The following is a 115,343-nucleotide window of genomic DNA, read 5'->3' as shown; positions in this document are numbered from 1 at the left end:
CCGGCCAGCGGCCGGCTGTCCGGACCGACCAGACGCCCGATTGCGGTTTGCGTGCGGATGACCTCGACCCGTTGCCGGCTGATGCCGCCGGGCAGCAGATGCACGGACAGGCTCTGGGGCAGGAACTTCGCCCCTTTCCGGCTGCCCGCCGCCAGATCGAAACTCAGGTGCTGCGGCCGGAACGGCGCCAGTGGAATGAAATTTTCGCCACGCCGCAAGCGGAACTGGCGGCCGTCATCCAGCCTGGCAATCAGGCGTTCGCTATCCGGCAGGGTTTCCGACTTCAGGTCGACCACTACCCCGGCGCGCATCCTGCTGCCGAATGCCGGCCGCGACACGATCAGCGCGCCACCGCCGCCCATGACAACGGTACTCTCCAGGTTGACGCCCAGCATGGCGCCACCCCCGCCGTGCGATTGCAGATAGCCGTCTCCGGACAGATAGCGCTGCGACAGACGGGCCGACAGCGTGCCCGAACTGCCATGGCTGGCATGGCTGGCATTGACCGCCACCGCCTGCAGTGGCGATTCGTCGAAGGTGCGCTGGTAATGGAGCTGGGCCGATGACTCGCGCCCGGCACCACCGTCGGCGCGCGAGCCCAGCCCCATGCCGAGACGGGTCGCCGCCCGTCCCAGCGAGAAACTCATGCCGACGGCCATGCCACGCGAACGCCGGCCAGGATAGCCCTGCAAGCGCTCGGACAGGCTCACATACGCCTGGGCCCCCACATCGGCCCACTGGCGGATATCGCGGTAATAGGACAGGTCCGACGTTGACTGCCGGTCGTCGTGCGCGTGGCCAAAGCGGGCACTGATCCGGTCCTGGTCGCTGAGCTGCCAGTCGCTGCTGACGGTGGTATGGCGCTGGCGCAGATGGCGTGACCGGCCATAGCGGGCCGGCCGCGCCGACTGCCGGTGACTGACGGCCAGGCTGAGGCGGGAAAACGCGCCGATCCCCTGCAGCTCATACCCCTGCCCGCTCCGCTTCGAGTAATACGGATTCACATACAGCTGCAGGGCATTGAGCGGACTGAAACTGCTGAACAGGCCGACCTGCCGGTCGCCCCCACCCTGCTGCGCACTGATGCCGGCTCGCCATTGCGGATGCAGCAGGTAGCCGAGCTGGACCCCGCCCAGCATGCCGCCGTCGGCACGGGCGCCGGCACGATAGTCCCACACCGACTGGCGGCGCCCGCCATAAAGGCGGAAACGGAAGCGGTCGGTGCCATTCCAGTTGCCCGGCTTGTAAATCGACTCACGGGTCGTGAACACCATCCGGCCATCCTCGAAGACACGGACGGTGACCGGATAGATGCCATCCGGCAATCCCTCGGTCGGCAATACCTGCAGGCCGGGCTGAACGGCATAGGTTGCGAGCAGACGCCCGTCACGGGAGATCTCCGCATGGCCGGCCTTGCTGGCGCTGACGGTCAGCGGCACCATGCTCGGCTTGTTGCTGCGCTTGAGCAGGCTGTCCGATGATCCGAAAGCGAATCCCAGAATGGGGTTGTAGTGACTGAACGGAATCGGGGCCAGATTGCCCTGCCCGGTAGACAGGTCCGGCGACAGGTAGCCGATGCGGGCGTACAGCCCATGCCAGTCGCGCTGCATATAGGCATTGTTCAGGTACTTTCTGACCCGGCTGCCGCGCTGCCAGTGCCCGGCATCCGCATAGGAAATCTGCAGATCCGAGTACGCGCTCCACGGGGCGAGGCTGGTAATCAGCGACAACTGATACGAGCCGCTGGACGGCAGATCCCGACCACGCCGCACATAGGTCAGCTGGTTGCCGAGCAAGGCGCCGTTGCCACCGCGCCCCGGCAAGGCGAGATACCGGTCCGGCCGGTATTCCCGCTGCGCACGATCCGTGAACAGGGCCAGCCTGGAGTCAGCGACACCGTAGGCGACCCGGACCAGTCCCTCGCACAGCAGGCCGGTGCAATCCCCCAGTCCGACCCCTGTCTGCAACAGGGAAACATAGCGGTTCCGTTCCTGCGCCGGGACTTCGCTGGCAACCCCGTCGAGGACTTCCTGCAAGCCAACCTGACCATCACGCCCGAGTCGCACCAGCGCATCCACCATGTATTTCCCATCCAGTTCGATGCGAACGGCAACCGGCGTATCGAACAGCACGTCGGCAAAAGCGTCCGGAACGGATTGCCGCAGCTGCGCCGCATCAAGCGCCACCGCAGCGGCATCATCGGCCCAGGCCGGAAGCATGGTGCAGGCAAGCAGGCCGGCCGCCATCATGCCCCGCATGACTGACGGCGCGGGAATAAGAGTCACCATGCGATTGGTGTGCCCGTATGAAGACCCGTAGCGGGAAGCGCCTTTGCCCGGACGAGGACGTCAAGGCTCCAGAACCGGATATCGACCGTGCTACAGCACGGAATCGAACTCCAGCGCCACGGTCCCGATATAATTGCCCGGTGCATAGGGACCGGCATCTTTCACCTTGATATGCAGGTGCCCCATGATTTCGTCTCCGGCGGCATCCTCATAAATCAGTGTCGGCGTTGTACCCAGTATCACATCGGTATTTTCCGTCTTGATGCCGACATCCACGCTCATCTGCCCGCGCACACCGCGCATGACTGGCGGATAAGCCAGTCTTGCCATGATTTTCCCGCCGGTAGCACCGGACTGGATGCTGTTTTTCATCCGCAAACCAAGATGGTGATGATTGAATACATGCCGGTTGGAATCGTAGCCGATCTGGACAGGGCCGGAGGGCCACCCTTCAAGTGCATTCACATAAAAGCTGCCGGATGGCACAACGGCCCGGACCTGGATATTTTGCAGCAGCGTTTCCGCATTTGTGGCCGAAGCCAGGAAAAAAATAACACCTGCAATATGTTTTTTGCTGAATTTCATCGTGACATCACTTGAGCAGAAAAAAGAAAAGGAGATTTGCCATTTCAACCGGCAAACCTGAATTCTTTATAGCTCACCTTTTCTCCTTCAACGACGTCGAAACGTATTTCAGACAATCCCTCTCTTTTGAAAAACTGTGTCCGTCCCGGCAATACATGTTTCTTTACCGGGGCAAGGCAGTGCTCATCGGTCTTGCACGCATAGACATTATCCAGAATCAGGGTGGTATTGCCGCGGTTGACGACATCCAGCCCGTCGGTCCGCTGTATGAAATCGGTCCGGTATTGTTCCTGCTCCGGCCGGACGATGACGATGCCGCCATAGCCGACCAGCATTCTGACCCCGGCCGTGGTCGCGCCCGCGTCTTCCTCCTGGCCAAAACCGTCTCCGCGCCCCGGTTCCACCGGCGTAAACCGGACCCGGAACACGTGTTCGCGGCTGCGCTCCCCGACATAGAGGACGCGCACGCTGCGCATGCCGCCTGGCGGCACGATCAGGCGGCTGGGGCTCACGATCAGCCGGTTACGCCATCCTTCACCTTCCGTCAGTTCGGTTTCGGTGCTGTTTCCGGCGTCGTCCACCTGGATCCGCCTGACGTCAATCCTGACGAAACCGGTGCTGCTGCCGCTGTTCCGTATCGGCTTGACGATCGACGATGATGCCCCCGGCAGGTAGTCGTACAGACTGCCGATGCCGATATCGGGCTGGGCATGAGCGGCGGAAGTGCTGGCCACGGCCAGCAGGATGCCCAGCAAAGCGGGCAATGCGGTATTCATCTCAGGTCCTGTCCTGCTATCGCTGCCAGCGTTCGGACTCGATAAGCTTGTTCTTGATGGCAAAATTGATCATGTCGGCCAGCGTGTGCAGGTGCAGCTTTTCCAGTATCCGCACCTTGTATGAGCTAATGGTTTTCTGGCTGAGGAACAGGCTGTCGGCGATTTCCTTGTTGGACTGCCCTCGAACCAGCCCGATCAGCACGGTCATTTCACGCTTGGTCAGACAAGACAGCAGATCCCGGTCGGCCTTCTGCTCCGGGCCGACATACAGGGAAGCGATCGGGAAGCATGAATAACCGCCGGCAACCATCACCAGCGCATTCTTGATTTCCTGGATGCCCTTGCTCTTGCTGACATAACCGTGTGCACCGGCGCTCATCACCCGGTTCGAATACAGGCGTTCGTCCTGCCCGGACAGCACCAGTATTCTCGGAGGTCGTGGCAGGACGGATATTTTGTAGATAAGGTCAAGGCCGTTGATGTCCGGCAGGAACAGGTCCAGCAGCACCACATCGGGAAAATGCGTCCGGATCAGTTCAAATCCGCGGGAAGCATCCTCGGCCTCGCCAAGGACATTGAACCGCCCCTGCTCTTCGATCATGTGCCTCAGCGCATAACGCATCACCGGATGGTCGTCGATCAGAATGACGCTGATCAGCAGGTTGGGGCTTTCCGCCGTCATCGTTTCCTTCGATTCATTGATATCCCCTCCCCTGATGGCGTCCCCGGGTTTCATTCTTTCTCCTTAAATGAGCCGTTCCAATCAAGAAATCCAATATAGTTCGGGTTGCGCCATGTGACTTTCAAGAATCACCTCTCAACGCAGGATAAATAAAAAAACCCCTGATACAGGGCTGGGCCGGGTTCATATGTGCGCTAATATATTAACGCACCGACCATCCACGCTGTGAATACGCCAGCCTCTCAAATTTACCCAAGAATATGCTTCTATTACATACAGAATAGTCTTGGCAAAATAGAAAAATCTGATTTACATGCCAGACCGGCTGTAAACGACGCCACCGGACAAGCCAGGCTTGTCCGGTGGGAAGGGAGCGGATCATGCCCCCGCGGCGGCGGGGAGCGCATTGGACCGGCTATCGTTTTCTGCACGCCAGGTAGAAGTCCTGCGACGACCGGTACACCGATGTATCGACGTCGAGCAGTCCGAGCACGGAGTCGAACAGGTTGTCCTGGCTGATGGCCTCGCCACGGCGTGCCTGCAGGCAGTCCTGGCTGACACCGGTTTCGTGCTGCAGGCCCGGCGACAGCCAGGTAATGAACGGGATGTGCTTCTGGTTGTCCGGAGCCAGCCAATAGGGCATCCCGTGCAGGTACACCCCGTTTTCGCCCAGCGACTCGCCGTGGTCGGACAGATACAGCATGCCGCCGTTGAATCTGTCCTGCTGCGATTTCAGCAGGTCGATGACCCTGGCCAGGAAATGATCGGTGTAGCGGATCGAGTTGTCGTAGGCATTGACGATGTCTTCGGGGCGGCAGGTCTGCAGCTCGCTGCTCCTGCACACCGGCCTGAACTGCTCGAAGCTTGCCGGATAGCGCTTGTAATACGCCGGGCCATGGCTGCCCAGCTGGTGCAGCACGATGATGGTCGTGCCGCCGGTCTTCTCCAGATAGCGCTCGAGCCCGCCCAGCATGGCCTCATCGTGGCACTCGCCATCCTTGCACAGACCGGGGTCGCTGAACTGGGCCGGCAGTTCGTTCGGCACCCGGTTGCACACCCCCTTGCAGCCCGAGTTGTTGTCGCGCCACAGGATGTTCACGCCGGCGTGCTTCAGCACGTCCATCAGGTTTTCCTGCGAGGACGCCTTGTCGGCATCGTACTGCTCGCGGTTCATGCGCGAGAACATGCACGGGACCGACAGCGCGGTGGCCGTGCCGCACGAATAGGCGTTGGTGAAGCTGACAACGCCACGCGCCGCCAGCTCGGGGTTGGTGTCGCGCCCGTAGCCGTTCAGCGAGAAGTTGCCGGCGCGCGCGGTCTCACCGACCACCAGCACCAGCAGGGTCGGCTTGCCGCGCTTGCCGGCGGCGGCATTGAGCCGGGCATCGGTGCCCAGCGGCGCCACGTTCTTCGCCACCATCGTATTGCCACGCAGGTACTTGTAGGTACCCGAGATGTAATTGGACGGCGTGATCAGGTAGCGCACCTCGCGGTGGTTGCGGAACAGCGAGGCAAAGTCCTGATAGTAGCCCATCAATGCGCCGCCACCGGCGGCCAGACTCAGCACGATGACCAGCAGGCGCAGGCGGAGCTCGCGCCCGAAGGGTCCGCGCTCCAGCCGGGTACGCAGCAGCAGGACCGCCGGCAGCACGCCGAACAGCAGCATGAACAGGATGAAGTTCAGGTTCAGGTATTCGCCGGCTTCGCGCGGGTCGGTTTCGAACAGGTTCTGCATCATGCCGGCGTCGAGCAGCACGTTGTAGCCCTGGATGAAATAGGCGGCCGAGGCCGCGCCAAGCAGCAGCAGGGCCAGCACCGGCTTCTGGATCCAGCGTACGGTCACCAGCGACAGGATCAGATTGAACGCCGCGATCAGGAACACCGAAAACGCGGCGACAAACAGTCCGTTCTGCAGCCCGCGCTCCTGTGGCAGCAGGCCCAATAGGTAGCGCCACAGCGGGATGTTGTAGACCGTGCCGAGCAGGATGGCGACGATCAGCGTCATCCACACCGGACGGGTGCGCAGTGTGGTGAGCGGGAACAAGGGCCTGGACAGGAACAGGGCACGACTCTCGGACATGGATTCCCCGGCGTGGCCGCATGCAACGGCCACAAATAAATCAGATGCCGCCATTCTGGTGTCCGGCGCCCTGCCCCAAGCTGACGCTACCCTTTCAGTCCTGACAGGTTGTCCGCGTACAATGGCAGTCCTGATTGCCGTTGACGAAGCACCACGCCGCACCATGAAAATCCTGATTGCCGAAGACGACGAAAAAACTGCCGGTTATATCCGCAAGGGTCTGATCGAACATGGCTATGTCGTCGATACCGCGCAGAACGGCACCGACGCCCTGCACCTGGCGCTGACCGGGCAGTACGACCTGCTGCTGCTCGATGTGATGATGCCGGGCCTGGACGGTTTTGCCGTCACGGCTGCGCTGCGGGCCACCAGCCAGCCGGTCGCGGTGCTGCTGCTGACGGCGCGCGATACGGTCGAGGACCGGGTGCGCGGACTCGAAACCGGTGCCGATGACTACCTGATCAAGCCGTTCGCGTTCTCGGAGCTGCTGGCCCGGGTCAAGAGCATTCTGCGCCGCACGTCGGCCCGGCCCGGCGACAGCGGCGACGGCCACCTCCGCATCGCTGACCTCGATATCGAGCCACTGCGGCAAAGGGCCTGCCGTGCCGGCAGGCCGCTGGATCTGACCGCACGCGAGTTCACCCTGCTCTCGCTGCTGGCACGCCGCTGCGGCGAGGTCGTCACCCGCATGGACATCGCCGAGCAGGTCTGGGACATGCACTTCGATTTCGACTCCAACCTGATCGATGTCGCCGTGGCACGGCTGCGGCGCAAGGTCGACGATCCGTTCCCGTCCGCCCTGATCCATACCGTGCGCGGGAGCGGCTATGTCCTCGAAGCCCGCTAGACCGCATGCGTCGCTGGCGGTCCGGCTGACGATCATTTTTACCCTGGCCACCGTGCTGGTCATCCTGCTGGGCGGCGGCGCACTGTATCTGTTCCTGCGCGCCGGACTGGCCAACCAGGCCATCAGCGGACTGGACGACGGCCTGCACCTGCTGCGCGCGCGGATTCATGATCAGCCGGTCGCGCAGGAAAGCCGCGCCCACTGGCAGCGGGCGCTGACCGAGTTCACCCGCCCGGACTCGCTGTATGCGTGCCGGCTGTATGACGAGGACGGCCATCTGGTCTTCGAGAGTCCGCGCATCGCCGCCCTGTCCGCCAGTGATTTTCCGGCCCCGGCCAGGGACCCGGCCCTGCGCGCGCTGCATCCGGTCAAGGCGCCCGGCCACGTCGAGCAGCACTGGCTGCTGAGCTCGGTCTATATCGACCGGCTGGATGGCGCGCGCTGGCGGGTGGATTTCGCCTACGACAACGAATACAAGCATGAGCTGCTGGAAGGCTATCTGCATGCGATGCTGCTCGGCGTGGTGCTGGCGGTGATCCTGTTCGCCCTGATCGGCCAGATGACCATGCGCTATGTGCTGATGCCGATCCATTCCCTGAGCCGGCAGGTCGGCGACATCGACGCCGGGCAGCTTGACCGGCGCATTTCGCCGGCCTGGCCGCGTGAACTGCTGCCGATTGTCAGTGCCATGAACAGCCTGCTCGATCGCCTGCAGATTTCGTTCGCCCGCCAGGCGCAGTTTTCGGCCGATCTGGCGCATGAGCTGCGCTCACCGCTGCATGCGCTGGTCAGCGTGACCGAGGTCACGCTGAACCGCCCGCGCAACGAGCAGGAATACCGTGCCACGCTCGAGGCCAATCTCGATGAGTTCCGCCATCTGCAGCGCCTGAGTGACGACATGCTGTTTATCGCCCGCACCGAGCAGGCCGAGCACCAGCCGCTGGACCGGGTCGCGTTCGACATCCATCCGCTGCTGGACGGGCTGTATGATCTGTTCGACGCGCTGGCCGAGTCCAGGCAGATCGGCCTGCAGTTCAGCGGGACGGGAACGGTATACGCCAATCGCGACCTGTTGCGTCGTGCGCTGATCAATCTGGTCTCGAACGCGCTGCAGTATGCGCACAGCCGGGTCAGTCTGTCCGTGGTGCAAGACGGGACGGACAGCGTGTTTACGGTCGAGGACGATGGCGACGGCGTGGCGGCAGCACAGCTGCCGTTCATGTTCGCGCGCTTTTACCGGGGCGACGAAAGCCGCAGCCGCCCTGGCGGCACCGGCCTCGGCCTGTCCATCGTCAAGGCCATTGCCGAACGACATGGCGGAACGGCCGGGGTCGAAAACGGCGAACGGGGTGGCGCCCGCTTCCACATCCGCTTGCCGGGCAAGCCGGTAGCGGACCTGCAGACGTGACATTGCCGGGCACCAGGCCCGGCAATGCACAGGGAGGAACCTGCAGGCTCAGATCCGGCCGGCCAGTGCCATCCCCCACAGCGCGACCAGCCAGACCAGCATGACCAGTTGGGCAGCACTGCCGCAGTCCTTGGCTTTCTTTGACTCGGAGTGAATTTCCGGGCCAATACGGTCGATGGCCGCTTCGATGCCGGTATTCAGCAGTTCGACCACCAGCGTCAGCACGTGCGTGAACACGATCAGCACGGTCGCCAGCGGCGACAGCGACAGCCACAGCGCCAGCGGTACGCCCACCAGCGCCATCAGCACCACTTCGCGGAACGCCGCCTCGTCACCGAATGCGGCGCGCAAACCGTCCAGGGAAAAACCGAATGCCTTGATGACACGCACGATCAGCCCTCAAGCCCGCGGGCCAGATCGGCGATCAGGTCATCCGGATGCTCAAGGCCGACCGACAGCCGCAGCAGTCCCTCGCCGACGCCGGCCGCATCCCGGGTTTCCTGCGACAGGCGACCGTGGGTGGTGGTCGCCGGGTGGGTGATGGTGGTCTTGACGTCACCAAGGTTGCCGGTGCGCGAAATCAGCTGCGTACTGTCGATGATCTTCCAGGCGGCTTCACGGCCGCCTTCGACGTCGAAGGACACGATCGCGCCGGGCGCGCTCTGCTGGCGGCGGGCCAGTTCGTACTGCGGGTGACTGCTCAGGCCCGGGTAGTGGACACGGCGCACCGACGGCTGGTTCTGCAGCCACTCGGCCAGTTTCTGCGCACTGGCGCACTGGCGTTCCATGCGCACGAACAGGGTTTCCATGCCGCCGAGCAGCAGCCAGGCGTTGAACGCCGACAGGGTCGGCCCGGTCGAGCGCACATAGACGTAAATCGGTTCGACCAGCGCATTGCTGCCGACCACCGCACCGCCGAGCACGCGCCCCTGGCCATCGAGGAACTTGGTCGCCGAGTGGATGACCAGGTCAGCGCCGTGTTCCAGCGGACGCTGCAGCGCCGGCGAGCAGAAGCAGTTGTCGACCGCGAGAATGGCGCCGGCATCATGGGCGATGTCGGCCACGGCGCGGATGTCGGTCAGTTCGGTCAGCGGGTTCGACGGCGTTTCCAGGAAGAACAGCTTCGTGTTCGGGCGGATGGCCTGCTTCCAGGCGCCGAGATCGGTCGCGGAAACGAAGGTGACCCCGATGCCGAAACGCGGCAGCAGTGTCGCCAGCATGTTGTACGAGGCGCCGAACAGGCTTTGCGACGCCACAATGTGATCACCGGACGACAGCAGGGTGAAAATGGCCGCGTGGATGGCGGCCATGCCGCTGGCGGTCGCCTGGCAGCGCTCGCCGCCTTCCAGCGCCGCCAGCCGGCGCTGGAACGCATCGACGGTCGGGTTGGTAAAGCGGGAATAGGTAAAGCCGTCATGCTCGCCGGCAAACAGCTGCCGGGCCTCTTCCGCGCTGTCGGTCATGAAGCTGGAGGTCAGGAACAGCGGCAGGCTGTGCTCGTTGAATTCGGTCACGTCGCGGCCGGCACGGATGGCCAGCGTTTCGGGGTGCAGCGGGGTCGTCATGGTGAGAACTACCGTGTGTTTTGCAGTGCGGTACATGGTAATGAAAAACGCGCCTTTCGGCGCGCATCATTGGCAATACGCTTATAGCGTTGTTGCCACTTACATCAGGTTCTGTTCGGCCACGTTCAGGTTCAGGTCGGCTCCGCCACCCAGTGCCTCTTCGCGCTGCGGCTTGCTCTCGCCGCGCGCGCCTTCGATTTCGGCCAGGTATTCGTCGGTAATGTCGCCAGTCACGTAGCGGCCGTCGAAGCAGCTCATCTCGAAGTCGTTCAGCGCGTTGTTGGCTTCATGCACCGCATCGCGCAGCGCACCGAGGTCCTGGTAGATCACGCCGTCAGCACCGATTTCACGGGCGATTTCCTCGACCGTGCGACCGGTTGCGAGCAGTTCGGCCCGGGTCGGCATGTCGATGCCGTAGACGTTCGGATAACGGACTTCCGGCGCGGCGCTGGCGAAATAGACTTTCTTGGCCCCGGCATCGCGCGCCATCTGCACGATCTCGCGGCTGGTGGTGCCGCGCACGATCGAGTCGTCGACCAGCAGCACGTTCTTGCCGGCAAACTCGCTGCCGATGGCATTCAGCTTCTGGCGCACGGATTTCTTCCGCGTCGCCTGGCCCGGCATGATGAAGGTGCGGCCGACATAGCGGTTCTTGATAAAGCCCATGCGGAACGGCAGGTCGAGGTGCTTGGCCAGCTGCAGCGCGATCGGCATCGACGTGTCCGGAATCGGGATCACCGTGTCGATGTCGAGGTCCGGCATCTGGCGGCGGATCTTGTCGCCCAGCTTCTCGCCCATCAGCAGGCGGGTCTGGTAGACGCTGGCACCGTCGATGATCGAATCCGGGCGCGCGAAGTACACGTACTCGAAGATGCACGGCGTATGCGGCTGGTACTCGGCACACATGCGCGTCGAGCGCGCACCGTCCATGCGGACCACGACCGCTTCACCCGGCAGCACGTCGCGTTCCAGCCGGAAGCCCAGACAGTCGAGGGCGACCGACTCGCTGGCCAGCAGGTATTCGGTGCCGTTCGGACCGTCGTGGCGACCCATGACCAGCGGACGGATGCCGTACGGGTCGCGGAAGGCGACCAGGCCGAAGCCGGCGATCAGCGCCACCACGGCGTAGGCGCCACGCACCCGCTTGTTGACCTCGATGATCGCGTTGAAGATCGCGTCCTCGCACAGCTCGCGACCGTAGATCTGCTTCTGCAGCTCATGGGCGAACACGTTCAGCAGGACTTCCGAGTCGGAGTTGGTGTTGATGTGGCGCAGGTCCTGGCGGAACATCGCCTCCTTCAGCTCGGCGGTGTTGGTCAGGTTGCCGTTGTGCGCCAGCACGATGCCGTACGGCGAGTTGACGTAGAACGGTTGCGCCTCGGCCAGATTGCTGGCGGAGCCGGCAGTCGGGTAGCGCACGTGGCCGATGCCGGCCTGCCCCAGCAGCGACCGCATGTTGCGGGTGCGGAACACGTCGCGCACCATGCCGCTGCCCTTGTGCATGTGAAAGCTGTTTCCGTTCGCGGTCACGATGCCGGCGGCATCCTGTCCCCGGTGTTGCAGGACTTGCAGCCCGTCATACAGCAACTGGTTGACGGGAGAACCGCTGACTACGCCAATAATTCCACACATGGTTTGCTCATTCCGCTCTTTTAGAACATCTCTGCAAACCGCCACCCGGCCGGCTTGCAGAGAGACTCTTTGACTTGTGATCAGGTTTTGATGCTGTTGCGGATCGGCAGCGGCAGCGTCTCGCCGCCACTGTTGCCATCACGCTGGAAATTGATGCGGTCGGCCATATCGGCCGGCAGCCAGGGTTTCAGGTCGACGGCCAGCCGCTCGAACGGCGTCACCAGCAGCGCATTCTGCCAGAACGGCTCCGACGGCATGTGGGTCAATCCACCCAGCATGACCACCACGGTCGACAGCAACACCCCGCGCGCCAGACCGAAGGCGCCGCCAAGTGTGCGGTCCAGCCCGCCCAGACCGACGCCGGATACCAGCCGGCTGGCCAGCCGGCGGCCGATGGCCAGCACGATCCACACACCGACCATCACGGCGGCAAACGCCAGCAGCCAGCGCAGGTCGGCCGTCGGTACCGACTGCGGCAGCATCGGTTCGAAGTCGGCCGCATACTGCCTGGCCACCCAGAAAGCGCCGATCCAGCTGGCCAGCGACAGGACTTCATGCACCACGCCGCGCCACAGCGCCAGCAGGGTCGACGCCGCAATCAGGCCGACAAGTATCCAGTCAAATGTGGTCATTGCACCCTGCTATTGCGGTACCAGAATGCCGGACAGGCCGGCCTTCTGGATCTTGGTCAGCGCCGTGCGGGCTTCAGCCTCGCTGGCGAACGGCCCGACGCGGATCCGGCTGACCGTTCCCTTGCTGGTACTGACCTGGCTGACGCTGGCGCTGACGCCGGCACCGGCCAGCTTGTCCTTCAGCTCGGCGGCCTTGGCCGGGTCGGACAGCGCGGCCACCTGGATCAGGTAGCGGCCGGATTTCGCTGATTTGTCGTCTGCCTTGTCCTGTGCGGGTTTGTCCTGGGCCGGCTTGTCGGCTTTGGCCCTGGGTTTCGGCGCCGGCACATCGGCATCCGCCATGTCATTCAGGATCGCGGCCGGGTCCGGCTTTTTCTTTTCCTTTGCCGGTTCGGCCGGCTTGTCCGCCGGTTTGGCCGCAGGCTTGCTGTCCGGCTTGCGTTCGACCTCTTTCGGCTCGACAGGTTTCGGTTCGGCGACCTTCGGCGCTGTCGCCTCCGGTGCAGCGGGGACCGGACGCGCCGGTTCGGCTGTCGGCGTGGCCGGCGCCGGCGAAACCGGCTCGGCCGCCGGTACCGTCGGCGGCAGTGCATCGGCCGGACTCGTGGCCGGTCCGGGGACAGCCGCGACCGGTGCGGGCTCCGGCGCCGGCGCACGCACGCCACCCACGGCACCGCTGGCGACGATGTCGACCTTTTCCGGGTGCATTTCCGTCTGAGGCTGACCGTCGATCACATTCCACAACACCAGCGTGGCTGCCGACACGATGACGACGGCGCCGACCAGGCGGCGGCGGGCTCGCTTGCGAAGCTGGATCAGCTCCTGTTGGCTCTTGGGTTCGTTCATGTGCTGCCCTGTCACCAGGCCGTCAGGCGGCCTGCTCCCTCGCCGCCATCACGGCGGCGACGGTATGAAAAGATCCGAAGACGGCGATTCTATCATTTTCCCCCGCCCGCTCGCTGACGGCGCTCCAGGCGGCAGCCAGGTCGGGGAACGCCTTCACCTGGCTGATGCCGTGGGCGGCCAGCCGCGCCTGCAGTTCGGCCAGCGGCAGACCGCGCGGCGTGTCCAGAATCGGCGCAACATACCACACGTCGAATTCGGATTTCGCCAGTTCGATCACGCTGTCGATGTCCTTGTCGGCCAGCATCGAAAACACGGCATAGCGGTTTTCCGCGTAAGACAGCGTCTGCAGGCTGGCCACCATCGCCCGCATTGCATGCGGGTTGTGGCCGACGTCCATGACGGTGACCGGGCGTCCCGGCAGGACCTGGAACCGCCCCGGCCATTCAACTTCCAGCAGGCCGCGGCGGATCGCACCGGCGCCGACCGGCAGTGCGGTTTTCATGGCTTCGAGTACCGCCAGTGCCGCGGTCGCGTTCATCATCTGGTAGCCGCCGCGCAGCGCCGGCGTCGGCAGGCAATGGCGGCGCGCGTCGCCATGCCAGAACTCCCACTGCAGCGAGTCGGTGCGGGTGAAGCCGAAATCGCGACCGATGCAGCGCAGGTCGGCGCCGATGGCGGCAGCATGGTCAAGCAGGCTTTGCGGCGGATTCGGGTCGGCGCAGATGGCCGGCCGGCCGGCGCGATAGATGCCGGCCTTCTCGAAGCCGATCAGCTCACGGGTATCACCGAGCCAGTCCTGGTGGTCGAGGTCGACCGACACCACCAGCGAACAGTCGGGCTCGAACAGGTTGACCGCATCCAGCCGGCCGCCGAGGCCGACTTCCATCACCGCAACATCGACGCCGGCGTCGATGAAGTTCCACATTGCCGCCAGCGTGCCGAATTCGAAATAGGTCAGCGGCGTATCGCCACGCGCGGCCTCGATGGCGGCAAAGGCACGGCAGATCGCCGCGTCGTCCAGCGGGACGGTATCGATGGCGATGCGTTCGTTGTAGCGCAGCAGGTGCGGCGACGCATAGGTGCCGACCCGGAATCCGGCACAGGCAAAGGTTTTCGACAGCATCGCGCACACCGAGCCCTTGCCGTTGGTACCGCCGACGGTGATGACGGGGAAGTCGGGGTCCAGCCCCATTGCCTCCTTGACCACGCGGACCCGGTCGAGGCCGAGGTCGATGGTGGAGACATGCAGGGTTTCGAGATAGTGCAGCCAGTCGGCAAGCGTACGGTCTTGACTCATGATGACGTCTTGAGGCTTTCCAGGTCGGGGGGACGGGGGGCAAGTCGGGGCGAAACATGCCAATGCAAGAGCACGCGCAGGGTCCGCAGTGCGGCGGCCGGCGCGGAATCGGCGCACAGTACCATGCTGAAGCGCCGGCCGGCGGCCCGGCCGCGCAGCACGATCAGCCACGGCAGCACCACGGTGGACGCGGCCAGCCGGACTGGCTGACCGTTCAGCAGCAGGCGGCCGGCGGCATCGATATCCAGCACCGGCAGCGTCGCGCCGAAGCCGCCGAACTGCCGGCCCTGCCACAGCACCGGCAGCGGCAACAGCAGCAGACCGGCATGCAGACCATCGGTCGCGCACAGCGCCACTGCCGCCGCCAGTGCGGCGAGCAGGGTCAGGGCCAGTCCGCAGCGGCTGGGGACAGGCACGATGCGCAGCGGGGCGAAACGGCGTGTGCGCACCGGATTCAGTCGTCGAGCGGCGTGTTTTCCAGCTCGTCGTCGACAGTGTCGATCACCATCGAGTGGATCTCGACATCGAACCATTCCCAGAACGTCTTCAGCGAGCGGTCGGTCGGCCACAGACTCTTGTCTTCGTACCAGGTAGCGAGTTCCATTTCGAACAGGCGCTGGGCAATGTCGTCAATATGGCTGACGCCTTCTTCCGGCTCGTCAAACTCGGGAATCAGGATAACGGTGCAGTCGGCGCGCAGGCTGTCGAGCGACAGCTCCATATCATTGTCAGGCACCCCGTTCAGCCAGTCGGCAAACGGTTGTTTGGGCTTGATGACGGCGACGGAACGATCGACGAAGTACATGGCTGGCTCCTGGATAATGCGGATCATCAAAATAAAAACCCCGCAACGCGAGGCGTCAGACTGTCCATACTCCGCGGCGGCGGGAACGGAAGGGGCAGGATTCAATCAGGCAGGTGCCGTGCTTACCGGCAGATGCTGTCTGGCGCGCACCGACGCCGCGATGACCACCGGTGCCCGCCTTCATGAACAGTCTGAGGCCCCGCAATGCGAGGCTTGTTATTGGCTTATTGAAACGATTGTATCAGCCCGTTCGGGGCACTGCGCGGTCGCATGCTAGAATCTACCGGTTTTGTTGCCGTTTTCAGTCTGCCTACATGCCGCTCCTGACTTTAGAAAAAGCCTCCCTCGCCTTCGGGCACGTCGCCCTGCTCGACGCCGTCGATTTTGCCCTTGACGGGGGCGAGCGCGTCGGTCTGATCGGCCGCAATGGCGCCGGCAAGTCATCCTTGCTGAAGGCCATCGCCGGTACCGTCCGTCTCGACGACGGCCGCATCCTGCAGCAGAGCGGCATCACCGTCGCTTACGTGCCGCAGGAGCCGGAGTTCGATCCGGACCAGACCGTGTTCGACGCCGTGGCCGAAGGCCTCGGCGAACTGAAGGACCTGCTCGGCGACTACCACCGCATCAGCCAGGCGCTGGCCAGCCCCGATGCCGATCACGAGGAGCTGCTGACCCGCATGCAGGCGATCCAGTCGGCGCTGGAGGCCAGCAACGGCTGGAGTTTCGAGAACCGCATCTCCACCACCCTGTCGCATCTCGGTCTGTCGCCGGACACGCGCATCACCGAGCTGTCCGGTGGCTGGAAGAAGCGTGTCGCGCTGGCGCGCGCCCTGACCAGCGCCCCGGACGTGCTGCTGCTGGACGAACCGACCAACCACCTCGACGTATCGGCTATCGAATGGCTGGAAGGCCTGCTGAACGGCTTCAGCGGCGCCGTGCTGCTGATTACCCATGACCGGCGCTTCCTTGACAATGTCGCCACCCGCATCATTGAACTCGATCGCGGCATGCTGCGCAGCTACCCGGGCAGCTTCTCCGCCTACCAGACGCGCAAGGCCGACGAGCTGGCATCCGAAGCCGAACAGAACCGCAAGTTCGACAAATTCCATGCCCAGGAAGAAGTCTGGATCCGCAAGGGCATCGAGGCACGCCGGACCCGCAACGAAGGCCGGGTCCGCCGCCTCGAGCAGATCCGCCGCGAGCGCGCATCGCGCCGCGAACGCGTCGGCCAGGTCAATTTCAAACTCGATGCCGGCGACCGCTCCGGCAAGCTGGTGGCCGAGCTCGAACATGTCGACAAGGGTTTCGACGGCCGCACGCTGATTCGCGATTTCACCACCCGCCTGATCCGTGGCGACAAGATCGGTCTGATCGGCCCGAATGGCGCCGGCAAGACCACGCTGCTGAAACTGATTCTCGGCGAGCTGGAGCCGGATCGCGGCAGCGTGCGGCGCGGCACCAATCTGCAGATCGCCTATTTCGACCAGTTCCGTACCCAGTTGCCGGAAGACATGGCCATCGTCGACGTGATCGGCGACGGCAAGGACTATGTCGATGTCGGCGGACAGCGCCGCCATGTGATGAGCTATCTGGAAGATTTCCTGTTTGCGCCGGCCCGTGCACGCAGCCCGGTCCGTTCTCTGTCAGGGGGCGAGCGCAACCGCTTGCTGCTGGCGCGACTGTTTACCCAGCCGGCGAATGTACTGGTACTGGACGAACCGACCAACGACCTCGATATCGATACGCTGGAACTGCTGGAGCAGTTGCTGTCCGAATACAACGGCACGGTCTTCCTGGTCAGCCATGACCGTGCCTTCCTTGACAACGTCGTCACCCAGGTGATTGCATTCGAGGGCGACGGCAAGCTGGAGGAATACCCGGGCGGCTATGCCGACTGGGTCTCCGCGCGGGCACGGATGGCAGAACTGGCACCCGCACCGGCAGTTTCGCAGCCGGCGCCCCAGGCAGCGGCGCCCGCGAAGCCGGCGCGGGACAAGGCCCGCACCCGATTGTCGTTCAACGAAACCCGCGAACTGGCGCAACTGCCCGACCAGATCGCCGCACTGGAAACCGAACAGGCCGCGCTGAACGAACGCCTGCTCGACCCGTCGGTGTGGAAGGACCGCGCCGCCGAGGCCGGCGCCTGGCAGGCGCGGATCGAAGCCATCGACGGGCTGCTGCTGGACAAGCTCGCGCGCTGGGAAGAACTGGAGAGCAAACAGGGATGACACACGTTCGCCGCTGGATCGTACTCGGACTGGTCGCGGCCATTGCCGCGTGCTCGACGGCGCCGACCCGGAAACCCGCCCGCCCGCGACCGGACGTGTCGCTGTCCCGCATCCAGGCCAGCGGCGACGGACGCGAGATCGTCATGTACTCGCTCGGTCTGCTCGGCGTCGGCTACCAGTTCGGCGGCAGCAATCCGGATGCCGGGCTGGACTGTTCCGGCATGGCAGCCTTCATCTACAAGAATGCCGTCGGCGTGGCACTGCCGCACAATGCCGCCGAAATCGCGTCGCGAACCCGCGAGATCGACCGCGGTGCGCTGAAGGCCGGCGATCTGGTGTTCTTCAACACCATGAATCGCCGTTATTCGCACATGGGCATCTATATCGGTGACAACAAGTTCGTGCACGCACCACGCACCAACAGCGTCATCCGCGTCGACAGCCTCGACAACAGCTATTTCGCCGCCCGCTACGATGGCGCGCGTGCCGTTCTGAACTGAGTTCTCATGCGACTGATCCCGACCACCCTGCTGCTCGCCACGCTGGCGGCGGCCGCCCTGCCCGCCTTCGCCGACAGTGCGGCGAAACTGCCGCCGGAACTGTCCAGCGACAAGGCCATCCTGCTCTACCTGCAGCTGAAGGACAGCGTCGGCAAGATGCCGGGCGTGCGCAAGGACGGCATCGCCATCAAGCGCGACTGGCTGCTGGACACGCTGCGCAAGGACATCAACCGCAAGGATGTCAGCGTCGAGGACCTGAAGCTGACACCGGAAAAGGGCACGCTGCTGCTCAAGACCACGTCCGGCGTCAGCGCGCTGCACACGGTCGATTTCCGCTTCCTGCCGGTCGACTGGCCGAACCGGACGATAAAGATCCGCTTCGAGCGCCATACCACGGCGGCCGACAATGGCCTGATCGCGCAAACGCTCGGCAATATCGCCATCGGCATCATGGGGCTGGCGGTCGGCAACCCGGTGGAGAAATTCGCCGACAAGCAACCGTGGGCGAAGGTCGACGGCGACGTGCTGTCGGTACGGCTCGACCAGGTACCGTCGCTGGCCGACAAGATGAAAAGCAATGTCGCCGGCTATCCGGTATTCGACTACGTCGGCATCCGCGAACTGCGGACGGCCGACGACGAAATCCGCGTCAAGCTGGGCTGGATGAAGTAGGTCGCCCCCCCGACGACAAGCGTTTCGACACCCCGTCGGCAATCCGCCATGCGTGTGCATACAGCGTCAGCTGTGGATTGACGCCGAGGCTGGTCGGCAACAACGATCCGTCGCACACGGTCACGTTGTCGGCCGCGTACAGCCGGCCGTCACTGTCGGTCACGCCGCTGCCGGCATCGCGTCCCATCCGGCAGCCGCCCATCACATGTGCGCTGACGACCCGGGTCGCCACCGGTGACAGCACCCGGGTCGCCTCGCGGACCTGGGCCAGATTGCGGCAGAAACCGGCGCGCTCATCCAGCGGCATGACCCGACCGGCACCAGCTGCAAACTGGATTTCCGCCATTGCCTCGAAGGCGTGGCGGGCGCCGCGCCAGAAGGTCTCGCTCAGCGGGTAATCGAGCAATGGCGAGCCATCGCTGCGCAGTGACACCCGGCCGCCGGGCAGTTCGCGATGAAAACCGTCGCGAACCAGCGCGATCAGTACGTTCAGTCTCGGCAACGCCCGCAGCGTGGACGCATAGGACGGGCCGAAGCCGGTCAGGGTCACGGCAGCCAGCAGCGGATGCACCGGCGGCGCTTCAATCTTGAATCCCGGTTCGCCATCGACCGGCCCCGCATGCAGGTAATGGTCGGTATAAATCGACTGGGGGGCACCGTCATACGGATGAATCTCGCGGGCGAACAGCGCGCCGGACAACACGGTCGGGTGCAGGCAGGTATTGGCACCGATCAGCCGCAACGGGTCCGGTGTCTCGCTGCGCAGCAGCAGGGCCGGGGTATTGATCGCCCCGGCGGCCAGCAGCACATGGCGGGCGCGCACCCGCACCCGGTGCCCGGTCGGCGTCAGCCCGTCGGCGGCCAGCGCCACCCCTTCCAGCCACTCCGCCTGCCGGTCGCGCCACCGCAGCCGCTCGACCCGCACCCGGTGCACCAGACGCAGGCCGCGATCCAGCGCGGCCGGAATGGCCGTCACCAGCATCGACTGCTTGGCATTGGTCGGACAGCCCATGCCGCAGTAACCGAGATTCCAGCAGCCGCGCACATTGCGACGGATATGGCCATATGACAGGCCGAGCGCGTGGCAGCCACGCGCAATCACCTCGTTGTTGCCGTTCGGCGCCGGCAGCCAGTCGCCCACGCCGACCAGCGCTTCGGCGCGCTCGAACCATGGCGCCATCGACTCGGCGGTAAACGGCAGGTCCAGCTCACTGCGCCACCAGGCCAGGGTATCGGTCGGGGTGCGGAACGAGCTGGTCCAGTTGACCACGGTCGAGCCGCCGACGGCGCGTCCCTGCAGAATGGTCACGCCCTTGTCACGCGTCTGGCGCGCGGCCGATTCCTGGTACAGGCGCGGGTAGGCAGTCGCTTCGCGCAGGTCGAAATCACGCGATGACCACAGTCCGCCCTCCTCCAGCAGCAGGACGTCGTGGCCGGCTTCGCTCAGCACCCGGGCGGCAATGCCGCCACCGGCGCCGCTGCCGACGATGACCACGTCCGCCGTCAGGTCGAGATCGCCGCTCAGGGTTGCGGCATCGGTAACTTTCCAGCCGCGGGCCAGGCCGTCGACAATCGGGTCGGCAATCATGCGGTCCTCCCCAGTGCGGCCAGTACTGCGGCCGGCGGACCACCGTAGCCGATCGCCGGCCATGCGGCCGGGTTGCCGTACCAGGCCGCGCCAATCAGCTGGTGCAGACCCTGGTAGACCGCGCGCAGTACCTGCAGGCGGCTATGGCGCAGGCGGTCGAGCGTGGCGGCAATATCGGCGGCCGCGGCAGCATGCCAGGGCGCACGCAGTCCCAGCAGCCAGCGCCGGGCCGGACGCAGGCGCAGCAGCGAGAACAGCTGCGTCACCTCGTTGCGCTGCGCCGGCGTCAGGCCCGCCAGCGCCGTGTCGATACCGGCCAGCACGATGCGGGAAAAATCGGCCGCCGTCAGTCCGGCCGGCACGCCGCCCAGCATGACCGGCACGATGGCGGCCAGCGCAATGGCCGCATCGGCCGGCACGTTCGCCAGCGCCGGACCGGACGGCAGCGGGCCGTCATCGGTGGCAAGCAGATCCGCGCCAAGGCCGGCCAGCGCCAGCAGCACGCCGCCGGCCGCTCCCACCTTGAGTACCGTGCGTCGGGATGGCATGCCCGCTCCTAGCGCAGCATGAAGCGCAGCAGCGCGCTGACCGCCCGGCCATACGGTGGCCGGATCAGCCCGGTGCCGTTCAGACGTGCCTGCGTGCACACTGCCTTCAGATGGCTGAAGGTGTCGAAGCCGTCACGGCCATGGTAGCTGCCCATGCCGGACGGACCGATGCCGCCGAATGGCAAATCGTCCTGGGCAATGTGCAGCATGGTGTCGTTCAGCGTGACCCCGCCGGCATGGGTACAGGCCAGAATCTGCGACAGGCGGCGGTTGTCCTCGTCGAATACATACATGGCCAGTGGCCGCGGCCGGGCGTTCAGGTAGTCGACGGCATCGTTCAGGCTGTCATAGCTGACGACCGGCAGCAGCGGGCCGAAGATCTCTTCCTGCAGGACCCGTGCCGTGTCGGCCACCTCCAGCAGCAGTGCCGGCGCCAGCTTGCCGCTGCCGGCCAGGTCTTCTCCCGCCGGGTTGATCTCGCGTACCACGGCGCCGTGCGCGCGGGCATCGTCGAGCAGTTCGCCCAGCCGCTGCCGGTGACGGTCATTGATCACGGCGCTGTAATCCGGATTGGCGACCAGTGTCGGGTAAGCCCGTGCGACGGCTGACGCATAGGCTGCAGCGAACGCGTCGCGCTGTGACGTGTGGACCAGCACGTAGTCGGGCGCAATGCAGGTCTGGCCGGCGTTGATCAGTTTGCCGAAGGCGATGCGTTCGGCCGCCTTCTCGAGCGGGTAGCCGGGCAGGACCAGCGCCGGCGACTTGCCGCCAAGCTCCAGCGTGACCGGGGTCAGATTGTCGCTGGCCGCGCGCATGACCAGCCGGCCGACGGCAGTCGAACCGGTAAACAGCAGATGATCGAACGGCAGCCGGGAAAACTGGCTGGCCTGCTGCGCATCACCGTCGAGCACGCTGATCACGTCGCGGCCCAGATACTTGTCGGCCAGTTCGCGCATCAGTTCACCGGTGGCCGGCGTGAACTCGCTCATTTTCACCATCGCCCGGTTGCCGGCAGCCAGCGCGGCGGTCAGCGGCCCCAGGGTCAGATAGATCGGGTAATTCCACGGCACCATGATGCCGACCACGCCCTTCGGCTGCGGTATCACCCGGTTGCGCGCCGGCATGAACAGCAGGTCAACCCCGCGCCGGCGCGGCCGCATCCAGCGCATCAGGTGCCGCTGGGTATGGCGCAGCCCGGCCACGGCCGGAAACAGCTCCAGCATGCGGGTCTCGACCGGGGAGCGATGCCCGAAATCGCTGGCGACGGCATCGACCCAGCGCGCCTCGCCATCCAGCGCCATCGCCCGCAGTGCCGACAGCCACTGCAGCCGTTCGGCCAGCGCCGGGTACGGCGTGTGCACCGCCTGCGCGCGCAGATGCGCAAAGGGTTCCAGCATCACCGCCGGCAGTGCCGGATCGGTCGTTTCCCTGTCCATGACAGCTTCCTTGTGTTGCCATTCGCCCCGGTACGGTGCGGCCCATGCGGCATGCGATTAGAGTAGCAACTCTAATCGTAACCGGCAACGAATTTCAAACGTATGATCGATAGCCAGTGTCATTGAAGTGCCGGACAACATGGACAACGACATCAAATTAACCTTATACAATTATGACCCACTAAGTATTACAAAAACCCCATGGAGCCCAACATGAAGCGGACACTCACGATCCTCACCCCGATTACCCTCGCCCTTGCCCTGGGCGCCTGCGCCGGCGGCAAGCTCAACCCGGACGCACTGGTCCAGACCGGCAGCCTGGCGATGAAGGCGGCAACGCTCAGCGACGCCGACGTCAAGTCGCTGTCGGCCCAGGCCTGCGCCCAGAGCGACAAGCAGTCGAAGATTGCACCGGCCGGCAACAAGTATGCAAAGCGTCTGGTCAAGGTCGTCAAGCCGTTCGGCAACAATCTGGACGGCCAGCCGCTGAACTTCAAGGTCTATCTGACCAGTGATGTGAACGCCTGGGCCATGGCCAATGGCTGCGTGCGCGTGTACAGCGGCCTGATGGACAAGATGAACGACGACGAGCTGCGCGGCGTCATCGGCCATGAAATCGGCCACGTGGCGCTCGGCCACAGCAAGAAGGCGATGCAAACCGCCTATGCCGTCTCCGCCGCCCGCAGCGCCGCCGCTGCCTCCGGCAATGCCACCGTGACCGCGCTGAGCACGTCGCAACTCGGCGATCTGACCGAGAAGCTGATCAATGCCCAGTTCTCGCAGTCGCAGGAAAGCGCCGCCGACGATTACTCGTTCGATCTGCTGACCCGCAAGGGCATGAAGCGCGAAGGCCTGGTCACCGCCTTCCAGAAGCTGGCCGACATGGACGGCGGCCAGAGCAGCATGATGAGCTCGCACCCGGGTTCGGCCGCACGCGCCAAGCATATCCAGGACCGCCTCGCCAGCGGCAAGTAAGCCTGGCACCAGCAAAAACGCCCCGGCATGGTCCGGGGCGTTTTTATTGTCATGCCGGAAACCGGCGGTCTTGCGATCAGTTTTTCTCCGGCATCAGCGATGAGTGGTGGCTGGTGATCAGCCATTTTTTTCCATTCCACTTGTAGCTGTAACTGTAGCGCGCGTGAGCCACGCTGCCATCGCCGAAGGTAAAGGTGTACAGACCGGCATCCACCGCCGTATTGCAGTCGACCTCGATCCAGCGGCTGTCGATTTTCCCGTCCGGCTTCTTCGCCAGAAAATGCTCGAAGTAGTCGGCCTTGGCTTCCGGTGTCAGCCGCGGCTGGTTGGACAGGGTCGGCAGCAGTATGGAATTCGTGGCGTAATTGGCCACCACCCTGGCCGGATCGCCGGTCTTCAGCGAGTCGTTCCAGCGATCGAACAGCGCGGCCACTTCCCGCTCCCCCGCTTTGTGGCAGACCACGGAACGGGCAAGGACCGGGCCGGAGACCAGACCGAGGGTGAGAGCAACATAAAACAGGCGGAATTTCATGAAAGATATCCTTGACCGGGGTGAAAGGCGACACCCTCAATATGACACAAGGAAATTTTTCCGCCAAACAATGACTTTAAAATAAAAACTGCCCCGCAGAAGCGGGGCAGTTCCGGGGTGACGCTACCGTCAGCTGACGGCAGGCATCACACGTTCACGCTGTCGGCCTGTTCCTGGTACGACTCGATCTCGTTGAAGTTCAGGTAACGGTAGACTTCCGCCGCCTTGGCATCGATCACGCCGACGTCAGCCATGTACTCGGCCACGGTCGGGATGCGACCCAGGCGCGAGGTGATCGCCGCGAGTTCGGCCGAGCTCAGGTACACATTGGTGTTCTTGCCCAGACGGTTCGGGAAGTTGCGGGTCGACGTCGACACCACGGTCGCGCCTTCGCGCACCTGGGCCTGGTTGCCCATGCACAGCGAGCAGCCCGGCATTTCGGTACGGGCGCCGCTGCGGCCGAAGATGCCGTAGTAGCCTTCTTCCGTCAGTTGCTTCTCGTCCATCTTGGTCGGCGGGGCGATCCACAGCTTGGTCGGGATGTCGGTCCTGCCGTCGAGCAGCTTGCCGGCAGCGCGGAAGTGACCGATGTTGGTCATGCACGAACCGATGAACACTTCGTCGATCTTGGTGCCGGCCACTTCGGACAGGATCTTCACGTCGTCCGGGTCGTTCGGGCAGGCCAGGATCGGCTCGGTCACGTCGGCCAGGTCGATCTCGATCACGGCAGCGTAGCTGGCGTCGGCATCGGCCTTCAGCAGCTTCGGCGCGGCCAGCCAGGCTTCCATGCTCTTGATGCGGCGACCCAGCGTCTTGGCATCGCCATAGCCGTTGGCGATCATCGACTTCAGCAGGGTGATGTTCGACGTCAGGTACTCGGCGATCGGCGCTTCGTTCAGTTGCACCGTGCAGCCGGCGGCGGAACGCTCGGCCGAGGCGTCGGTCAGTTCGAATGCCTGCTCGACCTTCAGGTCCGGCAGCCCTTCGATTTCCAGGATGCGGCCCGAGAAGATGTTCTTCTTGCCGGCCTTGGCCACGGTCAGCAGGCCCTGCCTGATGGCGTACAGCGGGATGGCATTGACCAGGTCACGCAGGGTGATGCCCGGTTGCATCTTGCCCTTGAAGCGGACCAGCACCGATTCCGGCATGTCCAGCGGCATCACGCCGGTGGCAGCGGCAAACGCCACCAGACCGGAGCCGGCCGGGAACGAGATGCCGATCGGGAAGCGGGTGTGGCTGTCGCCGCCGGTGCCGACGGTATCCGGCAGCAGCATGCGGTTGAGCCAGCTGTGGATCACGCCGTCGCCCGGCTGCAGGCTGACGCCGCCGCGGTTGCGGATGAATTCCGGCAGCTCGTGGTGCATCTTCACGTCGACCGGTTTCGGGTAGGCAGCGGTGTGGCAGAACGACTGCATGACCAGGTCGGCCGAGAAGCCGAGGCAGGCCAGATCCTTCAGTTCGTCACGGGTCATCGGGCCGGTGGTGTCCTGCGAGCCGACCGAGGTCATGCGCGGTTCGCAGTAGGTGCCCGGGCGGACGCCCTGCTCTTCCGGCAGGCCGCAGGCGCGGCCGACCATCTTCTGCGCCAGGGTGAAGCCGTTGCTGGCTGCAGCCGGGTCCTTCGGCAGACGGAAGGTGGTCGAGGCCGGCAGGCCCAGCGACTCGCGGGCCTTGGCGGTCAGGCCACGGCCGATGATCAGGTTGATGCGGCCGCCGGCGCGCACTTCGTCGAGGATCACGTCGCTCTTCAGCGCGAAGCTGGCAACGGTTTCGCCATTCTTGACGATCTTGCCGTCGTACGGGTAGATCTCGACCACGTCGCCCATGTTCAGCGCCGACACGTCGACTTCGATCGGCAGCGCGCCCGAGTCTTCCTGGGTGTTGAAGAAGATCGGGGCGATCTTGCCGCCGAGGCAGACGCCGCCGAAGCGCTTGTTCGGCACGAACGGAATGTCTTCGCCGGTGTGCCAGATCACGCTGTTGGTCGCCGATTTGCGGCTGGAACCGGTACCGACCACGTCACCGACGTAGGCGACCAGGTTGCCCTTGCCCTTCAGCTGTTCCAGCAGGCTGATCGGGCCGACCGTACCCGGCTGGTCCGGGGTGATGCCGTCACGCGCATTCTTCAGCATGGCCAGCGCGTGCAGCGGGATGTCCGGGCGGCTCCAGGCATCCGGCGCCGGCGACAGGTCGTCGGTGTTGGTTTCGCCGGTCACCTTGAACACGGTCACGGTGATCTTTTCCGGCACGGACGGACGGCTGGTGAACCATTCGGCGTTCGCCCACGATTCGATCACGCCGCGCGCATTGGCATTGCCCTTGTCGGCCAGTTCCTTGACGTCGTGGAAGTAGTCGAACATCAGCAGGGTCTTTTTCAGCCCGTCGGCAGCGACGACGCCCACTTCGGCATCGCCGAGCAGGTCGATCAGCGGCTTGATGTTGAAGCCACCCAGCATCGTGCCCAGCAGTTCGGTCGCCTTGGCACGGCTGATGAGGCTACAGCTGTCGCTGCCCTGCGCCAGCGCGGCCAGGAACGCGGCCTTGACCTTGGCGGCATTGTCCACGCCCGGCGGCACGCGATGAGTGATCAGATCGACCAGGAAGGCTTCCTCGCCAGCCGGCGGGTTCTTCAGCAGATCAACCAGTTCGGACACTTGCTGTGCGGTGAGGGGGAGCGGCGGAATGCCGAGGGCGGCACGTTCGGCGACGTGTTTGCGGTAGGCTTCAAGCATGGCGTTGACCTTTGCAGTTGCGGTTGCGTTTTGCCCGCATGCCGGCGCGGCGTCTATTGGTCCGGTTCCTGCAGGAACCGGGCGTCGGCGGCATGCTGCGTATCCTGGTCCGGGTCGTCCGGCATCCGGTTGGCGCGGGACCCTTTTATCTTGTGCGACAGAGTACGCTGAATCGTCGCCGGTGCACAAACGAGTAATCGCCACAACGCTTGTGAGATAAACTCACACCATGAGCACACATCTCCCACCGCTGAACGCCCTGCGTGCTTTCGAGGCAGCAGCAAGGCTGGCAAGCTTTTCCGCCGCTGCCAACGAGCTGTACGTCACGCATGGTGCTGTGAGCAAGCAGATCAAGCAACTGGAGGAATGGCTCGGTGTCAGGCTGTTCGAACGCGCCGGCGGCCGGGTCAAGCTGACCGATGTCGGCTGGCGCTATCTGGTGCAGGTCCAGGACGGGCTCGACATCATCGCCAATGCGACCGCGCAGCTGATGCAGCCGGACCGCCCGCGCCGGCTGACGATCAATTCCACGCCGACACTGGCCATGCACTGGCTGCTGCCGCAGCTGTCGCAGTTCCAGCGCCAGTACCCGGAAGTGGAATTGCGGATGATGACCTCGGACCGCGACATCAGCCGCCTGACCGTACCGTTCGATGTCGCCATCCGCCGCGGCCCCGGCGACTGGCCCGGCTACATGACCAAGCCGTTCCTCGACGAATGGGAACAGCCGCTGCTGAGCCCCGAACTGCTGGAACGGCTGCCGATCCGGCAGCCGGGCGATCTGGCCCGTCACACCCTGCTGTATGCGGACACGCGACCGACCGCATGGCAGCGCTGGCTGACGCTGGCCGGCGTGCCGGATCTCAAGCCGGCCTCGACCCAGCATTTCGACCACTTCTATCTGGCCCTGCAGGCAGCCATGGACGGGCTGGGCGTGACCCTCGGCCCGCTGCCGATGATGCAGACCGAAATCGATGCCGGCACCCTGGTCGCACCGCTGCCGCGGCCGGTGGTGCCGGTACGCGGCTATTGCTGGATCGTGCCGCGCGCCATGGTCAACGATCCGGCCATCGCCGCGTTCTGCCAGTGGCTGGAAAGCTGCGCCAATGCGCTGCAGCAGGCGCCGGGCCAGCACTGAAGCCGAATGCACTCTTTGGCCGGCATCCGCAGCAAAGACATGTCAGGATGCTTGAGTTCGCCGCCGGACGGTTCCATGCTGTAACACTGTGATGCCAGAAACAGGAGTGTTGCCATGAGTGAGTCTCTCTTCCCTGCCCTCGCCACCCTGCAGGCCGCCGGCCAGTCGCTGCGCTATGCGAGCCTGCCTGCGCTGGAGGCGGCCGGGGTCGGCCCGGTATCCCGCCTGCCGGTGTCGATCCGCTTGGTGCTGGAATCGGTCTACCGTCATTGTGACGGCATCAAGGTCAGCCCGGAGCACGTGCGCCAGCTGGCCAACTGGCAGCCCAACGCGGCACGAACCGACGAGATCCCGTTCACGGTCGCGCGCGTGGTGCTGCAGGATTTCACCGGCGTACCGCTGCTCTGCGACCTGGCCGCCATGCGCAATGTGGCGGACGGACTGGGCAAGGACCCGAAGACCATCGAACCGCTGGTGCCGGTCGACCTGGTGGTTGACCACTCGGTGATGATCGACCACTACGGCACGCCCGAATCGCTGCGGCAGAACATGGAGCTGGAATTCCAGCGCAACCGCGAGCGCTACCAGTTCATGAAATGGGGAATGCAGGCGTTCGACACCTTCAAGGTGGTCCCGCCCGGCATCGGCATCGTCCACCAGGTGAACCTCGAGTATCTGTTCCGCGGCGTCCGGGTCAAGGACGGCGTGGTCTACCCGGACACCCTGGTCGGCACCGACAGCCACACGACGATGATCAATGGCGTCGGCGTGGTCGGCTGGGGGGTCGGCGGCATCGAGGCCGAGGCCGCCATGCTCGGACAACCGGTCTATTTCCTGACGCCGGACGTGGTCGGTGTCGAGATGACCGGCAAGCTGCGCGAGGGCGTGACCGCGACCGACCTGGTACTGACGGTGACCGAACTGCTGCGACGCGAGAAGGTGGTCGGCAAGTTCGTCGAATTCTTCGGCGAGGGCACGGCCAGCCTGACCGTGACCGACCGCGCGACCATCGCCAACATGGCGCCGGAATACGGCGCGACCATGGGCTTCTTCCCAGTCGACGACAAGACCCTCGACTACCTGCGCGGCACCGGCCGCCTGGATGCGGAAATCGAACTGTTCGAGGCGTATTTCAAGGCCCAGGGCCTGTTCGGCATCCCGCAGGCCGGCGACATCGACTACAGCAAGACGCTGACCCTCGACCTGAACACCATCACGCCGTCGCTGGCGGGCCCGAAACGGCCGCAGGACCGCATCGCCCTGCCGAAAATGCGCGAAACCTTCGAGCATCTGCTGTCTGCGCCAACCGCCGCCAGCGGTTTCAACCGGCCGACGGCGGAACTCGGCGAGCGCCATGTCGTCGCCGGTGATGCCGAGGATGTCGGTCATGGCGATGTGCTGATCGCCGCCATCACCAGCTGCACCAATACCTCGAACCCCGGCGTGCTGCTCGCCGCCGGCCTGCTGGCGAAAAAGGCGGTCGAGAAAGGACTCAGCGTTCATCCGCGGGTCAAGACCAGTTTCGGCCCCGGTTCACGCGTGGTGCCGGAGTACCTGACGGCCGCCGGGCTGATGCCATCGCTGGAAGCGCTCGGCTTCGATGTCGCCGCTTTCGGCTGCACCACCTGTATCGGCAACGCCGGTGACATCACGCCGGAGCTGAACCAGGCGATTGTCGAGCACGATCTGGTCTGCGCCGCCGTTCTGTCCGGCAACCGCAACTTCGAGGCGCGCATTCACCCGAACCTGCGCGCCAACTTTCTTGCCAGCCCGCCGCTGGTGGTTGCCTTCGCCATTGTCGGCCGGGTCAATATCGACATGGAAACCGAGCCGCTCGGCATCGGCAACGACGGCCATCCGGTCTATCTGCGCGATATCTGGCCGAACTCGGATGAAATCGCCAGGCTGATGCCGATCGCGATGGACCCGGCGGTCTTCCGCGAGAAGTACAGCGACTTCACCCGCGACCACGATCTGTGGAATGCCATTCCGGCCCCGACCGGCCAGGTCTACAACTGGCCGCAGTCGACCTATATCGCCAGGCCGCCGTTCTTCGACCGCTTCGGCATGCAGCATGATGCGGTCGGTGCCATTCGCGGCGCCAAACCGCTGCTGCTGCTCGGCGACTCGGTGACCACCGACCATATCAGCCCGGCCGGTTCGTTCAAGGACAGCACCCCGGCCGGTCGCTATCTGGTCGAGCACGGCGTGCAGAAGCGCGATTTCAACAGCTACGGCAGCCGGCGCGGCAACCACGACATCATGATCCGCGGCACCTTCGCCAATGTGCGGGTCAAGAACCTGATGCTGCCGCCGAATCCGGACGGCAGCCCGGTCGAGGGCGGTTTCACGCTGTATGACGGCCGTCAGACCACGGTCTACGACGCGGCCCAGTCGTACCTGCAGCAGGGCATTCCGACCGTGGTGCTGGCCGGCGAGGAATACGGCACCGGTTCGTCGCGCGACTGGGCGGCCAAGGGCACCATGCTGCTCGGGGTCCGGGCGGTCATCGCCCGCAGTTTCGAGCGCATCCACCGCTCGAACCTGGTCGGCATGGGCGTGCTGCCGCTGCAATTCAAGGATGGTGACAGCATCGGCACGCTGGGACTGAACGGCAGCGAAACCTTCGACATCGATGGTGTCGATGGCGAGCTGGTGCCGCAACAGGACATGACGCTGGTCATCCACCGTGCCGACGGCACAGTCGAACGCCACGCGGTCACATCGCGCATCGACACCCCGATCGAGGTCGAGTACTACCGTCACGGCGGCATCCTGCCGTACGTGCTGCGCGAACTGCTGGCTGCGGCCTGAGCCTCACCGGCCCGGACCAGGCGGGCCGCCGCCATGCAGGCAGCGGCGGCCCGTGCGGGCTTTCTCACGGAGAAAAAAACAGCCATGATGAAAACCACAATCCTTGCCTCCACCCTGTTGCTGGCCGTGTCCACTGCGGCGCAGGCGGCCAGCCCGCCGTCGACCTGGTGCGCCGCCGGCAAGCCGGTCAGATTCGCCGGTCTGAACTGGGAAAGCGCGTCGTTTCTGACCGAGCTGCTGCGCGAGGTGTTCGAGTCCGGCTACGGCTGCACGACCGATGCCCTGCCCGGCAATACCGTCACCATGGAAAACGCACTGGCCAACAACGACATCCAGGTCATCGCCGAGGAATGGATCGGTCGCAGCGACGCCTGGAACCAGGCCGCTGCCGCCGGCAAGGTGGTCGGCCTCGGCAAGACCCTTACCGGCGCCAGCGAAGGCTGGTACGTGCCGGACTATCTGGTCAACGGCGATCGCAAGCGCGGCATTGCCGCCGCAGCCCCGGCGCTGAAATCGGTAGCCGACCTGCCGCGCTACGCCGCCCTGTTCCGGGACCCGGAATCCCCGGACAAGGGACGCTTCCTGAACTGCCCGACCGGCTGGACCTGCGAAGGCGTCAACTCGCAGAAGCTGAAAGCCTACCGGCTGACCACCAGCTATACCAATTTCCGGCCCGGCACCGGTCCGGCACTTGATGCCGAGGTGGCCTCGGCCTACCGCCGAGGCAAGCCGGTGCTGTTCTACTACTGGACACCGACCGCGCTGATGGGCAAATACCGCTTCATCAAGCTGCAGGAACCGGCATACAACGAAGCCTGCTTCAAGACCCTGGCCGACAAGGACAATCCGGCGCCATGCGCATCCGCCTCGCCGGACGCGGTGATCCAGGCCGGCGCATCGCGCGCCTTCCACGCCGCCGACCCGGTCCTGGTCTCGGTCCTGCAGCGTTTCTCGGTGCCGATCGACCGCCTGAACGAAACGCTGGCACGGCAATCGACGCAAAAGCAGGACTGGCGCACGCTGGCACGCGCCTACATTGTCCGCTACCCGGAACAGGTCAAGTTATGGGTGCCGGCCGATATTGCCGGCAAGGTGATCGCCGCCGCCGAGAAACACCAGCGCTGACAGCAACCGGCAACGGGACCGCGCATGCACTACGCTGTGAAGCGTCTCCTGCGCGGATTTCCCCCATGAGCCCGTCACGCCCCCACGACAATCAGGTCCCCGATCTCTGCGGCTACAACCTGTATGCCAGCGATCCGGTGCTGCGCGACGCAGTCCGCCGCGCCGGCGCCAGCGACTTTGATCAAACCCTGCGCCGCATCGGCGCCACGCTCGGCGCCGCCGACATCCTGGCACTCGGCGACCGGGCCAATCGCCATCCGCCGACCCTGCAGGTGTTCGACCGGCTTGGCGAGCGCATCGACACCGTCACCTTCGATCCGTCATGGCACACCCTGCTGACGCTGCTGCGCGGCGAAGGCCTGCATGCGCTGCCGTGGACAGACCCGCGTCCGGGCGTCTGGGCCGCCCGTGCGGCGGGCTACTTTCTGCAGGGCCAGGTCGAGTCCGGCACGCTGTGCCCGGCCACGATGACCTTCGCCGCCATCCCGGTCCTGCAGCAGGACCCCGGGCTGTTCTCCCGCCTCGGCCCGCTGCTGCTGAGCCGCGAGCACGACCCGCGCGATCTGCCCTGGGAACAGAAGTACGCCGCCCTGATCGGCATGGGCCTGACCGAGAAGCAGGGCGGCTCCGATGTGCGCAGCAACCGCTCGTGGGCGGTGCCGTCCACCGCCGGCGGACGCCGTGGCGCCTGGCGGCTGAACGGTCACAAGTGGTTCTTTTCCGCTCCGATGTGCGACGCGCACCTGGTGGTCGCCCGCGAGGACAATCCGCGCGACGGCCCGTTGTCCTGCTTTTTTGTCCCGCGCTGGCGACCTGACGGCAGTCGCAATGCCGTCCATATCCAGCGGCTGAAGGACAAGCTCGGCAACCGCTCCAACGCCAGCAGTGAAGTCGAGTTTCACGATGCGTGGGCCATGCCGGTCGGCGAAGCCGGGCGCGGTATCCCGATCCTGCTGGAGATGGCCACCCATACCCGCCTCGACTGCGTAATCGGCAGCGCCGCACTGATCCGCCGGGCTCTGGTCGAAGTGCTGCACCACACCCGCCATCGTTCGGCCTTTGGCCGCCCGCTGCGGGAACAGCCGCTGATGCGCAATGTACTGATCGACATGGCGCTGGAAAGCGAGGCGGCCACGCGGCTGATGATCCGGCTCGCCGCTGCGTTCGAGCAGGCCGCCGCCCCGGAGCCCGATCCGCTGGCACGGGCCTACCGCCGCATCGTGACACCGGCCGCGAAATTCTGGATCTGCAAGCGGGCCATCGAACTGACCGGTGAGGCCATGGAGATCTGGGGCGGCAACGGCTATGTCGAGGACGCGCCACTGGCGCGCCTGTTCCGCGAGGCACCGGTGAACTCGATCTGGGAGGGGTCGGGCAATGTCATGTGCCTGGACGTGCTGCGCGCCCTCCAGCGCGACCCGGACGGTGCCGCCCTGCTGCTGGCCGACTGGTCAGCCGCCTTCCGCGACGACTCGCTGCTGAGCGGCTGCCTGCACACCCTGCAGGCGCTGCTGGCCCAGCCAGCCGACGTGCAGGAGGCGCACGCAAGGCGGCTGGCACAGGGCATCATCCTGCTCGAACAGGCCCGGCTGCTGCGCGAACATGCGCCCGCCGACGTGTCCGGGCTGTTTATCGCCAGCCGCCTTGGCGACGGTGGTCTGCTGGCCCATGGCAGGGTCAGCGGCACTCTCGCCCTCGACGGACTGGCGGCGGGCGACACCCGCATGCTTGACCGCCACTGGGCCTGAACGCAGCACAAAATGTTGCACGCCAGCAAAAATCATGTTAGGGTGCAAGGACGCTGTAGCTTCTCATGAAGATTCAGCGACTTGCAAGTCATCGCCTACGCGGGCCGATTGCTTTCGGCCACAGGCAACCACTGCACCCAAGCAGCAAGGTTGCACTTGTGTCTTATTGAGCACACAAGTCCGGCGATGCCTGCCAGTCCTTCCCGTCGGCCTTGCATCCACCCTGTCACCGTCTATGCTGCTTGTAGCAGCGCATGGACCCGACAGGGCGATACCTGATTCGGGTCCATTCCAGACCGACGGTTACACAACGCTGCAGTCCAGGCGATTTCCCGTAACAATCGCAAGCCTACTATTCGTCAGCAGCGCAGATTTTCTGCCGCCGCAGACCGCCCGACGCGTTTCGACGCCAACGGCAAGGAGCTTGCCATGACACCTATATCGCTTTTCGACTATCCGGCCCAGGCCGACTGCATGACCCCTGCCAAATGACGGCAGGTACAACAACTATAAGGAAAACCACCATCATGAACTCGATCCATAACGACTTTCTGATCATCCATGCCCGCCCGCTTGCCGGCGGCCAGTTCGTACCGGCACTGCGCGTGCCGTCCAACGCCAAGCACAGCAATGTCCGACGCGCGTTGCTGCGTCAGGGCTTTGACACCACCAAGTGGCAAATTGCCCGCGAAGGCGAAGTGCTCGCCTGACCCGGCGCACTCCGATCAGAAAACGCTCCGCCCTGGCGGGGCGTTTTCTTTTGCCGGCGGCAACCTAGTCCATTTTGACTAACGCGACCCTAATATTTCTTTTTGCATATCCTTGTTTCATTTAATCTTAACGTCATTACCTGATATTTCATGCTCCCACATTGAGTATTCAATAGAATCTATGCCGACATAACAGCCTGAAAATAACATTTCAATATGGAAAACTTGAAATATTTTATGCTGGCCGATATGCGCATTGTCAAACAACAAAATCATCGACATTTACGTACAGTCTGTAATATCTTCTGCACGTGCAGATACCTGTCTGATCCTGTCCCATGCGGAGAGCGCCATGTCGGCCTATACCATCATGCAAATTCAAAGCGGCCTAGAACAGCGTTGCTGGGTCGTCATTTCGCCCCGGGGAATCACCCTGCCCGGCACCTATGTCATGGAAAAGGAAGCGAATCGCATGGCGATGCTTTACAACCGCATCACTGCCCGCCAGGAGCCGCCCAGCATGCCATTCCCCCGTTCAATACCCGAATCCAAGAGCTGACACGGCGGCAATCCTGACGAAAAAAACCGTTCCAGCGGTCAGCCAGCGTGGCGCCTGCCAGTGCAGGTTAATGAATCAACGTCTCCCGAAACACATTCTCACCAATCCTCTCCCTGAGCCGAGCCGGGCTTTCCCTCTCCCCGGCACTGCCGACCTTAATATGGCCGGAACGGCAATACCTGAATGACGCAGCCAGGTTTTAATAGCGATTCGCAGTCCGGTGTGAATGTCAGTCAATTGGACTGACCTGCATGGGCGGCCCCGGCAGCCGCCGCCTGCCCCGCCTGCTTCCGACTTGACCAAGGTCAGATGCCGGCGCGCCGAGGAAGGGACAATAGCGTCAAATACGGGTGGCATTCCTGTCTGGAGACGACTACCCGAAACGCTTTCCCTGACTACCCTGAAGACTACTGTGTCGACTACACAACCGACTCCTTCCGACCTCGATCTGCTGCGACGGACCGTCGATCTCTCCCATATCGCCGTCTCGCGCGGCAACAAGCCTTACGCCGCCCTGCTGGCAGACCCGCGCGGACGCGTCGTCGCCGAAGCGCACAATACCGAATCCACTTCCGGAGACCCCACGGCCCATGCGGAGATCAATCTGATCCGTCTGCTGAAGCAACTGGACAGCCTGCCCCGCAAGGCCTTGACCCTGTACACCAACTGCCAGCCCAACGCGCTGTGCGTCGCCGCCATTCTCTGCAGCGGCATCTCCCGCGTCCTCTACGCCTACCCGCATCCCAGCACCGACACCGGCTACAGCCAGGATGAAACCATCGATTCGACCCGCATTATCGGTCCGCTGCTGAGCGCCTCCCCGGCACCGCACTGATTCGAGCCGGCTTCCGGCTCCGCCAAGCAAGCCACCTGACCGGGTGGCTCGCCGGCGTCATGTGCCGATCGGAAGAGTCATGGCAATCGCCCAAGCGACGAACGGTGGAACTTCTTCCATCCGGCATCGCTCCTATCCGGGCTGATCCACATTCCGTTTGTGCCGGGCCTGATCTGCCGTTCAGCGCAACGGAATGCCCACGCTACGCCGCGATCAGCCGGCCTGCATTTTGTGTTCACCGCCAGCCGTGATACAAATGTTTACAAAAATGCATTGTGAGTAACAGAAAATACTAATTGATAGTTTCATAATGTGCCCCAGATACTCCATCATCAATCATGTTCATCGAGGTGATTCACTATGCAACTGTTCAGCAAGATTCCCAATCCGCGTGAGATCCGCCGCAAGCTCGGCCTGAACCAGCAGGATTTCTGGAGCAAGATCGGCGTCACCCAGTCCGGCGGCTCGCGCTATGAATCCGGTCGCAACATGCCCAAGCCGGTGCGCGAACTGCTGCGCCTGGTCCACGTCGAGCATATCGATCTGGCACGGGTCAAGCACGAGGACTTCGAAATCATCGAGTACCTGAAGCAGACCCACCCCGATCTGTACAAGAGCCTGAAGAAAGCCGTCAGCGCCCAGGCAAAGCAGTCTGATGCCACGGTCCAGCTCTAAGCCTCCGCCCCGCACACGGCGGGAAAACGAAAACCCCCGGCAATGCCACTGCCGGGGGTTTTCCTTTCCCGAGAATCAGAAACCGTTTTCCAGTGCCAGTTGCCCCGGTGCAGTCAGCCGGCTGAGCCGGTAACCCATACTGATCAGCTGGCGATGGGTGTCCTCCACCATCTGCGGGTTGCCACAGATCATGATCCTGGCCCGCTCCGGCGTCAGCAGGCGACCGGTCGCCTGCTCCAGTTCGCCATTGGCCAGCAGCACCGGCAGACGCGCCGACAGGCAGCCCGGATGCGACTCGCGCGTGACCACCGGCTGATAATGCAGTTTGTGACCGTGCTCGGCCCACAGCGGATGGTCCCGCAGCGCCGCGATCTCGTCACGATAGGCCAGCTCGGCGGCTGTCCGCACGCTGTGAACCAGGGTCAGGGTGTCAAACCGGGACCAGACCGACGGCTCCCTGAGTATGGACAAGTACGGTGCCAGCCCGGTCCCGGTACCCAGCAACCACAGATCCTGACCGTCGACAAAGCGGTCGAGGGTGAAGAAACCGTTGGCGCGCTTGTCCAGCAAGATGTCGTCACCGGCTGACAGCCGGCTCAGCCGCGAGGTGAATTCGCCATCGGGCACAACAATGGACAGGAACTCCAGCTCGTCATCCCACACCGCGTTGACCATCGAGTACGCGCGCCAGACGAAACCCTGCCCGGACGGCAGGCCAAGGCGGGCGAACTGGCCCGGAGTGAAGCGGAATCCGGCCGGGCGGCTCATGCGGAAGCTGAGCAGGGTATCGGTCCAGCGATGAACGGACAGCATGTGTTCGACGGTGTACTTCTCTTCGGCGGGGGCGGCCATCGGTCCTCTCTCCATTACCTGAGTAATTTACTCGGCTATTGTCCCCTGCTTCCCCACCAGACTCAACCCTGTGCGCAATGCGGGTTTCATGCAAAATGGAAAATAACTTTGCAATCAGCCACTTTTCCGTTCCATGGCAGCGGCTGTCGATTATTTTGCAAAAAGCCCTTTTCAAACCGGAAAAAGTTCTTTAATATTCGCCTCCTGTTCAGCGCCGTTCGCGACGCTAAACAAGGAGAGGTGGCAGAGTGGTCGAATGTACCTGACTCGAAATCAGGCGTAGGTGCATAACCTACCGTGGGTTCGAATCCCACCCTCTCCGCCAGAGCACAGCGAAAAAGCCCTGATTATTCAGGGCTTTTTCGCATTTCGCGTTTTCCAGTATGCCATCCTGGTCTGGCTTCCACTGGCACCGGCTACTTCGGGACACGGCCTTTCACGGCATTGGCGCGGGCATCACAAGTGATATGACCTGATCGCTGCGCCGGCAGGCGGCCACGTACCCGGGCCTTGAGATGCGCGAGGTCCTCCACCGCCATCGATGCAAGTATCATCCCGACACTCGGTGCGCCTAGCGCCGTCGCCCAGAAGTCGTCGAAATCGGCGAATGTGCGGTGCACAACGATCTCCCGCGTTTCAATCGCATCCAGGGCTGCGCCAGCCCACAAGTCCCGCATCATGTCGATGCGCGATGCATCGGGGCTAGGGGGCGCCGGCACCGTGATGCCAAGCCCGCGCATTTCCGCCAGCAGCGTCTCGTAGGGAAAGCCACCGCCTGCCATGTCCCATGCGTAAGCGGCAACGATGCCACCAGGACGCACTACCCGTCCCATTTCGGCAACCCCCCTGGCCGGATCGGCAACGAAGAAGATGACCAGCGGCATCACTGCGGCATCGAACGCGCTGTCGGGATAAGGCATCGCCATCGCATCCCCCTGCCGAAATTGCGCAGAGCACAGTTCGGGCCGTGCGCGGGCGTAGGCAAGCTGTTCCTCCGAGGGGTCCACGCCATGCACCGAAGCCGGATCGCAGCGCCCGACAAGCATCCCGGTAAAGGCGCCGTTGCCACAGCCCACGTCCAGCCATTGCTGGCCCGATGCAGGATCAAGCCAGTCGAGGAATGTTTCGCCCGCAAGCTGGCTCCACCTTCCCATATAGCGCTCATACGCAGCCCCATCGCGAAAACGGATCTCACCAGTCTTCATATCAAACCTCATGAAAGATTCATCGAGAACCAAAGTCATGGTAGAAGTTGAAGTCAACTTCAAGTCAAGAAGAAGCGGCGGATATGGCCCTTTTCCACGATTACGGTCCATCCCGAAGCGGAAATCTCGGCCGGATGAGCCCACTCCTGCCATGAAAAAGAGCCGCTTTGCGGAAGCGCAGATCGCCCTCGTCCTCAAACAGGCGACGCCGGGCATGTCGGTACCTGGCGCAAGAAGTACGGCAGGCTGAACACCACGGCGCCGGGGCGCCCCCGGCTTACAACCCGGCCTCGCGCTGGAACAGCACCAGTGCCCGGCGCACGCCGCGCTGCAGCCAGCTGCGCCACGGTCCCTGCAGACGGGCCACACCGGCCAGTTCTCGCGTTGGCGCCGACTGGCGCTCGCAGCGCTCCAGCCGCACCCGGAATACCGCTTCCAGCGGTACCAGCGCCTGCTGACGCTGCTCGGTCGCGATCGGCCCGCCGTACACGGAAGCCAGCAGCGGCTGGTCCAGCGTCGGCAGGTTCAGCCGGTCGATCTGGCCCAGTCGGCAGTGCACCGCCCAGCGTTCGCCACTGTCCGGCACGAAACGCGCCTCGTCGCCGCTCGCCAGTCCCGCCAGCGCGGCCTCGTCGACAAAGGCTTCGCCCTTGACGCCGTCCGGTCCGATCACATCGAGCAGCCGCTCGCCCTCGGCGATCACCGTGCCGGCCACCACCGACTCGTCGACATCCGCCACCCGGCCGTCAAACGGCGCGGTCAGCAGCAAGCGATTGGCCTGACGGCGCAGACCCTCCACCTGCTGTGCCGCAGCCTGCCACTGCTTGAACAGCACCGGCCCCAGCTGTTGCAACTCGGGGTGGAACGGCTGCTGGGCCAGTTGCTGGGCCAGTGCCTGTTCGCGCGCGTCGGCCAGCGTCAGCTGGGCCTCCAGCGCACTGGACTGCAGCCGCAGCAGCGGCTGGCCGGCCCTGACCTGCTGGCCGGGTCTGACCATCACCTGCTGCACCACGGACGGCGCCGGCGCATACAGCCCCTGGGAATGCAGGGCGGTCAGCACGGCCGGGCTGGCAATATCGGATTGCCACGGCACGGCGACGAACAGTGCCAGCGCCGCCAGCAGTGCCGCACTGCGCCGCGTTTCACGCTGCCAGCGCAGTTCGGCACGGCGCTGCCACCAGACTTTCAGCTCGCCGGCGATCGGCCGCACGATAAACCAGCCCAGCTCCACCGCCAGCATGAACAGGCCCAGCGCCTTGAAGAACAGGTGGTAAACCAGCAAGGCGATCGACAGGAACAGCACCAGCCGGTACAGCCAGGTTGCCCAGGCGAACAGGATCAGCCCGCGCTGGCGTGACGGCGGAAAGTGCTCCGGCACCGGATCGTCCAGTCCCAGCAGCAGGCGACGCATCTGCCACCGTGCCAGCGCAAAGGCGCGCTGGTGCAGATTCGGCATGCCCAGCCAGTCCACCAGCAGGAAGTAGCCGTCGAAGCGCATGAAGGGGCTGGCATTGATGGCCAGCGTTGCAAGCCAGGTTGTGGTCGCCAGCAGGAAGGAGCCGGCGCGCAGCGGTCCGTCCGGCAGCAGCGCCCACAGCAGGGTGGCGACGGCGGCCAGCATCAGTTCGGCCAGCATGCCGGCCGCGCCAATCAGCAGCCGCTGCCGTCGTGAGGGCAGCTTCCACGCATCATTGGTATCGGTGTAGAGCACCGGCATCAGCACCAGAAAAGCCACACCCATCGCCGGCACGCGACAGCCGAAGCGGTATGCGGTCAGCGCATGCCCCATTTCGTGCAGGACTTTGGCGAAGCCGAGCGACAGGCCGATCCCCAGCATCGCGCTGACGCCGGTGTAGGCGGAAAAGGTGTGCGTGAATTCATCCCAGCGGCGCGAGACCAGGGTCAGACCCAGTAGCGCAAGCCCACCCAGCCCCCACCAGAAGCCCGGTGTGAAAACCCAGGCGAACAGCGGTGCCAGCCGCGCCAGCAGTGCCTCGGGCCGGATCAGCGGAATGCGGAAAAACAGGTAATTCTTCAGCAGCCACATGGCGCGCGACGGCCGGCTGCCCTGATACAGCTGCCACAGCCACTGGTTTCTCTCGCTGCTGTCGGCTTGCACAAGCTGGTGGCGGGACAGGAAAGCGGATACCGCCAGCACGTCATCATTATCAACGTGCAGCGCCGTCTCGCAATTGACGGCATCGCGCACGGCGCCGATTTCGCCCAGCGACCAGCGCGCCAGAATTTCAAAGCTGGCCCAGTCCAGCTGGTAGAAGCGATTGGCGGCCGGATCGTGCAGCAGCCAGCTCGGCGAGCCGTCGGGTTGGGTCGGTCCGGCGTGCAGGCTCAGTTCCTGGCGGAGCCGCGGCAGGGAGGACTGGCTCATGCTACCAGCCCAGCCATTGCCGGGCGGCGGTCAGCGGACGACGCAGCAGGTAATAGCACATCGGTACCCAGTCGCCGTAGACCCGAGCCGTGCCCATCTGGCCAAGACGCGGCTTCTCGCCGGACTTGAACCGGGCCTGGAGCCGGTAGGCAAGCTGCCCGCCCTCGCTGACTTCGGCGCGGTAGGCCACGCGGCTGACTTCCGCATCGTAGGATTCGGTCGGCGCCGCATTCGGATACAGGGTGATGTCACTGCCCGGCTCGATGGCGATCGCCTCGCCGGCCGGCAGCCAGGCGGTCAGTTCGACCCGGGCCGGATCGGCAAGGGTCATGACCTTCTCGCCCGCCGTCACCGCACGTCCCAGCCAGTCACTGCGGTCCGAGAACACCACGACACCGGCGGCCGGCGCGGCGACATGCAGCCGCTGCAGCTCGCGGCCGGTATAGTCGGCCGTAATGGTTTTTTCTTCCATGCGCGCATGTTCCTGCGCCATGGCCTGCCTGGCCTTGTCGTCGGTCACCGCCAGCTGGGCACTGGCGCGGAAGCTCTCCTGCGCCGCATCGCGCTCGCGGCTGGCCAGCTCGAACTGGCCGGACAGCGCCGTGGCGTCCAGCGAGAACAGGGCTGTTCCCTGGGCCACGCGCTGGTTCGGTTGCACCCTGACGTCGGCAATCACGCCGGTCACCGGTGCGCGCAGCAGCCGCGGATTCTGCGGCACGACTTCGGCACGCGCCAGCACGCTGAGGCGGATCGGCAGGCAGGCCAGCACCACGATCAGCAGCAGCACGCGGCGGCGATGCCTGCCCACCGCCAGCCAGGAGCGCACCCGGTCACGCCAGTTGTGGCGCGGCGCGAACTGGCGCCAGGCATGGCTGTAGCCATGGGCCAGTTCGGCCGCCAGCTTCAGCTCGTACTCGCCCCAGCCCTGCTCGTGCGCCAGCAGCAACGCGCCGGCACCATCCAGCCGCAGCCAGAGCGCATGCGCCGGCAGCCAGGTTGCCCACTCGTCGGCCAGTGCCGGCGGCACGTCGGCCGCGCCCAGCTGCCGGCACGGACCGCCGTCCTGCTGGCGGAGATGGCTGAACAGCCGGTCCAGCCATTGCAGATACGGGGCCGTGGGATCGAGCTCGACCAGTCCGGACAGGGCGCCAACATGCCCGTGCGGCCCTTCATGCCACAGCGCGGCCTGGCGGTAGTCCAGCAGTTGCCGGGTTTCATTGACCATGATGAAACCCAGTTGCGCAGCACTTTCCGCCTCGCGGGCACGCCGCAGCAACTGCAGCAGCCCCGCGAGTTCGCGGGTGTGATCGACAGGATTCATTGCGGCCTTACTTGAAACTGGCCCAGCCGCTCATGCCGGGCAGCAGGCTGGCGGCATCACCATCGATCACCCCCACCACCGGGATGGACTGGCTGACCGGATCGATCTGCGCCCCGCGGCGTTCGACATGCGCCGGGAAACGGGTGCCGAGTTCGTCCACCACCACGGTGAAGCGGCTGCCTGGCGTCACGCGGGCCAGCCACTTGGACGGCACAATCATGCGCAGTTCCAGCTGGCCGGAATCGACGATGTCCAGCACCGGATTGCCCGGGCTGACGTACTGGTGCACGGCGGCAATGCGCCGCGCCACCCGGCCGTCGAACGGCGCGGTAATCGAGCACTTGGACACGACGGTCTGCATATAGCTGGTATCCGCCGCGGCTTCCTTGGCCTTGCCCCGCGACTGCGCCAGTTCGAGCGCACCGGCCGAATTCAGCCTGGCCAGCTGGTCATTGACCTTGACCAGCTGGCTGGCCGCTTCCAGCGAGGCCTGCGCCTTGCGCAGTTGGGCGCGGTAGCTGCCGCAATCGAAGCTGACCAGCAGGTCGCCGCGCTTGAAGCTGCCGCCTTCCTGCACCGGTAGCCGGGCAATCTTGGCGGCAATTTCGCCGGACAGGGTCACGGCATGGCGCGCCATCAACTGCACGCGAATGCGGCCATCGCTGGCCGGGGCGGCCAGCGCCCCGACACCGTGGCCCAGCAGAACGGCCAGCACGGCCAGGCGAAGTCCCGTTTTCACTGTTGTTCCCCCGCGATCGAGCCCTGCCACTGCTGCTCGGCCCCCTTGAACGCGGCGACCAGCGCCGGCAGGTCGTGGCCGGCGGCGGCGCTCGGCAACGGATCGAGGCCCAGACTGGCGCCCATCTGGCCATAGGCGTTCTGCAGGTCGCCATAACTCTGGTACAGGCGCAGCGACGAGAATACCGAGTTCGCATTGGCCAGGATCGACGGCAGACGGCCCTGCGCGCCGCTGTTGCTGGCATTGCGGTTCTGCTCGTAGATGCGCTGCTCGACGCCGTTGAGTTCCTTCTCGAGCCCGAACTGGCGAGAGCGGCCCTGGAAGTCGAGATAGGCGACGTGGACCTGGGTCAGCACCGCCATGCTCAGTGCCATGCGCTGTGCCTTGGCAACTTCCAGCTGTGCGTTGGCGGCACGGGTGATCGGGCCGGCATTGAACAGGTTCAGCAGATTCCAGCTGATGCGCAGGCCGGCATCGCCCCAGGCATTGTTGACCAGGAATTTGTTGCTGTCGTAATGCTCGCCGACGCTGAACTCAAGGCCCGGCAGCAGTTTGGCGATGGCCTTGCGCGTTTCCGCCGTGCCGATGCGCTCGTTGTAGCGTGCCTCGGCCAGTTCCGGCCGGTTCAGCAGCGCCATTTCTTCCATTCTGTCGATGCCGAGCGTCAGCGGCGGCAGGGTCAGCTCGGCCGGCACCGCCACGTCGAAGCGCTGGCCGGGCGGCACGTTCATGATTGCGGCCAGCCGCGGCTTGGCCTGCGACAGGGCATTGCGGATGATGCCCATCTGGCGGATCACATCGAGCAGCTGGCGGCGATAGGTCAGCGCTTCCAGTGGCGAGCGCAGCTTCTGCACTTCAACCTGGCGCGCATCCTCCATGGCGGCTTCGGCTTCCTTCAGCAGGCTGTCGATGCGGGTCTGCAGCTGCTGGGCCGCCACCGCCTGCCACCAGGCTTCGCGCACCTGCTGCATCATCTGCTGGGCGACCTTGCGCTTGCGCTGCTGCAGGATCAGCAGCCGGTCGGACTGCTGCTGCGACGTGTAGTAGCTGACGCCGAAATCGAGCACGTTCCAGCTCAGGCTCAGGTCAGCGGTGCGCTGCTGGCGCTCGGTGGACACCGACGGCACCAGCGATTGCTGGCCGGTTTCCACGTTCTGTGATGACGAGGCATTGTCCTTGTTGCGCGAGGTGAAACCGGCCCCCGCCGCCAGCCGCGGCAGCATGTCCAGGCTGGACAGGTCGAGCTGGCGCTGCGCCATCGCCTCTTCCATCAGCTTGACCCGGTAATCGAGGTTGTACTTCAGCGCCCGTGCCATCGCCTCCTGCAGGGTCACCGGCCCGCTCAGCGCCTCCTGGCTGCCAAACATGGCCTGGCGATCCGCTTCCAGCGTCGCCTGCCGCTCCTGAACGCTGATCGGCTTCGGGCTGACGGCGCAGCCGGTCAGGGCCAGCACCACGGCCATGGACAGCAACCGCAAGCCCCCGGCTTGCGGCAGCGCTTGTTGCAAGACTCGCATAACATCCCTTCTGAAATACTTTGAAATTGATATCCGGCTCCGGCCGGTGTCCGCCGTGCCTCAGGCCGGTTCCGGCAGGGTCGCCGGCGCCTGCCAGTCCGGCGCCGTGGCGACCCGCGCCCGCGCAAACTGCTCGCTCAGCGCCGGCTTGCCGCGTGCAGCCGGCTCGGCGGCCGGCGCCTCCGCGGAGGCCAGGCGCTGACCGAACTGCAACTGGAGACGGGCCTGACCGCGGTGACCGTCCTTGTCGAAGACGCTGACTTCAAGCGACAGCGTCCGGTTCCAGCCCGCCGGCGGCTTGCCGCTGAAAGTGCCGGTGGCCGGGTCGAAGTGCAGCCACGGCGGCAGCGGCTGGCCATTGCTCTGCCGCACCTGGATCGTCAGCCCGCCGGGATCGCGAGCAACGACCGTGCCGGCCGGCAGCTGGACGCTGAAACTCTGGTCGGCCTGGACCGACAGCACGCCAAGGTCCGGCACGATCCGGAGAACCGGCGCCCGGGCATCCAGACCGGTGCTGACGAAGCCGGACAGCCCGCTCCGCCCGCCGGTTCTCTCCCCGTCCCCGGTCAGCGCGGGCATGGCGAAATGGTCGAGGCCGAATTGTCTGGACTGGCCAAACGCCCGGTAACCGCCGGCATCCTGGACCGGCGCATCCCACGAAGCGATGGACGGCAGGCTGCCCGCACTGGTGCCGCCGGCCGTCGTGGCCAGTACGATATTCGGTGTAATCGGTGCCACGACCACGGCCGGCGCCGGGTGGCCGTCCCCGCCCGGCCGCGTCGGCGGCGAGGACGGCATGATCGGCGCCAGGTCCGTGGACGGCGTGCTGACCTGGTAGGCCGGCGCCGTGACCGGCTGCGACAGGGTGTTGCCGGCAAGGTCCGCCGCCGCACCGGACTTGATGACCAGCGACAGGTTGCCGTTGCCCCCCACGTCTCCCAGCTGGACGATAAAGGTGGTCGGGCTGCTGCGGGTAATGCTCAGGATGCTGCCGTGGGCGGTGCCCGAGGTCAGGATGGAGAGATCCGCGCTGGTCAGCATGTCCACCGGTTTGGAAAACGCCACGCTGTAGGCAGCCCGGTTACCGCTGACCGGCTGGGCATCCAGCAAGGTGACTTGCTGCACGGCCGGGGTCACGGTGTCGATGGTCAGGGTGAGCGCGGACGACAGCGCTCCGGTATTGCCGGCGGCATCGGTTCCGGTCGCCCGCACGCTGTGGTCACCGTCGGCCAGGGCGCTGGTCAGCGCATAGCGCCACGCGCCGCTGCCATCCGCCGTCGTCGTGCCGACCTGCACACCGTCCACGTACACCGCCACGGTGCTGCCGGCTTCCGCCGTGCCGACAAGGGTCGGCTGGTTGATACGGGTCACGCCGTCGCTGTGGCTGCTGCCGCTGTCGGTCGCCGTACTCAGTGCAACGCCGGACGGCGCGGATGGCGCGCTGGTGTCGATAGTCACCCGACAGGCAGGGGACAGGCCGCTGCTGACCGCGCCGCTGCTGGTCATGGCCGTGATGTCATGCACGCCGTCGGCCAGGCTGGAGACAAAGCTGTAGTGCCAGACGCCGGCACTATCCGCCACGGTGCCGTCCACCTGCACGCCATCCACATAGATGGTGACCAGACTGTTCGGAATGGCCGTTCCGCTCAGGGTCGGCATGTTGTTGCTGGTCACGCCGTCACTCTGGCTGCGGCCGGTGTCGCTGCCGACCGTCAGTCCGTCTACCGTCGGCACCAGCAGTTGCATCGCGATGACGCGGGTCACCGCTGCGCTGTCCTTGCTGCCGTCATTGACCCTGATGCTGACGGTACGGGACGCGGTGTCCGGCGAGGTCGAGCTGTTGTTGTAGGTCACGGCCTGCAGCGCTGCCTGCCATTGCGCCAGCGTCGCGGTACCGCCGCCGGACGTCAGGGTCAGCACCCCGGTACTGCTGTTGTAGCTGGCGCTGATATTGCCGTAGAGGCTGGCATTACCATTGCTGAACGCCAGCAGATCCTGATCGCTGTGGAAATTGCCGGTGATCGCCACCGTGGCACTGGCCAGCGTGCTGCTGTCCCGGTCCGACAGCGTGATGCCGCTGTCGACCACCACCGGCGTCGGCGTACCGCCGACCGGATAACTGCCGCTGCCGGCCGTGGCCGTGGCGATCGGCGTCTGGTCGGTGGCGGCCACCGTTACCGTCCGGCTGACCGCCGCGCTGTCCTTGCTGCCGTCATTGACGGCAAAGCTGATGGTGCGGGTGGCCGTGTTCGGCGTTACCGCGCTGTCGGTGTAGGTCACGGCCCGCAAGGCCGCCTGCCACTGCGCCAGCGTCGCCGTCGCCCCGCTGGAGGTCAGCGTCAGCACCCCGGTGCCGCTGTTGTAGCTGGCGACGATATTGCCGAAGGCGATCGCGCTGGTATTGCTGAATGCCAGTATGTCTTCGCCGCTGTGGAAGTTGCCGGTAATCGACACCGTGGCACTGGCCAGGGTGCTGTTGTCCAGGTCCGAGACCGTGATGCCGCTGTCGACCACCACCGGGGTGGATGCCGTGTTGTCGCCGGCGGCAAAGGCCGCACTGCCGCCGCTGGTCGTGGTGACCGGGGTCTGGTCGACCGCAGCCACGGTCACGCTGCGGCTGACCACGGCACTGCTCTTGCTGCCGTCGCTGACGCTGAAGCTGATGGTGCGGGTCGCGCTGTTTGGCGTCACCGCGCTGTCGGTGTAGGTCACTGCCCGCAAGGCTGCCTGCCATTGCGCCAGCGTCGCCGTCGCGCCGCTGGAGGTCATCGTCAGCACCCCGGTGCCGCTGTTGTAGCTGGCGACGATATTGCCGAAGGCGATCGCGCTGGTATTGCTGAATGCCAGTATGTCTTCGCCGCTGTGGAAGTTGCCGGTGATCGACACCGTGGCGCTGGCCAGGGTGCTGTTGTCCAGATCCGACACCGTAATGCCGCTGTCCACCACCACCGGGGTGGATACCGTATTGTCGCCGGCGGCAAAGGCGGCACTGCCGCCGCTGCCCGTGGCAACCGGGGTCTGGTCGACCGCCGTGACGGTCAGCGCCCGGCTGACCGTCGTGCTGCTGGCACTGCCGTCGTTGACCTGGAAGCTGATGGTGCGGGTGGCCGTGTTCGGCGTCACCGCGCTGTCGGTGTAGGTCACCGCCCGCAGTGCCGCCTGCCATTGCGCCAGCGTCGCCGTCGCGCCGCTGGAAGTCATCGTCAGCACCCCGGTGCCGTTGTTGTAGCTGGCAACGATATTGCCGTAGAGGCTGCTGTTGCCATTGCTGAATGCAAGGATGTCCTCGCCGGCGTGGAAATTGCCGGTGATCGACACCGTGGCGCTGGCCAGCGTACTGCTGGCGGTATCGGTCACGGTCATGCCGCTGTCAACGGCCACCGGGGTGGATGCCATGTTGTCGCCGGCAGTAAAAGCGCTGCTGCCGCCGCTGACGCTCACCACCGGCACGACACCCACCATGATCGAGGACGCCACGGCCAGGCTGGTGGTATCAACACCGCCATTGCCGGTGCCACCGCTGTCCCGGACCGACGTCAGCGTCACCACGCGGCTGCCGCCAATGGCGCTGCTGCTGCTGTCGCGATAGGTTATGCCGTTGACCACGCTGCTGGCCGTGGCACCGGACATGCCGCTGCTGACGAGGGTAACGGTGGCCACGCCCCCCGATACCGATACGGAAATGCTCAGCCCGTTGCCGGCACTGGTCAATGTATTGCCATTGGTCAGCGCCACGCTGCTGCCGTCGATCGTCAGGATTTCGCTGCTGCCATCATGCAGCCCGGAGACGGTCAGCGTCAGCTGGAGCAGGCTCTGGCCAGCCTCAACCGTGCTGAAGCTGGCGCCACTGAAGACCTGCACGGCGGCATCGCCGATGGTAAAGGCCGGATTCCTGCCAGTGGCGGTGGCCGTCGGCGCATCATTGACCGCCGCGACCGACACCGCGACATTGCCCGAGCTGCTGGCGCCATGCCCGTCGTTGACGCTGACATTGACCGTACGGCTGGCCGTGCCGGGATCACTGCTGCCATTGTTGAAGGTCAGCGCAGCGACCAGGATGCTGACCCGGGCCGGCGTCGCATTGCTGTTGAAGGTGATGACGAGGTCATGGCCACTCACCCCGTCGCCGGCGATGACACCAATGGCGACACCACCCACAGTCACCACACTGCCCACGCTGGTGCCGCTGCTCAGCGCCACCGTGCCACCGGTATCGATGCCCAGCGCATCCTGGCTCTGCCCGTTGGCGGTAATGCGCACCGTCACATTGCCGCCGGTAAAATCGGGCGAATCACTGTCGGTCACGGTCACGGCACTGCCGGTATCCAGTTTTACCGCCCCGCCCTTTTCGGTAAAGGTCGGGTTGTCACCATTCAGATTGCCGATCACCGGGGCAACATTGGCGGCAACCGTGACGTTCCGGGTCACGGTCGTACTGTCGTTGCCCCCGTCATTGACGGTAAAGCTGATGGTACGGGTAGCCGTATTCGGTGACAGCGAGGTGTCCTGGTAGGTGACCGCGCGCAGCGCCGCCTGCCATTGCGCCAGGGTGGCGGTCGCCCCGCTGGAGGTCATGGTCAGGATGCCGGTGCTGCTGTTGTAGCTGGCGCTGATATTGCCGAAGGTGACGCTGTTGCTGTTGCTGAACGCCAGCAGGTCTTCCCCGCTGCGGAAGTTGCCGGTAATCGCCACCGTGGCGCTGGCCTGGGTGGCGCTGTCGGTATCGGTCACGATCATGCCACTGTCGACCGTCACCGCATTGCCGGTGCCGCCACTGTAGGCACTGCTGCCACCACTTGGGGTCAGTACTGGCGCAACGGTCGGTGCGCGGAAGTTGGTGGCCGTGACATTGTCGACACCGAAAGCACCGGTAACCTGGTATGAGCCATCCGCCTGGATACGGAACGAATCGATGCCCTTGAACGCATCATTGCCGGAGACGTTGAAGCTTATCAGCAGCCCGCCGAGATTGGTGTCGGTCAGCATCAGGCTCAATATCGCACCACTGACCGCCACACCATCCCGGTAACCCACCAGCCGGACTACCCCGGAACTGCCGACTGACGGGCCGGCAATGGCCACATCGACCCGGGCCAGATCGAACAGGTAGCCGTTGTTCGCACTGAGCGACATGTAAGCCAATGGCATGCCATCATTACTGCCCCCACTGATCATGAGGGTCTGCCCGGTCATCGCCTCGGCACTGATATAGCAATTGGTTGCAGCCGCCGATTTCAGCAGCACATCCCAGCCCTCCACATTGCTCGCGGTCAGGCCGGCGCCGTACGAACCACCAATGGCGAGATACGGACCGTTGCTCACATTGTCGAAACTCGTCGTGCCATTCACCGGCTGTGCCAGCAGATAGCTGTAGGCCGGCCGCAGCCCGGCCACATCGATATGGCCGCTGCTGCGCTCCAGCACCCAGTCGCCGCCCAGGCTGCTGGCACCGGTCATGTCGGTGGACGCCGCCACATCGGCCTGGGTATAGCGGGCCAGGCTGTCAACAAAGGTGGCACCGGCCTGGCCGGCCGCGATATTGCAGCCGTACAGCAGGATGTCGCCATCGGCGCTCAATGCCTGGCCGATGGACGACAGCTCCGCCTGATGGCTGGCCATATTGGCACCGTTGAGCGTCTGCGTGCCCAGCAGCAGATTGCCCTCGGTACCGTGCGACAGGATATGGATGGCGCTGTAGCCGCTGTGCGACTGCGCCCACCGGGCGATCTGTGCCAGCCCGTCGCCCCGGCCGTCCAGCATCACCACCTCGGTGCCCGGCGGCATCTGCGACACCAGCGACTGGTAATCGCGCACGCCGGAGTCGATAAACACCACCTGCCGGCCGGAGACGGCTGCGGACTGTTCGGCCACCGGGCGCTCGGCGGCAGCGGGTGTCGCGGGCGCTGCCGCATCGGACCGGGTCGCCGACGTATCGCGTGTCGCATCGACATGGGTATCGGCCACGGCGGCCGTGGCGACGACCGCGCCATCGAACATCAGCCGCGGCTCCAGTGCCAGCATCAGAAGGCCACGTTTGCTGCGGGGCCGGCTTGCCACTGCAGGGGCCGGGTGGTGGGACGGTTTCATATTCATGACGGCCTCTGCTTGCACATCGGGAACACGACATCCGGACCGATTGTCATCGGCCTGAGTGTCGAACATTTTTTGGTAAAGTGGACATCATGAAAATTTCACATGTCCTGCCGGCCTGAGTGGCAGGGGCGCCGCCAGGCCCTTCCCCGACCATGGCATGAATTGCCGCGCCAGGGCGGCATCGGGGGCGGACCCCGCATCCGGTTCTCCGAAAACCGCAGGCGCCTGCCATTCGCTGCTTCACGGCTTTCCGCCGGACCATCCGCCCCCTCAGCGTGGTGCCTCCCCCCGGCGGCACTACTACCTTGGCATAGTGTATATGCAATATTTGCTACGAGGATATAGTCCAAATTTCGTAGATCAGCGTGTTCCGCACTGTTTATATGTCATGATTTTTTCATTTTCGCGGCAAGCAGACTTACGTTATATATATTCCGCCGTTTTCTCAGATTTGCTCAGCCAGCCTCTCGACCCCGATGCCCTTTGCCAGCGAATGCGTCCTGCGCAATGGGGGAAGCGTCGCGGTCACGGAGACAGGCGAAGTCCATGCACAGGGCAATACGACCATTAGCGTCGCAACGGGCGCCAGCGCCGGCGGTGCCGAGATCACCGCCCGCCATGACGCCGAAGACCGCAGTGACTTCATCAACCAGACCGCGTCAGTCAAGGGGCGCATGCCGTTCTGATCGACGGCATGCAGGGTGAGCGCCGACGGTCACCGTGTCTGCAGCTTTTATTTGTCCGAAAAAAAGGCCAGCATCGTGCCGGCCAATACTGACAGGGGAAACTGCCGGTAATCTCAGGTGGCTCTGGCTCCGCCGACAGAAGATACGACTTCCCATTTGCCATTCCTGACCTGATAGAAAGTCACGGCGCCATCGCGGATATCGCCCTGCTTGTCAAAGGCGACCCGGCCGGTCACGCCGTGATAGTCGGTTTTGGCGATCTTGGGCAGGAACACCTTCGGATCGGTCGAGCCGGCGCGTTTCATCGCATCGACCAGCACATGAACCGCGTCGTACTCGTATGGCGAATAAACCTGGACCTCGGTATTGAAACGGGCCTTGTAACGGGTATTGAAATCGGTAAAACCCGGCATCCGGTCGCGTGGTACGCCACAGGCGGACGAATACACCCCGTCGGCCGCATCGCCCGCCAGGCGGATGAACTCCGGTGTTTGCACGCTGTCACCACCCAGCAGGCGGGCATGGATGCCGAGCCGCTTCATCTGCCGCGCCATCGGGCCGGCCTGTGCATCCATCCCGCCGTAGAACACCACGTCAGGCTGCGCAGCCTTGATCGAGGTCAGAATGGCGCCGAAGTCGGTGGCATTGTTGGTGGTGAACTCGCGCTTGACCACGGTGGCCCCCTGGCTCCTGACCGCCTTCTCGAACTCGTCGGCCAGGCCCTGGCCATACGCGGTCCGGTCATCGACGACGGCCACGGTTCTGGCCTTCAGCACGTCGACGGCAAAGCGGCCCAGCGCGATACCCTGCTGGACATCGTTGGCAATCAGCCGGTAAGTGGTCCTGAATCCCTGACGGGTAAAGTCGGGATTGGTCGCCGACGGCGACAGCTGGGGCAGACCGGCATCGGCATACAGGCGTGACGCCGGCATGGTGGTGCCGGAGTTCAGGTGGCCGATCACGCCAACCACGCCGGCATCGACCAGCCGCTGGGCAACCTGGGCGCCCATTTTCGGGTCGCCCTGGTCATCTTCCGATACCAGCTCGAAACGGACTTTCCGGCCGCCGATTTCCACCCCGGCGGCATTGATGTCGTCGATCGCCAGCCGGGCCCCCTGCTCGACATCCTTGCCCAGATGCGCAATCGGGCCGGTCAGCGGCGAAGCCTGGCCAATGCGAACGACCTCGGTCCCGTCGTTCCCCGCCGCGCCGGCCGCCGGCTGCGTCTGCTTTCCGCACCCGCCAGCAAGCAGCACCGCCGCCACCACGGTCCCCAGTTTCGCCATTTCTCTCATCGTGTTCTCCTTGTTGTCGGTGGGATCCCGCCGTGTGTCCGCCGGCCGGACAGATGTCCGGCCGGCGCCCACGGTCTCGTTGATCCCGGTACTGCTTATCCGGCCGCAGCCGTTTGCATGAAACCGTACAGATCTTTCGGATCGTCCGGGGCCGGCACCAGGTCGATGACCGAGCCGATGTTTCTTTCCCGCGCCAGGTCGTGCAGGTAGCGCAGCATGGAGAAATCTTCCAGCGCAAACCCGACCGAGTCGAACACCGTGACCTGCTCCGCGTTTTCGCGTCCGGGCACGGCACCGGTCAGTACCTGCCACAGCTCGACCACCGGAAAATCAACCGGCATCTGCTGGATATCGCCCTCGATCCGCGTCTGTGGCTCGAACTCGACCACGACCCGGGCCCGGGCCAGAATGTCCGGATGCAGTTCGGTCTTGCCCGGGCAGTCGCCGCCCACGGCATTGATGTGCATGCCCGGCTCGATCATGTCGGGAGTCAGGATGGTCGCCAGCGCCTTGTCGGCCGTTGCCGTAGTCACGATGTCGGCGCCGCGAGCCGCATCGGCAGTCGATGCCGCCGGTGTCAGGTGCAGGCCGGGCACGCCGGACAGATTGCGGATCAGCTTGGCCGTCGCCGCCGGATCGGTATCGAATACGCGGACCTCGTTGATGCCGAGCAGCGCGCGGAACGCCAGAATCTGGAATTCACTCTGCGCCCCGTTGCCGATCACCGCCATCGTCCGGGCATCGGGCCGGGCCAGCGCCCGGGCCACCAGCGCCGAGGTGGCGGCGGTGCGCAGTGCGGTGGCGATGGTGAATTCGCTGAGCAGCAGCGGAAAGCCGGTATCGACATCGGCCAGCACACCGAAGGCCATCACCGTCAGCAGGTTCTGCGCGGTGTTTTTCGGGTGGCCGTTCACGTACTTGAAGCCATACAGCTGCCGGTCCGCCGCCGGCATCAGCTCGATCACGCCGTCCGGGGAGTGATTGGCCACGCGGGCGGATTTCTGGAACTCGTCCCAGCGTCGGTAATCGGATTCGATATAGTCGACCAGGCCCAGCATGAATGGCTCGACGCCGGTGCTGGCAAGCAGTCGTTTCAGATCGTTGACATCGATGTAGCGGGTCATTTCAGCCTCCTTGGTTCATTCCGGGTGGGGGCGTTCCCGCGGTCAGGACCGGCCTTCGAAACCGCACAGCACATTGACCGCATTGACGCCGATGTCGTCGACCATATACCCGCCCTCCATCACGAACAATGTTGGACAGCCGATCCCGGCAATGGTGGCGCCGATACGCAGAAAGTCTTCGCTTTCCAGCCGGAAATGACTGATCGGATCGCCCTTGAACGTGTCCACCCCCAGCGACACCACCAGCACATCCGGTGCATGGGCGGCCACCCGGCGGCAGGCATCGGCCAGCGCCGCGCCATAACCGTTCCAGTCGGTACCGTGCGCCAGCGGGTAGTTGTGGTTGAAGCCAAGACCGGCACCGGCGCCGGTCTCGTCGCGATGCCCAAGGAAGTACGGATACGACTGCTTCGGATCGCCGTGCAGCGAGACAAACAGCACATCGTCGCGCGCATAGAAAATGCTCTGGGTGCCATTGCCATGGTGGAAGTCGATATCAAGCACTGCCACGCGGCGGGCACCGCCATCGAGACCGGCCTGGGCGGCAATGGCCGCATTGTTCAGATAGCAGTAGCCGCCCATGTACTCGGCAGCGGCGTGGTGGCCCGGCGGCCGGCACAGCGCAAAGGCACTGCGCTCGCCGGCCTCCAGCACGGCCATGCCGGTCAGTGCCAGATCGGCGCTGGTACGTACCGCTTCCCAGGTGCCGGCGGTGATCGCCACACCGGCGTCCATGGCATAGAAGCCAAGCTTGCCGTCGATATGTTCCGGCTCGATATCGCTGCGCAGATCGCGGACCGGCCAGATCAGCGGCAGCGCATCGTGTTCGCGCCCCAGTTCGCGCCACTCGCCCCACGCCTGTTCGAGAAAGCGGACATAGCGTTCGCTGTGGACGCGGGCATAGCGGGACGGATCGAAGGCACGCGGCGCAATCACGTCACCCAGGCCGACCGCCTGCACCCGGGCACGAATGGTATCGGCGCGACTGGGCATCTCGAAGCAGGGCTTCAGCACGCCGTCCTTCAGTTCGGTCGCATGGTGAAGCCGGTGGGCGGTGCTGTACACGGTAAGCATGGCGGTCGGGAAAGCAGGTGAATGACGGGAACCAGTATGGGGTGGACCCGCAGGATTTACTTTGCTTTCGCGACCCGTCGGTCGCTACGATAGGAGCAAGACAGACTCACAGGATGGCATAAATGAGCACAAACAGACCCCACCACCAGCTGGATGACACGGATCGGACTATTTTGCGTCTGTTGCAACAGGACGGCACCCTGTCGAATCCGAAGCTGGCCGGCCATCTGTCACTGAGCGTGACGCCATGCTGGCGGCGGCTGAAACGGCTTGAGGACGAGGGCTATATCAGGGACTACCAGGCCAATCTGGACCGGCGCAAACTCGGCTACGACGTACTGGCTTTTGTCAGTCTGGGCTTCGGCGCCCATGGCGACGAAGCGCCTAACCGTTTCGAGGCGGCGATCCACGAGCATCCGGAAGTCCTGTCCTGCCACAAGATCACCGGCAATGCCGACTACCTGTTGCAGGTCGTGGCGGAAAGCCTCGACGCCTACAGCGCCTTCGTCGAAAACGTGCTGCGCAAGATGGATGGCATCCACTCGATCCACTCAAGCCTGGCCCTGCGCGAAATCAAGTCGTCGAGCCGGCTGCCGGTGCCGGAATGATGGCAGCTCATTGCAGAATCAGCTGGCTCAGCAGCGGATGCGGCTGGCGGTCGGCAGCGAACTGCTCCAGCGCTTCGGCCGACATCGGTTTGGCGAACAGGTAGCCCTGGTAGCGCAGGCAACCGCAACCCGCCAGTATCGCCAGCTGGGCCTCGGTCTCGACCCCTTCGGCAACCACCTCAAAGCCGAAGGATGCCGCCAGCGCGGTAATGGCGTGGATGATGGCCAGATTGCCGTTGTCGGCCGGCAGGCTGCGGACGAAGGACTGGTCGATTTTCAGTTCATCCAGCGGCAGCTGCGGCAGATAGGACAGCGACGAATAGCCGGTACCGAAGTCGTCCAGCGCAAAGCGCACGCCGTGCTGCTTGATCTCTTTCATGTGCGAACGGGCCTTGGCCAGATCCCCCACCAGCAGCGACTCGGTCAGCTCCAGCATCAGCATGGAGGCCGGCGCATCATGCCGCGCCAGCCCGTCCAGAATCTGCTGCACGAAGTCGGCCTGGTGCAATTGCACCGCACTGATATTGACCGACACCGACATCCGGTTCAGCTGCGGATGAGAGGCCCAGTGCGCCAGTTGCCGGCATGCGGTATCGAACACCTGACGGTCCATCTGCTGCAGCAGACCCGCCCGCTCCGCCGCCGGCAGGAAGAAGCCGGGCGCCAGCAGGCCGCGCTGCGGGTGCTGCCAGCGCACCAGCGCTTCGGCACCGCGCAGATTGCCCTGGGCATCGATCTGCGGCTGGTAGTACACGATGAACTCGCCATTCTGCAGCCCCAGCCGGATTTCATTTTCCAGCCGCAGCCGGGCGCTGACCTCGTCCTGGATGGCCGGGTCGAAGAAATGCAGTCCGTTCTTGCCGCTCTCCTTGGCCGCCGACAACGCAAGGTCCGCCTTGTGCAGCAGGTCCTGCTCGGGCTCGGCCGCGCCAAACAGGATGATGCCGATGCTGCCGGTGCAGGACTGCAGGCTGTCGCCCAGCCGGTACGGTTCGCGCAGCCCGTCCAGCAGTCGCTGCCCGGCCTGGGCCGCCTGCTCCGCCGCCTCGTCCTGGGCGGCAGGCAATCCTTCCAGCAGCACGGCGAACTCGTCTCCACCCAGCCGGGCCACCATGCCGTACTCCCACATCAGCTCTTCCAGCCGCCTGGCCACCTGCTGCAGGATCTGGTCGCCATGCGGATTGCCGTACAGGTCATTGATATTGCGAAAATCGTCGAGATCGATGCACAGCAGGGCGCCGGACTTGCCGGTTTTCGCGCAATGCGCCTGCACATGCTGCAGCCGGTCGAGCAGGCGCCGCCGGTTCGGCAGATCGGTCAGCGCATCGAAGAACGCCAGTTGCTGGATTTCCGCCTCGGCGGCCTTGCGCGCCGAAATGTCGCGCGTGACCATCACCACCGCCCGCTTGCCATCCAGATCCAGATCCAGCGCCTGCGCCCGGCCTTCGAAGGTCCGGTGCTCGGCACCGATCTTCAGCGTGTATTCGATTTCCTGTGGCTCATTGGTGGCAATAGCCTCACGGACAAAAGCCAGCAACCGGTCAGCCTTCAGCGCCGGCAGCACATCGTGCATGCGCTTGCCCTGCAGCCTGACCGCTTCGTCGTACAGCAGGTGACGCTGCTGGTTGGGCGACACGATCTCCAGATAACGGCCGTCTTCGTCCAGCACCAGCAACAGGTCGGGGATGGCACGGGTAATGGCATGCATCCGGGCTTCACTCTGCGCCAGTTCATGCTGGACGCTGCTGCGCCGCTGCAGATCTTCCAGCAGCAGCCCCAGCATCAGCGTGGTCGCCGGCATGGTGATCGCCATGGTGATAATGGCCAGATCCAGCGGCGTTTCCCGCAGTTCGGGAATCCGCACCAGCAGCAGCAGCGCGCAGGCATGGACCAGAAAGCTGAAGCCGGTCAGCTGCGGAATGCCCTTCCGTATCCAGCCACGAGTCGACGCATGGCGATAGCCCAGGCCAAACACCACGGCGAACAACATGCTTGCCGCACCGAAATAGGCGCCCCCGCCCCCGATCCCGAGCCGATAGGCAATCGCCAGGCCAGCCGCCAGCATCCCCACCAGCGGGCCGCCGAACAGCGCCGCCATGCTCAGGATGGCCAGCCGCGCATCAATGAAAAATCCCGGCGCCAGCACCAGTGGCCCCATCATGTTGACGATGGCCGTGATCCCGAACAGAAAGCCCGAGGTAATCTGCGCGGGCAGGCTCCTGCCATGCCAGTAGCGAACGTTGACCAACTGCAACCCGCACAGCAACAAGATGAGCACTACACTCTGGATGAAGTTCAGGATCATGGCGATGCGCACTTGTATTGTTGTTGTCGGAAGGCCTTCCCGGTATCAGGCAGGTCATGAAACGAAGCACACCCGGGCATGTCCTGCCTGCCCCCCGATGATACGCCTGTCACCGCTCCCCGAAGCCGGTTAATGACGAATGGTTTTGAACTGACGTTCCCGATTCTTTATGATCCGCCGGTCTTTTGATCTCCGCAAACTTGCACTACACAGCGCTGCCATCGCTGCCATCAGCATTCTCTGGCGCATTCCTTGCAGGATAATGGCATTGAATGGATACTGATTCAGGTGTGGTACTGCCGCCATCCCGACATCCAACGAGTGGAGTTTCCGCATGCAGTCGACCAGTCTTGTCCGTTGTGCGCAATCCAGCGCACCCGATCCGGTAGAGGCGGCAAGGGAATTTCATGCCGCCGTGCGCCAGGACGATATGGAACTGGTGCTGTTTTTCTGCTCCAGCGACTACGACCTCGATCTGCTCGCCGCAGAAATGAACCGCCTGTTCCCCGGCGTTCGCGTGATCGGTTGCACGACGGCCGGCGAAATCGGGCCGGCCGGCTATCTGACCCACGGCCTCAGTGGCGTCAGCTTTCCCAAATCCGGCTTTGCGATCGAAGTCGGCTTTATCGACAACGTGCAGTCGTTTGAATTCGAGCAGGGACGTTCGCTGACCTTTTCCGTCATGCAGCGGCTGGAAGCCCGCCCGTCGCTGGGCCCCCATCCCAGCCAGTTTTCCTTCCTGCTGATCGACGGTCTGTCAATGCGCGAAGAGTGGGTTGCCCGTGCTCTGCAGAATGCGCTCGGCAAGATCCCGCTGGTCGGCGGCTCGGCCGGGGATGACCTGAAATTCAGGGAAACGGCGCTGTTCCACAATGGCCGTTTCCACCTCAACGCCGCACTGATGATGCTGGTTTCCACACCGTATGCCGTCACCACCTTCAAGACCCAGCACTTTGTGCCCAGCACCAAGCGCCTGGTCGTGACGTCGGTCGACACGGCCAGGCGGGTGGTCAAGGAAATCAACGGCCGGCCTGCCGCCTCGGAATATGCCCGGCTGACCGGCGTGGAAGCGTCCGAACTGTGCCCGGCCCATTTCGCCGCACACCCGGTTCTGGTCATCATTGATGGTACGGGTTACGTGCGCTCGATCCAGACTGCCAATGCCGATGACACGCTGACCTTCTACTGCGCAATCGACGAGGGGCTGGTGCTGCGGCTGGCGGACCGGCTCGACCTGATCGACAGCCTGACGCAGGCCTTCGACGAACTGGGACAAGATATCGGCTCGCCGCAGCTGGTACTCGGTTGCGACTGCATCCTGCGCAATCTGGAAATCACCCAGCGCGACCTGAAGTCCACCGTCGGCGACATCCTGAACCGGAACCACACCGTCGGTTTCAGCACCTATGGCGAGCAATACCGCGGGGTGCACGTGAACCAGACGTTTACCGGCATCGCCATTGGCAGTCGCAGGGAGGCAGACCATGTATGAAAGTCACGTATTGCCGCGGCCCTGTTCCAGTCAGGAGCTGGAAACCGAAATCGCCCGGCTGAACAAGATCATCCAGGCGCTGATGCGGCGCGTCGAACGCAATATGGGCAGCGACGACTCCGACTTCAGCGTCTTCCAGACCGCGGTCATGCTCGACGATGCCGTGCAGATCCGCACCCGGGAGCTGGAAACGGCCTTGCAGAGCAATGAAAGGATCACCCGCAAGCTCAAGCATACCCAGGGCAAGATGGAGCAGGAAATCCTGGAGAGAAAACAGGTCCAGCAGATGCTGGAGGACGAGCATGGCAAGCAGGCCGCGCTGATCGCCAGGCTGGAGGATGCACAGGTCCAGGTGGTGCAGGCCGAACGGCTGGCATCGATCGGCCAGCTGGCAGCCGGCGTCGCCCACGAGATCAACAATCCGATCGGCTTCGTCAATTCCAACCTGAGCACGCTGAACGGCTATTTCCACAACCTGCTTGAACTGCTGGATGCCTACGTCGCAGCCGAAAGCCATATCCCTGCCGACAGCGAGCTGCGTGCACGCATCGATAACGCCAAGGTCAAGGCCGACTTCGACTACCTGAAGGAAGATGTCGGCGCCCTGATCGCCGAATCGATCGATGGCACGGGGCGCGTGCGCCGCATTGTCCAGGACTTGCGTGATTTTTCCCGGGTCGGCGATGCCGAATGGGAATCGGCCGATATCCATGCCGGCCTCGACAGCACGCTGAACGTGGTCTGGAACGAGATCAAATACAAGGCCGACGTCATCAAGGAATATGGCGATCTGCCGCGCGTGGAATGCCTGCCGTCACAGTTGAACCAGGTTGTCATGAACCTGCTGGTCAATGCCGCCCAGGCCATGCCGGAGCATGGCGAGATTCACCTCCGGACCGGCCGTGAAGGTGAGCGGATCTGGATCCAGGTGGCTGACAACGGTCAGGGCATTCCTGCCGCACTGCTGCCGCGCATTTTCGATCCGTTCTTCACCACCAAACCGGTCGGCGCCGGCACCGGGCTGGGTCTGTCCGTGTCCTATGGCATCGTCCAGAAGCTGGGCGGACAAATCTATGTCGCCAGCACGGAAGGCAAAGGCACTACATTCACTATTTGGTTGCCGATTCATCGTGCACACCCATCCAGCCCGCCGCCGGACGCACCCTGACCACTCAATTCATTCACTGCCAGCCCCGACAGGATTGCCATCTTGACGACTTCACCTGACTCCCTTGCGCCCGGCAATACTGCCCAGGGCTTTACCCTGCTGTTCGTCGACGACGAAGCCAATATCCTGTCCTCACTGCGCCGGCTGTTCCGCCCCCATGGCTACCGGATCCTGACCGCCGACGGCGGCGAGGCCGCGCTGGCCGTGCTGGAAACCGAAAGCGTGGATCTGGTGGTATCGGACATGCGCATGCCGGGCATGAGCGGTGCGGCACTGCTGGCCACAATCCGGCAGCGCTGGCCGGATATCACCCGCATTCTGCTGACCGGTTACGCCGACATGCAGTCGATGATCGAGGCGATCAATGTTGCCGGCATCAGCCGCTATATCGCCAAGCCGTGGGAAGACCAGGACATCCTTCGCATCGTCGAAGATGCGCTGACCATCAAGCTTCTGTCGCGTGAAAAGGCCCGGCTGGATCAGCAGGTGCGCGAGCAGAACGATGCGCTGACCATGCTGAACGCCTCGCTGGAAGACAAGGTCCGCGAACGGACCCTGGCGCTGGAAAAGGCGATGAGCGAGGTAAAGCTTGCGCACGAGCGGCTGAAAAAAGGCTTCGTGACCTCGGTGAAGATGTTCTCGGCGCTGATCGACATGCGCAGTGGCACCCTTGCCGGCCAGTCCCGCAATGTGGCCAACCACGCCCTGCTCATTGCCCGGCAACTCATGCTGCCGGAAGCCGAAGTTCATGACATCTTCATTGCCGGCCTGCTGCACAGTATCGGCAAGATCGCCTTCCCCGACACGCTGCTGGCCAAACCGATCAGCCTGATGAGCACGGCCGAACTCGAAACCTACAAGCAGTACCCGGTCAACAGCCAGGCCGCACTGATGGCATCCGAGCAGCTGCAGGTCCCGGCCCAGCTGATTCGCAACCAGCATGAGCGCATGGATGGCCTCGGCGTACCGGACCGCCTGAAAGGCGACCAGATTGCCATTGGTTCGCGCATCCTCGGCGTGGCGGCCGATTTCCAGGCGCTGCAGGCCGGCATCGTCACCGGGCAGCGCATGGATGCCCGCGCCGCGCTGAAGCAGCTGGAAGCCAGCCGCGAGTCGCGCTATGACGGCGCCGTGCTCGATGCATTGCAGGCCGTGCTCGCCGCCCAGCCTTCCGAGGTGGTAGAGCGCGAACTGTACTCCCGGGATCTGGTACCGGGCATGACGCTGGCGCACGATCTGATCGTCAACGGGGTGATGCTGCTGGCACGGGACTATGTACTCGACGATCGCCTGATCCGCCTGATTCGCCACTTCGAGGAAGGCGCCGGCAGCAAGCTCAATATCTTCGTCAGGGCCTGACGCTTTCAGCGGTCCCCGATGTCCGGCAGGTGCTGGCGCAACACCGCCAGTGCCTGCCGATGCAACTGGGCCACGCGGCCGGCGGAAAGATCAAGGGCAACGGCAATGTCGGCAAACGGCATGCCCCCCAGATAATGCAGGCGAATGACCCGCTGTTGCTGCGGTGTCAGCCGTCCGATGGCAGCCAGCAGCAACGTGCGCCATTGCTGCTGCAGGCAGGCCGCAGGTGGTGCCCGCGCCTCGTCGTCCGCCCCGGAGGCCAGATACATGCCGGTCCCTTCCAGCATGTAGGCGATGGCCAGGCCGATGGAACGGGACATCAGTTGCGCAAACGGCCTCTCTGCGTCCGGAATGACAGCGGGTGATTGCAGATACCGCTGCCGGACCCGGTACTGCCGGTCCGCCTCGGTCGCCTGCGTGATGGCATTGGCCATTTCGCCGTGGATACGGCGGGTGGCAAAGGTCTTGAAATCCACGCCCCGACCGGGATCGAAACGATCGACCGCTTCCAGCAGGCCGGCCACGCCGCTCTGATAGAAGTCCATGAATGCCAGCGACGGCATGAACTGGCGGGCATAGGCACCAGCGGCCAGAATCCGGACCCAGGGCAGATAGTGTTCAACCAGTCGACGCCGCAGCGTGCTGTCGCCGCTGGCGTAAAATCCGGTCCACAGCGCCACCGGAACATCCGCCCATGACCGGTCGTCCCGCCGGCCAGTCATGCCTTACCAGGTGCTGTCCGACAACAGCACGCGGACCAGCAGTAGCCAGCCATCGATCGAGACGAACATCAGGACCTTGATCGGCAGCGAAATGATCACTGGCGGCACCATCATCATGCCCAGCGACATCAGGATGCCGGCAATGATGATGTCGACCAGCAGAAACGGCAGGAACACGACAAAGCCGATCTGGAAAGCCAGCCTCAGCTCTCCGAGCAGAAAGGCCGGTGCCAGATGAACCAGCGCCGGCGATGCCGTTGCGGCATGCGGTTCCGTCTTGCCGGACAGCGCCAGCACCGCATCCAGATCCTGCTCGCGGGTGCGGGCCAGCATGTAGTCTTTCATGACCTCGCCCGCCCGTCCCAGTGCCTGCGCGGTATCGAGCTGTTGCGCCAGCAATGGCACGGCCACTTCGCGCTCCAGCCGGGCAAAGGTATCTCCCATGGACAGCAGGGTCAGAAAGGCGGCCAGCAGGATCAGCACGCCGTTGGGGGGCGTGTCAGGCATGCCCATCGCATGCCGCAGCATCGACAGGACAATGATGATGCGGGTAAAGCAGGTCATCACCAGCAGCAGCCCGGGAATCAGCACCATCAGTGCCAGCGCGACGGCAATCGCCACCGCGCGCGCACCGTTTTCACCGCCAAGCAGCAGCGGCAATGCCTCGCCGAGGCTGTCCTGCGCATGGCAGGGCAGCGCCTGGCACAGCAGCCAGAGGGGCAGCGATCTTATCCGCATCCGATCTCCGTCACGCCATGCTCGTGTTCGACGATGATCATCTCGCGCGTCCGGTAGCGGACCACGTACAGGGTTGCCTTGCCTGACAGGCGGCAACGGTGGGTAATGGTCAGTGCCTGCCCCGCACCGGCCGGCAAGCGCTGCTGGCGTCGCCTGAACCAGCACACCGCAGCCCCTGCCAGCAGCAGCCCCGACAGAATCAGGTACGGCCCCTGCAGGTCCGGCATCATGCCTGCAGCCGGAACCCGCCCGGCAGACGGCTCACCGAAGCACGGCCCGGCCAGGACGGCGCACGGCAGCACCAGCCCGACCCGCTCAGGGCCGCAGTGACGAGAGGGTTTCAACCTGGACTCCCAGAAAGTCATTCACCACCACCAGCCGTCCGCGGGCGACCACCGTGCCATTGAGCAGCATGTCGACCGATCCGTCCGGCTGGCTGTCCAGCGTCACCACCTCTCCCGCCTTCAACCCGCCCAGCGCGGACAGGCTCAGGCGCACCGACCCGACCCGCGCATCCAGATCCACCTTCAGATCCCCCAGCAGCCCCAGCCGGCCGGCCAGCAGCGACTCTCCGCTGCCGGCGTCCGACTCCAGCTCCATCAGCACGGAGCGACGAATGTCCTTGTTCATCTGGCCTCTTGTCGTAATGGTAGAAATTTGACTGCCAGCCGGTCGTGCTTGCGGCCCAGCAGCCCCTGCCCGACGACCCCGCCTCCCGCCAGCCGGATGTCGAACGGATCGTCGCCCCGGTGATCGAGCCGCAATATGTCGCCCGCACTGGCCGTCATCAGTTCCTCGACCGAAAACGAGGCCGAGCGGGCGGTCACTTCCAGCACCACCGGATTCGCCAGCCGGGCCTGGCTCAACAGCAGTGGCGGCAACACGTCGCTTGCCGGCTGCCTGGCCGGCAGATGGCTGGCAACGCAGGCAGCCGGCAACAGCACGTCAAGCGAGTGCCCTGCCCGGTCGATCGTCAACAGCACGGCCCCGGACCGATCCTGACCGTCGGCAATCGCCAGGCGGTCCGGGGTAACGGCCAGTCCACGGCACAGGGCCTGCAGCGCGGCGCCCAGCGTCGCGTCGACCAGCCGGTTGCCTGCAGGCAACGCCGCCACCGCGCAGCCGAAACACTGCCATGCCAGCCACACACCGGCGGGGTCGTCAGGGGCGTGCAGGGCCCCGGCGTGGCCCTGTCCGGTGAAGGGGTGGAACACGGCCGGGCTTTCGCGTTCGCCCCGGCCGACGGCCCGGGCAGCAAGCGCGAATTCACCGGGCATGCCTGCCCACGCGTCACCCCACGCCTGCAGCGGCGTTTCCAGCGACCGTTCCAGCAGACGCAACTCGGACCCGGCATACAGCCGATAGTCCTGTACGCCGCTCACCGACGCCCCCGTATTTCCAGTGCCTGCTGCAGCATTTCATTGGCCGCCGCCACCAGCTGCGACGCGGCCTGATAACCGCGCTGGCTGACGATCAGCTCGCTGAATTCGGTCGCCAGCTCGACGTTGGACATTTCCAGCATCCCGCCGGCGATGCGGCCAAACACGTCCCCGGCCGGTGCGCCAATACGGGCTGGCGGCGCCCCGGCCGACAGCCAGGCTCCGGCGCCGGCGCGCAGCAGCTGCTGTGCGGGGCGCTCGAACCAGGCCAGCGCAAGCTGCCCTCCATCCGCGGTCTGGCCATTCGTGTAATGGGCCTGCACCCGCCCCCGGGCATCAACCGTCATCCGGGTCAGGCTGCCCGGCGGGTAACCGTCCTGCTATTCCAGTTTCAGCGTCGATGTCGAGCCACCGGACAGGTGAGTGACGCCGGACAAGGTCCCGGGGCGACCAAAGTCGAGGCGAACCCGCGATACGCCGCCGCTGGCGGCCGTCAGCGCAATGGACAGTTCGCCGGAGCCGGCCAGCGGCGAACCGGCGGCATCGAAGCGCAGATCACCACCGCCCGATGCATGACCGGTGGCGCCCTCGCTGATATCCAGCCGCCACTGCCCCGGCGGCATCGCGCCATCCCGCCGGAAATGAAGGGTCAGCTCGCGCCGGGCCCCGGCATGATCATGGACCGGCACCTCGATGCGGTGGCTTGATGCATCGGTCGACAGATTGCCGCTGAAGCGCAGCAGCCCGGTCGGTCTGCCGGCCCGGACACGCAACCCGGCCAGTGACAGGTCGACCAGCCGGCCGTGCGCATCCAGGCCCTGCACCTGTGAACGGTCGGTACGCCGGATCAGCCGCCCGTCACGATCGACATCCAGCTCGCCGGTCCGGAAGTAATGTGACTCGCCGCGCAGCCGCGACACCAGGAAACCGTCCCCCTCCACCGCCACATCAAGCGGGTTGGCAGTCGCCCGCAGCTCGCCCTGACCAAAGTGGCTCTCGACGGCAGCAATCCGGACGCCGCCGCCGCTGACGCCCATGTCCCGGCGTGACATCAGTTCGGCATAGCCCAGCGTGGTCTTCTTGTAGCCCGGCGAGTTCAGATTGGCGATGTTGTGGCCGATATTCGCCAGCCCGCGCTGAAAACTCCGCAGCCCGCTAAGCCCGGTATGAATCGTGGTCAGCATTGGCGTTACCTCACCACGGTAATCCGTGACAGGGACAGACCGCTCAGCCACTCGCCCTCGACAGTCTTCACCGTCAGCGCGGGGCGGCCGGCGGCGAACGACAGGGTCGTGACCTGCCCGGTCAGCGTGCCCGAGGCCTGCGACACTTCCACCGTCCGGCCAATCAGCCCCAGCGACTGCTGCGCCGACTGGAACGCCAGCAGGGTATCCAGCCTGTCATTGGACTGACGGCTTTGCTCCAGCGCCGAGAACTGCGCCATCTGCGCCATGAACCGGGTGCTGTCCATGGGCTTCATCGGGTCCTGAAAGGTCAGCTGGGTGGAAAGAATGCGCAGGAAATCCGCCTGGGTCAGCCCGCGCACCGGTCCGGCACTGTCGGTCGGCACCAGGCCCAGTCCATCACTTGTCATCAGCAGTTGCTCCATGGTTTGCCGTCACGCCAGCCACGCCACGCGACCCTGAATGTCGATATCACCGGGCACGGTTGTCGTGCCCGGCACCCGCTCCAGCCTTACCCCGTTGACCACCACCCCGACCAGTTCGATGCCATCCCGGCGCAGGGCATCACCAAGTGCGTCGGCAACAGCCATGGCGCTGGCGCCATTCAGCCGGCTGTCCCTGACCCAGGCCCGCGCGACCCCGTCGTGGACAAATACCGTGACCTGAAACGGGCGGAAGACGGAATGAAACCGGCGGATCGCGCCCCCGCCGCCACAGCGGTTCGCCCCGTCCACCAGCGATGCCCCGCAGCCGTGGGCCCGTGCCGGGCATCCGCCAGCGGCGGGCAGCACCAGCGGCCGGCCGCTGGCCGCCGCCCCGCCTGCGGCAACCCCGACCTGCCGGATCGTGCCGGGCGGAAGAGCCCGGTCGGGGGGCCCTGCCGGCAGTTTGCGCAGGCCGGGTCGCTCGTCCCCCACCGGCAATGCATGCCTCTGGCCTGTACGGGCTTCGGGCAGCAGCCCGGCAGCCGTGCCGCTGGTCGTGCCGACCGCCCGGCAGCGGGTCGCCGCAGCCAGCTCGGCGTCAAAACGCTGTGCCCACTGCCTGCCGGCCAGCCGCGATGGCGCCGTGCCGTATCGGCTGACGGGCAAGGGCGGAGGCCGGTCCGGCGTGACATCAATCATCGGCTCCCCCCTTTCCGTCGCCAGATCTCCAGCGCGGCATCATCCTGGCATCGATAGCCGGCGCGGCATTTTCGCCAGTGCGCCTGTGCCAGAAACCGGTCCCGGTGCATCTCGAACCGACGTTGCTGCCGGTGTGCGTCGAAAGCGGCCCCGGAGGCCTCCTCCAGCCGGTCTTCCGCCTCGGCCAGCAGGGACTGGTACTGCCGCCATGCCTGCCAGCGCTCTGTCACAAAGCGCCGGGCCGATGCCTGGATACCCCCCGACCCGGCCCACACCGCTTCGCAGTCGCGGATCTCCGCCTGCAGTGCAGCCGACTGCCGCTGCAGTGCCTCCACGCAGGCCCTGGCTTGCGCCAGGGCGACACCCGCCTGCTGACGAGCAACCCGGCAGCGGATCAGGCAACCGTCGAACGGATAGCCCGTCAGACTCATGGCCGGCCTCCGTCCAGCGCGACGCCCAGCGCCGCCAGCGCCGTATCCCGGGCGCAGACCTCGCCGGTCGCCTGCTGCAGAAAACGATCCAGGGCCGGCCGGACCCGGATCGCGGCATCCAGCGCCGGCTGACTGCCTTCGCGATAGGCCCCCAGTGCCAGCACGTCCTGATTCAGCGCCAGCAGGCCCAGTGCCTGCCGGCAAGCGCACATCAGCGCCTGCGCGCCGTCATCCACCAGACCGGATGCCAGCCGGCTGACGCTGGCAAGCACGTCAATGGCCGGATAGTGCCCGCGCTGCGCCAGCTCGCGCGACAGCACGATGTGACCATCGGCAATGCCGCGCACACTGTCCGCAATCGGGTCATCGACATCGTCGCCCTCGACCAGCACCGTAAACAGACCGGTCATCGATCCGCCCCCCACCCAGGCACCGCAGCGCTCCAGCAGGCACGCCAGCGACGAGAAGACTGACGGCGTATAGCCGCGCGACGTCGCCGGCTCGCCGGTGGCCAGTCCGATCTCGCGCCGGGCCATCGCGTAGCGGGTCAGCGAGTCGACAATCAGCAGCACCGCCTGGCCACTGTCGCTGAAGAACTCGCCGATGGTCATCGCGGTCAGGGCCGCCGCCTCGCGCACCAGCGCCGGCTCGTCGGCCGTTGCCACCACCATCACCACATTGCGCATGCCGTCCGCACCCGGGCGGTTTTCAACGAACTCGAGCACTTCTCGCCCGCGCTCGCCAATCAATGCAACGACGATCACATCGGCCACGCAATGGCGGGACAGCATGCCGAGCAGCGTGCTCTTGCCGACCCCGCTGCCGGCCATGATCGCCATCCGCTGTCCGTAACCCAGTGTCAGCAGGGTATCAATGGCGCGGACCCGGGTTTCCAGGACGGTGTCGATGCCCCGGCGGGCCAGCGGACCGGCAGGCCGGCGGCGTATCGGACGGCGCTCGCCACCAGCGATATCGCCCTTGCCGTCCAGCGGCTGGCAGAACGCATCGACCACCCGGCCCAGCAGGGCTGGCCCCAGGTCGACCGACAGCGGCCGGTCGCAGGCGGTCACCCGGCTGCCGGCACGCAAGCCACCGGTCTCTCCGTATGGCAGCAACAGCAGGCGGACCCCATCCAGTCCGACCACCTCGGCCGGCAATGTCCGCCCCGGCAGGCCGATCTGGCAGAGATCACCGACACCGGCGCAGGCAGGCCCGGTTGCCTCGACCAGCAACCCGATCTGACGAACGACATGACCGACATGTTCGGTCAGACGGGCGGCCGCCACACGTTCGAGCAAGAGCGTCGAGACATCCGTCATGCCGCCCTCCCCGCCAGCGCCATGCCAAGACGAGCGAGCTGGACCGTCCACTGCGCATCGATATCGCCGCGCGCGGTGCCAATCACGCATCCTCCCCCGGTCACGCCGGGATCGGCCTGCAGGCCAAGGCGCGGCCGATCGGCCAGCATCGGTTCAAGCGTCCGCTGCAGCGCGTCCAGATCCGCCGGATGCAGGTGAAGCACGCAGTCCTCGTCGCGACCAACCTGCGCCAGCGCCTCGCAAACACTCGCGCGAACAAATTCCGTCGACACCGACAGCGAGCCGACCAGCCTGACCAGTGCCGCCATGACCACGGGTACGGCCAGTGCCTCGACCCGGTCCCATGCCTGCTGCTGTTGCCCGGGCAGCGCGGCCAGCAAGTCCTGCAGCCGCGCCCGCAACGGCGCCCCTTCCCGTTCCCCGTCCAGTTCGCCCTGGAGGAAACCGGCCCGGTAGCCATCATGGAACGCCTGTTGCCGTGCTGCCTCGGCCTGCGCTTCGGTGCGGCGTACCGCCAGTTCGACAGGGTCCGGAGCCGGTGGTCCCGCCGGCTCCGACCGGTCGTGCAGGGACACGGTATCGTGCGCGGAACCGGCCCGGCGCATGCCGACCACAGCCCCGGCGTCCTGCGCAAGCGGGTAACGGATCAGCTGTCCCATGTCAGCCCCTCCGCCGCCACGGCCACCATGCTTGCCGCCTGCCTTCCGGCGGCGACGCGGCGAGCGGGTGTCGTCCGACCTCGTCAACCAGCGACTGCAGCAGGAAATGGTCGAGGGCCGGCGCCCCCCGGCCGGGCAAGGCAGTCCAGCTTGCAGCCAGCGGGTCGGGTCGGGCCGCCGCCGCGGTCCCGTCCGATGCGCGATACTGCAGTACCAGCTGGCGGAGTCCCGTGCCCAGCACCGCCCCCAGTCGCGGCCACAGTGCTTCAGGCGCCAGGGCCAGACGTGCCGCCAGAGCCGGCAGCCGTTGCGCCAGCCAGATCCGCTCCTGTCCCGGCGTGAGCGCGGCATCGACAACCTGCGCCAGCGCCGGCAGGGACTGGTCCTTCAGGTCGCCCAGCACGGCATCCAGCCGCAGCCTCTCGTCAGGCGTAAGTTGCCCGGCCAGCCAGGCGCGGTCTCCGGACGACAAGGCCGAAACGGCCAGCGCAGCCCGCAGTGGTCGTGTCTCCGCGGTCTGATTCATGACGCGGTTTTCCCTTCATCGCCCACTGACAGCCAGCGTCGTACCTGTATCAGCAGGCGCGCGCGTTCATGCTCGCTCAGCGACACCGGAGGCAGACGGTGCCTGGCACGCCGTCGCCATAGCGACACCAGCATGCAGGCCACGACCGGCAGCAGCAAGACCGGCAGCCACAGCGGCGCAGGCGGCGGGATGTCGTGTGGTACCGCCGCCGGCTCATCATGCCCGGCCGGAAGCGCCAGTGCCGCCCCGACCTGGGTGAAGGCAATGCCATCACCCCGGTCCGTATCCAGCCCGACCGCAAGGCTGATGACGTCGCGCAGACGTGCGAGTCCGTCATCCGGCAGCGCTTCCCGCAGTACCACTCCCACACCGATACGGCGAATGGCCCCACTGCCAAGCACCGTCTGCCGGACTTCGCGTCCGGCAAGGTATTCGGCCTCGACACTGTCACTCGACGGGGAGGCGCCGACACTTGCTCCATCCGGCCCGGGGACGGGATTTTCTCCGGCCAGTCGGCGCTCGCGCTTGCGCACCAGCACGCCACTGCCGCCGCCATCAGCGGCAGTGCCCAGGACCGACTCGCGCGTCAGCCGGACAGCGGACGGGTCCAGCGCCACGTCGACAGCGACCGTCGCCCGCTCCGGCCCCAGCGTGGCATCCAGAATCCCGGCCGCCTTTTGCGCCAGATGGGTTTCGATATCCTTTTTCCATTGCAGACGCACATCCTCGGCAACCACGCCGTCGTCATCGCTGGCCCGCAACGACAGCGCCACGCCCCGGTGATCGAGCACGGTGACCGCCGACGGCGACAGGGCCGGAACCGCGGAAGCCACCAGGCGCTGGATGCCTGATACCTGCTCGCGCTGCAGTGCCCGGCCCTCGGTCAGCGTGACCCAGACCGACGCCTTGGCACCCGGTCCGCGCCGGCGCAGTGCGCTGCTGTCTGTCAGCGCCAGGTGAACGCGGGCACGACGCACCTCGTCAAAACCCATCACGGTCCGGGCCAGTTCCCCCTGCAAGGCACGCAGGTAATTGATCTTCTGCGAAAACTCGGTCATTCCGTATTCGGTCTGGCTGAACAGCTCCAGCCCGACCGTCCCTTTCAGATCCAGCCCGTCACCCAGCAGCTTCATTCGCATCGGGTACAGCACGTCACGATCCACCAGCACGCTGCGTCCCTGATCCGCAAGCTGGTAAGGCACCTTGCGTTTCTCCAGCGCCTCAACCACCGCCGACGCGTCAGCAGGCTCCAGCTCGGTAAACAGCACCTGAAAGTCGGGGCGGGTCATCCACCAGAACAGCGCGGCAAGCAGTACCGCCCCCCCGGCCACGCAGAGCGCCAGCCGTATCGCACCCTGCCCGTGCAAAGAGAAAAAACCGGTCATCGTCATCCCCTGTTTTCGTTGCGACGCGATTCCTGTGCGTCAGACCTGCATGCGCATGACTTCCTGATAGGCATCCAGCAAGCGGTTGCGTACCTGCATCAGCAACTCGAACTGCATGCGCACGGCTTCCATTTCCAGCATGACCCGGTGCAGGTTGCCTCCTTCCCCGCTGGCCATCCGCGACAGCAGGCCGGCGGCCCGATGCTCGGACTGTTCCAGCCGGGCCAGTGCCCGTTCAAATCCGCCTGCCGGCGCCATGCCTTGCCGTACCGCGCCCGGACCGGCCACAGCGGCCCCGCCTGTCACACCCGCGACGGCCTCCATCAGCGCCCCCCGATATCCAGCGCCCGGAGCGCCATCGTCCGTGCCGCATTGAATGCGACGACATTGGCTTCGTAGGCGCGGGTCGCCAGTGTCAGCACAAACATTTCATCCAGTGTCCGGATACCCGGATAGGCGACAAAGCCATGCTCATCCGCCAGCGGGTGGCCCGGATCGAGAACCCGCCGGGGGCCGCGATCCGCCGATTCGACAACCTGCCCCCGCACCAAACCGTCCGCCATGCCTTGACGCTCAGCCTGCAGCAGCCGCCCGAATGCCAGGCCGTCCGCGCGGGCCACCACCCGCAGTGGCCCGCGCGGCGTGACGCCAGCAGCCAGCGGCACATTGGCCCGGGCAATATTTCGCGCGGCCGTTTCGGCCCTGAGCTGTTCGATCCGCATCCCGCTCTCGCTGATTGCCATTGATTGCCATACCCCCATCAACGTCTCCCGTCCGAAATCGCCAGTTGCAGCATGACCAGTTGCCGGTTCACCCCCTTCAGCAACGCCTGGTAACGCAGCACGGTGTCGCCGAGCAGCGCCACCTGCCGGTTCAGCCCCCCTTCGCCAGGACCGGCCTTGCGAATCCGGACCACGCCATCGCCCCGGTCCGCGCCCTGTGCGTCGCGCAGTGCCTGCTCGAAATCCACCTGCAGCGCCACGTGTCCCGGGGTGTCCCGGTGGGCCAGATTGCGGGCGATCACCTGCTGGCGCAGCGCCAGGCCATCAAGGGCCGTCATCACCACATTCATGTGTTCCTCCCCCGGTCATTGAACGAGCAGCTCGGCATGCAGCGCCCCCGCCGCGCGAATGGCCTGCAGCACGGCGATCACGTCACGGGGACTGGCCTGGATCCGGTTCAGTGCCATCACCAGGTCGGCGATCGTCGACTTGCCAGGCAGCGTCACGCCGGCGGTCTGTCGTTCGTCGACGGCAATCCGGGTACGGGGCACGATGATGGCGTCCACAGGCCGCTGAAACGGAAAGGCCTCGCCTGTCACCGGTGACACCTGGTAGTCGCTGGAGATGGAGACCTGCAGTTCACCATGCATGACCGTGACCGGAGACAGCATCACGTTGCCACCCGCGACCACCGTACCGGTCCGCTCGTTCACCACCACGCGCGCACGCTCGTCGGGTTCGACCTCGATGCCCTCGATGCGGGACAGCAGGGCCATGACGGCTGCCTGTGCCCGCGCCTCAACCCGGACCTGCACCCGGTTTGCACCGACAGCGGTCGCCGGATTCCCGCCAATCCCCCGGTTGATCGCCGCGGCAATGCGGTTCGAGGTGGTGAAATCCGGCGTGTTCAGCAGCAGGAACACTCCCTCGTCGCTGACGATGCTGGCAGGTACGGCACGCTCGACGATGCCGCCTCCGGCAACACGGCCGACCGTGGGGTGATTTTTCTGCACGACATTGCCGTTGCCGTCATAGCGATAGCCCCCGACCGATACCGGCCCCTGCGCCAGCGAGTACACCTGGCCGTCACTGCCCTTCAGCGCCGTCAGCAACAGCGTGCCGCCAACCAGACTGCGTGCGTCACCGATGGCCGTCACCGTCACGTCCATCCGGTTGCCCGGCTCGGTCAGTGGCGGCAACGTGGCTGCCACCATGACGGCTGCGACATTGCGGCTGCTGATCTGCCCGCTGACCAGCCGGACGTCGAACTGATTGAGCAGATTGGCCAGGGTCTGCCGGGTCATCTGGCTGCGCGACGAATCCCCGCTGCCCGCCAGTCCGGTCACCAGTCCGAATCCGATCAGCGGGTTGTCCCGCCAGCCATCGAAACGCGCAAGATCCTTGATGCGCTGCCCCGCCATCGCCCCGCCGCAGGCCAACACCAGCGACAGAACGCAAGTGGTCATGAAACAACGACCGCGCGGCAGCCGGTTCATCGCCCGGCTTCCAGCCGGCCGGCACCGGTCACCCGGGCACGCACGGGGCCGGTACCCTGCAATGGCCGGACAAGTACGCTTTCCCCCGGGCCGGCATCGGCCAGCGCCCGGCCCGGCACGGCAACAGCCACGGCACCGCTGACGGCCTGCAGCCAGACCCGGTCGTGCCGGCGAACCAGAGGCACCGGCATCGTGTCCGCCGTGCCCAGCAGCAGTCCGGCCGGCAGAGTCCGCCTGGCGGCAAGCCCGGCGACGCCGGATAACGGGGGTCGCGAAATGCGCCAGCCAGTCGTATTGACCCGCCATGGTTCGGTATTGGTCTGGCTCAGCGCCTCCCCGCGCGGAATTTCGCGGAGAGTCCGGTATGCCGTCCGCCAGCAGTTGACGGCAAAGACCACGGTCGCGCGGTGATGCAGCGTTTCACCATCCAGCACATCAACCCGAACCGACTGCCGCCGGCGGCTCCCCGGCCCGGTCAGCTGGACCCGCAATTCGTGACCGGCAGGCAGCGCACCGCCGGATGTGCCCGGGTAGCGCAGCAGGCGGGTACGGTGGTGTTCGCATTGAGAGGTCAATGTGGCGGCCAGGGCCTCTCGCGCAGCGTCCGGCAGTGTTGTACCGGCCCCCTGGGACGGGACGGCAAGGACCGGTGCGATCGCGCACAGCAGGCCGTGGAGTCGGGGCAACGATGTACGCACGTCAGCCTCGCCGCAGGTTGTTGCTGATGGCCAGCATGTCATCCGAAGCCTGGATGATCTTTGCATTGGCCTCGAAGGCACGCTGCGCCAGCATCAGGCTGACCAGCTCATCCGCCATGCGCACATTGGCCCCCTCAAGGAAACGCTGTGCCAGCGTGCCCCGCCCATCCTCGCCCGGACGTGCAAACCAGGGTTCGCCGGACAGCGACGTCGCGGCATGCAGGTTCTCGCCCAGCGGACGAAGTGCCTCCATGCCATTGAACAGCGCCAGCTCGATCCGCCCGACCTCGACCGGTGCCGCCTCGCCGGCCAGGTGCACCGACACGGTACCGTCCCGTTCAATCCGGAACGCCTCCGCACCGGACGGAACCATGATCGGCGGCTGCAATGGCAGCCCGTTGCCCAGGGCCAGCAGACCGTCCGCATTGACCCGCAGTGATCCGCCCCGGCTGTAGGCAGCGCTGCCATCCGCCTGCAATACCTCGATCAGGCCTGCGCCATCAATGGCCACATCGAATGCTGAATCGGTACTGCGCAGATCGCCCTGGCTGAACACCGTGTCGACCGCACCGACGCGCGCTCCGGACCCGACATGAACGCCCGCAGCCCCCGGCAGGGCATGGGACAGACCACGATCGCGATAAACCAGATCACTGAATGCCACCCGGGCCCGCTTGAACGTCGGGGTGTTCATGTTGGCCAGATTGTTGGCGATGGTTTCCAGCCCCGTCTGCTGGGCAGCCATGCCGGTCGAGCCGATATACAGTGCATCCATCATTGGAAACGCTCCGTTCAGAATTCGCCCAGTGTGCGCAGGGTCCGGTCATGCAGGGCATCCAGCCCGTGCAGCACTTTTTGCAGGGACTCGAAATGCCGGGTCGTCGCGACCAGCGCCACCATTTCGGTGCTGGCATTCACGTTCGACATTTCCAGAAATCCCTGCCGGAACCGCCCTTGTCCCTCATGGCCCACCTCATCCACCCCGCAGTGAAACCGGTACAGCCCATTGCCGACCGCTTCCAGCCGCGTGTCAGGCGCAGGCTGTACCTGCCGGAGCCGCCCGACCCGGCGTTCCCCCTGAAAAAGCGCGCCCGAAGCGTCAATCCGGAATGCGCCCGCCTGCAGCAGCAGTGCCCCTTCTTCCCCGGCGACCGGCAGCCCGGAACCGGCAAAAACCAGCCGTCCCTGGTCGTCGCGCTGCAACATACCGCCCCGACTCAGCAGGGCTTGTCCCTCGACAGCCAGGAAGCCGCGCCCCTCCATCGCCACATCCAGCGGCGAACCGGTCCGACTCAATGCGCCCTGGCGCCGGTCCGGCTGCAGCAACGGTTCCCCGGAGCCGCCAGCCATGCTGAATACCCGCTTGAAACCGGCGGTCGAGACATTGGCCACGTTGTGCGCAATGGCACCGACCCGATCCATGTCGGCCCGCATGGCCGCCAGCAACACGCTGCCCAACTCATCCATGTCGATCTCCATCAGCACGACACAACAGCAAACGATTTCAGATTCACCCCCGACGGCACCTCGGTCATCGCCAGTACATGCAGGTGGGGAAGCATCCGTTCCACCAGCCGGCGAACCTGGACCCGGCACTCCGGCGCACACAGCAGCACCGGCATCCGGTTCGACCCCGCCATGCGTTCGGACTGGCCGATCAGTTGCTGGATCAGCCGTTCAGCAAAACGCGGGTCCAGCGAAATCGCCCCTGCCTGCCCGTCCTCCACCTGCCGCAGGCCGTCGTACAGCGTCTGCTCAACCGCGACATCAAGCGTCATGACATTCAGCGTGCCATCCGGATCAAGCAGTCCCTCACAGATCGCATTGCCAAGCCGCTGCCGTACCCTGGCCGTCAGTGCATCCACATCACGGTTGTCCCGCGCCGCATCGGCCAGTACCTCAAGAATCAGCGGCAGCGGCCGGATCGAGACCTTCTCCCGCAGCAGAGACTGCAATACCCGCTGCACGTCTCCTGCAGACAGCACGGTCGGCAGCAGTTCGTTGACCAGCGCCGGCTGTGACTGGCGGACATGCTCCAGCAGCCGTTCGGTTTCTTCACGGGTCAGCAGTTCTGCGGCGTAGCGCCGGACCAGCTCGGTAAAGTGGGTCATGAACACCGTGGCTGCATCCACTACTGTGTAGTTGAGCCCTCTTGCCCGTTCCCGCTGTGCATCGTCGATCCAGAATGCCGGCAGGCGATAGGCCGGATCCGTCGTTGCCTCTCCCTCCAGCGCAGGCCGGTCGCCACCGGGGTGAATGGCCAGCCATTTGCCGACCCTCAGCCGCCCTTCTCCCACCCTGCTGCCACACAGGACGATCCGGTAGCCGGTGCCGGACAGGCTTCTGTCATCGCTGACGCGAACGGCAGGCAGTATCAGCCCCAGATCCAGTGCCAGTTGCCGGCGCAGCAGACCGATGCGCTCCAGCAGCAGCGCGCCGTTCTCGCCCATCAGCGGCACCAGATCCGCCCCCAGCCCGACAGACAGCGTGTCAACCTGCATGGCGTCGTACAGCGCATCGGCCTCCGCCGGCCGGGTCACCGCTGTCTCTGCGGGGACCGGCGCAGTCCCCGTCCGGATGCGCTTCAGGCACAGCGCCAGCCCCAGCAGCGTCAGGGCCAGCAGGCAGGTCAGCGTCCCGGGGAAGCCCGGCAGCCAGGCCAGCAGCAGCAAGGCAACCCCCACCATGATCATGATGTCCGGATAGGCCGAGAACTGGGTCGCCACTTCCCGGCTCAGCCGGTCGTCGGATGACGAACGGGTGATGATGATGCCGGTCCCCACGGCAATCACCAGCGCCGGAACCTGGGTGACGATGCCGTCACCGATGGTCAGCAGGGAATAGGTCTGCAGTGACGCCTGCCATGACAGCCCATGCTGGGCAACGCCGATGGCAAAGCCCCCGACCAGATTGATCAGCATGATGACGATGCCGGCAATGGCATCCCCCTTGACGAACTTGCTTGCCCCGTCCATCGCGCCATAGAAGCCCGCTTCCTGCTCTATCGTCTTGCGCCGGCGCTGCGCGGTCTCCTGATCGATAAAGCCCATGTTCAGGTCCGCATCGATGCTCATCTGCTGACCCGGCATGCTGTCCAGCGTGAAGCGCGCCGCCACTTCGGCCACACGCTGGGCACCACTGGTCACGACCACGTACTGCACGACGACCAGAATCAGGAACACGATGATGCCGATCACATAATTGCCCCCGACCACATAGGCACCGATGGCGGCAATCACGCGGCCAGCCTCGCCATCAGCCAGGATCAGCCGGGTAGCCGCCACATTCAGCGCCAGCCGGAACAGTGTCGCGATCAGCAATACCGAGGGGAAGGTGGAAAACTCGACCGGCTTTCCCACATGGAAGGTCAGCAGCAGCACAAACAGCGCCAGACTCAGGTTGAGCAGCAGCAAGCCATCCAGCAGCCAGGAGGGAATCGGCGCGAACAGCACACACAGGATGCCGACCGTCAGCATGACGATCCACACGTCCGGGCTGTTCCCGAGCAGGCGGACTAGCTTGTCCATCGTTGACGCATGCCCGGGACCGGCACATTGCCAGCCTTGATCCGGAATGCCCATATCAGGGCCTTGGCCACGCCCTCGAAATGCTGGTCCGGAATATCCTGACCCGCCTCGGCATCCTTGTAGAGTTTTTGCGCCAGTACCCGGTTTTCCATGATCGGCACCTGATGATGGTGCGCAATTTCCTTCATCCTTTCCGCCAGCTCACCCTCACCCTTGGCCAGCAGCAATGGCACTGCCATTTCGTCCTTCTTGTAGCGGATGGCCAGTGCCAGATGCTGGGGGTTGACCAGCAGGACATCCGCGTCCTTGACGCGTGAGACGGAACGGATCTTGTTCATGAATAGCAGCCTGATTTCGCGCAACCTGGATTTGATTCGCGGGTCGCCATCTCGCCGTTTGATTTCCTCGCGCAATTCTCTTTTCGACATGCGCAATTTGCTCATGACGGAACGACGGACCCACCCCCAATCGACGATGGCAAATACGAGCATCGCCAGAAACAGGCGTTGCAGCACCAGAATCAGTCCTGCCCCCGCCTCCTTGCCCGCCCTGTCCGCTGCCATGACCGGCAATGGCAGCCAGCCCGGCAGCAACGTCGACAGCGCGTGATACAACACTGCCGAAAAAACCAGAAACCTGACCACCGACTTGCCTGCCTCGAACAACACGCGGCGGTTGAACAAGCGTTTGAAGCCATTAGCGGGGCTCAGCCGACTGAAATCCGGCTTCAGTGGCGCCGCCGTCCATTTCATGCCGACCTGCAACATCCCGGCAGCAAGACTGACGAGCAATAACGCGATCCAGAGCGGCGCCAGTACCAGCACGGCACGCCAGGCGACGGCAGCACTCCATGCGGCAAGTTGCTGCGGCCCGCTGGCTTCAGCCCGACCCGGCAACCACATTTCCCGCCACAGCGCCGCCAGATCCGCATGCAGGAAGGCACCACCCATCACCAGGATCGCAAGCAGCGTCCCGACGGCGGCAGCAGCATAAACATCCGGGCTCCACGCCACCGTGCCCTGCTTGCGCGCCTCACGCCGCTTGTGCGGTGTGGCTTCTTCCGACCGGTCCTGTTCCTGCATCCTTGTGCCTGCGGTTCAGTCATGCGGCCACATCGACCAGTAATGCAGGATGGACGTGAACCAGCGCTCGAAAAAACGCCCCAGTTGCGGCAGCAGCACGGCAAGAAACAACAACCCGGCCGCCACCTTTACGGGAATCGACACCAGAAACGCGTTGAATTGCGGCATCGAGCGAGAAATCAGCGCCATACCCACATCCAGCAAAAACAATCCGATCATGACGGGTGCCGCCAAAGCAACGCCCAGCGCGAAAACCAGCCCGGACTGTTTGACTGCTGCCAGCAGCGATGCATGAGGCACCGCGCTCCCCAGCGGGAAATCCACCAGTAGCAGCACAAAAAAACGCAGCAATACATATTGACCGCCGGTAGCATGCAGATACGCTACTGCCAGCAGAGTCAATAACCAGCCACTCAATGCCGTGGACTGTCGTGCAAGTGGATTAAGCACACCCGCCAGACCAAATCCCATTTGTGTATCCATCACTCGCCCGGCAAGGGATAACGCAGCAAACGCCACCTGAATTCCATATGCCAGCAAGCAACCTGACAGCAAGGCCGATCCCGCCTGAAAAACAACCAGCACCATGCCGGAAGGCGCGGATATCCATGGAGAAACCTGACCGGCCACAAGCCCGGACAAACCGATAACCAGCAAACTCTTTACTGCCCCCGGTACAACGCCAACCCCCAATAGCGGCGTAAGAAACAGAACCGGTGCCAGTCTGAGTGACAACAAAAACACCGTATACAGCCAGGCCAGCCCCTCCGGCACGGCTAGATGTGAAACAGCAAAGGAATCTGGCCGATCAGGGTTGTTGCATAGGCAAGCAGTGTTTTCAGCATCCATGGCCCCATCAGCCATATCACGGCGGCGACCGCGAGGATTTTCGGCACAAAGGCCAATGATGCATCCTGTATCTGGGTAATGACCTGAACCAGGCTGACGGCAACACCCACTCCAACCGTAGCCAGCAGAACCGGGCCTGCCAGCAATAACGCATGCCACAGCATCTGGGTACCCAGTCGCAAAGCCATTTCGTCGGTCATTCTGTTTGCCTGCCGGTCAGAATCTCAGTTGTCACCATCATCGGCTGTGTGCAAACCAATTTCCATCAGAGGAATCCTATTTTTCAAAAAAATTGTGAATGGGGCGTCTCTGCTGTCAGCCGGCATGCGCCGGAGAGCAGGCCGACGCGCCAGTTCTGTCGGGCATGACAAGGCCGCCGCCATTTCCCCGCCATTCGATTGGGCTGCAGCGGAAACCCTGACGGCCAGCGTTGTTGTCGAAAGGTTTCGCCGCGATCCGGCCCCTGTTCGGCCGCAGGCCATGAAGAAGTGACTGGGTTCCGCCCGAGGCCATGCTATTGAGGGTGCCACTCAGCAATGAGCTGCCGGAGTCCTGCGGCATGCATACCCTTGCCGACGCTGTGGCCAAGCACCGCACCCGCACCGGCTGCAGCGACGGCGGTCCAGTTGAAGTGACCGATGCCCAGTACGCTTGAGGCGCTCTGGGTCAGCGCACTGCCGGCCATGGCACCGTTGCACAGTATGGTGACTTCGTATCGGCGGGTACCCAAATAGATCAAACAACGTTTTTGATAGTCTGAATCAGGCAGCCCGTTTTCTGACAATAGATAACATTCTGCTCCTTTCCCAAAATGATGGTTGGAGGAAATTCAAACACTGCTATCAACTCATCAAAATTTATGGGGTTCGAAACGTGGCAGAAATATCCATCACGATTACTCCCCCATCGATACGCATGCGCCAAAGAATTTCCATTGGCTAGCAGATAGTCAACGACAACCTCCAAATGTGCATGCAGTGACACCCCTGAAGGTGCATCGTCATAAATTTTAATTTTACTCATAATATTACCTTTCGCGTGGCCACAAATAAAACGGTGTACTTGTATTTGTCATCCGCTGAAACTCAAGCGGCCTCAGAAATTGATGAAATTCCTCGTTGATGAATAGTTGCGGCAACGCTGGATAGCCTCCTGGGTTCAGCACCGGATTGGCGGTTGCTCGCCCAAAGGCCACTTGCCCTGCTAAAATGATATCAGTTGTTTCAAAAAATTGAACAACTGACTTGAAATCTGAACGCTGCAAGCCGGAAATTGGATCTTTTCCTGCATAAATCTGCAATCCCTGATTCAGTCGATTCGCATCTATGGAGCCATCAGGCAAGGTTGCCCGTCGGATCGCACTTTCAGTCGTGAAGTACTCCGAAATCGGACGACCATCTTCACGGAATGTCACGTGAGCAACACGCTTTCCTTCATTAAGTTGGATATTGCGTAACCTGTCCACACCTTTATACGGAGCAACCCCTTGGTAATTTGCGGAGCGCTCAGCAGCAGTTAACGCCCTGACTTCAGTGCTTGGCTCCCCGACCCCACCAGCATAGCCAACGGCCCCCTTCCCCCTCAACCCAGCTACAACCCGCCCTCCCACAGACCCGGCCGCAGCCCCACCCATTGCCCGGCCGATCTGCTCCGCATTCAGTTCACCGGGGTGAGCCAGATAGTACATTCCGACAGCAAACTGCCGTGGAATCCCCGCGATGGCACCCATCGTGCCGCGTACCAGTTCCACATTGCGTGCGGCTGCGCCCCGGTCGTCTATCAGCCCGCCACTGGCTCTGGATGCCATGAAATACATTTGATCCGACAGGATCTGTCCTGTGCCAATCAATGCATCCTTCAGCGCTTCGCTGTAGGCATCCCGCGCTCGCTGCATGGCTCCCGGTTCGTCGCCCGGAGGCAGCCGCGATGCCGTCACCACGATCTCATCCAGCATCGCTTCGCCATTCAGCGAGACGTCCGCCCCCCGCTCCAGCGACTGCACCTCGGCAATCGCCGTCTGCCGCCTGCGCTCCTGCTGGCGCCAGGCGGTTTCCGCTCGCGCCTGCAGTCCTCCATCGTCCCGATAGCCGACGGCGTCGTTCTGGCCGGCCACTTCCCGCAGGATCGCTTGTGGCTGCCGCTGTTGCTGTTGTTCCCGGTCCCGTTCGACGGCCGAACCCACCACTTGATGGCCGACGTTGTTGCCGAACGATTCCGCCGCGATCCGGCCCCAGTTCGGCCGCACGCCATGAACAAGGGACTGGGCTCCGCCCGAGGCCATGCTCTTGAGGGTGCCGCTCAGCAACGGCTGCCGGAGTCCTGCGGCATGCAGGCCCTTGCCGACGCTGTGGCCAAGCACCGCACCCGCACCGGCTGCAGCGACGGCGGTCCAGTTGAAGTGACCAATGCCCAGTACGCTTGAGGCGCTCTGGGTCAGCGCACTGCCGGCCATGGCACTGGCGGCGATGGCGGCCCATTCTCCAGCGGCCGCCCCCACCATCTGCCCGAACGGCCCCCCGGTAATGGCTGAGCCGGCGCCGGCACTCAGTGCCGATACGCCGACCTGGCCCCAGTCGAACCGCTTTTGCTGGCCACTGGCCATGGCCACGCCCTGACCAACAGCACAGCCGAGTTTTTTAATAAATTAAGCTACTAACACTGAATGGCAGTGACGTACTCATCCGAGCATTAATTATTAATAGCCACAGTTAATTTGCAGCGCTTAAATATTTAAGAAAATCTCAATAGCTAAATTTTCGTAAACACTTGCTGGCGGGGCGTCTGAAGATATCTATTGTTTTTAACATGAAATTTTTTACCAATTTTTTCGAATGCCACATCAACTCATCTCGTGACATAGGCGACTATTTCCTCTGAATTCAATCGTGAATTCGACTCTCCTGACGCATCTAAATTTTCCATTACGGGAGTGCCGTCCACCAGTTCTTCAGATAACTCCAGCCCTAGAAAATTGTGCGCAGGGCCTGTAATTCTAATCATTTTATAAAGTGGCGATTAATTAATAAATTTCATTTATTACCTCAATAAGGCAAAGACAAAACAAATACTTAATCGATAACAATGCTCCATTGTCCACTTTGAGCTTCCTCAACAGTCAATAAAATTGAATCATATGTTTCAATTGCACTCTGATTTTTGTGCTCAGTCCAATTAATAATTTCACGCGAGCCAATAAGAGTAATTATTTGACGAATATTTTTTCCAACCATCAATTTAGCTCGATGTCCCTCCAGCAAGCTGGTGAAACGTCCTTCGCATGCTATAACACTTATGCCATTAGACAATCGGAAAACATTTTTAATCACATACTCTTTTTCCATTTTAAAGTCCTTTATCTCTTAGCATTTGAAGAATGCGAACATCATCGGCACTCAGCCCAAGCATTTTCTGATGCCGAATCATAAAGTCTTTGACATGCGTCTCAGCGCTCCCAAAACCGCTAGTACCTAAGCGATCAATCACTCCAAGTCGAGATTGAGTTCCGTGCAAAAATTCCTCGAGAACAGCAACTTTACTTGGACTCTGTCGTACAATAATACTTGTATTATTAATACCACCCACAGAAGCTTCAGCACCAAAATAATCCAGCATTCGCAAATCATCCGAGCCTGGCATAGCAATAATTAAGGAGCGTTTATTACCAACCGCAGCAAGCAGTTCCTGAGAAAATGGCTCAATCCCCATTAACTCGCTTGGGCTGCGCAAATATTAAAAATCGTAGCGCTCGGGCCACCTTCTCCTCCACCAGCATAGCCAACGCCCCCCCACATACCCAGCCGCTGCCCCGCCCATCGCCCGGCCGATCTGCTCCGCATTCAGTTCACCGGGATGAGCCAGATAGTACATTCCGACAGCAAACTGCCGTGGAATCCCCGCGATGGCACCCATCGTGCCGCGTACCAGTTCCACATTGCGTGCGGCTGCGCCCCGGTCGTCTATCAGCCCGCCACTGGCTCTGGATGCCATGAAATACATTTGATCCGACAGGATCTGTCCTGTGCCAATCAATGCATCCTTCAGCGCTTCGCTGTAGGCATCCCGCGCTCGCTGCATGGCTCCCGGTTCGTCGCCCGGAGGCAGCCGCGATGCCGTCACCACAATCTCATCCAGCATCGCTTCGCCATTCAGCGAGACGTCCGCCCCCCGCTCCAGCGACTGCACCTCGGCAATGGCCGTCTGCCGCCTGCGCTCCTGCTGGCGCCAGGCGGTTTCCGCTCGTGCCTGCCGTCCGCCATCGTCCCGATAGCCGACGGCGTCGTTCTGGCCGGCCACTTCCCGCCGGATCGCTTGTGGCTGCCGCTGTTGCTGTTGTTCCCGGTCCCGTTCGACGGCCGAACCCACCACCTGATGGCCGACGTTGTTGCCGAACGATTCCGCCGCGATCCGGCCCCAGTTCGGCCGCACGCCATGAACAAGGGACTGGGCTCCGCCCGAGGCCATGCTCTTGAGGGTGCCGCTCAGCAACGGCTGCCGGAGTCCTGCGGCATGCAGGCCCTTGCCGACGCTGTGGCCAAGCATGGCGCCCGCACCGGCTGCTGCGACGGCGGTCCAGTTGAAGTGACCAATGCCCAGTACGCTTGAGGCGCTCTGGGTCAGCGCACTGCCGGCCATGGCACTGGCGGCGATGGCGGCCCATTCTCCAGCGGCCGCCCCAACCATCTGCCCGAACGGCCCCCCGGTAATGGCTGAGCCGGCGCCGGCACTCAGTGCCGATACGCCGACCTGGCCCCAGTTGAACCGCTTTTGCTGGCCGCTGGCCATGGCCACGCCCTGACCGGCCAGCGAGCCTGCTGCACCTCCGATTGCGGCTGCCGCGATCAGGCCGGCGCTGAGTCCGATACCGGCACTCAGGCCACCGGTCAGGGCGGCGGCGCCTGCTGCCATTACCCCCATGCCTGAAGCGACTGCGCCCATTGCCACCGCCGCTGCACCAGCGGTGAACACAGTCGCCACCACGGCAACTATGATGATCAGCGCCTTGCCCATGACGCCGCAGCCACCACTGCTGCCACCACTGCTCCCTCCTTCAATACGCGGTGGCGGCGGTGCATCCGGCAGCGTCGGATCGGTGTCGCCAATGGCTTCGCCCGGCTGGTACACGCGAACGGTCTCGCTGGTGTTGTGCAGGTTGCCGATCTTGTTCGGCACGTTCAGCCGCTGTCCGGCGACCAGGGTTTCGCTGCCGCTCAGGTTGTTGGCATCGGCCAGCAAGTACCACAGGCTGCGGTCGCCCCACAGCCGGCGAGCCAGCGTCTGCAGGGTGTCGCCGGACTGCACGGTGATGCTGTCCGGCGCACGGGCCGGGTAATGCGGGCCGACCGGTTCGTAGTTCTGGTCGAAATCGGCCGAGTTGATGGGCCGCCACTGCCGGTAGCGCTGCTTGCGGCTCTGTGTGCGGTCCTGCGCCAGCGCCTGGGCGTAGTCAATGCGCGGGTCGCCGTCATTGCCGACGTCGCCGATGCGCTGGCCATCCAGGTAGTAGTAGTCGTGGCGCAGGTTGAGGCGGTTTTCGCTGATCTCGTCGCGCTGCAGTACCAGGCCCTGGGCGTTGCTGGTGTAGCGGAAATGGCGCTGGCCTGCTTCGTCGCGCGCTTCCAGCATGTGGCCATTCTGGTTGTAGCGGTAGTGCGAGACGCCGGCTTTCCAGCCCGGGGCTTTGTTGTTGTATGGCTGGCTGGTCAGTGTCGACGGCTTGGCGCTATCCCACCATTCGTAGCCATACCAGGTGTCGATGGTGGTGTCGCCATCGATGCGATACGTCCGGCTCAGCGTGCCGTCGGCCAGTCGCTCGAACCAGGTCGACTTGCCATCGACGGTCTGCTGCGTTAGCAGATGGTCGGCGTCATAGTCGGACTCGGCCTCACTGCTGACGACACCGTTGGCGGCGTACTCGGTGTAATTGAGTGCACGGCCAAGCAGGTCGTTGTGCCGCCGGCTGCGCAGGACACCATCGATGTCGGTGTCGGTCAGGTGGCCGTTGGCGTCGTAGCGGTAGTGCTCCTGATGCTGGTCGCGGCCATAGCGGGCAGCAACCCGTTCGCCGGCCCCGTTGTACAGCACGGCGACGCCGTAGCGCCCGGTCTCGACCGCCCCCTCCTGCAGGCTGCCTTTGCTGATGACGAAGCGGTTCAGCGCATCATAGCGATACCAGTAGTCCTGATGACGGCGGGTGCCGTCGATGCCGTCGTGGTAGTAGCTGTGCACGCGGCGGCGGTTGCCGACCGGATCATACTGATAGCGGATGTCGAAGCGCGGGTCGTGGATGCGCACCGGCCGGTTCAGTTCGTCGTATTCGATTTCCGAGTACTGATGGAACAGGCGCTGGCCCGCGCTGTCCAGCGTGGTATAGCCTTCGAAGGTCTTGTTGCCCTCGGCGTCGTACTCATACAGCGTGTGACTGCCGACGGCGTGGTCGTCGATGCTTTTCAGGTTGCCGTTACCGTAATACTGGTAGCGGATGTCCTGGCCGCTGCTGCCGCTTTGCACGGCCAACTGACCGGCGTGGTCGTAACGGTAGTCGAACTGGCGCCCGCCAAGGTCGACGTGACGGACCGGGCGGCCGAACGGATCGCGGTCGTCGATCAGGGTACGGCCATTGGGATCGGTGCGGGTGGTGCGCCAGCCGCCGCGCCCATCCGCGATGTCGGCCACCCACTGGTAGTGGTAACGGATGTCGCGACCGGCTGCGCTGACGGTGCGGGTGACCCGGCCCAGGCTGTCGTATTCGGTGCTGGCGCGATGAACGGTTTCGCCATCCGGCGTACTCAGGTCGGCGATGCGCCGGCCGGCGGTATCGTATTCATGGCGATCGACGCCACGCTTGCCCTGCTGTTCCGGCCGTTCGACGCGCAGCAGCCGGTCCATGGCGTCGTAGTGGTAGTCGCTGCGCCGCCCGATGCCGTCGACCCGGAAGCGCTGATTGCCGAACAGGTCGTAGCCGGCTTCGGTCCGGCTGCCGTCGGCCCGGAATCCGGTCGTCACCAGTGCAGTGCCGGGCAGCAGGATCTGGCTGTTCAGCCGACCATTGGCGTCGCGGACGCCGACCGGGTTGCCGAGGGCGTCATGGTAGTAACGGGCGGTCGGTCGCAGTCGATAGGTGTTGCCGTCTTCGCCGGTGGCGCTGGTTTCGGGGTCGGTTTTCTCGATCAGGCGGCCGGCGCCATCATGGACCAGGTCGCTGATCCGCCCGAGTCCGTTCTGCTCGCGGACGATCTGGCCAAAGGCGTCGTAGTGCTGGCGACGGTGGATGGCCGCATCGCGGCGCGACAGCCCGGTGATGACCCACTGCAACTGGCTGCCATTCTCGCCAGCGCCGAGCCGCAGCGTGCCGGGGACGGACAGCGGGTCTCCGGTCGCGGTCAGCAGTGGCTTGCCTTCATGATCGAACAGGGCGTAGCGGTAAGCGTAGTCCTGCTGACCGCTGTCCGGCATCAGGCCACTGACGTCGAAGCGGAAAGTGCCGTCATCGTCACGCGCCAGCTGCACGCTGGCTTCTTCGGTCTCCCCCTTGCGCGCATAGTTCAGCTGCATGCTGACCGCCCCGGTCTGCGACGGGGCGAAGCGGACCTCGCTCGGAAGGTTCAGGCTGGTGTGCAACAACAGCCGGTTGTCGGTGCCGAGCCGGACCTGACCACGCGCGCGGTTGACCAGCCGCTGCTCGTCGCTGCGGATTTCGTATTCGAACTCGACGTTCAGGTCGCGGTCGCGGTTTGGCAGGACATCGGTGGCATCCCAGCGGAAACGGCCTTCCCCGGCTGCGACCAGTGTCGCCTGCTGCCAGTCGCTGCCGGCCGATAGCCGATAGCGCAGCGTGCCGTGCCGGCCGGCCAGCGGCTGGTTGTCGAAATGGACGATCTGCGGCTGATCGGCCCAGGCTGTCAGCGCCGACACGCTGTCTGCGTTGCCGGGAATGAAGTGCCCGACCGTCTTGCCGATCGGGGTACCGGCGGCATCGAAGGTTTCGATTATGTAGTCATGGCGGACGGCAGTGGTGGCGCCGACCGTGGAGGGCAGAAAGCTGAACCAGCCTGGCAGCAGAGATGCATCGATTTCCGCCGGCATGACTTCATGTGACGCCCCCCAGTCACCGCCTGCAGGTTTGATGCGCAAACGGGAACTGGCGGCGTTGCGCCCCAGTCCGGTCAGGTGCAATGCCCCAGCGCTGTCCATGAACGCCCTGCCGGCGCCACCCAGCGTATGCGGGATCTGCTGCAGGGTCGCCCCGTCCTCCCCCAGTTTCATCCGGCCAGAGGCTGAATTGACGATATGACCATTATCATCCAGCGCCTGGTAGTGGAATTCGTACTGACCCGGCGGAATGGCAGACCAGTCGCAAGCGAAGGTGCCGGCCCACTCCTGCCCGTTGTAGAACAGCGGTGACATGTCTGTCTGGGTCCAGCCATGATTCTGACCTGCCAGTCGGTAGTGCAGCAACAGCTGAGCAGCACCGAGCGGTTGGGCCTGGGCCAGGATCAGGTTATAGCCAGCCTGACCGTTCAATTGATAATCGTAGCTGCCACTGCGCGTCAAAAATTGCCGATTATTAGTTACTGTTTTGATTTCAGAAAAAACCCGCACGTCACCATGCGGGGTGGTTTTGTATACGCTGACAATATAATGATATTTGACCTCCCCCCTGACCACATGATTCACGATGGCATAAATGGGAATAGATGCATGCAGATAATAATGTTTCCTGACCCCGGGTAAACCGTCCACCAGTATCGGCGTGGCATAACCAGTTTCATCTCTTTCATTAATTGAGACATGCCTGTTCAGGGCAAAGTTGGAGATGACTATCTTGAATGCCCCATCACCCAGTTCCTTGAAATCCGAATGGAGCTCGATCCCGACGTCGGCGATGTTCGCGTGACTTCCCGGCTGTCTGTTGTAAGGATTGGCGGGAATGTTCTTTAGCTGAAGCCGGGCCTGGGCCGGGCCCCGGCTCACCACCACGACCTGTCCCGACGCCAGAGGACTCGTCTCCGCCCTCTCCACTGCCCGGCCTGACGGACCGACCGTGACCACGCCGCCGCCCTGCTGCGGCACGACGCTGTGCCACTGTTCGATCACGATCCGCTCGCGCGCCTGTGCCATCTTTGGCTGGTAGCGATCGGTCAGCCGGTTGCTGGCGTCGTAGACCGAGATCGTCCGTTCGACGTCCTGCCGGGCCAGGATCTGTTCCATTGTCAGCGGACGCAGATCGACCGTGGCCGAGCGCAGCGTCAGCGTCACGTTGCCGTTTTCGTCATGGACGTAGGCGGTGTTGATGCCGTCATCCAGGTTGCCCTTGATCAGCCGGCCCGCACCGTCGTATTCGGCGTATTCCTGCCACTTGCCGCTGTCGCCAACCCGGATGCGTCGCGCCACGACCTGGCCCCAGGCGTTGTAACGGGTGTCGTGGCGCAGCCCGCTGCCGAGGTCGTGCCGTTCGATTTCCCGACCGGCGGCGTCGTTGCGGTACACGGTCCAGTCGACATGACCCGCACTCGCCCGCAGGCCGTGATAGCTGCGGTGACCGCTGGCGTCGTAGCCATAGAGATGGGTGCTGCCATCGGCGCGGTCCTCGCGCTCCAGCTGGTCGTTGCTGCTGTACCGGTAGCGGGTGACGCGGTCATCGGTTTCGCTGTGCTCGTCCCCACCACGCCGGATCTGGCTGTATGGCCGGTGCAGGAGGTCGTACTGGTAGTCGGTGGCTGGTCGTCGCAACCGGCCCTGCTCGTCCGGTCGCGCCACGTCCTGGTGGCTGATCTGCCAGCCGTTTGCCCAGTAGTGCCAGTCCTGCTGGCTACCACTGGCATCAATCTGCCGGATCACCTGGCCAAGGCCGTTATGGAGGTAACGGGTGCGGGTCGTGGTGCGCTGCTCGTCGATACTGCCGTCCCCGGCATCGACGCGGCTGATGGCCACGTTCTGCTCGCGTTCCTCGACCACCCGGTTCATGCCGTCGTAGTCGTATTCGCGCACACGGTCGTCGGCATGGACCGGCGGCAGTGCCGCAATGGCGCCGGTCCGGACCGGCTGCAGGGTCGCGTGGCGGGTTTCCCGCGTCACGTTGCCAAAGGCGTCGTACTGCCAGGCCGTCACCTGGCCGCTGGCATCGATTTCCAGTCGCTTGTGGCCGCGCCGGTCGTAGTCACGCTGCAGGCGGTTGCCGCGGGCATCGGTCTCACCCACGATATTACCGGTCGCGTCGTAGTCGACGCGGCTGATCAGGTCGGCGCGGGCGATCCGGTAATTGCCGGTATCGGCGTCGATACTGCCGATGCGCTGGGCGGGAACAAGGGTGGCAATGCGCCGGTTCAGTGCATCGTAGTGGTGGCGGGTTTCCCGCCGCATGGCGGTCATCCGCAGGACCGGTCGCTGCCCGTCCGCCGGCAGGTCGACGGTCCCGGCATGGCGCGCGTGCCAGAGTGGCTGGCCGGCGTCGTTGTATTCCCACTCGCTCAGATAGCCGTCCGCATCATGTTCCGCGACCTTGCGGTCGAGCACGTCATACCAGGCACTGCAGGTGCGACCGCCGTAGTCGGTGATGGCAATCAGATTGCCGCGCGAGTCGTAGCGGCGGGTTTCGGTCGGTATCTGATAGGCGTTCCGCACGCCGTCCAGGTCGTAAACCAAGCGCGCGTCACCACTGCGGCTCAGTTGCCGGCCCGCACCGTCGTAGGCAAAGCGGGTACTGCGCTGACCGCCGGTACCGGCGGCGTCGATCTGTTCGATCAGGTTGCCGCGCGTGTCGTAGCGGTAGCGGGTAGTGACCGGCATCGTCTCGCCGTTCGTATTCTTCCCGACCAGCGGCTGCTGTTCCTCCACCACCCGGCCGGCGCCATCATGACGGTAGTGATAGTGGCCGCCGAGTTTGTTGACGAACAGGATCCTGTTGCCCAGCGCGTCATGGGCCTGTCGCTCACTGTGGCCTGCCGCATCGGTCAGCCGGGTCTGCCGGCCGCGACGGTCGTGTTCGATAACGGTGATCTGATCATGGACATCACTGACCGGATCATCGCCGTCAACCACTGCTCGCGCATGGCGGATCAGCCGGGTCAGCGCCCCGAATGCGTCGTACTCGCGCCGGGTCGCGTAGCCTTCCGGGTCGAGGTGGAGGACTTCGCGGTTGCTGGCGTCGTAACGGAAATGGCCGCTGTACCCTCGCGCATCGGTAAGGGTCAGCGTATTGCCGAAGGCATCGTAGGCACGCCGGGTCTCGCCGCCCAGCGCATCGATCAGGCTCAATTCGCGCCCCAGCGGGTCGAAGCGCCGTTGCAAGCGCGGTTCGCCGCTGGCGCCCAGCTCGGCCACACGCTGGCCAAGCGCATCCAGTTTGTAGCGGACAATGCTTTCCGCCGGACTGCCGGCACCACGCGTGACCGCCACCAGCCGGCCGGCGCTGTCGTAATCGTGCCGGGTGGTCGAAGCCTCGTGATCATGGCCACGCACGGTTTCCAGCAGGCGACCGCCCGAACTCCAGCGCTGGCGGGTCGGGTTGCCACTGCCGTCCTGCAGCAGGACCGGCCGGCCCAGGACGTCGTAGTCGGTGGTCTGTTTGGCGTCGCCATGGCCTGCCACCGGCCGCGCGCCGCTGTCGATACCGGTGTCCGGCACATGGGCATAGCGGATCCGGGCCAGCAGGCGGCCGGCCTGGTCGTAGCGTGACTCGCTGACCGCCCCGGTGCCGTCCTGCTGCCAGACCAGCCGGTTGGCTGCATCATGGATCCGGTGCTCGATCCGGTCGCCGGCATCGTCCGCCACCGTCATGTCATCGGTCGCCGGTCGCAGATGGTGACGAACCCGCGTGATATTGCCGTTGCCGTCGTGCCACCAGCGTGTCATGCCGTGTTCGGCATCGCGGTGGGCGACCCGCCGGTCGTGGCGGTCATACTGGTAGCGGTCGGTCCGGTCGTGCCCGCTGCGGGTGGCAAGCGGCGGTGCCGCGCCGTCGCGAGTGACGGCATTGGCAAAGCGGGTCTCGGTGACAAGATTGTGGTTGCCGTCGTATTGCCACTCGGTCAGGTAGCCGGACGCATCGACAAGATGGGTCCGGCGGCCCAGTGCGTCATGCCACTGCCGGGAGCGACGGTCGCGATCGGGGTCCGGCCGCAGCCGCGCCTTCAGCTCTGCGCTGTCGCCCGGCGCCAGACCGGTCAGGTCGATCCGGCTGGCGTAGGCGGTATGGACCGTTTCACGGCCATTGGCATCGTACTGATAGCCGTGAACGCTGCCGTCGGCCGCCACCCGCCACTGCAGACGCCCGGCCCGGTCATGGAAGGTCAGCGTACGCTGGCCCAGTGCGTCGGTGCTTTCCTGCAGATTGCCGTTCTTGTCATAGGCCTGCGTGGTCCGCAATCGCAGTCCGTGCGGGTTGACCACGGTTTCGAGGAGGCGGCCAAGCAGGTCATAACGGTAGGTGGTGATGTCCTCCCCGCGGCCGGTCGCCTGCTGCAGCACGCGCCCCTGCGCGTCGTAATTCCAGGTTGAGACCAGCGACAGCTCGCCAGGATCGACGACGGTCACAATCACGCGGCCGTTACGGTCGTACCTGGAGGTACTGACCACGCCATCCGCCCCGGTGGTCCGGACTTGCCGACCCAGTGCGTCATGAAGATAGGTGCGCTGCAGCGCCAGCCCGTCCGGATCGACTGTTTCGCCCTGCAGGCGGCCGGCGGCATCATAGTGGTAGCGGGTCGGCGTGCCGCGTCCGTCACGGCTTTCGATACGCTGGCCGGCACTGTCATGGAGGTAGCGGGCCCGGATGTCGCCATCGCGGGTTTCCCGGATCAGCCGGCCGTCATGGTCATATTCGAACCCGGTTTCCAGCCCGCGCCCGTCGAGGTGCCGGACCTGCTCGCCATGGCGGTTGCGGGTCGTCATCTCGCGGCCCAGTCCGCCGGGCCGTTCGATGAGGACGGTACCGGCGGCGGTGTCGTGCCGGGTGGTGCGGATCCGGCCTGCCGCATCGATATGGGCAATCTCGCGGCCGAATGCGTCATGTCGCCATTGCTGCTGGCCATTCGCATCGTGATGGGCAATCCGCCGGCCCAGCCGGTCATACTGGTACCTGTCGGTTTGCTGACGGGCATCGAAATCGGCGATGCGCTGGCCAAAGGCATCGTAACCGTGCCGGGTAAAGCGGTTCAGCCCGTCAGGATCGGCACGGGTCGAGGTCAGCCGCCCGCGCAGGTCGTAGTCATGGTCGGTGTCGAGCCAGCGCCCCTCCCCTTGCGGATCACGCTGCCGGCTCAATTCACCAAAGGCGTTGTAGTGGCGGAAGGTGGCATGCCCCAGTCCGTCGCGTCGTACCTCCCACTGGGCATGCGTGCCGTAGCGGAAGCTGATGGTGCTGTCATTCACCGGTAGCGACAGCGCCGGGACCAGCGCCTCGATGTCATGGCTGGCACCGCCACGCAGCCCGGCCAGCACGCCGGCATCAAGCCGGCTGGCATAGCGCACGACGCGGATCTGGCGACCGAAGGCGTCATAGCTGTTGTGGCTGACTTCGCCCAGCGGATTGATGGTGTGGGTCAGCCGTCCGGCCGGATCGTAGTAGTACAGCGTCTGCCGTCCCGGGCCACCGACGCCGTCCGGACTCACGGTGGCGATGCGGCGACCACCGTCGTCATGGCGGTGGCGGGTGCCCCAGCGGGTCCAGACCGCTTCGATTTCCGCAGCAGGCGCATCGGCAGCCAGCGCCGCAAGGGCGTGGGCGCCCTCACCGGCGAGCACGGCAACCAGCCGGCCCCGGCTGTCGTGGCGCTGCAATTCGCGGCGACTGTCGTGCTCGCCGGCGATGCGTTCGCGGCTCTGCAGCCGGCCTTCGCTGTCGTACTGCAGCCGGGTAATCAGACCATTCGGGTCACGCTGCACGATCAGCCGCCCCAGTACGTCGTAACGATAGCGGGTGTGCTGGTCGTCGTGACTGGCCGGCGCCTGCCACGCAGCGTCACCGCCCCCTCCCCGGTGCGCATGGCGGATCTCGTCGCTCAGCCTGCCGGCTTCGTCATGACGGTATTCAGTCAGATAGCCCTCGGCATCAAGCCGGGCGATACGCAAGCCCCGGCCGTCATAGCGCTCGCGGGTGTGCTGGTCGGTCGCATCGACCGCCGGACGCAGCTGATCCAGGCTGGCCTCATGCCGCTGCACGGCATCGGTCCGTACCGCGTAGCGGGTGGTGCCGGTCAGCTGGCTGCTGCCGTCGTAGTGGTATTCGGTCAGAAAGCCTTCACCGTCGAGCCGGCCCAGCAGCAGCCCGTCGCTGTCGTGAAACTGGCGGATATGGCGCGCCTCATCATCCTGCGCCATCGGCGGCAACGGAAGCTCGGGCGCAGCGGCCAGCGCCGCCAGGGCGGCGGCATCCAGCACACGAGAATAGGCAGTGATGCCGACCACCCGGCCGGCGGCATCATGCTGCCAGCGGGTCACCGCGCCCCGGGCATCGACCTGCAGTTGCAGCCGTCCGGCGGCGTCGAACTGCCGCCACTCGGCCTGGTCGCGACCGACCCCGGCCAGCGGACGCACCTCGTCCAGCGTGATGTCGTCCCGCGCCAGTTGTTCGGCCATCACCGGAGTCGCGTAGCGCAGGGTACCGATGCAGCGGCCGACCGCATCGTAACGGTATTCGGTCAGCGTGCCGGCCGCGTCGATGTCGGCCACCTTGCGTCCGGCTGCGTCATACAGCAGGTGGCTGTGCTGGCCGAGTGGGTCGGTCTGTCGCCGCAGGCGCCCGGCCCGGTCGTAGTGGTAGCGGGTTTCGCCAAGGACGACCCCATCCTGCCGCAGGACCTCCGACAGTTCCCGACCGAACGGATCCCGGGTCTGTATCCGGGTCAGCCCGTTCGCCAGCGTCAGCGCGCTGTCGGCTCCGGTGTGGACGGTGACATTCTGATTGCCGAGCGCGTCGCGACGGCTGGTCTGCCGCCGCAGGCCGTCGTACTGGTAATGGGTTTCGCCGCCGCCGGCATCGACATGCAGCAACAACAGGCCCCCGGCATCGTGGACGAAGCGTTGTACCTGCTGCCGGCCGTCATCGAGGCCAAGCCCGGTGGCATCAAGCCGGGCGTAATCGATCTGTCGTGACAGCTGGCCGCGCAGGTCGTACTCGCTGTCACGGCGGCGAACGCGCGCCGGGTCCTGCGTCGCCACCCAGTCGCGCAGTTCGGCTTCGTCCGGCTGTGCCGACAGCGCTGCCGCGACCGCATCCGGATAACGCAGCTGCGTGACCGGGTGACCGTCGGCATCGTAGCGGTATTCGGTCACGCGACCGGCTGCGCTGATCTCGAAGCGCCGCCGCAGCCGGTCGTCGTAGACGTGGCGCGTGGTCTGCGCCCCGGCGCTGTCGGCAGCAATGGTCTGTGCCAGCAGTTCATTGCGTTCGCCAAAGCGCCGGCGCACGCACCGGCCATCCGGCCCGCGTTCCAGCACGACGTTGCCGCGCGCATCGTACTGGTATTCGTGACGGTGGCCGGCGGCATCGGTGCGGGCCAGCAGGCGCCCCGCCGCGTCGAACTCGTAACGCAGCGAACCGGCTGCGCTATCGACGCCGAGCAGGCGGCCGTGGGCATCGTGCTGCAGCACGCAGACCTGGCCGAGCGGGTCGGTCACGCTGGTGGTACCGGCAGCCAGGTCGTAATCGAATCTGGTGGTGCGGCGGTCGGTGGCGCTGCGCACGTCGCTGACGCTTTGCACCCGGTAGCCGTCGCCGATGCGGACATGGGTGAACTCCAGCCGTCCGCCGTCGCTGTGGTCGATGCTGGCCAGCCGTGCCGACTCGCCGTCGTAGCCATAGCGGGTCAGGTACACCAGGCCGTCGTCGGTCCGGCCATCCTCCGGTGTCAGGTCGGTTTCCACCTGCTGCAGCCGGCCGGACGCATCATGCCGATAACGGATGGCGATGTGCTCGCCGCGGGCATCCGTACTGCGCAGGGCGGCCAGGCGGCCGGCCAGATAGTCGATGTGCAGGGTTTCGCCGCTGGCACCGGTCACGGCACTCAGCCGGCCGGCATCGTCGTAGGCAAGGGTCAGCGCATGGTCGTCGGGATCACGGACCGCCTGCAACCGGCCGGCAGCATCGTAGTGCTCTTCGCGCTGGCTGTCGCCATCGGTCCACACGCCGGTGCCGCCGACCGGATCAAAGCGCAGCAGGTCATCGGCACCGCCGCCACTGCGCTCGACGTAGGCCGCGCGGCCGGCGTCGTAGCGCCACACCCGCTCGACACCATCCTCGTCGGTCCGGCGCACGCTGCTGCCGGGAGCATTCAGCGTCCCGTTCCGGCCATGCAGCCGGCGCGCATAGCCGAAGCGCCAGTTGTCGCCATCGTCGCGCTGACTGTTGTAGGAACGCAGCAGTTCGATATCCGGGCCGACCGACACCCGCATGTCGTCGCGTCGTCGCAACTGCAGCCGGCCGCTGGCGGCATCGACCCGTACCCGTTCTCCCCCCTGCCCGAACCCGCCCGCCCCGGCCAGATTGTCTGTCCGGCCGGTGTCCACCGCGATGCTGATCCCCGTCATGTGCCACGCTCCCGCCGTGTCTTCTGCAGAAGTTGTCCGCAGCGGACGAGGATTCATTTAGGGGGGGCCGGAAATTAATTTTGTACGGCGCCGGCGAGCCCGGTTTGGTGCATGGTGACGCACATGCCATAGTTTTCCCGTTTGCAGCGACGATCCACGGGAGACGTCATGGACCTGGAAGTACTTGATCAGGAAGAAAAATACCGGCTGGCCATTCACGCGCTGCGGCAGCAGCGCCATACCGAGGCGCTGCTGCTGCTGAAGCGGGCCGACCCGACCCAGGCCAGCGATCCGCAACGGTTGTACCTGCTCGGCGTGCTGTATGCGGACATCGGCCTGCCGGAGCGCGCCGTTGCGCATCTGGCACTGGCGATTGATGTCGATCCCCTGCTGGCCACGGCCCGTTTCCAGCTTGGCCTGCTGCTGATGACCCTGGGCCGGACGGCACAGGCCGTCGAGGTCTGGCAGCAGCTGGACCTGCTCGATGCCGCCGCCCCCCTGCGCCTGTTCCGGGACGCGCTGCAGCACCTGCTGGCTGACGAGCTGGCCCCCTGCCGGCGTCTGCTTGCCCTCGGCATCGATGCCAACCGCGACAACCCGGCACTGAATGACGATATGCGCCGCCTGCTGGCACAGCTGGATGACATGCCGGCAGACAACGGCGCCGCCAGTTCGGTTTTCCGGCATGTCCATGCCGGACCGGGCTGAGCGCATGGATGACGCCGGCCGCCGTCTGGACCGCGTGCTCGTCTGGCTGCAGGCCGATCCGGCACACGCCGGCCTGCAGCAGGAAGCGGCCGATCTGTGCTATCGGCTCGGACGATTCGACGACGCGCGACACTGGCTGACGCAGCAGGCGCGGTCGGCACCGCTGTCGCCCGCCGCCCGGTCGCTGGACGGCTTGCTGCTGCTGCGCTGTGGTGATGCGGCGGCGGCGATTGCGATATTTCAGGCGCTGCTGGCGCAAGGTATCGCCACGCCCGAACTGCATGGCAATCTCGGCTGGGCGCTGGCGCTGGCCGGGCGTTTCGATGAAGCCGGGGAACACGCATTGCGCGCCGTCGAGGGTGGCATCGCCGGCGCCGGCCCGCTGCATGTGCGCATCCTCCACCACCAGGCGCGGCTCGATGAGGCGATCCGCGCGGCTGAGGACGCACTGGCGCACGATCCGGCGCAGCTGCCGCATTACGGCATCCTGGCCACGCTGTATCTGGACCGGGACGAACCGGGCACCGCGACCGCCTTTGCCCGCAAGGTCCGGGCACAGGCACCGGACGATGCCGATGCCAATACCGTGCTCGGCGTGGCCGCGCTGCTCGGGCAATGCCTCGACGAGGCCGACCGGTTTTTCCGTCACGCCCTGCACCATCAGCCGCACAGCGGACGCGCCCGGGCCGGGCGCGGGCTGGTCGGCATGCTGGACGGGCATCTCGAAACGGCGGAAGACCATTTCCGGCTGGCGGTGGCCGACATGCCGGCTCATGCCGGTATCTGGCACGGCCTGGCATGGTGCCAGTTGCTGACCGGGCGGACCGGGCAGGCACACGCGTCCTTGCAGGCCGCACTGGCGCTCGACCGGACGCTGGCCGACACCCATGGCGGGCTGGCGGTACTGGCAGCCCTGTCCGGCCGCCCCGACGAGGCCGGTGCATGCATCAGGCGCGCGCTGGGACTGGATCCGGGCTGCCTGTCCGCCCTGCTCGCCCGCGGCCTGCTGCTACGCCAGTCCGGTCATGCCGCGGCGGCACAGCAGCAGCTGGACGGGCTGATGAACCAGCCCTTGCTGCCGGACGGCACGACGCTGCAGCAGGCACTGGCCACGCATGTGCTCAACACCCGGCCCCGTCGCCACGCGGCGCCGCGCCGGCGATGAGTCCGCGCAGGAACACCATCAGTACGCAGTCGCCCGGTCCGTCCGGCGCCGACAGCCGCTGCAGGGCCAGTCCATGCGCCAGCGCCATGAATCCCGCGGCCAGTGCAGCCGGCTCGGCCGGGAGCTGGCGGCCCAGCCCGTGGAACAGCCGGGTCAGCAGCTGGCCCAGCGCGTGACGGTGGGCCTCCCACACGCCGAGGAAGGCAACGGCAAAAGCCGGACTGCGCTGGGCATGCAGTTGCAGTTCGATCGACAGCATGGCCCAGTCGGTTTCGCGGTCCAGTTCGGCCGCCCACAGTTCAAGTCCGGCCAGCATCGCGTCGGCAGCGTCGCCGCTCTGGTCGAGAACGGCGGACAGCTGTGCCGCCTCGTCTTCCATGTAGCGCCGCAGCAGTTCCAGCAGGATGTCTTCCTTGCCGGAAAAGTTCGAGTAGAACGCGCCCTGCGAAAAGCCGGCCCGTTCGGCGATATCCCGGATCGACGTCCCGCCAAAACCATGCGACACAAGCAGTTGCCGTGCCGCCTCGATCAGGCGTTCACGCGTTCTGGCCTGGCTTTCCGCACGGCTGGACCGACTGGAGGGGGTTTGCTGGGTCAACGCACGGTATCCGGTCTGTTAAGTTTCGGCCGCAATTATACGGTAGCGATCTGCCGGCGCCCAGTTTCTGTCATTCATTTCAAATTTCAATTGAAATCCAAAATAAAACTGCGCATACTGAATTTCACTTGAAATCCGAAAAAGGTTTTTCACATCATGCCGCTGCAAACCGTCTTCGTGACCGGCGCCACCGGACTGCTTGGCAACCATCTTGTCCGCGCACTGGCCGGGCGGGGCGTACAGGTCAGGGCACTGGTCCGCTCGCGCGACAGGGGCGAGCGCCAGCTGGGCGACCTGTCCGGTGTCGAGCTGGTGACCGGCGACATGGAAGATGTCGCGGCCTTTGCGCCGGCACTGCATGGTTGCGATGCGGTTTTTCATACCGCCGCCTTCTTTCGCGACAATTACAAGGGAGGGCAGCATCGCGATGCCCTGCGCCGCATCAATGTCGATGGCACGGCCAGGCTGATCGACCACGCCTGGCAGGCCGGCGTGCGCCGTTTCGTCCATACCTCGTCGATCGCGGTCCTGAACGGGGAACCCGGCACGCTGATCGACGAAACCCGGCTCCGCCACGCGGCCGATGCCGATGACTACTACCTGAGCAAGATGCAGTCCGACGAGGTGGTGCTGGCCTTTGTCCGTGAGCATCCGGACATGAACGCCAGCCTGGTGCTGCCGGGCTGGATGTGGGGGCCGGCCGATATCGGGCCGACCTCGTCCGGGCAACTGCTGCTCGATACTGTGCGCGGCAGGCTGCCGGGGCTGGTTCCCGGCAGCTTCTCGGTGGTCGATGCCCGCGATGTCGCACAGGCGATGATTGCCGCAGCGACACATGGCCGGCCGGGCGAGCGCTATCTGGCAGCCGGCCGGCACATGACCATGCGTGAACTGGTCCCGCTGATCGGCCGGATTGCCGCCGTGCCCACGCCGACGCGCTCGCTACCGCTAGCGCTGCTGTACGTGCTGTCGCTGGGCTACGAGCTGTATACCCGCCTCAGTGGCAAGCCGGTGCTGCTCAGTCTGGCGACGTGCCGGCTGATGGCGCGTGAAGCGGAGCGCTCCCGCTTCGACCCGGCCAAGAGCGAACGCGAGCTGGGGCTGCACTTCCGGCCGCTGGCCGAGACCATGGCCGACACGCTGGCCTGGTATCGCGGCCATGGCTGGCTGGACGCACCGGCCGGTGCCTGACCGACGGTCAGACCGGGGCGGCAACCAGCCCGTCGACCATGACCATCGCCTGCCCGTGCGAGCAGGCCTCGACCCGGCCCTGCACGCCGTAGACCTCCGCCAGAATGGCCGGTGTCACCACGGCGGCCGGCACCCCGTCGGCAACCAGCCGACCGGCCTGCAGCACCAGTACATGATCGGTATGCCGCAACGCAACATTGATGTCGTGCAGCACCACCACCGTGACCATGCCCCGGCGCCGGGTTTCCTGGCGCAGCAGTTCCATCACGTGGAACTGGTGATTCAGGTCGAGCGCGGACAGCGGTTCGTCGAGCAGCAGGATGGCCGGCTCGCGCACCAGTGCCTGGGCAATGCCGACCAGCTGGCGCTGGCCACCGGACAACTGGTCGAGAAAACACAGTGCCAGATGGGCGATGCCGAGCCGCTCCAGCAGGGCCAGCACATCCTGCTCCCGCCCCGACTGGCCGAGGCCGGTCGCGGTTGCCTGGCGGGCAACCAGCACCGATTCGAGCACGCGCAGCCGTACGGCAGGCGGCAGGGTCTGCGGCAGGTAGGCGACCTGGCGCGACGGGCCGTTCTGCCGGCGCAGCGCATGGCCGTCAAATTCGATCCGGCCATCGGCACTGGCCAGCCCGGCCACGGCCTTCAGCAGCGTCGACTTGCCGCTGCCGTTCGGCCCCAGCAGTGCCGTGACCTTGCCGGCCTCGATGCGCGGGGCGTTCAGGTCGTGGATCACTTCGCGCCTTCCGTAGCGGACGTGGAGCTGATGCAGGGACAACGACGGCATTACGACAACCTCCCCTGGCGGAATACGATGGCAATAAAGAACGGGATGCCGACCAGCGCAGTCACGATGCCGACCGGGATGATGGTGCCGGGAATCAGGCTGCGCGAGGCCAGCGAGGCCAGCGACAGGATCACGGCGCCGATCAGCGCGCTGGATGGCAGGTAGAAGCGATGGTCCTCACCGACCAGGCGGCGGGCGATATGCGGCGCCACCAGACCGACAAAGCCGATGGTGCCGACAAAGGACACTGTCAGCGCGGTCAGCAGACTGGCGCGGATCAGGGCATTGCGCCGCAGGCGGCGCACATTGATGCCGAAGCTGGCGGCACGATCCTCGCCCAGTCGCAGCGCGGTCAGCCGCCATGCATTGCTGACCGACAGCGGCAGCACGATGGCCACCAGCGCGAACAGCGCAGCGACCTTGGGCCAGGTCGCGCGCGACAGACTGCCCATGGTCCACAGCACCAGCCCCTGCAGCGCATCGGCGTCGGCAATGTATTTCATCATCGAGGTCAGTGCCTCGAAGCTGAACATCAGCGCAATGCCGAACAGCACCACGCCGGACGTGCTCATGCCGCCGACCCGGGTCACGGTATCGATCAGCCATACCGCCAGCAGGCAGACCAGAAACGCATTGACTGCCACGCTCCAGCCCCCCGGCACACCGGGCAGACTGAGGTCAACCACCAGCGCCAGTGCAGCGCCGAATGCCGCCGCCTGCTGCAGGCCGAGCGTGAACGGGCTGGCCAGCGGATTGTTAAGCACGGTCTGCATTTCCGCACCGGCCAGCCCCAGCGCCAGCCCGGCCGCCACCGCGATCAGCGCATACGGCAGCCGGATGTCCCAGACGATAACTGCCGTGGCCGGATCGGCCGCCTCGCGCTGCAGCAGGGTCTGCCACAGCTCGGCCAGTGTCAGCCCGGACGGCCCGATGGTGAAGTCGAGCAGCAGTGAGCCGACGATGATGGCCGCCAGCAACAGCAGTACCAGCAACCGTTTTGACAGCAGTTGCCGGTAGCCGCCGACAATGTCGTCAGCCGTCGTGCCCAGCGCCAGTTCCGGCGCACTCACGGCCGCCCCCCGACCCAATAGGTGCCTTGCGGCTCAATGGCAAGGAATTCCTTGTGCATCCTGACCCACGACGCCTGCGGGTCCAGCCGGGCGAAGCGGGCCGGATGCAGCCATTTGGCAATCTGCTGGATCAGCACGACGTGGTACGGCGTGTTGTAGAAATGGTGCCAGGCACCGTAGGTATTGCCGTTGCGTACCGCCGCCAGCGCACCGACATGGCCGCGCCGGGCCATGCGCTGCAGCGATTCGCGCGCCATGGCCGGGGAGACGTCCGCGCCGAACTTGAGCCCGGTGCGCGCATCGGGCGCGCCGGCGCCGGTGGCGATATAGACCGACGGGTTCATCGCCAGCACCTTTTCCATATTGACTTCACCGAGCGCGATCGGCAGCAGCGTGTCGCCGATATTGCGCCCGCCGGCAGCATCGACCATCTCGCCGAGGCTGCCCTTGCCGGCCGAGGCCACGTGATCGAACGCACCGGCACGCACATCGAGGAACACCGTGGGCCGCTTTGCGGCGGGAATGGCACTGACCGGTCCGGTCACGGCACGCAACTGCTCCTGATAGAAGCGGATAAAGCGTTCGGCGGTGGCTTCGCGCTGCAGCGCCTTGCCCATGATCCGCAGGCTGGGAATGGTGTTTTCCATCGGCTTGATGCGGAAGTCGACAAAGATCACCGGCACCCGCGCCGCTTCGAGCTGCTTGACGATCGGGTTGTCGAGGCTGGGCCCGTGGCCGGCAATCGAGAACACGGCGATATCCGGTTTCAGCGTCAGCACTATTTCGGCGCTGACCGATTCTTCATTGGTCTTGCCGATCAGCGGGATGCGGTCGATGGCCGGAAACTTTGCCTTGTACTGGGCGTAGGTCTGCGGATCGAGATAGCGGAAGTCACCCTGCCAGCCGGCAATGCGCGCCAGCGGCTGCTTGCCTTCCAGCAGCGCAAACGCATAGAACAGCCGGCCTTCGCCAAGCAGGATGCGCTCGACTTTGGCCGGCACCTCGACCCGACGGCCGGCGATGTCGGTCACGACTGCCGCCTGCGCCGCCATGCCCATCCACCCCATGACCAGTCCCAGCGCCAGCTTGCGACCGGCGGCGAACCACCCTCCTCCAACTTCAGACATGCCTTTTCCTTGCAACAAACTAATGAATCTCCGGTCCGCCGGCCAGCAACGGTCGGCGGCAATCTGTCACGGCGCCGGTTGCCAGACCGGCGACAGCAGCGTCGTGCTGCGCGTGACCAGTTCGACGTGCGAGCCGATCACGTCCTGCAGCCGCGCCAGCCCGGCGTCGTCGCCGGCCTCGCAGTGCAGCTCCATCGCGTCTGCGGTGGCCGCCAGCCGGCAGACACCGAACGGAAAGCGGATTTCGCCGTGCCGCTCGTCGAACTCGACCGGGATCTTGCGGGCGAAATGCTTGCACAGCTTGAACAGATGCCGGCTTGCATCCGGCGTGGTCAGAATGGCGGTCGATGTGCGCACGGAAACCTCTCTTTCAATGGAAAACGGCAACGCCGAAAGGGCACGGGGCCCTTTCGTTCGTCACTGCCCGGCGCATTCAGTCCGGGTCAGAAATGGGCATTCAGCTTCACCCAGTAACGGCGACCCTCATCGACCATCCAGTTGCCGTCCAGGCCCTGGTTGCGGCCGCGCGGGTCGATGTCGACAATCTTGTCGGTCAGGTTCAGCACGGCGGCGGTCACGGTAAAGGTCTTGTTGATCACGTACGAACCGCCAAGGTCGAAGGTGGTCGATGCCGGACGCTCGCGCACGCCGGTGGCGCCGTTGCGGAAGGCCGCCCAGTACTGTTTGCCGTAGTAGCTGGCGCGGGCATAGGCCGACACCTTGTCGGTCGGGGTCCAGTCGAGCTGCAGATTGGCCATGTCGCGCGGCGTCTTGTCCAGCGGGCGGCCGTCGAGCGAGCTGCCGTTGTAGGCCGGCTCGCCGCCGCCCTCGCGCTTCGAGTCGGTGTAGGTGTAGTTGCCGGACAGCTTCCACTGCTTGTTCAACTGCTGCGAGGCACTGAGCTCGACCCCGCGGATATTGACCTTGGCGATGTTGTCGTACACGTAGATGCTGCGGCCGCTGGCGCGCGGATCGGGCACGCCGGTGTCATAGCTGACCACCTTGTTCCGGAAATCGTTGTTGAACACGGTGAAGCTGGCACTGCTGCCGTCGGCGTCGTAGCGGATGCCGATTTCCTCGGTCGTGCTTTCTTCCGGATCGAGGTCCGGGTTCCCGCACAGGGTGCCCTGCTTCTGGCTGCCGCCGCCGCTGGTCATGCAGTAGCCGGCCGTCGACTGGCGCAGGGTCGGCGCCTTGAAGCCCTTGGCCACACCGCCGCGCAGCGTGACTGCCGGCGTCAGCGCATAGACCGCATACAGGCGCGGCGTCACGTGCGAGCCGTAGCGTTCGTCATGGTCGAGCCGCGCGCCGGCAGTCAGCGTCAGGGCGTCGGTGGCATGGAAGGCGTCTTCGGCGAACAGCGCCCAGGTATTGATGCTGACCGAGTCGGCATTGACCGGATAGCCCTTGATCGACGCTTCGCCGGCAATGTCCTCGACTTTCTGCGACCCGTACTGGGCGCCGAGCTTCAGCATGTTGCGGCTGAATGGCAGCGTCAGCAGGGCATCCAGCGTGGTATTGGTGGTTTTTGGTTCCGATGCGCTCTTGCTGCCGCCGGTCCAGGTTTCCTGCTTGCCGATTTCCTGGTACAGCGCCAGCGTCGAATTCGCCCAGCCCCAGCGGCCGTTGTGGGTAATGGCCCAGTTGTCGCGCGTATGCCGGGTTTTCAGGTCGGCGGCGTTGTCAGCCAGCGTCCGGCCGGCCGTGCGTTCGTAGGTCAGCGCATTGTGGCCGGCCTCGAAGGTCAGGTCCTGGTCGGCGCTCGGCGTGACCGTCAGTTTGGCGGTCAGGCTGCCGTCGCGGGTGCCCTTGGCGCCGCCGGTGCTGTTGCCCGGATAGAACACATGGTCTTCCGCCCGGTCGCTGTAATTGCCGTACACCTGGAAGCCGACCAGGCCGTCGCTGACCGGCCCGCCAAGCCAGAAGTCGCCCTGGCCGGTATCACCGTAGCGCGAGTGCTCCTGGAAGATGCCGCCCAGATTGACCGAACCGTGCCACTGCGCCGGCACCTTGCGGGTGATGATGTTGATCACGCCGCCCATCGCATCCGAACCGTACAGCGACGACATCGGCCCGCGCACCACTTCGATGCGCTCGATGGCTTCCAGCGGCGGGATCATGCTCGGCTGTACGCCGCCGGTACCGCGGTTCATGGTCTCGCGGGTGTTCTGCCGCTTGCCGTCGACCATGATCAGCGTGTATTCGCCGGACATGCCGCGGATCGAGATGTCCTGCTCGCCGCTTTCGCCGACGATGCTGACCCCTTCCAGATGGCGGACGGCGTCCTTCAGGTCGGTGAACGGCTGGCTTTCCAGATCCTGGCGCGTGAGCACCGAGATGCTGGCCGGTGCTTCCTTGATTTTCTGTTCGTAGCCGGCGGCCGTGACCACCACGTCGGGCAGGGCCACGGCGGCGTCACTGGCCGGTTGCGCGGCCAGCGCGCCGGAGGCGTACAGGCTGCCGAGGGTGCCGGCGATGATCGCCAGGCGCATGGCCGGTCGGCGTGCCGGCAGCGGGATGATTTGTCTGGTATGAGCCATGGGAACTCCGTTATCTACGTCAACACTGGCTGCGGGGCCGTGTCCTGGCGGATGCAATGGAGACCCTGATCGTGAAGCGCAGGCATTATTGCATGGCAACAGACGATTGAGAATCATTTGCATCTCGTTTTGTCGGCGCCTAGTATTCCATACCGTTTTTCAGACTGCCTTTGCGCAAACAAGTAAGACCTTTGCGCAAGACAATCCCGCTTCATCGCCGCCTGCCGGCCATGGACAATCCGGGCCCGGCCTTCCCGCCGTGCCCTGCCCACCGGAATTACTGCATGACATCTTCCGAGACGACGCCGCGACTGGTCAGCGGCTCGCAAATCATTCGCCTGTCCGGACTGGTCGGCTCCGGCTACCGCTTCAACCAGCCGGGGCTGGCTGCCGACGTACCGGTGCTGGCCGGCGACTTTCGCGTTGCCCGGCTGCGGCCGGGTCTGGTCGCGCACTGCACCCAGGTCGAGAACCTGCACAGCATGACCAGTCAGGTGCTGCTGGAGCCGGGGCTGAAATTCTCCCTGCTGCTGGATGGCCAGGCCGATGTCGCCTTCGGCCATCGCCGCTTCCAGTTCGGCCCGCACCGCGACGGTCGCGGCCGGCTGCGGCACGAATGCACGCTGCTGTCGCTGGCCGAACCCGATCTGTTCGTGCGCCGCGCCCGGCGCGGCGGCAGCGAACGCAAGGTCAGCCTGACCCTGTCGCCACAATGGCTGGCCCAGGCCGGGGTCGACAGCGACGACGTCATCCGCACCTTCTGCCGCGAACACCTGTCGGTCCGCAGCTGGGTGCCATCAGCCTCGCTGATTGCGCTGGCCACGCAGATGCTGTGCCCCCCGCCCGGCAGCACGCTGATGCAGAACCTGTATCTGGAAAGCCGCGCCATTGATCTGGTCGCCGAAGCACTGGCCGTGCTCGGGCAGCCGCTGCCGGCCGCCCCCGGGCGGCTGCGGCCGCGCGAGTACGCCCGACTGCTCGATCTGGCCGACTATCTCGACCAGCATCTGGACGATGCGCTGTCACTGGACGCCATCGCCCGCGAGGCCGGGCTGAACGTGACCAGCCTGCAGCGACAATTCCGCGCGGCCTTCGGCTGCACCGTGTTCGGCTATCTGCGTCAGCGCAAGCTGCTTGCCGCCCGCACCGCGCTGGAGAAACACGGCGTCAGCGTCGGCGAGGCCGCCCATCTGGCCGGCTACAGCAGTGCTGCCAACTTCGCCACCGCGTACAAGCGCGCGTTCGGCATGCCCCCGAAACTGTCCCGGACCCGGATCTGATGCCCCGCCTCCCGCTGCTGCTGACTGCCTGCCTGTTTGCCATCCTGCCCGCTGCCATCGTCAACGCCGGTGACGTCACGCTGCCGGGCACGACCCGCTTCGATCTCGCCGCCAGGCCGGACGGCGGCGCGTACCGCATCTTCGTGGTCCGCCCGGACCGCCCGGCGCCGGCGGCCGGCTACCCGGTGCTGTACCTGCTCGATGCCAATGCAGTCATCGGCACCGCCGCCGACGCCCTCCGTGCCCGGCAGGATCTCGAACCGGCGGTCATCGTCGGCATCGGCTACCCGACCGATCAGCCGTTCGACATTCCACGCCGCTTCCATGATTTCACCCCGCCGACCGCTGCCGCCAATCTGCCGGCGCAGATCGCACCAGGCCAGCGCACCGGCGGCCAGACCGCGCTGCTGGACTTTATCGAGCAGCAGCTGAAGCCGCGCATCGAGCGTGAGCTGCCGATCGATCGCCGCCGGCAGACGCTTTTCGGCCATTCGCTCGGCGGCCTGTTTGCGCTGCATGTGCTGTTTACCCGGCCACAGGCTTTCCAGTCCTATGTGGCGGCCAGCCCGTCGATCTGGTGGAACCGCGAATCGATCCTGGCCGAGGAAGCGGCCCGGCCAGTCATCAGCGACGGGCCGGTCAGGCTGCTGCTGACGGTCGGGGCCAGGGAGACCCGCAATCGCATGCGTGACAATACCGCCGCCATGGCCGCCCGGCTGGGCGCCAGCCGCGATATCGAGGTCAGCTTTGCCCTGCTCGATCAGGCCGGTCACGGGGCGTCGCTGCCGCTGTCCCTGCTGCGAGGGCTCGATACGGTACTGTCGCCGCTGCCGCGCGGGCTGCTGGAAGCGCCGGCATCCGGTCAGTGACCCGACCCCGTTTTATGCACTAGCGACACAAAGCGTTGACATTGGCATTGAATTGGCGCGCAAAGACAATCCATTGTCGTCCGATGACAATAAAGCGCTTTCTTCCTCACAGTAGACTCGGCCTCACAGTACCGGCCCGCCCCGCCACGGCGCCCGCCAGGCGAGAGGCCGGTCACTGCCCTGGAGATTCTGCATGAAACGCCTGTGCCGCTCGCTATTCGCACAAGTCCTGGTCGCCCTGGTCGCCGGCATCCTGATTGGCGTGTTCTATCCGGATTTCGCCATCAGCCTGCATCCGCTTGGCGAAGGTTTCATCAAGCTGATCCGCATGCTGGTCGGGCTGGTGGTGTTCGCCGTGGTCGTTTCCGGCATCGCCAATGCCGGCGAGCTGAAAAAGGTCGGCAAGGTCGGACTGACCGCCATCGTCTACTTCGAGCTGGTCACCACGCTGGCGCTGGCGCTGGGGATTGCCCTCGCCTACCTGCTGCAGCCCGGTCACGGCATGAATGTCGACGTCAGCGCGCTGAATGCCGGCGTCGCCGGACAGTATCTGCAATCTGCCCATCAGGTCACCGACAGCGGTTCGGTGGCCTTCCTGATGAAGATCATCCCCGACAGCGTCTTTTCCGCCTTTGCCCGCAACGATGTGCTGCAGATCCTGCTGATCGCGATCCTGTTCGGCTGTTCGCTGTCGCTGATGGGGGAAAAGGGCCGCAATCTGACTGCGCTGGTCGACTCCTTCTCGACCCTGCTGTTCGGAGTCATGGGCTTCATCATCAAGCTGGCGCCGCTCGGCGTGCTCGGTTCGGTGGCCTTTACCGTCGGCGAATACGGCTATGCGTCGCTGCTGCAGCTCGGCTATCTGGTCGGCACCTTCTATCTTGCCGTGACCCTGTTCATCCTGGTGGTGCTCGGCACCATCCTGCGCATCGCCGGCTTCAGCATCGTGCAGCTGATCCGCTATCTGCGCGAGGAAATCCTGGTGGTGCTCGGCACGGCGTCGTCGGACTGCGTGCTGCCGCAGGTGATGTGCAAGCTGGAGCGGCTGGGCATCAGCAAGCCGGTAGTCGGGCTGGTGATTCCGACCGGCTACTCGTTCAATCTGGATGCGTTCTCGATCTATCTGACCCTGGCCGCCGTGTTTATCGCCCAGGCGACCAATACCCCGCTGTCGCTGACCGATCTGCTCGGCATTCTGCTGATTGCGCTGGTGACATCCAAGGGCGCCCACGGCATTCCCGGCTCGGCCATCGTCATTCTGTCGGCCACGCTGGCGTCGCATCCGTCGATTCCGGCGGTCGGTCTGGTGCTGGTGCTGTCGGTCGACTGGTTTATCGGCATCGGCCGCGCCGCCGGCAACCTGATCGGCAACTGCGTCGCCACCGTGGTCGTCGCGGTCTGGAGCAAGGCCATCGATCATCAGCGCGCCCATGAGGTATTGAGTCGCCCGGCCGCGCCGGTCGACCAGCAACACTGCTAGAGCCCGAGCCCGCCCGCTCTCCGGCCAGCCACAAGATACCGTCCCATGGAGAGCCCCACCATGCTGCAGTCCCTGCGTAGCAAACTGATCGCCACCATCAGCCTGTCGATTGCCATTCCGGCCATTATCCTGACGCTTGCCGCCTACCAGCGCATGCGTGCGGAACTGCTCGAAAGCGTGTCACTGCAATCCGATATTGCCAGTAGCTCGTATGCGAAGAATGTCGACGACTGGCTGGCCGAAAAGCTGAGCCTGATCGACGCGACCGCGCCGGGCGTGGCGACCGGTGACCCGACCCCGATCCTCGAGGTGACCGGGCGGGCGCGGGACGTCAACTTCGCCTTCCTGGGGCTGGCGGACAAGCGCTATCTGGCATCGCGGCCGCAGAACCTGCCTGCCGATTACAACCCGACCGGACGCCCGTGGTACAAGCAGGCGACTGACGCCGCCACCCGCCCGATCGTTACCCCGCCGTATCCGGACGCCGGCACCGGCAAGCCGATGGTGTCATTCGCGCGCCGGGTGCTGCACGGCGATGCGCAGATCGGCGTGGTCGGGCTGGCGGTATACATGGATGGGCTGGTCAAGAGCCTGCTGGGTGCCAAGCTTGCCTATGACGGCTATGCGATGGTGGTCGACCATGACGGCAAGGTACTGATCCACGCCAGCGAGGCCCTGCTCGGCAAACCCCTGCAGGAACTGGCGCCCGAACTCGACGCCGCGCGCCTGGCCGAGGCGGCCAGGTCGCAGGCCATGCTGCAGACCACGGTCGGCGGGGACCAGGAATTCATCTCGGTGCGCCGCATCGACAGCAGCGGCTGGTATCTGGTCGTGGCCATGGACAAGGACCTGGCCCTGGCGCCGCTGGACAAGCTGCTGATGTTCTCGCTGGTGCTGATCGCGGTCCTGCTGCTGGTGCTGCTGCCGCTGGGCACGCTGATGGTCAGTCGCATGCTGGCCGGGCTGATCCGCATCCGCGATGCCATGACCGCCATTGCCTCCGGCGGCGCGGACCTGTCCCGTCGCATCGACGTGGCCGGCCGCGACGAGATCGCCCAGACCGCACAGGCCTTCAACCAGTTCCAGGGTACCCTGCGCGAGCTGTTCGTGTCGGTGCAGCAGGAAGCCGCCAGTCTGACCGATGGCGTCGGCGCCCTGTCCGGCCTGTCGACCCGCATGGCGGCCGAGTCGAGCGAGCTGGCCAACCACAGCGGCAGCAATGCCGCGACCATCGAACAGCTGACGGTCAGCATTTCCCACATTGCCGACTATGCCGGCGATACCAGCGGCAAGGTCGAGGCGACAGGCAAGCTGTCGCTCGAAGGCGCGCAGAGCATCAAGAAGCTGTCGGCGGAAATGAGCCAGTCCGCGTCCATCGTCCGTGACCTGTCGTCGCTGTTCGGCGAGGTCAGGCAGCATGCCGACAATATCGGCGGCATCATTCAGGTGATCAAGGAAATCGCCGACCAGACCAATCTGCTGGCGCTGAACGCCGCGATCGAGGCCGCCCGTGCCGGTGAACAGGGGCGCGGCTTTGCCGTGGTGGCCGACGAAGTCAGAAAGCTGGCGGAGCGGACTGGCCAGGCCACAACCGAGATCTCGCAGATGATCGACGGCATGCGCAGCGCGACCGGCAGCGCCAGCGACAATATGGAGCGGACGCTGAACTCGGTGGAGTCCGGACTGGCGCTGACCACCACCACCGCCAGCGACATGGACCGCATCCAGGCGGAAATGGACGAGGTGGTGCGCAATATGCACGAGATCGCCCATTCAACCAGCGAGCAGTTCCAGGCCGCCACGCTGATGTCGCAGAACACCGAACGCGTCACGCAGCAGGTCCGTTCCAGCGATGAAGCGCTGCAGTCGGTCTCGGTCCATCTGCTCGAACTGACCCGGCTGGCGGACAATATCCGCGCGCTGTTCAAGCAGTTCCGGCTGTAGGCAAACGAGAATCGTGCTGCGGGCGCAGCACGATTCTTTATTCCATAACGATATTAATAGCGCAAAATCGCTTCCATGCAGTACTAAACAATCCTCCCTACCATGGCCGCTTTCCCGTCAGCACAGGAGCCGGCCATGCCCCGTTTTGTTGCCCGCCTTTTCGTCCTCTTCGCCGCTGCGCTGATGCTGTCCGTCAGCGCCCAAGCCGACGACTCCGTCATCCGCATCGGCTACCAGAAATTCAACACCCTCAATATTCTCAAGGGCACCGGCAATCTCGAACGCGCGCTGAAGCCGCTCGGCATCCAGGTCAAATGGCATGAGTTCGCCGCCGGCCCGCAACTGCTGGAAGCGCTGAATGCCCGGGCGATCGATTTCGGCCACGCGGCCGACGCGCCAACCGTGTTCGCCCAGGTCGCCGGCATCGATCTGGTGTACCTCGCGGCAGAGCACCCGTACCCGAAGGGCATCGCCCTGCTGGTACCGGCCGACTCGCCAATCCGCTCGGTCAGGGAGCTGAAGGGACAGAAAATCGCCATCGGCCGCGGCTGGAATGTGCAGTATCTGCTGGTACGCGCCCTGGAGCAGGCCGGCCTGCGCTACGAAGACATCCAGCCGGTGTATGCGACCAATGCCGCCGATGCGCGGGCCGCGTTCGAGTCCGGACAGGTCCAGGCCATCGGCCTGTGGGACCCGTATCTGGCCGGCCAGCAACTGTCCAGCAAGGTGCGCGTGCTGCGTGACGGCAGCGGCCTGTCCAGCAACCGGACGTTCTATGTCGCCTCGCGCAGCTATGCCGGCAGCCACAAGGAGGTGTTGCGCCGGGTGTTTGCCGAGCTGAAAAAATCGGAGCAGTGGGCGCAGCAGCATCCGCAGGCGGTCGCCGATCTGCTCGCGCCCCAGCTGGGGGTCGACGCCAGGGTGCTGAAGCTGGCCACCGAACGCCGCGACTACCAGGTGCAGCCGGTCGATGCCCGCATCGTGCAGGAACAGCAGCAACTGGCCGACACCTTCAACCAGCTTGGCCTGACCCCGCGCAAGATCCGCGTCCAGGACGCGGTGTTCACCGAGTCGCTGCTGTGACGGGCATCCCGCCCGGGTCCTTCCGGTTTCCGTGGTTCACTCCGGGGTCGGGTCGAGCACGGCAGCCCCGTACATCCTGCACCGCGATGCCGGAATGTGGCTGGCACTGAAGCCGGCCAGCACGCTGGCCGCCGGTGACGCGCTACAGCCGGGTCACGCGCCCGGTTCGAAGCCGATCGACGCCGAGTTGATGCAGTAGCGCTCGCCGGTCGGCTCGGGGCCGTCAGGGAACACGTGGCCGAGATGCGCATCGCAGCGGGCGCAGCGAACCTCGATGCGCACCATGCCGTGGCTGGTATCGCGCAACCGCACGATGCTGCCGGGCACGGCCTCGGCCCAGAAGCTCGGCCAGCCGCAGCCGGCATCGAACTTGGTCGACGAGTCGAACAGCGTCGCCCCGCAGCAGATGCAGCTGTAGCGGCCGTCCTTGTTGTGGAAATAGTGCTCGCCGGTGAACGGCCGCTCGGTCCCGCCCTCGCGGGCGACCCGGTACTGTTCCGGTGTCAGCTGTTCCCGCCATTCGGCAGCGGACTTGACGATCCTGTCGCTCATGCGTGTCTCCCGCGGCGTCACCGGCCCGGCGTGCCGCTCAGATGTGGTAGCTGGACTTCTTCAGCAACTGCGAAGTCAGGTGCATCAGGGTCTTGACCGGTGCCGGCATCGGCGCTGCCCCCAGGTTGTGCGCGGTTTCGGCGTGGCGGGCCTCATCGTCACGCATCTGCGCAACCACGGCGCGGCTCTTCGCATCGTCGGCCGGCAGCGTCTGCAGATGCTCGTCCAGGTGTGCGGCGACCTGGATTTCGGTTTCTTCCAGGAAGGCCAGATTCCAGCGATCACCCAGCGCGCCGGCGGCAACGCCCATCGCCAGCGACCCGACATACCAGACCGGATTGAGCACGCTCTTGCGGCCGCCGAGGTCGGCAATGCGCCGCTCGGTCCAGGCCAGGTGCTCGGTTTCTTCCCAGGCCGCCTGCTTCAGCGAATCGCGGGTGGCCGGATCGCGCGCGGTCAGCGCCTGCCCCTGGTACAGCGCCTGGGCGCACACCTCGCCGCAATGGTTGACCCGCATCAGCCCGAGGGCGTGACGACGCTCGGCGTCGGACAACCCGGCCTCGGCCACGTCCTGGTCCGGGTGCGGTCTCAGGCTGGAAGCCGACGCGAACACGGTGCGCAGGCCCTTGTCGAATTCAACGATCAGCGTGTCAAGCATGGTTCCCGTCCCTGTGAAAGTCAGTCGCAGATTATAGCGGCATGGCGGGTGCGATCGTTATAATCGGCAAGTTTCACTGTGCGGTGACCTGTCCCGCCTGATTCCCCTTACCCCAATGAAGGAGCTTTCATGAATCTCGACCGCATCCCGGCCGGCAAGGACGTGCCGAACGATTTCAACGTCGTTATCGAAATCTCGGCCAATGCCGCGCCGATCAAGTTCGAATTCGACAAGGAATCGAACGCCCTGTTCGTCGACCGTTTCATGGGCACGTCGATGATGTACCCGGCCAACTACGGCTTTGTGCCGCAAACGCTGTCCGAAGATGGCGATCCGGTCGATGTGCTGGTAGTCACCCCGTTCGTGCTGCAACCGGGCGTGGTCGTGCGCTGCCGCGCACTGGGCGTGCTGAAGATGGAAGACGAATCGGGCGTCGATGCCAAGGTCGTTGCCGTGCCGGTCGAAAAGCTGTGCCCGATGTACAAGGACATCCAGAAACTGGAAGACCTGCCGCAACTGCTGCGTGACCAGATGGTGCACTTCTTCGAGCACTACAAGGATCTGGAAAAGGGCAAGTGGGTCAAGATTACCGGCTGGGCCGATATCGCAGCCGCCAAGCAGGAACTGCTTGATGGCGTGAAGCGCTACACCGCCTGAGTTTCCGACCGGCGTCGCCATGACGCCGTGTCACGGGCCGCCCCGCTCCGGTGGCGGCCCGGCATGCCAGCCTCCCGCGTTCCGTCCGTCAGCCGCAATGGCTTCGATACCGGCTGAACGCCTATACCAGATTATTGCCGCGCCAGCGTCTCCATGGCGGCAATCCGATCCTGCCATATCCCCAATTCACTGGATTATCTCGCCCCACGGAGGTCTCCCTCCATGTTCTCCGAGCCTGTCTCAGTCGCCCCGCCGACCCTGCCCACCGTCCACGACGCCCTTCCCGGCCTCGGTCACGGCAACGGGCCCACCGTCTCCGCCGGCATGGTCTCGTTCGACATCCCGCTGTCACTCCCCGTCGCCCGCGAATCCGCCCCCGCCCTGACCCTCGGCTACAGCGCCGGCGCCGGCAACGGCCCCTGCGGCAATGGCTGGCTGCTCGCCCTGCCCGCCATCCAGCGCCGCACCCGCCTCGGCGTCCCCCAGTACAACGACGACGACGTGTTTGTCGGCCCCGATGGCGAACCGCTGGTTCCACAGCTGGATGCTGACGGCAAGGTGGTGGTGCAAACCGGCGTCACCCGCTGTGTCGGCTCCACCCTGCCGCTGTCGTATACCGTCACCCCTTACTCCTCGCGCACCCAGACCGATTATTCCCGCTACCAATACTGGCAATCCGGGACCAGCGCTTTCTGGTTATGGTTCGAGTGCAACGGCGTCATCCACTGCCTTGGTTACACCGCGCAGATCAGCGATCCGGCCAGTCCCGGCCATATCGCCCGCTGGCTGATCGAGGAATCGCTGTTCCCGAATGGCGAACACGTGCTGTACCGCTATGTGGCCGAGGACAGCACCGGCATCAGTGACAGCCGCGACCAGACCGCCCAGCGCTATCCCGACCGCATCGACTACGCCAACCTGACCGCCTCGGCCACCTTCTACCTGTTCGGCACCCTGCCCGACGATGCCGGCTGGCTGCGCACGCTCAAATTCGACTACGGCCAGCGCCCGGCCGACGACCAGCCACCACCAACCTGGGACACGACCGGGGTCTGGACCTGCCGCCCCGATGCCTTCTCCGACTACCGCTTCGGCTTCGAGCTGCGCAGCCACCGGCTGTGCCGGCAGTTGCTGGCCTTCGGCCGCGACCCCGCCAGCCCGGCCACACCGACCCTGCTGTCCTGCCTGTCGTTCAGCTACGACAGTTCGGCCTTCGGCTCCGCACTGACTGCACTGCGCCGCCGCGCCTACGAGGCCGACGGCAGCCTGCTCGATCTGCCCGCGACCCGGTTCAGCTACTCTTCCTCCTCCCCGGCTGTCGATGGCCAGTACCAGCCGCTGGCCGACTGGCCTGAGCCGCCGGGCTACCAGCTGGTCGACCTGTACGGCGACGGCCTGCCCGGGCTGCTGTACCAGCAGGCCGGCGCCTGGCTGTACCGCGCCCCGCAGCGGGTGACCGGCGCGGACCCGGACGGCATCAGCTACGGCCAGGCCACCGCCCTGCCGCAGGCGCCCAAGGCCGTGCCGGGCGCCCGCCAGCTGCTGCTCGACATGACCGGCGACGGCCGGCTGGACTGGGTCAGCATCCAGCCCGGGCTGGCCGGCTTCTTTGCCCTGAACGACGACCACAGCTGGCGCGGCTTTACCCCGTTCAGCGCGTTTCCGGCCGAGTTCCTGCAGTCCGGCGCGCAACTGGCCAATCTGGTCGGCGACGGCCGGCTCGATCTGGTGCTGATCGGCCCGAACGGGGTGCGGCTGTACGCCAATACCGGCAGCGGCTTCGCCGC

General features: G+C 64.9%; 95 protein-coding genes, 1 tRNA gene and 1 pseudogene (1 of these 97 running past the window's edge). 30 read left to right on the top strand and 67 right to left on the bottom strand.

Annotated features, from left to right (window positions below):
* The 5 genes from ACYVG8_RS07700 to ACYVG8_RS07680 all read right to left on the bottom strand — a co-directional run.
* On the bottom strand, positions 1-2,288 hold the 5' portion of the coding sequence (locus tag ACYVG8_RS07700; protein ID WP_460745314.1) for a CS1-pili formation C-terminal domain-containing protein. It extends 199 nt beyond the left edge of the window; only the first 2,288 of its 2,487 coding nucleotides appear in the window; its start codon is at positions 2,286-2,288; the stop codon falls past the left edge of the window.
* Between the two features lie 90 nt (positions 2,289-2,378).
* Positions 2,379-2,921, bottom strand: a complete 543-nt coding sequence (locus ACYVG8_RS07695; protein ID WP_156952515.1) for a CS1 type fimbrial major subunit — start codon at positions 2,919-2,921, stop codon at positions 2,379-2,381.
* Positions 2,918-3,628, bottom strand: a complete 711-nt coding sequence (locus ACYVG8_RS07690; RefSeq protein WP_146745063.1) for a molecular chaperone — start codon at positions 3,626-3,628, stop codon at positions 2,918-2,920. Before ACYVG8_RS07690 ends, ACYVG8_RS07695 begins: the two co-directional genes overlap by 4 nt.
* Positions 3,629-3,665: 37 nt before the next feature.
* Positions 3,666-4,385 (bottom strand): response regulator transcription factor, encoded by a 720-nt coding sequence (locus ACYVG8_RS07685; protein ID WP_199489814.1) that lies wholly within the window; start codon positions 4,383-4,385, stop codon positions 3,666-3,668.
* Between the two features lie 361 nt (positions 4,386-4,746).
* Positions 4,747-6,411, bottom strand: a complete 1,665-nt coding sequence (locus ACYVG8_RS07680; protein ID WP_084300025.1) for a phosphoethanolamine transferase — start codon at positions 6,409-6,411, stop codon at positions 4,747-4,749.
* Between the two features lie 121 nt (positions 6,412-6,532).
* Here ACYVG8_RS07680 and ACYVG8_RS07675 point away from each other — a divergent pair, with 121 nt between their 5' ends.
* Entirely contained in the window at positions 6,533-7,258 is a 726-nt protein-coding gene (locus tag ACYVG8_RS07675) for a heavy metal response regulator transcription factor (protein ID WP_444542978.1), read from the top strand.
* Positions 7,239-8,666 carry a heavy metal sensor histidine kinase gene (locus ACYVG8_RS07670; RefSeq protein ID WP_028499131.1) on the top strand — a complete coding sequence of 476 codons (1,428 nt, stop codon included), beginning with the start codon at positions 7,239-7,241 and terminating at the stop codon, positions 8,664-8,666. Before ACYVG8_RS07675 ends, ACYVG8_RS07670 begins: the two co-directional genes overlap by 20 nt.
* A 48-nt stretch (positions 8,667-8,714) precedes the next feature.
* Here the strand turns inward: ACYVG8_RS07670 and ACYVG8_RS07665 are convergent, their stop codons facing one another.
* From ACYVG8_RS07665 to ACYVG8_RS07630, 8 genes are all read right to left on the bottom strand, one after another.
* Positions 8,715-9,056 carry a diacylglycerol kinase gene (locus ACYVG8_RS07665; protein ID WP_084300023.1) on the bottom strand — a complete coding sequence of 114 codons (342 nt, stop codon included), beginning with the start codon at positions 9,054-9,056 and terminating at the stop codon, positions 8,715-8,717.
* Positions 9,057-9,058: 2 nt separating this feature from the next.
* Positions 9,059-10,231 (bottom strand): O-succinylhomoserine sulfhydrylase, encoded by a 1,173-nt coding sequence (locus ACYVG8_RS07660; RefSeq protein WP_028499129.1) that lies wholly within the window; start codon positions 10,229-10,231, stop codon positions 9,059-9,061.
* Positions 10,232-10,330: 99 nt separating this feature from the next.
* A complete protein-coding gene (gene purF / locus ACYVG8_RS07655; RefSeq protein WP_028499128.1) occupies positions 10,331-11,863 on the bottom strand; it encodes an amidophosphoribosyltransferase in 1,533 nt (510 codons plus the stop codon).
* Between the two features lie 80 nt (positions 11,864-11,943).
* Positions 11,944-12,495, bottom strand: a complete 552-nt coding sequence (locus ACYVG8_RS07650) for a CvpA family protein (RefSeq protein WP_051528822.1) — start codon at positions 12,493-12,495, stop codon at positions 11,944-11,946.
* 9 nt (positions 12,496-12,504) lie between these two features.
* Positions 12,505-13,341, bottom strand: a complete 837-nt coding sequence (locus tag ACYVG8_RS07645) for an SPOR domain-containing protein (RefSeq protein WP_028499127.1) — start codon at positions 13,339-13,341, stop codon at positions 12,505-12,507.
* Between the two features lie 22 nt (positions 13,342-13,363).
* Positions 13,364-14,638, bottom strand: coding sequence for a bifunctional tetrahydrofolate synthase/dihydrofolate synthase (gene folC / locus ACYVG8_RS07640; RefSeq protein WP_028499126.1), 1,275 nt, complete (start codon positions 14,636-14,638; stop codon positions 13,364-13,366).
* The gene (locus ACYVG8_RS07635; protein WP_028499125.1) at positions 14,635-15,087 is read right to left on the bottom strand and encodes a protein YgfX; all 453 of its coding nucleotides are present in this window, start codon (positions 15,085-15,087) and stop codon (positions 14,635-14,637) included. The genes folC and ACYVG8_RS07635 overlap by 4 nt, the downstream gene beginning before the upstream one ends.
* A 5-nt stretch (positions 15,088-15,092) precedes the next feature.
* Complete coding sequence (locus tag ACYVG8_RS07630; protein WP_028499124.1) at positions 15,093-15,443, bottom strand: hypothetical protein; 351 nt, start codon at positions 15,441-15,443, stop codon at positions 15,093-15,095.
* A gap of 314 nt (positions 15,444-15,757) precedes the next feature.
* On the opposite strand from ACYVG8_RS07630, the gene ACYVG8_RS07625 reads away from it, so the two are divergent.
* Genes ACYVG8_RS07625 through ACYVG8_RS07615 form a run of 3 tightly spaced genes read left to right on the top strand, consistent with a single transcriptional unit; the run spans position 15,758 to position 18,843 of the window.
* Entirely contained in the window at positions 15,758-17,671 is a 1,914-nt protein-coding gene (locus tag ACYVG8_RS07625; protein ID WP_460745312.1) for an ATP-binding cassette domain-containing protein, read from the top strand.
* Positions 17,668-18,171: a C40 family peptidase gene (locus ACYVG8_RS07620; protein WP_028499122.1), complete on the top strand. Its 504-nt coding sequence runs from the start codon at positions 17,668-17,670 to the stop codon at positions 18,169-18,171. Before ACYVG8_RS07625 ends, ACYVG8_RS07620 begins: the two co-directional genes overlap by 4 nt.
* A gap of 6 nt (positions 18,172-18,177) precedes the next feature.
* The gene (locus tag ACYVG8_RS07615; protein ID WP_460745311.1) at positions 18,178-18,843 is read left to right on the top strand and encodes a hypothetical protein; all 666 of its coding nucleotides are present in this window, start codon (positions 18,178-18,180) and stop codon (positions 18,841-18,843) included.
* On the opposite strand, the gene ACYVG8_RS07610 is transcribed toward ACYVG8_RS07615, so the two are convergent.
* The 3 genes from ACYVG8_RS07610 to ACYVG8_RS07600 are packed head-to-tail and all read right to left on the bottom strand — an operon-like array spanning position 18,821 to position 22,415.
* On the bottom strand, positions 18,821-20,431 hold the full coding sequence (locus ACYVG8_RS07610; RefSeq protein ID WP_028499120.1) for a GMC family oxidoreductase: 1,611 nt from the start codon (positions 20,429-20,431) through the stop codon (positions 18,821-18,823). The genes ACYVG8_RS07615 and ACYVG8_RS07610 overlap by 23 nt on opposite strands.
* Positions 20,428-20,979, bottom strand: coding sequence for a twin-arginine translocation signal domain-containing protein (locus tag ACYVG8_RS07605; protein ID WP_107889818.1), 552 nt, complete (start codon positions 20,977-20,979; stop codon positions 20,428-20,430). Before ACYVG8_RS07605 ends, ACYVG8_RS07610 begins: the two co-directional genes overlap by 4 nt.
* Positions 20,980-20,987: 8 nt before the next feature.
* Entirely contained in the window at positions 20,988-22,415 is a 1,428-nt protein-coding gene (locus tag ACYVG8_RS07600) for a coniferyl aldehyde dehydrogenase (protein WP_028499119.1), read from the bottom strand.
* Positions 22,416-22,628: 213 nt separating this feature from the next.
* On the opposite strand from ACYVG8_RS07600, the gene loiP reads away from it, so the two are divergent.
* Positions 22,629-23,390, top strand: a complete 762-nt coding sequence (loiP, locus tag ACYVG8_RS07595) for a metalloprotease LoiP (RefSeq protein WP_036385846.1) — start codon at positions 22,629-22,631, stop codon at positions 23,388-23,390.
* A gap of 76 nt (positions 23,391-23,466) precedes the next feature.
* On the opposite strand, the gene ACYVG8_RS07590 is transcribed toward loiP, so the two are convergent.
* Both ACYVG8_RS07590 and acnB read right to left on the bottom strand, forming a co-directional pair.
* Complete coding sequence (locus tag ACYVG8_RS07590) at positions 23,467-23,922, bottom strand: SgcJ/EcaC family oxidoreductase (protein WP_028499117.1); 456 nt, start codon at positions 23,920-23,922, stop codon at positions 23,467-23,469.
* A 146-nt stretch (positions 23,923-24,068) separates the two neighbouring features.
* The gene (acnB, locus tag ACYVG8_RS07585) at positions 24,069-26,654 is read right to left on the bottom strand and encodes a bifunctional aconitate hydratase 2/2-methylisocitrate dehydratase (protein WP_028499116.1); all 2,586 of its coding nucleotides are present in this window, start codon (positions 26,652-26,654) and stop codon (positions 24,069-24,071) included.
* Between the two features lie 229 nt (positions 26,655-26,883).
* Here acnB and gcvA point away from each other — a divergent pair, with 229 nt between their 5' ends.
* From gcvA to ACYVG8_RS07545, 8 genes are all read left to right on the top strand, one after another.
* Positions 26,884-27,792 (top strand): transcriptional regulator GcvA, encoded by a 909-nt coding sequence (gene gcvA, locus ACYVG8_RS07580; protein WP_028499115.1) that lies wholly within the window; start codon positions 26,884-26,886, stop codon positions 27,790-27,792.
* A gap of 114 nt (positions 27,793-27,906) precedes the next feature.
* Positions 27,907-30,606, top strand: a complete 2,700-nt coding sequence (acnA, locus tag ACYVG8_RS07575; RefSeq protein ID WP_028499114.1) for an aconitate hydratase AcnA — start codon at positions 27,907-27,909, stop codon at positions 30,604-30,606.
* A gap of 84 nt (positions 30,607-30,690) precedes the next feature.
* Positions 30,691-31,731, top strand: a complete 1,041-nt coding sequence (locus ACYVG8_RS07570; RefSeq protein WP_028499113.1) for an ABC transporter substrate-binding protein — start codon at positions 30,691-30,693, stop codon at positions 31,729-31,731.
* 65 nt (positions 31,732-31,796) lie between these two features.
* Positions 31,797-33,479, top strand: coding sequence for an acyl-CoA dehydrogenase family protein (locus ACYVG8_RS07565; protein WP_028499112.1), 1,683 nt, complete (start codon positions 31,797-31,799; stop codon positions 33,477-33,479).
* 527 nt (positions 33,480-34,006) lie between these two features.
* Positions 34,007-34,189, top strand: coding sequence for a hypothetical protein (locus ACYVG8_RS07560; RefSeq protein WP_028499111.1), 183 nt, complete (start codon positions 34,007-34,009; stop codon positions 34,187-34,189).
* 352 nt (positions 34,190-34,541) lie between these two features.
* Positions 34,542-34,748, top strand: a complete 207-nt coding sequence (locus ACYVG8_RS07555; protein ID WP_028499110.1) for a hypothetical protein — start codon at positions 34,542-34,544, stop codon at positions 34,746-34,748.
* Between the two features lie 412 nt (positions 34,749-35,160).
* Positions 35,161-35,583 (top strand): nucleoside deaminase, encoded by a 423-nt coding sequence (locus tag ACYVG8_RS07550; protein WP_460745310.1) that lies wholly within the window; start codon positions 35,161-35,163, stop codon positions 35,581-35,583.
* Between the two features lie 360 nt (positions 35,584-35,943).
* Positions 35,944-36,258, top strand: a complete 315-nt coding sequence (locus ACYVG8_RS07545) for a helix-turn-helix domain-containing protein (RefSeq protein WP_028499109.1) — start codon at positions 35,944-35,946, stop codon at positions 36,256-36,258.
* A gap of 75 nt (positions 36,259-36,333) precedes the next feature.
* Here the strand turns inward: ACYVG8_RS07545 and ACYVG8_RS07540 are convergent, their stop codons facing one another.
* On the bottom strand, positions 36,334-37,110 hold the full coding sequence (locus ACYVG8_RS07540) for a ferredoxin--NADP reductase (protein WP_028499108.1): 777 nt from the start codon (positions 37,108-37,110) through the stop codon (positions 36,334-36,336).
* Between the two features lie 234 nt (positions 37,111-37,344).
* On the opposite strand from ACYVG8_RS07540, the gene ACYVG8_RS07535 reads away from it, so the two are divergent.
* Positions 37,345-37,435: transfer RNA gene (locus ACYVG8_RS07535), tRNA-Ser, on the top strand.
* A 91-nt stretch (positions 37,436-37,526) separates the two neighbouring features.
* Here the strand turns inward: ACYVG8_RS07535 and ACYVG8_RS07530 are convergent.
* The 6 genes from ACYVG8_RS07530 to ACYVG8_RS07505 all read right to left on the bottom strand — a co-directional run bounded on the left by ACYVG8_RS07530 (position 37,527) and on the right by ACYVG8_RS07505 (position 50,299).
* A complete protein-coding gene (locus ACYVG8_RS07530) occupies positions 37,527-38,354 on the bottom strand; it encodes a class I SAM-dependent methyltransferase (RefSeq protein WP_460745309.1) in 828 nt (275 codons plus the stop codon).
* Between the two features lie 238 nt (positions 38,355-38,592).
* Positions 38,593-40,701 (bottom strand): HlyD family efflux transporter periplasmic adaptor subunit, encoded by a 2,109-nt coding sequence (locus tag ACYVG8_RS07525; protein ID WP_028499106.1) that lies wholly within the window; start codon positions 40,699-40,701, stop codon positions 38,593-38,595.
* Position 40,702: 1 nt separating this feature from the next.
* Positions 40,703-42,022 (bottom strand): efflux RND transporter periplasmic adaptor subunit, encoded by a 1,320-nt coding sequence (locus ACYVG8_RS07520; RefSeq protein WP_112692557.1) that lies wholly within the window; start codon positions 42,020-42,022, stop codon positions 40,703-40,705.
* Positions 42,023-42,029: 7 nt separating this feature from the next.
* Positions 42,030-42,761, bottom strand: a complete 732-nt coding sequence (locus tag ACYVG8_RS07515; RefSeq protein WP_234412957.1) for an efflux RND transporter periplasmic adaptor subunit — start codon at positions 42,759-42,761, stop codon at positions 42,030-42,032.
* Entirely contained in the window at positions 42,758-44,278 is a 1,521-nt protein-coding gene (locus tag ACYVG8_RS07510; protein WP_028499103.1) for a TolC family protein, read from the bottom strand. Before ACYVG8_RS07510 ends, ACYVG8_RS07515 begins: the two co-directional genes overlap by 4 nt.
* Before the next feature lie 60 nt (positions 44,279-44,338).
* On the bottom strand, positions 44,339-50,299 hold the full coding sequence (locus ACYVG8_RS07505; protein ID WP_460745308.1) for a DUF4347 domain-containing protein: 5,961 nt from the start codon (positions 50,297-50,299) through the stop codon (positions 44,339-44,341).
* 548 nt (positions 50,300-50,847) lie between these two features.
* Here ACYVG8_RS07505 and ACYVG8_RS07500 point away from each other — a divergent pair.
* Positions 50,848-51,057 (top strand): hypothetical protein, encoded by a 210-nt coding sequence (locus ACYVG8_RS07500; RefSeq protein WP_028499102.1) that lies wholly within the window; start codon positions 50,848-50,850, stop codon positions 51,055-51,057.
* A gap of 113 nt (positions 51,058-51,170) precedes the next feature.
* Here ACYVG8_RS07500 and ACYVG8_RS07495 read toward each other — a convergent pair whose 3' ends face one another.
* The 3 genes from ACYVG8_RS07495 to ACYVG8_RS07485 form a co-directional block, all read right to left on the bottom strand.
* Positions 51,171-52,352 (bottom strand): branched-chain amino acid ABC transporter substrate-binding protein, encoded by a 1,182-nt coding sequence (locus ACYVG8_RS07495; RefSeq protein ID WP_460745307.1) that lies wholly within the window; start codon positions 52,350-52,352, stop codon positions 51,171-51,173.
* Between the two features lie 95 nt (positions 52,353-52,447).
* Positions 52,448-53,476 carry an ornithine cyclodeaminase gene (locus ACYVG8_RS07490; RefSeq protein ID WP_460745306.1) on the bottom strand — a complete coding sequence of 343 codons (1,029 nt, stop codon included), beginning with the start codon at positions 53,474-53,476 and terminating at the stop codon, positions 52,448-52,450.
* Between the two features lie 42 nt (positions 53,477-53,518).
* On the bottom strand, positions 53,519-54,550 hold the full coding sequence (locus ACYVG8_RS07485; protein ID WP_028499100.1) for a histone deacetylase family protein: 1,032 nt from the start codon (positions 54,548-54,550) through the stop codon (positions 53,519-53,521).
* A gap of 122 nt (positions 54,551-54,672) precedes the next feature.
* On the opposite strand from ACYVG8_RS07485, the gene ACYVG8_RS07480 reads away from it, so the two are divergent.
* Entirely contained in the window at positions 54,673-55,158 is a 486-nt protein-coding gene (locus ACYVG8_RS07480) for an Lrp/AsnC family transcriptional regulator (RefSeq protein WP_112692560.1), read from the top strand.
* 7 nt (positions 55,159-55,165) lie between these two features.
* Here the strand turns inward: ACYVG8_RS07480 and ACYVG8_RS07475 are convergent, their stop codons facing one another.
* Positions 55,166-57,436 carry a putative bifunctional diguanylate cyclase/phosphodiesterase gene (locus ACYVG8_RS07475; RefSeq protein WP_158537445.1) on the bottom strand — a complete coding sequence of 757 codons (2,271 nt, stop codon included), beginning with the start codon at positions 57,434-57,436 and terminating at the stop codon, positions 55,166-55,168.
* 361 nt (positions 57,437-57,797) lie between these two features.
* Between ACYVG8_RS07475 and nosP the strand changes: the two genes are divergently transcribed.
* From nosP to ACYVG8_RS07460, 3 genes are read left to right on the top strand one after another with little or no spacing between them, the layout of a single operon-like run.
* Entirely contained in the window at positions 57,798-58,955 is a 1,158-nt protein-coding gene (nosP, locus tag ACYVG8_RS07470; RefSeq protein ID WP_107889811.1) for a nitric oxide-sensing protein NosP, read from the top strand.
* Positions 58,948-60,123 carry an ATP-binding protein gene (locus ACYVG8_RS07465; protein ID WP_199489816.1) on the top strand — a complete coding sequence of 392 codons (1,176 nt, stop codon included), beginning with the start codon at positions 58,948-58,950 and terminating at the stop codon, positions 60,121-60,123. The genes nosP and ACYVG8_RS07465 overlap by 8 nt, the downstream gene beginning before the upstream one ends.
* A 42-nt stretch (positions 60,124-60,165) precedes the next feature.
* Positions 60,166-61,482, top strand: a complete 1,317-nt coding sequence (locus ACYVG8_RS07460) for a response regulator c-di-GMP phosphodiesterase, NosR family (protein ID WP_028499097.1) — start codon at positions 60,166-60,168, stop codon at positions 61,480-61,482.
* 5 nt (positions 61,483-61,487) lie between these two features.
* On the opposite strand, the gene ACYVG8_RS07455 is transcribed toward ACYVG8_RS07460, so the two are convergent.
* From ACYVG8_RS07455 to ACYVG8_RS07310, 30 genes and pseudogenes are all read right to left on the bottom strand, one after another.
* The gene (locus ACYVG8_RS07455; protein ID WP_169735644.1) at positions 61,488-62,162 is read right to left on the bottom strand and encodes a sigma-70 family RNA polymerase sigma factor; all 675 of its coding nucleotides are present in this window, start codon (positions 62,160-62,162) and stop codon (positions 61,488-61,490) included.
* 45 nt (positions 62,163-62,207) lie between these two features.
* Positions 62,208-62,942, bottom strand: a complete 735-nt coding sequence (locus ACYVG8_RS07450) for a flagellar type III secretion system pore protein FliP (RefSeq protein WP_051528816.1) — start codon at positions 62,940-62,942, stop codon at positions 62,208-62,210.
* A complete protein-coding gene (locus ACYVG8_RS07445; protein ID WP_159076051.1) occupies positions 62,933-63,286 on the bottom strand; it encodes a hypothetical protein in 354 nt (117 codons plus the stop codon). The genes ACYVG8_RS07450 and ACYVG8_RS07445 overlap by 10 nt, the downstream gene beginning before the upstream one ends.
* Positions 63,258-63,572, bottom strand: coding sequence for a FliM/FliN family flagellar motor switch protein (locus ACYVG8_RS07440; RefSeq protein WP_051528815.1), 315 nt, complete (start codon positions 63,570-63,572; stop codon positions 63,258-63,260). The genes ACYVG8_RS07445 and ACYVG8_RS07440 overlap by 29 nt, the downstream gene beginning before the upstream one ends.
* Positions 63,569-64,324 carry a FliM/FliN family flagellar motor switch protein gene (locus tag ACYVG8_RS07435; protein WP_460745305.1) on the bottom strand — a complete coding sequence of 252 codons (756 nt, stop codon included), beginning with the start codon at positions 64,322-64,324 and terminating at the stop codon, positions 63,569-63,571. Before ACYVG8_RS07435 ends, ACYVG8_RS07440 begins: the two co-directional genes overlap by 4 nt.
* Positions 64,321-64,689: pseudogene (locus ACYVG8_RS07430) on the bottom strand (flagellar hook-basal body complex protein); the annotation flags it as partial. The gene ACYVG8_RS07435 and the pseudogene ACYVG8_RS07430, both read right to left, overlap by 4 nt.
* A gap of 12 nt (positions 64,690-64,701) precedes the next feature.
* Complete coding sequence (locus tag ACYVG8_RS07425) at positions 64,702-65,505, bottom strand: flagellar hook-basal body complex protein (protein ID WP_460745304.1); 804 nt, start codon at positions 65,503-65,505, stop codon at positions 64,702-64,704.
* A gap of 5 nt (positions 65,506-65,510) precedes the next feature.
* Positions 65,511-65,915: a flagellar hook assembly protein FlgD gene (locus ACYVG8_RS07420; RefSeq protein ID WP_028499091.1), complete on the bottom strand. Its 405-nt coding sequence runs from the start codon at positions 65,913-65,915 to the stop codon at positions 65,511-65,513.
* Positions 65,916-65,939: 24 nt separating this feature from the next.
* Positions 65,940-66,629: a hypothetical protein gene (locus ACYVG8_RS07415; RefSeq protein ID WP_460745303.1), complete on the bottom strand. Its 690-nt coding sequence runs from the start codon at positions 66,627-66,629 to the stop codon at positions 65,940-65,942.
* Complete coding sequence (locus ACYVG8_RS07410; protein WP_460745302.1) at positions 66,626-67,060, bottom strand: hypothetical protein; 435 nt, start codon at positions 67,058-67,060, stop codon at positions 66,626-66,628. Before ACYVG8_RS07410 ends, ACYVG8_RS07415 begins: the two co-directional genes overlap by 4 nt.
* Positions 67,057-68,379: a FliI/YscN family ATPase gene (locus ACYVG8_RS07405; protein ID WP_460745301.1), complete on the bottom strand. Its 1,323-nt coding sequence runs from the start codon at positions 68,377-68,379 to the stop codon at positions 67,057-67,059. The genes ACYVG8_RS07410 and ACYVG8_RS07405 overlap by 4 nt, the downstream gene beginning before the upstream one ends.
* Positions 68,376-69,038, bottom strand: a complete 663-nt coding sequence (locus tag ACYVG8_RS07400) for a FliH/SctL family protein (RefSeq protein ID WP_460745300.1) — start codon at positions 69,036-69,038, stop codon at positions 68,376-68,378. Before ACYVG8_RS07400 ends, ACYVG8_RS07405 begins: the two co-directional genes overlap by 4 nt.
* Before the next feature lies 1 nt (position 69,039).
* Positions 69,040-69,564 carry a hypothetical protein gene (locus tag ACYVG8_RS07395; protein ID WP_460745299.1) on the bottom strand — a complete coding sequence of 175 codons (525 nt, stop codon included), beginning with the start codon at positions 69,562-69,564 and terminating at the stop codon, positions 69,040-69,042.
* A complete protein-coding gene (fliF, locus tag ACYVG8_RS07390; protein WP_460745298.1) occupies positions 69,561-70,949 on the bottom strand; it encodes a flagellar basal-body MS-ring/collar protein FliF in 1,389 nt (462 codons plus the stop codon). The genes ACYVG8_RS07395 and fliF overlap by 4 nt, the downstream gene beginning before the upstream one ends.
* 39 nt (positions 70,950-70,988) lie before the next feature.
* Positions 70,989-71,273, bottom strand: a complete 285-nt coding sequence (locus tag ACYVG8_RS07385; protein WP_460745297.1) for a flagellar hook-basal body complex protein FliE — start codon at positions 71,271-71,273, stop codon at positions 70,989-70,991.
* Complete coding sequence (locus tag ACYVG8_RS07380) at positions 71,273-71,671, bottom strand: flagellar basal body rod protein FlgC (protein ID WP_460745296.1); 399 nt, start codon at positions 71,669-71,671, stop codon at positions 71,273-71,275. Before ACYVG8_RS07380 ends, ACYVG8_RS07385 begins: the two co-directional genes overlap by 1 nt.
* Before the next feature lie 38 nt (positions 71,672-71,709).
* Positions 71,710-72,009, bottom strand: a complete 300-nt coding sequence (locus ACYVG8_RS07375; protein ID WP_315385016.1) for a flagellar basal body rod protein FlgB — start codon at positions 72,007-72,009, stop codon at positions 71,710-71,712.
* Positions 72,010-72,036: 27 nt separating this feature from the next.
* Positions 72,037-73,137, bottom strand: coding sequence for a flagellar basal body P-ring protein FlgI (locus ACYVG8_RS07370; RefSeq protein WP_460745295.1), 1,101 nt, complete (start codon positions 73,135-73,137; stop codon positions 72,037-72,039).
* 26 nt (positions 73,138-73,163) lie between these two features.
* On the bottom strand, positions 73,164-73,865 hold the full coding sequence (flgA, locus tag ACYVG8_RS07365) for a flagellar basal body P-ring formation chaperone FlgA (protein ID WP_169735641.1): 702 nt from the start codon (positions 73,863-73,865) through the stop codon (positions 73,164-73,166).
* Between the two features lies 1 nt (position 73,866).
* The gene (gene flgG / locus ACYVG8_RS07360) at positions 73,867-74,643 is read right to left on the bottom strand and encodes a flagellar basal-body rod protein FlgG (RefSeq protein WP_460745294.1); all 777 of its coding nucleotides are present in this window, start codon (positions 74,641-74,643) and stop codon (positions 73,867-73,869) included.
* A gap of 14 nt (positions 74,644-74,657) precedes the next feature.
* Entirely contained in the window at positions 74,658-75,344 is a 687-nt protein-coding gene (locus ACYVG8_RS07355; protein WP_460745368.1) for a flagellar hook-basal body protein, read from the bottom strand.
* Complete coding sequence (flhA, locus tag ACYVG8_RS07350; RefSeq protein WP_460745293.1) at positions 75,344-77,392, bottom strand: flagellar biosynthesis protein FlhA; 2,049 nt, start codon at positions 77,390-77,392, stop codon at positions 75,344-75,346. The genes ACYVG8_RS07355 and flhA overlap by 1 nt, the downstream gene beginning before the upstream one ends.
* Positions 77,380-78,474 (bottom strand): EscU/YscU/HrcU family type III secretion system export apparatus switch protein, encoded by a 1,095-nt coding sequence (locus ACYVG8_RS07345; protein WP_112692575.1) that lies wholly within the window; start codon positions 78,472-78,474, stop codon positions 77,380-77,382. Before ACYVG8_RS07345 ends, flhA begins: the two co-directional genes overlap by 13 nt.
* A gap of 15 nt (positions 78,475-78,489) precedes the next feature.
* On the bottom strand, positions 78,490-79,323 hold the full coding sequence (locus tag ACYVG8_RS07340) for a flagellar biosynthetic protein FliR (protein ID WP_159076048.1): 834 nt from the start codon (positions 79,321-79,323) through the stop codon (positions 78,490-78,492).
* On the bottom strand, positions 79,251-79,523 hold the full coding sequence (locus ACYVG8_RS07335; RefSeq protein WP_107889791.1) for a flagellar biosynthetic protein FliQ: 273 nt from the start codon (positions 79,521-79,523) through the stop codon (positions 79,251-79,253). Before ACYVG8_RS07335 ends, ACYVG8_RS07340 begins: the two co-directional genes overlap by 73 nt.
* 535 nt (positions 79,524-80,058) lie before the next feature.
* Entirely contained in the window at positions 80,059-80,346 is a 288-nt protein-coding gene (locus ACYVG8_RS07330) for a hypothetical protein (protein WP_159076047.1), read from the bottom strand.
* Between the two features lie 4 nt (positions 80,347-80,350).
* The gene (locus ACYVG8_RS07325; RefSeq protein WP_460745292.1) at positions 80,351-81,925 is read right to left on the bottom strand and encodes a hypothetical protein; all 1,575 of its coding nucleotides are present in this window, start codon (positions 81,923-81,925) and stop codon (positions 80,351-80,353) included.
* Positions 81,926-82,391: 466 nt separating this feature from the next.
* Positions 82,392-82,664 (bottom strand): hypothetical protein, encoded by a 273-nt coding sequence (locus tag ACYVG8_RS07320; RefSeq protein ID WP_315385007.1) that lies wholly within the window; start codon positions 82,662-82,664, stop codon positions 82,392-82,394.
* A 1-nt stretch (position 82,665) separates the two neighbouring features.
* Positions 82,666-83,049 (bottom strand): hypothetical protein, encoded by a 384-nt coding sequence (locus ACYVG8_RS07315; protein WP_460745291.1) that lies wholly within the window; start codon positions 83,047-83,049, stop codon positions 82,666-82,668.
* A 3-nt stretch (positions 83,050-83,052) separates the two neighbouring features.
* Positions 83,053-95,847, bottom strand: a complete 12,795-nt coding sequence (locus ACYVG8_RS07310) for a LysM peptidoglycan-binding domain-containing protein (protein ID WP_460745290.1) — start codon at positions 95,845-95,847, stop codon at positions 83,053-83,055.
* Between the two features lie 168 nt (positions 95,848-96,015).
* Here ACYVG8_RS07310 and ACYVG8_RS07305 point away from each other — a divergent pair, with 168 nt between their 5' ends.
* Complete coding sequence (locus tag ACYVG8_RS07305; RefSeq protein WP_028500313.1) at positions 96,016-96,555, top strand: tetratricopeptide repeat protein; 540 nt, start codon at positions 96,016-96,018, stop codon at positions 96,553-96,555.
* Positions 96,539-97,720, top strand: coding sequence for a tetratricopeptide repeat protein (locus ACYVG8_RS07300; RefSeq protein ID WP_460745289.1), 1,182 nt, complete (start codon positions 96,539-96,541; stop codon positions 97,718-97,720). The genes ACYVG8_RS07305 and ACYVG8_RS07300 overlap by 17 nt, the downstream gene beginning before the upstream one ends.
* Here ACYVG8_RS07300 and ACYVG8_RS07295 read toward each other — a convergent pair.
* Positions 97,677-98,318: a TetR/AcrR family transcriptional regulator gene (locus ACYVG8_RS07295; RefSeq protein WP_112692967.1), complete on the bottom strand. Its 642-nt coding sequence runs from the start codon at positions 98,316-98,318 to the stop codon at positions 97,677-97,679. The two genes, ACYVG8_RS07300 and ACYVG8_RS07295, sit on opposite strands and share 44 nt — an antisense overlap.
* A 156-nt stretch (positions 98,319-98,474) precedes the next feature.
* On the opposite strand from ACYVG8_RS07295, the gene ACYVG8_RS07290 reads away from it, so the two are divergent.
* Positions 98,475-99,509 carry an SDR family oxidoreductase gene (locus ACYVG8_RS07290; protein WP_460745288.1) on the top strand — a complete coding sequence of 345 codons (1,035 nt, stop codon included), beginning with the start codon at positions 98,475-98,477 and terminating at the stop codon, positions 99,507-99,509.
* A gap of 7 nt (positions 99,510-99,516) precedes the next feature.
* On the opposite strand, the gene ACYVG8_RS07285 is transcribed toward ACYVG8_RS07290, so the two are convergent.
* From ACYVG8_RS07285 to ACYVG8_RS07265, 5 genes are all read right to left on the bottom strand, one after another.
* Positions 99,517-100,296: an ABC transporter ATP-binding protein gene (locus tag ACYVG8_RS07285; RefSeq protein WP_107889780.1), complete on the bottom strand. Its 780-nt coding sequence runs from the start codon at positions 100,294-100,296 to the stop codon at positions 99,517-99,519.
* The gene (locus ACYVG8_RS07280) at positions 100,296-101,366 is read right to left on the bottom strand and encodes a FecCD family ABC transporter permease (protein WP_233495304.1); all 1,071 of its coding nucleotides are present in this window, start codon (positions 101,364-101,366) and stop codon (positions 100,296-100,298) included. The genes ACYVG8_RS07285 and ACYVG8_RS07280 overlap by 1 nt, the downstream gene beginning before the upstream one ends.
* Positions 101,363-102,493, bottom strand: a complete 1,131-nt coding sequence (locus ACYVG8_RS07275; RefSeq protein ID WP_460745287.1) for an ABC transporter substrate-binding protein — start codon at positions 102,491-102,493, stop codon at positions 101,363-101,365. Before ACYVG8_RS07275 ends, ACYVG8_RS07280 begins: the two co-directional genes overlap by 4 nt.
* Positions 102,494-102,559: 66 nt before the next feature.
* Positions 102,560-102,850 carry a DUF2218 domain-containing protein gene (locus ACYVG8_RS07270; RefSeq protein WP_112692970.1) on the bottom strand — a complete coding sequence of 97 codons (291 nt, stop codon included), beginning with the start codon at positions 102,848-102,850 and terminating at the stop codon, positions 102,560-102,562.
* 86 nt (positions 102,851-102,936) lie between these two features.
* On the bottom strand, positions 102,937-105,033 hold the full coding sequence (locus ACYVG8_RS07265) for a TonB-dependent receptor domain-containing protein (protein WP_051529049.1): 2,097 nt from the start codon (positions 105,031-105,033) through the stop codon (positions 102,937-102,939).
* Between the two features lie 284 nt (positions 105,034-105,317).
* On the opposite strand from ACYVG8_RS07265, the gene ACYVG8_RS07260 reads away from it, so the two are divergent.
* The 5 genes from ACYVG8_RS07260 (at position 105,318) to ACYVG8_RS07240 (ending at position 111,689) form a co-directional block, all read left to right on the top strand.
* Positions 105,318-106,313 carry a helix-turn-helix transcriptional regulator gene (locus ACYVG8_RS07260; RefSeq protein ID WP_460745286.1) on the top strand — a complete coding sequence of 332 codons (996 nt, stop codon included), beginning with the start codon at positions 105,318-105,320 and terminating at the stop codon, positions 106,311-106,313.
* Complete coding sequence (locus tag ACYVG8_RS07255; protein WP_107889777.1) at positions 106,313-107,182, top strand: alpha/beta hydrolase; 870 nt, start codon at positions 106,313-106,315, stop codon at positions 107,180-107,182. The genes ACYVG8_RS07260 and ACYVG8_RS07255 overlap by 1 nt, the downstream gene beginning before the upstream one ends.
* A gap of 193 nt (positions 107,183-107,375) precedes the next feature.
* On the top strand, positions 107,376-108,662 hold the full coding sequence (gene dctA, locus ACYVG8_RS07250) for a C4-dicarboxylate transporter DctA (protein ID WP_107889776.1): 1,287 nt from the start codon (positions 107,376-107,378) through the stop codon (positions 108,660-108,662).
* Positions 108,663-108,722: 60 nt separating this feature from the next.
* The gene (locus tag ACYVG8_RS07245; protein WP_460745285.1) at positions 108,723-110,606 is read left to right on the top strand and encodes a methyl-accepting chemotaxis protein; all 1,884 of its coding nucleotides are present in this window, start codon (positions 108,723-108,725) and stop codon (positions 110,604-110,606) included.
* Positions 110,607-110,741: 135 nt separating this feature from the next.
* Positions 110,742-111,689, top strand: coding sequence for an aliphatic sulfonate ABC transporter substrate-binding protein (locus tag ACYVG8_RS07240; protein WP_460745284.1), 948 nt, complete (start codon positions 110,742-110,744; stop codon positions 111,687-111,689).
* 153 nt (positions 111,690-111,842) lie between these two features.
* On the opposite strand, the gene msrB is transcribed toward ACYVG8_RS07240, so the two are convergent.
* Both msrB and coq7 read right to left on the bottom strand, forming a co-directional pair.
* Complete coding sequence (msrB, locus tag ACYVG8_RS07235; protein WP_028500325.1) at positions 111,843-112,241, bottom strand: peptide-methionine (R)-S-oxide reductase MsrB; 399 nt, start codon at positions 112,239-112,241, stop codon at positions 111,843-111,845.
* Between the two features lie 37 nt (positions 112,242-112,278).
* Complete coding sequence (gene coq7, locus ACYVG8_RS07230) at positions 112,279-112,899, bottom strand: 2-polyprenyl-3-methyl-6-methoxy-1,4-benzoquinone monooxygenase (RefSeq protein WP_028500326.1); 621 nt, start codon at positions 112,897-112,899, stop codon at positions 112,279-112,281.
* Between the two features lie 129 nt (positions 112,900-113,028).
* Between coq7 and ppa the strand changes: the two genes are divergently transcribed.
* Both ppa and ACYVG8_RS07220 read left to right on the top strand, forming a co-directional pair.
* Positions 113,029-113,556, top strand: coding sequence for an inorganic diphosphatase (gene ppa / locus ACYVG8_RS07225; protein ID WP_028500327.1), 528 nt, complete (start codon positions 113,029-113,031; stop codon positions 113,554-113,556).
* 222 nt (positions 113,557-113,778) lie between these two features.
* Positions 113,779-115,343, top strand: a 1,565-nt coding sequence (locus tag ACYVG8_RS07220; RefSeq protein ID WP_460745283.1) for a SpvB/TcaC N-terminal domain-containing protein, incomplete at its 3' end; no start/stop codon positions are given.

The sequence above is a fragment of the Microvirgula curvata genome (assembly GCF_054781615.1).
The sequence above is the reverse complement of the archived record's forward strand: the minus strand, read 5'-3'. Positions and strand labels throughout refer to the sequence as shown.

Bases quoted from the DNA above. Each gene is read 5' to 3' on its own strand.
- ACYVG8_RS07685 (WP_199489814.1), bottom strand. From the start codon at position 4,385: ATGAAACCCGGGGACGCCATCAGGGGAGGGGATATCAATGAATCGAAG.
- ACYVG8_RS07680 (WP_084300025.1), bottom strand. From the start codon at position 6,411: ATGTCCGAGAGTCGTGCCCTGTTCCTGTCCAGGCCCTTGTTCCCGCTC.
- ACYVG8_RS07675 (WP_444542978.1), top strand. From the start codon at position 6,533: ATGGCAGTCCTGATTGCCGTTGACGAAGCACCACGCCGCACCATGAAA.
- ACYVG8_RS07670 (WP_028499131.1), top strand. From the start codon at position 7,239: ATGTCCTCGAAGCCCGCTAGACCGCATGCGTCGCTGGCGGTCCGGCTG.
- ACYVG8_RS07660 (WP_028499129.1), bottom strand. From the start codon at position 10,231: ATGACGACCCCGCTGCACCCCGAAACGCTGGCCATCCGTGCCGGCCGC.
- purF (WP_028499128.1), bottom strand. From the start codon at position 11,863: ATGTGTGGAATTATTGGCGTAGTCAGCGGTTCTCCCGTCAACCAGTTG.
- ACYVG8_RS07650 (WP_051528822.1), bottom strand. From the start codon at position 12,495: ATGACCACATTTGACTGGATACTTGTCGGCCTGATTGCGGCGTCGACC.
- ACYVG8_RS07645 (WP_028499127.1), bottom strand. From the start codon at position 13,341: ATGAACGAACCCAAGAGCCAACAGGAGCTGATCCAGCTTCGCAAGCGA.
- folC (WP_028499126.1), bottom strand. From the start codon at position 14,638: ATGAGTCAAGACCGTACGCTTGCCGACTGGCTGCACTATCTCGAAACC.
- ACYVG8_RS07630 (WP_028499124.1), bottom strand. From the start codon at position 15,443: ATGTACTTCGTCGATCGTTCCGTCGCCGTCATCAAGCCCAAACAACCG.
- ACYVG8_RS07625 (WP_460745312.1), top strand. From the start codon at position 15,758: ATGCCGCTCCTGACTTTAGAAAAAGCCTCCCTCGCCTTCGGGCACGTC.
- ACYVG8_RS07620 (WP_028499122.1), top strand. From the start codon at position 17,668: ATGACACACGTTCGCCGCTGGATCGTACTCGGACTGGTCGCGGCCATT.
- ACYVG8_RS07615 (WP_460745311.1), top strand. From the start codon at position 18,178: ATGCGACTGATCCCGACCACCCTGCTGCTCGCCACGCTGGCGGCGGCC.
- ACYVG8_RS07610 (WP_028499120.1), bottom strand. From the start codon at position 20,431: ATGATTGCCGACCCGATTGTCGACGGCCTGGCCCGCGGCTGGAAAGTT.
- ACYVG8_RS07605 (WP_107889818.1), bottom strand. From the start codon at position 20,979: ATGCCATCCCGACGCACGGTACTCAAGGTGGGAGCGGCCGGCGGCGTG.
- ACYVG8_RS07600 (WP_028499119.1), bottom strand. From the start codon at position 22,415: ATGGACAGGGAAACGACCGATCCGGCACTGCCGGCGGTGATGCTGGAA.
- loiP (WP_036385846.1), top strand. From the start codon at position 22,629: ATGAAGCGGACACTCACGATCCTCACCCCGATTACCCTCGCCCTTGCC.
- ACYVG8_RS07590 (WP_028499117.1), bottom strand. From the start codon at position 23,922: ATGAAATTCCGCCTGTTTTATGTTGCTCTCACCCTCGGTCTGGTCTCC.
- acnB (WP_028499116.1), bottom strand. From the start codon at position 26,654: ATGCTTGAAGCCTACCGCAAACACGTCGCCGAACGTGCCGCCCTCGGC.
- gcvA (WP_028499115.1), top strand. From the start codon at position 26,884: ATGAGCACACATCTCCCACCGCTGAACGCCCTGCGTGCTTTCGAGGCA.
- acnA (WP_028499114.1), top strand. From the start codon at position 27,907: ATGAGTGAGTCTCTCTTCCCTGCCCTCGCCACCCTGCAGGCCGCCGGC.
- ACYVG8_RS07570 (WP_028499113.1), top strand. From the start codon at position 30,691: ATGATGAAAACCACAATCCTTGCCTCCACCCTGTTGCTGGCCGTGTCC.
- ACYVG8_RS07565 (WP_028499112.1), top strand. From the start codon at position 31,797: ATGAGCCCGTCACGCCCCCACGACAATCAGGTCCCCGATCTCTGCGGC.
- ACYVG8_RS07560 (WP_028499111.1), top strand. From the start codon at position 34,007: ATGAACTCGATCCATAACGACTTTCTGATCATCCATGCCCGCCCGCTT.
- ACYVG8_RS07555 (WP_028499110.1), top strand. From the start codon at position 34,542: ATGTCGGCCTATACCATCATGCAAATTCAAAGCGGCCTAGAACAGCGT.
- ACYVG8_RS07545 (WP_028499109.1), top strand. From the start codon at position 35,944: ATGCAACTGTTCAGCAAGATTCCCAATCCGCGTGAGATCCGCCGCAAG.
- ACYVG8_RS07540 (WP_028499108.1), bottom strand. From the start codon at position 37,110: ATGGCCGCCCCCGCCGAAGAGAAGTACACCGTCGAACACATGCTGTCC.
- ACYVG8_RS07530 (WP_460745309.1), bottom strand. From the start codon at position 38,354: ATGACTTTGGTTCTCGATGAATCTTTCATGAGGTTTGATATGAAGACT.
- ACYVG8_RS07525 (WP_028499106.1), bottom strand. From the start codon at position 40,701: ATGAGCCAGTCCTCCCTGCCGCGGCTCCGCCAGGAACTGAGCCTGCAC.
- ACYVG8_RS07520 (WP_112692557.1), bottom strand. From the start codon at position 42,022: ATGAATCCTGTCGATCACACCCGCGAACTCGCGGGGCTGCTGCAGTTG.
- ACYVG8_RS07510 (WP_028499103.1), bottom strand. From the start codon at position 44,278: ATGCGAGTCTTGCAACAAGCGCTGCCGCAAGCCGGGGGCTTGCGGTTG.
- ACYVG8_RS07505 (WP_460745308.1), bottom strand. From the start codon at position 50,299: ATGCTGGCACTGGAGCCGCGGCTGATGTTCGATGGCGCGGTCGTCGCC.
- ACYVG8_RS07500 (WP_028499102.1), top strand. From the start codon at position 50,848: ATGCCCTTTGCCAGCGAATGCGTCCTGCGCAATGGGGGAAGCGTCGCG.
- ACYVG8_RS07495 (WP_460745307.1), bottom strand. From the start codon at position 52,352: ATGAGAGAAATGGCGAAACTGGGGACCGTGGTGGCGGCGGTGCTGCTT.
- ACYVG8_RS07490 (WP_460745306.1), bottom strand. From the start codon at position 53,476: ATGACCCGCTACATCGATGTCAACGATCTGAAACGACTGCTTGCCAGC.
- ACYVG8_RS07485 (WP_028499100.1), bottom strand. From the start codon at position 54,550: ATGCTTACCGTGTACAGCACCGCCCACCGGCTTCACCATGCGACCGAA.
- ACYVG8_RS07480 (WP_112692560.1), top strand. From the start codon at position 54,673: ATGAGCACAAACAGACCCCACCACCAGCTGGATGACACGGATCGGACT.
- nosP (WP_107889811.1), top strand. From the start codon at position 57,798: ATGCAGTCGACCAGTCTTGTCCGTTGTGCGCAATCCAGCGCACCCGAT.
- ACYVG8_RS07465 (WP_199489816.1), top strand. From the start codon at position 58,948: ATGTATGAAAGTCACGTATTGCCGCGGCCCTGTTCCAGTCAGGAGCTG.
- ACYVG8_RS07450 (WP_051528816.1), bottom strand. From the start codon at position 62,942: ATGCGGATAAGATCGCTGCCCCTCTGGCTGCTGTGCCAGGCGCTGCCC.
- ACYVG8_RS07440 (WP_051528815.1), bottom strand. From the start codon at position 63,572: ATGAACAAGGACATTCGTCGCTCCGTGCTGATGGAGCTGGAGTCGGAC.
- ACYVG8_RS07425 (WP_460745304.1), bottom strand. From the start codon at position 65,505: ATGCTGACCACGATTCATACCGGGCTTAGCGGGCTGCGGAGTTTTCAG.
- ACYVG8_RS07420 (WP_028499091.1), bottom strand. From the start codon at position 65,915: ATGACAAGTGATGGACTGGGCCTGGTGCCGACCGACAGTGCCGGACCG.
- ACYVG8_RS07415 (WP_460745303.1), bottom strand. From the start codon at position 66,629: ATGATTGATGTCACGCCGGACCGGCCTCCGCCCTTGCCCGTCAGCCGA.
- ACYVG8_RS07410 (WP_460745302.1), bottom strand. From the start codon at position 67,060: ATGAGTCTGACGGGCTATCCGTTCGACGGTTGCCTGATCCGCTGCCGG.
- ACYVG8_RS07405 (WP_460745301.1), bottom strand. From the start codon at position 68,379: ATGACGGATGTCTCGACGCTCTTGCTCGAACGTGTGGCGGCCGCCCGT.
- ACYVG8_RS07400 (WP_460745300.1), bottom strand. From the start codon at position 69,038: ATGGGACAGCTGATCCGTTACCCGCTTGCGCAGGACGCCGGGGCTGTG.
- ACYVG8_RS07395 (WP_460745299.1), bottom strand. From the start codon at position 69,564: ATGAATCAGACCGCGGAGACACGACCACTGCGGGCTGCGCTGGCCGTT.
- fliF (WP_460745298.1), bottom strand. From the start codon at position 70,949: ATGACCGGTTTTTTCTCTTTGCACGGGCAGGGTGCGATACGGCTGGCG.
- ACYVG8_RS07385 (WP_460745297.1), bottom strand. From the start codon at position 71,273: ATGGAGGCCGTCGCGGGTGTGACAGGCGGGGCCGCTGTGGCCGGTCCG.
- ACYVG8_RS07380 (WP_460745296.1), bottom strand. From the start codon at position 71,671: ATGCGGATCGAACAGCTCAGGGCCGAAACGGCCGCGCGAAATATTGCC.
- ACYVG8_RS07375 (WP_315385016.1), bottom strand. From the start codon at position 72,009: ATGACGGCCCTTGATGGCCTGGCGCTGCGCCAGCAGGTGATCGCCCGC.
- ACYVG8_RS07370 (WP_460745295.1), bottom strand. From the start codon at position 73,137: ATGACCACTTGCGTTCTGTCGCTGGTGTTGGCCTGCGGCGGGGCGATG.
- flgG (WP_460745294.1), bottom strand. From the start codon at position 74,643: ATGATGGATGCACTGTATATCGGCTCGACCGGCATGGCTGCCCAGCAG.
- ACYVG8_RS07355 (WP_460745368.1), bottom strand. From the start codon at position 75,344: ATGGAGATCGACATGGATGAGTTGGGCAGCGTGTTGCTGGCGGCCATG.
- flhA (WP_460745293.1), bottom strand. From the start codon at position 77,392: ATGGACAAGCTAGTCCGCCTGCTCGGGAACAGCCCGGACGTGTGGATC.
- ACYVG8_RS07345 (WP_112692575.1), bottom strand. From the start codon at position 78,474: ATGCAGGAACAGGACCGGTCGGAAGAAGCCACACCGCACAAGCGGCGT.
- ACYVG8_RS07340 (WP_159076048.1), bottom strand. From the start codon at position 79,323: ATGGATGCTGAAAACACTGCTTGCCTATGCAACAACCCTGATCGGCCA.
- ACYVG8_RS07335 (WP_107889791.1), bottom strand. From the start codon at position 79,523: ATGACCGACGAAATGGCTTTGCGACTGGGTACCCAGATGCTGTGGCAT.
- ACYVG8_RS07330 (WP_159076047.1), bottom strand. From the start codon at position 80,346: ATGAGTAAAATTAAAATTTATGACGATGCACCTTCAGGGGTGTCACTG.
- ACYVG8_RS07325 (WP_460745292.1), bottom strand. From the start codon at position 81,925: ATGGCCAGTGGCCAGCAAAAGCGGTTCGACTGGGGCCAGGTCGGCGTA.
- ACYVG8_RS07320 (WP_315385007.1), bottom strand. From the start codon at position 82,664: ATGGAAAAAGAGTATGTGATTAAAAATGTTTTCCGATTGTCTAATGGC.
- ACYVG8_RS07310 (WP_460745290.1), bottom strand. From the start codon at position 95,847: ATGACGGGGATCAGCATCGCGGTGGACACCGGCCGGACAGACAATCTG.
- ACYVG8_RS07305 (WP_028500313.1), top strand. From the start codon at position 96,016: ATGGACCTGGAAGTACTTGATCAGGAAGAAAAATACCGGCTGGCCATT.
- ACYVG8_RS07300 (WP_460745289.1), top strand. From the start codon at position 96,539: ATGCCGGACCGGGCTGAGCGCATGGATGACGCCGGCCGCCGTCTGGAC.
- ACYVG8_RS07290 (WP_460745288.1), top strand. From the start codon at position 98,475: ATGCCGCTGCAAACCGTCTTCGTGACCGGCGCCACCGGACTGCTTGGC.
- ACYVG8_RS07285 (WP_107889780.1), bottom strand. From the start codon at position 100,296: ATGCCGTCGTTGTCCCTGCATCAGCTCCACGTCCGCTACGGAAGGCGC.
- ACYVG8_RS07275 (WP_460745287.1), bottom strand. From the start codon at position 102,493: ATGTCTGAAGTTGGAGGAGGGTGGTTCGCCGCCGGTCGCAAGCTGGCG.
- ACYVG8_RS07265 (WP_051529049.1), bottom strand. From the start codon at position 105,033: ATGGCTCATACCAGACAAATCATCCCGCTGCCGGCACGCCGACCGGCC.
- ACYVG8_RS07260 (WP_460745286.1), top strand. From the start codon at position 105,318: ATGACATCTTCCGAGACGACGCCGCGACTGGTCAGCGGCTCGCAAATC.
- ACYVG8_RS07255 (WP_107889777.1), top strand. From the start codon at position 106,313: ATGCCCCGCCTCCCGCTGCTGCTGACTGCCTGCCTGTTTGCCATCCTG.
- dctA (WP_107889776.1), top strand. From the start codon at position 107,376: ATGAAACGCCTGTGCCGCTCGCTATTCGCACAAGTCCTGGTCGCCCTG.
- ACYVG8_RS07245 (WP_460745285.1), top strand. From the start codon at position 108,723: ATGCTGCAGTCCCTGCGTAGCAAACTGATCGCCACCATCAGCCTGTCG.
- ACYVG8_RS07240 (WP_460745284.1), top strand. From the start codon at position 110,742: ATGCCCCGTTTTGTTGCCCGCCTTTTCGTCCTCTTCGCCGCTGCGCTG.
- msrB (WP_028500325.1), bottom strand. From the start codon at position 112,241: ATGAGCGACAGGATCGTCAAGTCCGCTGCCGAATGGCGGGAACAGCTG.
- coq7 (WP_028500326.1), bottom strand. From the start codon at position 112,899: ATGCTTGACACGCTGATCGTTGAATTCGACAAGGGCCTGCGCACCGTG.
- ppa (WP_028500327.1), top strand. From the start codon at position 113,029: ATGAATCTCGACCGCATCCCGGCCGGCAAGGACGTGCCGAACGATTTC.